Annotated in this window: 97 protein-coding genes (1 of these 97 only partly in view); 65 read left to right on the top strand and 32 right to left on the bottom strand. The window is 68.2% G+C overall.

Features of this window, described 5'->3' with window-relative positions:
- The first annotated feature begins 154 nt into the window (after positions 1-154).
- Positions 155-508 (top strand): hypothetical protein, encoded by a 354-nt coding sequence (locus tag IC535_RS08800; RefSeq protein ID WP_228885303.1) that lies wholly within the window; start codon positions 155-157, stop codon positions 506-508.
- A gap of 49 nt (positions 509-557) precedes the next feature.
- Here IC535_RS08800 and IC535_RS08805 read toward each other — a convergent pair whose 3' ends face one another.
- On the bottom strand, positions 558-941 hold the full coding sequence (locus IC535_RS08805; RefSeq protein WP_228885304.1) for a GtrA family protein: 384 nt from the start codon (positions 939-941) through the stop codon (positions 558-560).
- An 84-nt stretch (positions 942-1,025) separates the two neighbouring features.
- On the opposite strand from IC535_RS08805, the gene glmU reads away from it, so the two are divergent.
- Positions 1,026-2,390 carry a bifunctional UDP-N-acetylglucosamine diphosphorylase/glucosamine-1-phosphate N-acetyltransferase GlmU gene (gene glmU, locus IC535_RS08810; RefSeq protein WP_228885305.1) on the top strand — a complete coding sequence of 455 codons (1,365 nt, stop codon included), beginning with the start codon at positions 1,026-1,028 and terminating at the stop codon, positions 2,388-2,390.
- 64 nt (positions 2,391-2,454) lie between these two features.
- Here glmU and IC535_RS08815 read toward each other — a convergent pair whose 3' ends face one another.
- From IC535_RS08815 to IC535_RS08845, 7 genes are all read right to left on the bottom strand, one after another.
- Positions 2,455-3,819: a sensor histidine kinase gene (locus IC535_RS08815; protein WP_228885306.1), complete on the bottom strand. Its 1,365-nt coding sequence runs from the start codon at positions 3,817-3,819 to the stop codon at positions 2,455-2,457.
- On the bottom strand, positions 3,816-5,159 hold the full coding sequence (locus IC535_RS08820; protein ID WP_228885307.1) for a sigma-54-dependent transcriptional regulator: 1,344 nt from the start codon (positions 5,157-5,159) through the stop codon (positions 3,816-3,818). The genes IC535_RS08815 and IC535_RS08820 overlap by 4 nt, the downstream gene beginning before the upstream one ends.
- A 79-nt stretch (positions 5,160-5,238) precedes the next feature.
- Positions 5,239-5,652, bottom strand: a complete 414-nt coding sequence (locus tag IC535_RS08825; RefSeq protein WP_228885308.1) for a PDZ domain-containing protein — start codon at positions 5,650-5,652, stop codon at positions 5,239-5,241.
- 1 nt (position 5,653) lies between these two features.
- A complete protein-coding gene (locus IC535_RS08830; protein WP_228885309.1) occupies positions 5,654-6,874 on the bottom strand; it encodes an ABC transporter permease in 1,221 nt (406 codons plus the stop codon).
- A gap of 16 nt (positions 6,875-6,890) precedes the next feature.
- Positions 6,891-8,192, bottom strand: a complete 1,302-nt coding sequence (locus IC535_RS08835) for an ABC transporter permease (protein ID WP_228885310.1) — start codon at positions 8,190-8,192, stop codon at positions 6,891-6,893.
- Positions 8,193-8,199: 7 nt separating this feature from the next.
- Positions 8,200-8,931 (bottom strand): ABC transporter ATP-binding protein, encoded by a 732-nt coding sequence (locus tag IC535_RS08840; RefSeq protein ID WP_228885311.1) that lies wholly within the window; start codon positions 8,929-8,931, stop codon positions 8,200-8,202.
- Positions 8,932-8,959: 28 nt separating this feature from the next.
- On the bottom strand, positions 8,960-10,228 hold the full coding sequence (locus tag IC535_RS08845; RefSeq protein WP_228885312.1) for an efflux RND transporter periplasmic adaptor subunit: 1,269 nt from the start codon (positions 10,226-10,228) through the stop codon (positions 8,960-8,962).
- Between the two features lie 205 nt (positions 10,229-10,433).
- On the opposite strand from IC535_RS08845, the gene glmS reads away from it, so the two are divergent.
- Both glmS and IC535_RS08855 read left to right on the top strand, forming a co-directional pair.
- A complete protein-coding gene (gene glmS / locus IC535_RS08850) occupies positions 10,434-12,275 on the top strand; it encodes a glutamine--fructose-6-phosphate transaminase (isomerizing) (RefSeq protein WP_228885313.1) in 1,842 nt (613 codons plus the stop codon).
- Positions 12,276-13,490: 1,215 nt separating this feature from the next.
- Positions 13,491-13,922 (top strand): CBS domain-containing protein, encoded by a 432-nt coding sequence (locus tag IC535_RS08855; RefSeq protein ID WP_228885314.1) that lies wholly within the window; start codon positions 13,491-13,493, stop codon positions 13,920-13,922.
- A gap of 58 nt (positions 13,923-13,980) precedes the next feature.
- On the opposite strand, the gene IC535_RS08860 is transcribed toward IC535_RS08855, so the two are convergent.
- Both IC535_RS08860 and gloA read right to left on the bottom strand, forming a co-directional pair.
- Positions 13,981-14,409 (bottom strand): VOC family protein, encoded by a 429-nt coding sequence (locus tag IC535_RS08860; protein WP_228885315.1) that lies wholly within the window; start codon positions 14,407-14,409, stop codon positions 13,981-13,983.
- A 225-nt stretch (positions 14,410-14,634) separates the two neighbouring features.
- The gene (gene gloA, locus IC535_RS08865) at positions 14,635-15,162 is read right to left on the bottom strand and encodes a lactoylglutathione lyase (protein WP_228885316.1); all 528 of its coding nucleotides are present in this window, start codon (positions 15,160-15,162) and stop codon (positions 14,635-14,637) included.
- Between the two features lie 148 nt (positions 15,163-15,310).
- Here gloA and IC535_RS08870 point away from each other — a divergent pair, with 148 nt between their 5' ends.
- Positions 15,311-16,423 carry a PLP-dependent cysteine synthase family protein gene (locus tag IC535_RS08870; RefSeq protein ID WP_228885317.1) on the top strand — a complete coding sequence of 371 codons (1,113 nt, stop codon included), beginning with the start codon at positions 15,311-15,313 and terminating at the stop codon, positions 16,421-16,423.
- Between the two features lie 38 nt (positions 16,424-16,461).
- Here the strand turns inward: IC535_RS08870 and IC535_RS08875 are convergent, their stop codons facing one another.
- Entirely contained in the window at positions 16,462-16,857 is a 396-nt protein-coding gene (locus tag IC535_RS08875; protein ID WP_228885318.1) for a hypothetical protein, read from the bottom strand.
- A 147-nt stretch (positions 16,858-17,004) separates the two neighbouring features.
- Between IC535_RS08875 and IC535_RS08880 the strand changes: the two genes are divergently transcribed.
- A complete protein-coding gene (locus IC535_RS08880; protein ID WP_228885319.1) occupies positions 17,005-19,041 on the top strand; it encodes a M3 family metallopeptidase in 2,037 nt (678 codons plus the stop codon).
- 317 nt (positions 19,042-19,358) lie between these two features.
- Here IC535_RS08880 and IC535_RS08885 read toward each other — a convergent pair whose 3' ends face one another.
- From IC535_RS08885 to IC535_RS08895, 3 genes are all read right to left on the bottom strand, one after another.
- Positions 19,359-20,159, bottom strand: coding sequence for an SDR family oxidoreductase (locus IC535_RS08885; RefSeq protein ID WP_228885320.1), 801 nt, complete (start codon positions 20,157-20,159; stop codon positions 19,359-19,361).
- Positions 20,150-20,743, bottom strand: a complete 594-nt coding sequence (locus tag IC535_RS08890) for a DUF1415 domain-containing protein (protein ID WP_228885321.1) — start codon at positions 20,741-20,743, stop codon at positions 20,150-20,152. The genes IC535_RS08885 and IC535_RS08890 overlap by 10 nt, the downstream gene beginning before the upstream one ends.
- Before the next feature lie 146 nt (positions 20,744-20,889).
- On the bottom strand, positions 20,890-21,372 hold the full coding sequence (locus IC535_RS08895; protein WP_228885322.1) for a YajQ family cyclic di-GMP-binding protein: 483 nt from the start codon (positions 21,370-21,372) through the stop codon (positions 20,890-20,892).
- Positions 21,373-21,452: 80 nt separating this feature from the next.
- Between IC535_RS08895 and IC535_RS08900 the strand changes: the two genes are divergently transcribed.
- The 5 genes from IC535_RS08900 (at position 21,453) to IC535_RS08920 (ending at position 24,974) form a co-directional block, all read left to right on the top strand.
- The gene (locus IC535_RS08900; RefSeq protein ID WP_228885323.1) at positions 21,453-22,349 is read left to right on the top strand and encodes a DMT family transporter; all 897 of its coding nucleotides are present in this window, start codon (positions 21,453-21,455) and stop codon (positions 22,347-22,349) included.
- Positions 22,350-22,490: 141 nt separating this feature from the next.
- Positions 22,491-23,498 (top strand): methionine ABC transporter ATP-binding protein, encoded by a 1,008-nt coding sequence (locus tag IC535_RS08905; RefSeq protein ID WP_228885324.1) that lies wholly within the window; start codon positions 22,491-22,493, stop codon positions 23,496-23,498.
- Complete coding sequence (locus IC535_RS08910) at positions 23,495-24,184, top strand: methionine ABC transporter permease (protein ID WP_228885325.1); 690 nt, start codon at positions 23,495-23,497, stop codon at positions 24,182-24,184. The genes IC535_RS08905 and IC535_RS08910 overlap by 4 nt, the downstream gene beginning before the upstream one ends.
- Before the next feature lie 199 nt (positions 24,185-24,383).
- Positions 24,384-24,662, top strand: a complete 279-nt coding sequence (locus IC535_RS08915) for a type II toxin-antitoxin system RelE/ParE family toxin (protein WP_228885453.1) — start codon at positions 24,384-24,386, stop codon at positions 24,660-24,662.
- A 9-nt stretch (positions 24,663-24,671) separates the two neighbouring features.
- On the top strand, positions 24,672-24,974 hold the full coding sequence (locus IC535_RS08920; protein ID WP_228885326.1) for a HigA family addiction module antitoxin: 303 nt from the start codon (positions 24,672-24,674) through the stop codon (positions 24,972-24,974).
- A gap of 64 nt (positions 24,975-25,038) precedes the next feature.
- Here the strand turns inward: IC535_RS08920 and IC535_RS08925 are convergent, their stop codons facing one another.
- The gene (locus IC535_RS08925) at positions 25,039-25,644 is read right to left on the bottom strand and encodes a lipocalin family protein (protein WP_228885327.1); all 606 of its coding nucleotides are present in this window, start codon (positions 25,642-25,644) and stop codon (positions 25,039-25,041) included.
- 175 nt (positions 25,645-25,819) lie between these two features.
- On the opposite strand from IC535_RS08925, the gene IC535_RS08930 reads away from it, so the two are divergent.
- Positions 25,820-26,167, top strand: coding sequence for a hypothetical protein (locus IC535_RS08930; protein ID WP_228885328.1), 348 nt, complete (start codon positions 25,820-25,822; stop codon positions 26,165-26,167).
- A 34-nt stretch (positions 26,168-26,201) separates the two neighbouring features.
- Entirely contained in the window at positions 26,202-28,295 is a 2,094-nt protein-coding gene (locus tag IC535_RS08935) for a prolyl oligopeptidase family serine peptidase (RefSeq protein WP_228885329.1), read from the top strand.
- Positions 28,296-29,323: 1,028 nt separating this feature from the next.
- Here the strand turns inward: IC535_RS08935 and IC535_RS08940 are convergent.
- Positions 29,324-30,511, bottom strand: a complete 1,188-nt coding sequence (locus IC535_RS08940; RefSeq protein ID WP_228885330.1) for a pyridoxal phosphate-dependent aminotransferase — start codon at positions 30,509-30,511, stop codon at positions 29,324-29,326.
- A gap of 189 nt (positions 30,512-30,700) precedes the next feature.
- On the opposite strand from IC535_RS08940, the gene IC535_RS08945 reads away from it, so the two are divergent.
- The 8 genes from IC535_RS08945 (at position 30,701) to hslU (ending at position 38,259) form a co-directional block, all read left to right on the top strand.
- The gene (locus IC535_RS08945) at positions 30,701-32,821 is read left to right on the top strand and encodes a S9 family peptidase (RefSeq protein WP_228885331.1); all 2,121 of its coding nucleotides are present in this window, start codon (positions 30,701-30,703) and stop codon (positions 32,819-32,821) included.
- A 61-nt stretch (positions 32,822-32,882) separates the two neighbouring features.
- Positions 32,883-33,320, top strand: coding sequence for a YbaN family protein (locus tag IC535_RS08950; protein ID WP_228885332.1), 438 nt, complete (start codon positions 32,883-32,885; stop codon positions 33,318-33,320).
- A 66-nt stretch (positions 33,321-33,386) separates the two neighbouring features.
- Positions 33,387-33,608 carry an LPS translocon maturation chaperone LptM gene (lptM, locus tag IC535_RS08955; protein WP_228885333.1) on the top strand — a complete coding sequence of 74 codons (222 nt, stop codon included), beginning with the start codon at positions 33,387-33,389 and terminating at the stop codon, positions 33,606-33,608.
- Positions 33,601-34,452 (top strand): diaminopimelate epimerase, encoded by an 852-nt coding sequence (dapF, locus tag IC535_RS08960; protein ID WP_228885334.1) that lies wholly within the window; start codon positions 33,601-33,603, stop codon positions 34,450-34,452. Before lptM ends, dapF begins: the two co-directional genes overlap by 8 nt.
- Positions 34,449-35,126, top strand: coding sequence for a DUF484 family protein (locus IC535_RS08965; RefSeq protein WP_228885335.1), 678 nt, complete (start codon positions 34,449-34,451; stop codon positions 35,124-35,126). Before dapF ends, IC535_RS08965 begins: the two co-directional genes overlap by 4 nt.
- Positions 35,127-35,138: 12 nt before the next feature.
- Positions 35,139-36,029, top strand: coding sequence for a tyrosine recombinase XerC (xerC, locus tag IC535_RS08970; protein ID WP_228885336.1), 891 nt, complete (start codon positions 35,139-35,141; stop codon positions 36,027-36,029).
- Between the two features lie 91 nt (positions 36,030-36,120).
- Positions 36,121-36,672, top strand: a complete 552-nt coding sequence (gene hslV / locus IC535_RS08975; protein WP_228885337.1) for an ATP-dependent protease subunit HslV — start codon at positions 36,121-36,123, stop codon at positions 36,670-36,672.
- A 210-nt stretch (positions 36,673-36,882) separates the two neighbouring features.
- Positions 36,883-38,259 (top strand): ATP-dependent protease ATPase subunit HslU, encoded by a 1,377-nt coding sequence (gene hslU, locus IC535_RS08980; protein WP_228885338.1) that lies wholly within the window; start codon positions 36,883-36,885, stop codon positions 38,257-38,259.
- A 960-nt stretch (positions 38,260-39,219) separates the two neighbouring features.
- On the opposite strand, the gene IC535_RS08985 is transcribed toward hslU, so the two are convergent.
- Complete coding sequence (locus tag IC535_RS08985) at positions 39,220-39,888, bottom strand: TetR family transcriptional regulator (protein WP_228885339.1); 669 nt, start codon at positions 39,886-39,888, stop codon at positions 39,220-39,222.
- A 229-nt stretch (positions 39,889-40,117) separates the two neighbouring features.
- Here IC535_RS08985 and smeD point away from each other — a divergent pair, with 229 nt between their 5' ends.
- From smeD to IC535_RS09000, 3 genes are read left to right on the top strand one after another with little or no spacing between them, the layout of a single operon-like run.
- Positions 40,118-41,299: a multidrug efflux RND transporter periplasmic adaptor subunit SmeD gene (gene smeD, locus IC535_RS08990; protein WP_228885340.1), complete on the top strand. Its 1,182-nt coding sequence runs from the start codon at positions 40,118-40,120 to the stop codon at positions 41,297-41,299.
- Positions 41,300-41,311: 12 nt separating this feature from the next.
- Entirely contained in the window at positions 41,312-44,488 is a 3,177-nt protein-coding gene (smeE, locus tag IC535_RS08995) for a multidrug efflux RND transporter permease subunit SmeE (RefSeq protein ID WP_228885341.1), read from the top strand.
- Positions 44,481-45,875 (top strand): efflux transporter outer membrane subunit, encoded by a 1,395-nt coding sequence (locus tag IC535_RS09000; protein WP_228885342.1) that lies wholly within the window; start codon positions 44,481-44,483, stop codon positions 45,873-45,875. The genes smeE and IC535_RS09000 overlap by 8 nt, the downstream gene beginning before the upstream one ends.
- A gap of 18 nt (positions 45,876-45,893) precedes the next feature.
- Here the strand turns inward: IC535_RS09000 and IC535_RS09005 are convergent, their stop codons facing one another.
- The 4 genes from IC535_RS09005 to IC535_RS09020 all read right to left on the bottom strand — a co-directional run bounded on the left by IC535_RS09005 (position 45,894) and on the right by IC535_RS09020 (position 47,776).
- Entirely contained in the window at positions 45,894-46,313 is a 420-nt protein-coding gene (locus IC535_RS09005) for a low affinity iron permease family protein (protein ID WP_228885343.1), read from the bottom strand.
- Positions 46,314-46,382: 69 nt separating this feature from the next.
- A complete protein-coding gene (locus IC535_RS09010; protein ID WP_228885344.1) occupies positions 46,383-46,715 on the bottom strand; it encodes a hypothetical protein in 333 nt (110 codons plus the stop codon).
- Between the two features lie 62 nt (positions 46,716-46,777).
- Positions 46,778-47,068, bottom strand: a complete 291-nt coding sequence (locus IC535_RS09015) for a hypothetical protein (protein WP_228885345.1) — start codon at positions 47,066-47,068, stop codon at positions 46,778-46,780.
- 255 nt (positions 47,069-47,323) lie between these two features.
- Positions 47,324-47,776 carry a nucleoside deaminase gene (locus IC535_RS09020; RefSeq protein ID WP_228885346.1) on the bottom strand — a complete coding sequence of 151 codons (453 nt, stop codon included), beginning with the start codon at positions 47,774-47,776 and terminating at the stop codon, positions 47,324-47,326.
- Between the two features lie 123 nt (positions 47,777-47,899).
- On the opposite strand from IC535_RS09020, the gene ubiE reads away from it, so the two are divergent.
- The 6 genes from ubiE to IC535_RS09050 all read left to right on the top strand — a co-directional run bounded on the left by ubiE (position 47,900) and on the right by IC535_RS09050 (position 56,341).
- Entirely contained in the window at positions 47,900-48,661 is a 762-nt protein-coding gene (ubiE, locus tag IC535_RS09025; RefSeq protein WP_228885347.1) for a bifunctional demethylmenaquinone methyltransferase/2-methoxy-6-polyprenyl-1,4-benzoquinol methylase UbiE, read from the top strand.
- 69 nt (positions 48,662-48,730) lie between these two features.
- On the top strand, positions 48,731-49,597 hold the full coding sequence (locus tag IC535_RS09030) for a GGDEF domain-containing protein (RefSeq protein ID WP_228885348.1): 867 nt from the start codon (positions 48,731-48,733) through the stop codon (positions 49,595-49,597).
- Between the two features lie 100 nt (positions 49,598-49,697).
- Positions 49,698-51,623: a M1 family metallopeptidase gene (locus tag IC535_RS09035; RefSeq protein WP_228885454.1), complete on the top strand. Its 1,926-nt coding sequence runs from the start codon at positions 49,698-49,700 to the stop codon at positions 51,621-51,623.
- Between the two features lie 1,099 nt (positions 51,624-52,722).
- Entirely contained in the window at positions 52,723-53,454 is a 732-nt protein-coding gene (locus IC535_RS09040) for a hypothetical protein (RefSeq protein WP_228885349.1), read from the top strand.
- Between the two features lie 2 nt (positions 53,455-53,456).
- Entirely contained in the window at positions 53,457-54,074 is a 618-nt protein-coding gene (locus IC535_RS09045; protein ID WP_429000339.1) for an HAD family hydrolase, read from the top strand.
- Positions 54,075-54,370: 296 nt separating this feature from the next.
- A complete protein-coding gene (locus IC535_RS09050) occupies positions 54,371-56,341 on the top strand; it encodes an LTA synthase family protein (RefSeq protein WP_228885351.1) in 1,971 nt (656 codons plus the stop codon).
- Between the two features lie 284 nt (positions 56,342-56,625).
- On the opposite strand, the gene IC535_RS09055 is transcribed toward IC535_RS09050, so the two are convergent.
- The gene (locus IC535_RS09055) at positions 56,626-57,564 is read right to left on the bottom strand and encodes a carbohydrate kinase family protein (protein WP_228885352.1); all 939 of its coding nucleotides are present in this window, start codon (positions 57,562-57,564) and stop codon (positions 56,626-56,628) included.
- A 275-nt stretch (positions 57,565-57,839) separates the two neighbouring features.
- Here IC535_RS09055 and IC535_RS09060 point away from each other — a divergent pair, with 275 nt between their 5' ends.
- The 8 genes from IC535_RS09060 to IC535_RS09095 all read left to right on the top strand — a co-directional run bounded on the left by IC535_RS09060 (position 57,840) and on the right by IC535_RS09095 (position 68,191).
- Positions 57,840-58,886 carry a rod shape-determining protein gene (locus IC535_RS09060; RefSeq protein WP_019186044.1) on the top strand — a complete coding sequence of 349 codons (1,047 nt, stop codon included), beginning with the start codon at positions 57,840-57,842 and terminating at the stop codon, positions 58,884-58,886.
- Between the two features lie 156 nt (positions 58,887-59,042).
- Complete coding sequence (gene mreC / locus IC535_RS09065; protein ID WP_228885353.1) at positions 59,043-60,149, top strand: rod shape-determining protein MreC; 1,107 nt, start codon at positions 59,043-59,045, stop codon at positions 60,147-60,149.
- Positions 60,146-60,631 (top strand): rod shape-determining protein MreD, encoded by a 486-nt coding sequence (mreD, locus tag IC535_RS09070; RefSeq protein WP_228885354.1) that lies wholly within the window; start codon positions 60,146-60,148, stop codon positions 60,629-60,631. Before mreC ends, mreD begins: the two co-directional genes overlap by 4 nt.
- Before the next feature lies 1 nt (position 60,632).
- On the top strand, positions 60,633-62,696 hold the full coding sequence (gene mrdA, locus IC535_RS09075) for a penicillin-binding protein 2 (protein ID WP_228885355.1): 2,064 nt from the start codon (positions 60,633-60,635) through the stop codon (positions 62,694-62,696).
- Positions 62,693-63,805, top strand: a complete 1,113-nt coding sequence (rodA, locus tag IC535_RS09080; RefSeq protein ID WP_228885356.1) for a rod shape-determining protein RodA — start codon at positions 62,693-62,695, stop codon at positions 63,803-63,805. Before mrdA ends, rodA begins: the two co-directional genes overlap by 4 nt.
- Before the next feature lie 729 nt (positions 63,806-64,534).
- The gene (mltB, locus tag IC535_RS09085; RefSeq protein ID WP_228885357.1) at positions 64,535-65,680 is read left to right on the top strand and encodes a lytic murein transglycosylase B; all 1,146 of its coding nucleotides are present in this window, start codon (positions 64,535-64,537) and stop codon (positions 65,678-65,680) included.
- Positions 65,677-66,867 carry a septal ring lytic transglycosylase RlpA family protein gene (locus IC535_RS09090; protein ID WP_228885358.1) on the top strand — a complete coding sequence of 397 codons (1,191 nt, stop codon included), beginning with the start codon at positions 65,677-65,679 and terminating at the stop codon, positions 66,865-66,867. Before mltB ends, IC535_RS09090 begins: the two co-directional genes overlap by 4 nt.
- A gap of 109 nt (positions 66,868-66,976) precedes the next feature.
- Complete coding sequence (locus tag IC535_RS09095; protein ID WP_228885359.1) at positions 66,977-68,191, top strand: D-alanyl-D-alanine carboxypeptidase family protein; 1,215 nt, start codon at positions 66,977-66,979, stop codon at positions 68,189-68,191.
- Positions 68,192-68,438: 247 nt separating this feature from the next.
- On the opposite strand, the gene IC535_RS09100 is transcribed toward IC535_RS09095, so the two are convergent.
- Complete coding sequence (locus IC535_RS09100) at positions 68,439-69,503, bottom strand: lipid A deacylase LpxR family protein (protein ID WP_228885360.1); 1,065 nt, start codon at positions 69,501-69,503, stop codon at positions 68,439-68,441.
- 193 nt (positions 69,504-69,696) lie between these two features.
- On the opposite strand from IC535_RS09100, the gene IC535_RS09105 reads away from it, so the two are divergent.
- From IC535_RS09105 to gnd, 7 genes are all read left to right on the top strand, one after another.
- The gene (locus IC535_RS09105; RefSeq protein WP_228885361.1) at positions 69,697-69,975 is read left to right on the top strand and encodes a DUF493 family protein; all 279 of its coding nucleotides are present in this window, start codon (positions 69,697-69,699) and stop codon (positions 69,973-69,975) included.
- On the top strand, positions 69,963-70,667 hold the full coding sequence (lipB, locus tag IC535_RS09110) for a lipoyl(octanoyl) transferase LipB (protein WP_228885362.1): 705 nt from the start codon (positions 69,963-69,965) through the stop codon (positions 70,665-70,667). The genes IC535_RS09105 and lipB overlap by 13 nt, the downstream gene beginning before the upstream one ends.
- Before the next feature lie 17 nt (positions 70,668-70,684).
- Complete coding sequence (gene lipA, locus IC535_RS09115) at positions 70,685-71,695, top strand: lipoyl synthase (protein WP_228885363.1); 1,011 nt, start codon at positions 70,685-70,687, stop codon at positions 71,693-71,695.
- A 472-nt stretch (positions 71,696-72,167) separates the two neighbouring features.
- Positions 72,168-74,345: a carboxy terminal-processing peptidase gene (locus IC535_RS09120; RefSeq protein ID WP_228885364.1), complete on the top strand. Its 2,178-nt coding sequence runs from the start codon at positions 72,168-72,170 to the stop codon at positions 74,343-74,345.
- Between the two features lie 142 nt (positions 74,346-74,487).
- Positions 74,488-75,135 carry a DUF2242 domain-containing protein gene (locus tag IC535_RS09125; protein ID WP_228885365.1) on the top strand — a complete coding sequence of 216 codons (648 nt, stop codon included), beginning with the start codon at positions 74,488-74,490 and terminating at the stop codon, positions 75,133-75,135.
- Positions 75,136-75,148: 13 nt separating this feature from the next.
- Positions 75,149-76,450, top strand: a complete 1,302-nt coding sequence (locus tag IC535_RS09130) for a hypothetical protein (protein WP_429000334.1) — start codon at positions 75,149-75,151, stop codon at positions 76,448-76,450.
- 3 nt (positions 76,451-76,453) lie between these two features.
- Positions 76,454-77,359 carry a phosphogluconate dehydrogenase (NAD(+)-dependent, decarboxylating) gene (gnd, locus tag IC535_RS09135; protein WP_228885367.1) on the top strand — a complete coding sequence of 302 codons (906 nt, stop codon included), beginning with the start codon at positions 76,454-76,456 and terminating at the stop codon, positions 77,357-77,359.
- 224 nt (positions 77,360-77,583) lie between these two features.
- Here the strand turns inward: gnd and IC535_RS09140 are convergent, their stop codons facing one another.
- Complete coding sequence (locus IC535_RS09140) at positions 77,584-78,627, bottom strand: oxidoreductase (protein WP_228885368.1); 1,044 nt, start codon at positions 78,625-78,627, stop codon at positions 77,584-77,586.
- A gap of 166 nt (positions 78,628-78,793) precedes the next feature.
- Here IC535_RS09140 and IC535_RS09145 point away from each other — a divergent pair, with 166 nt between their 5' ends.
- From IC535_RS09145 to IC535_RS09160, 4 genes are all read left to right on the top strand, one after another.
- Positions 78,794-79,171, top strand: coding sequence for a BON domain-containing protein (locus IC535_RS09145; protein WP_228885369.1), 378 nt, complete (start codon positions 78,794-78,796; stop codon positions 79,169-79,171).
- Between the two features lie 413 nt (positions 79,172-79,584).
- Positions 79,585-81,405 (top strand): sensor histidine kinase, encoded by a 1,821-nt coding sequence (locus IC535_RS09150; RefSeq protein WP_228885370.1) that lies wholly within the window; start codon positions 79,585-79,587, stop codon positions 81,403-81,405.
- Positions 81,402-81,842: a response regulator gene (locus IC535_RS09155; protein WP_228885371.1), complete on the top strand. Its 441-nt coding sequence runs from the start codon at positions 81,402-81,404 to the stop codon at positions 81,840-81,842. The genes IC535_RS09150 and IC535_RS09155 overlap by 4 nt, the downstream gene beginning before the upstream one ends.
- Before the next feature lie 4 nt (positions 81,843-81,846).
- A complete protein-coding gene (locus tag IC535_RS09160) occupies positions 81,847-83,364 on the top strand; it encodes an ATP-binding response regulator (protein WP_228885372.1) in 1,518 nt (505 codons plus the stop codon).
- Between the two features lie 71 nt (positions 83,365-83,435).
- On the opposite strand, the gene IC535_RS09165 is transcribed toward IC535_RS09160, so the two are convergent.
- Positions 83,436-84,170, bottom strand: coding sequence for a 20S proteasome subunit A/B (locus tag IC535_RS09165; RefSeq protein ID WP_228885373.1), 735 nt, complete (start codon positions 84,168-84,170; stop codon positions 83,436-83,438).
- Between the two features lie 84 nt (positions 84,171-84,254).
- Between IC535_RS09165 and folK the strand changes: the two genes are divergently transcribed.
- On the top strand, positions 84,255-84,743 hold the full coding sequence (folK, locus tag IC535_RS09170) for a 2-amino-4-hydroxy-6-hydroxymethyldihydropteridine diphosphokinase (RefSeq protein WP_228885374.1): 489 nt from the start codon (positions 84,255-84,257) through the stop codon (positions 84,741-84,743).
- Between the two features lie 79 nt (positions 84,744-84,822).
- Here folK and IC535_RS09175 read toward each other — a convergent pair whose 3' ends face one another.
- Positions 84,823-85,560 carry a pteridine reductase gene (locus IC535_RS09175; protein WP_228885375.1) on the bottom strand — a complete coding sequence of 246 codons (738 nt, stop codon included), beginning with the start codon at positions 85,558-85,560 and terminating at the stop codon, positions 84,823-84,825.
- 56 nt (positions 85,561-85,616) lie between these two features.
- Here IC535_RS09175 and IC535_RS09180 point away from each other — a divergent pair, with 56 nt between their 5' ends.
- Together IC535_RS09180 and IC535_RS09185 are read left to right on the top strand one after the other, a co-directional pair.
- A complete protein-coding gene (locus tag IC535_RS09180; RefSeq protein WP_228885376.1) occupies positions 85,617-86,801 on the top strand; it encodes a class I SAM-dependent methyltransferase in 1,185 nt (394 codons plus the stop codon).
- Between the two features lie 16 nt (positions 86,802-86,817).
- The gene (locus IC535_RS09185; protein WP_228885377.1) at positions 86,818-87,192 is read left to right on the top strand and encodes a VanZ family protein; all 375 of its coding nucleotides are present in this window, start codon (positions 86,818-86,820) and stop codon (positions 87,190-87,192) included.
- Between the two features lie 259 nt (positions 87,193-87,451).
- On the opposite strand, the gene IC535_RS09190 is transcribed toward IC535_RS09185, so the two are convergent.
- From IC535_RS09190 to IC535_RS09200, 3 genes are all read right to left on the bottom strand, one after another.
- A complete protein-coding gene (locus tag IC535_RS09190; RefSeq protein WP_228885378.1) occupies positions 87,452-89,782 on the bottom strand; it encodes a family 20 glycosylhydrolase in 2,331 nt (776 codons plus the stop codon).
- A gap of 93 nt (positions 89,783-89,875) precedes the next feature.
- Positions 89,876-92,590 carry a TonB-dependent receptor gene (locus IC535_RS09195; RefSeq protein WP_228885379.1) on the bottom strand — a complete coding sequence of 905 codons (2,715 nt, stop codon included), beginning with the start codon at positions 92,588-92,590 and terminating at the stop codon, positions 89,876-89,878.
- A gap of 134 nt (positions 92,591-92,724) precedes the next feature.
- Positions 92,725-93,744, bottom strand: coding sequence for a glucokinase family protein (locus IC535_RS09200; protein ID WP_429000335.1), 1,020 nt, complete (start codon positions 93,742-93,744; stop codon positions 92,725-92,727).
- A 372-nt stretch (positions 93,745-94,116) separates the two neighbouring features.
- Between IC535_RS09200 and IC535_RS09205 the strand changes: the two genes are divergently transcribed.
- From IC535_RS09205 to IC535_RS09230, 6 genes are all read left to right on the top strand, one after another.
- A complete protein-coding gene (locus IC535_RS09205) occupies positions 94,117-95,409 on the top strand; it encodes a sugar MFS transporter (protein ID WP_228885380.1) in 1,293 nt (430 codons plus the stop codon).
- Positions 95,410-95,451: 42 nt separating this feature from the next.
- Complete coding sequence (locus IC535_RS09210) at positions 95,452-96,522, top strand: LacI family DNA-binding transcriptional regulator (RefSeq protein WP_228885381.1); 1,071 nt, start codon at positions 95,452-95,454, stop codon at positions 96,520-96,522.
- A 6-nt stretch (positions 96,523-96,528) separates the two neighbouring features.
- Positions 96,529-97,557, top strand: coding sequence for an SIS domain-containing protein (locus tag IC535_RS09215; protein ID WP_228885382.1), 1,029 nt, complete (start codon positions 96,529-96,531; stop codon positions 97,555-97,557).
- On the top strand, positions 97,557-98,705 hold the full coding sequence (gene nagA / locus IC535_RS09220) for an N-acetylglucosamine-6-phosphate deacetylase (RefSeq protein ID WP_228885383.1): 1,149 nt from the start codon (positions 97,557-97,559) through the stop codon (positions 98,703-98,705). The genes IC535_RS09215 and nagA overlap by 1 nt, the downstream gene beginning before the upstream one ends.
- A complete protein-coding gene (locus IC535_RS09225) occupies positions 98,702-99,769 on the top strand; it encodes an acyltransferase family protein (protein ID WP_228885384.1) in 1,068 nt (355 codons plus the stop codon). Before nagA ends, IC535_RS09225 begins: the two co-directional genes overlap by 4 nt.
- Positions 99,770-99,930: 161 nt before the next feature.
- Positions 99,931-102,906, top strand: coding sequence for an autotransporter domain-containing protein (locus IC535_RS09230; RefSeq protein ID WP_228885385.1), 2,976 nt, complete (start codon positions 99,931-99,933; stop codon positions 102,904-102,906).
- A gap of 104 nt (positions 102,907-103,010) precedes the next feature.
- Here the strand turns inward: IC535_RS09230 and IC535_RS09235 are convergent, their stop codons facing one another.
- Together IC535_RS09235 and IC535_RS09240 are read right to left on the bottom strand one after the other, a co-directional pair.
- On the bottom strand, positions 103,011-104,231 hold the full coding sequence (locus IC535_RS09235) for a multifunctional CCA addition/repair protein (protein ID WP_228885386.1): 1,221 nt from the start codon (positions 104,229-104,231) through the stop codon (positions 103,011-103,013).
- Positions 104,232-104,571: 340 nt separating this feature from the next.
- Positions 104,572-106,551: a transglycosylase SLT domain-containing protein gene (locus IC535_RS09240; RefSeq protein WP_228885387.1), complete on the bottom strand. Its 1,980-nt coding sequence runs from the start codon at positions 106,549-106,551 to the stop codon at positions 104,572-104,574.
- Between the two features lie 143 nt (positions 106,552-106,694).
- Here IC535_RS09240 and IC535_RS09245 point away from each other — a divergent pair, with 143 nt between their 5' ends.
- From IC535_RS09245 to IC535_RS09260, 4 genes are all read left to right on the top strand, one after another.
- On the top strand, positions 106,695-107,102 hold the full coding sequence (locus tag IC535_RS09245) for an ExbD/TolR family protein (protein ID WP_228885388.1): 408 nt from the start codon (positions 106,695-106,697) through the stop codon (positions 107,100-107,102).
- Between the two features lie 215 nt (positions 107,103-107,317).
- The gene (locus IC535_RS09250) at positions 107,318-110,191 is read left to right on the top strand and encodes a TonB-dependent receptor (protein ID WP_228885389.1); all 2,874 of its coding nucleotides are present in this window, start codon (positions 107,318-107,320) and stop codon (positions 110,189-110,191) included.
- Positions 110,192-110,379: 188 nt separating this feature from the next.
- Entirely contained in the window at positions 110,380-111,006 is a 627-nt protein-coding gene (locus tag IC535_RS09255) for a LysE family translocator (protein WP_228885390.1), read from the top strand.
- Positions 111,007-111,093: 87 nt separating this feature from the next.
- On the top strand, positions 111,094-111,573 hold the full coding sequence (locus tag IC535_RS09260; protein WP_228885391.1) for a VOC family protein: 480 nt from the start codon (positions 111,094-111,096) through the stop codon (positions 111,571-111,573).
- 64 nt (positions 111,574-111,637) lie between these two features.
- Here the strand turns inward: IC535_RS09260 and IC535_RS09265 are convergent, their stop codons facing one another.
- Complete coding sequence (locus IC535_RS09265; protein ID WP_228885392.1) at positions 111,638-112,267, bottom strand: M23 family metallopeptidase; 630 nt, start codon at positions 112,265-112,267, stop codon at positions 111,638-111,640.
- A 147-nt stretch (positions 112,268-112,414) separates the two neighbouring features.
- Here IC535_RS09265 and IC535_RS09270 point away from each other — a divergent pair, with 147 nt between their 5' ends.
- The 3 genes from IC535_RS09270 to IC535_RS09280 form a co-directional block, all read left to right on the top strand.
- Positions 112,415-113,257 (top strand): AraC family transcriptional regulator, encoded by an 843-nt coding sequence (locus tag IC535_RS09270; protein ID WP_228885393.1) that lies wholly within the window; start codon positions 112,415-112,417, stop codon positions 113,255-113,257.
- A complete protein-coding gene (locus tag IC535_RS09275) occupies positions 113,254-114,351 on the top strand; it encodes an alpha/beta hydrolase family protein (protein WP_228885394.1) in 1,098 nt (365 codons plus the stop codon). Before IC535_RS09270 ends, IC535_RS09275 begins: the two co-directional genes overlap by 4 nt.
- A 105-nt stretch (positions 114,352-114,456) precedes the next feature.
- A protein-coding gene (locus IC535_RS09280; protein WP_228885395.1) for an EamA family transporter crosses the window boundary here: on the top strand, positions 114,457-114,747 show its beginning. 582 nt of this gene lie beyond the right edge of the window; the window shows 291 of its 873 coding nt (coding positions 1-291); it begins with the start codon at positions 114,457-114,459; its stop codon lies off the right edge, out of view.

The raw sequence follows: 114,747 nt of genomic DNA on the forward strand, positions 1-114,747 counted from the left end.
GGCCGGCGCCGCCCGGCCGGCCATTCGCCGTTGGGGATGACGGTGCCGATCTTTGATGCTAGAAGTGCACTGCCCACCATGCACCCGGACGTGCGCGGCCGGAACTGTCCATGCAGGCATCCCGCATCATCCACCGTTCAACAAAGGACTATCCATGTACAACAAGGCGTTGATTCTCGCAGTGGTTCTCACCGGCCTGGCCGGTTGTGGCAAGAAGGAAGAAGCGGCGGCCCCGGCAGCGGCGGCAACCCCGGCAGCCAGCGCGCCGGCAGCGGTAGCCGACGCCCCGGCGACCGCGGGCCTGCCGCAGGTCTGCGAGGCCTATCTGGCGCGCGCGAAGGCCTGCTTCGACAAGTCCAACCCGCAGGTTGCCGCGGCCTTCCAGCAGGGCGTGGACCAGGCCAAGGCCCAGTGGGCCGCCATGGACGACAAGGCGGCACTGGAAGCCGGTTGTACCTCGGCCAATACCCAGTTCGCCCAGGTGGTCGCCTCGCTCAAGTGCGAGTAAGTTGATGGCGTCCGGGCGCCTTCAGGCGCCCGGACGGTCAAGCGCAGGCTCAGCGGTAGACGAACCGGCGCATCAGCAGGAACGATACGGCCGCCAGGCTGCCCTCGACCAGCGGCTTGGCCAGCCACGCATAGCGCAGGCCGAGCTGGTGGGCGGCGGCGTCCAGCGCCAGCGTACTGACCAGCGTCAGTACCGCCCACAGCCCCAGGAACCGCGCAAAGCGCTTCCAGCCCAGCCGCCGTTGACCGGCCTGGGCGAAGGTATGCCGGCCATTGAGCCAGAACCCGAGCAGCATCCCGCAGACGCGGCCGAGCAGGTTGGCCGGGGCCACCGGCATGCCCAGCGCGCTGGCAGCGACGAACACGGCCCAGTCCACGCCGAGCTGGACCAGGCCGATGACGAGATAGCTGCTGCCCTGGCGGATCAGGCTCATGGGTACTGTCGCTGCGGTGAAGCGCACATGTTAACGGGGACCGCACTAGAATTCCCCCAACGCTCTCCAGGAATGCGATTGCCCATGCCCCAGCCACTGCACGTCATCATCCTCGCCGCCGGCGCCGGCAAACGCATGAAATCGATGCTGCCCAAGGTCCTGCAGCCCATTGCCGGGCGGCCGATGCTGGCGCACGTGATCGACGCGGCGCGCGCATTGCAGCCCGCTGCCATCCACGTGGTCTACGGCCATGGCGGCGAAGCGGTGCAGCAGGCCTTCGCCGACCAGCCCGACCTGCGCTGGGCGCAGCAGCGCGAGCAGCTGGGCACCGGCCATGCGGTGCTGCAGGCCATGCCCGAGGTCCCCGATGCGGCCACGGTGCTGGTGCTGTACGGCGATGTACCGCTGATCCGGGTCGATACCCTGCGCCACCTGCTGTCCCAGCCCGGCCGCCTGGCGGTGCTGGTGGCCGAAGTCGCCGATGCCACCGGCTACGGCCGGATCGTGCGCAATGCCGAGGGCCGGGTGGCGGCGATCGTCGAGCAGAAGGATGCCAACGACGAACAGCGCGGCATCCGTACCATCAACACCGGCATCATCACCGCCGAATCGACCGCGCTGCGCACCTGGTTGTCGCAGCTGTCCAACCACAACGCGCAGGGCGAGTATTACCTCACCGACATATTCGCCGCCGCCGCCCACGATTACACCCCGGCCGACATGGCCTTCGTGCAGGACCCGCAGGAAGCCGAGGGCGCCAACGATCCCTGGCAGCTGGCCCAGCTTGAGCGCGCCTGGCAGCTGCGCCAGGTGCGTGCGCTGTGCACCCAGGGTGCGCGCGTGCTGGATCCGGCCCGGCTGGACATCCGCGGCACGGTGACCGTGGGTCGTGACGTGCAGATCGACGTCAACGTGATCCTGGAAGGCCGGGTGGAACTTGGCGACGGGGTCAGCATCGGGGCGTTCACCCGGCTCAAGGACGTCACCCTGGCCGCCGGGACCGTGGTCAAATCGCATTGCGACCTGGACGGCGTGGTCAGCGAAGGCGCGGCCGAGATCGGCCCGTTCGCGCGGCTGCGCCCGGGCACGGTGCTGGCCGCCGGCGCGCACGTGGGCAACTTCGTGGAGACCAAGAAGGTCACGCTGGGCCCGGGCAGCAAGGCCAACCACCTGACCTACCTGGGCGATGCGGTGATCGGCAGCAAGGTCAACATCGGCGCCGGTACCATCACCTGCAACTACGACGGGGTGAACAAGTCGCAGACCACGATCGGCGACAACGCCTTCATCGGCTCCAACAGTTCGCTGGTGGCGCCGGTGGTGATCGGCGAGGGCGCCACCATCGCGGCCGGCTCGGTGATCACCCGCGGCGCGCCGGAGGGCCAGCTGACCGTGGCGCGTGCCCGCCAGCAGACCATCGAGGGCTGGAAACGCCCAAGCAAAAGGTAGTGCCGGCCGCTGGCCGGCAACCAGGCGATCTTGGAATCATGACGTTGCCGGCCAGCGGCCGGCACTACCGGGCGTCGGTGGGCAGGAAAATCGCCACGCACAGACCGCCTTCGCGGCGGTTCTGCAGCGAGACACGCCCGCCATGGGCCTCGACGATCTCGCGGGTCAGCGCCAGCCCCAACCCGGTGCCATTGCGCTTGGTCGAATAGAACGGCATCAGCGCGTTCTGCAGCACCGCTTCGTTCATGCCCTTGCCACGGTCGAGCACTTCCAGCCGCAGCCATTGCGGCAGCCGGGTCAGGCGCAGCTCGACATCGTCGTTGGCCGGCTCGGCCTCGGCGCAGGCTTCGTGGGCGTTCTTGAGCAGGTTGAGCAGGGCCTGCCCGAGCTGGGCGATATCCACCCGGCTGTACAGGTCCTCGGCGATGCCCTGCATGCGGAACGGAATCTGGTGCTGCAGGCCGGTCAGGAACTGCAGCCACTGCACGTTCTGCAACTGCGGCTGCGGCAACTTGGCAAAGCGCGCATAGCCGCGGATGAAGCCCTCCAGGTGGCGCGCGCGCTCTTCGATGGTGCCGAACACTTCTTCCAGCCGCTCGGTCCGGCCGCGCCGCACCAGCTCGCCGCCGGAATGGGCCAGCGAGGCGATCGGCGCCAGCGAGTTGTTGAGCTCGTGGCTGATCACCCGGATCACCTTCTTCCAGGTCTGCACTTCCTGCCGGCGCAGTTCGGCGGTCAACAGGCGGATCAGCAGCAGGTCGTGCGGGCGTCCGTTGAGATGGAAGTTGCGCCGCGACAGGTGGTAGATCTGTTCGTCATCCTCATCATCGTCGGGGCTGTCATCGCCGCTGCCGCGTACCGCGAACAGGCTGTCGCCGCCGCGCGCGATCGCATCGCGCAGTTCCGGCGGCAGCGTTTCCAGCACGTCCTGCATGCGCTGGCCTTCCAGCTTCCAGCCGTGGTGCAGCAGCTTGCGCGCGGCCAGGTTGGAAAACACCACGCGCTGGATGCCGTCGCCGCCATTGGCCAGCAGCAGCATCGCCACCGGGGTGTTCTGCACCATGGTGTCCAGCAGCAGTTCGCGCTGCACCAGGCCCTGGCGTTGTTCGCGCAGCACGTCGCCCAGCTCGCGGTGCGCCTGCACCAGGTCGCCCAGCTCGTCGTTGCCGGGCCAGTACACGCTGAAGTTGTACTCGCCATCGCGGTAGCTGCTGGTGGTGCCGGACAGGGCGCGCAGCAGCGAACGCACCGGCGCGGTGGCCCGGCGCAGGCTCCACCACATCAGGGCGAGCAGTATGCCGGCGGAAACCAGCGCCACCGCCCAGCCATGGTCCATCCAGAACGCCAGCGCCCACGGCAGGGCGGCGGCCAGCGCCAGCACCGGCAGCAGGCGCAGGAACAAGCGGAAGGTGAACGAGCCGCGCTTCATTCGCGCGGGATGCCGTAGCGGTCCATGCGCCGGTACAGCGCCTGGCGGCTGAGCCCGAGTTCGGCGGCGGTCTGGGCGATGATGCCGTGGTTGCGGGCCAGCGCCGATTCGATCAGGCCGCGGTCCGGATCGACCACCGGGCCGGCCGCACGCGCAGCGCTGGCCGCGCGCGGCAGGTTGAGGTCGGCCACCTCGATGCGCGCACCCTGGGCCAGCAGCGCGGCGCGCTGGATCACGTTGCGCAGTTCGCGCACGTTGCCCGGCCAGCCGTGCCGCTGCAGGGCGCTGGCGGCGGCGCTGGACAGCGGCTTGCCGTCGCCGAGGAAACGCTCGGCCAGCGGCAGGATGTCGCCGGGTCGTTCGGCCAGCGGCGGCAAGGCCAGTTCGATGGTGTTGAGGCGGTAGTACAGATCCTCGCGGAACTGGCCGTCGCGGATCATCGCCGGCAGGTCGGCGTTGGTGGCGCTGATCACCCGCACCTTGACCTGGCGTTCGCGGTTGGAGCCCAGCCGTTCGAAACGGCCGGTTTCCAGCACGCGCAGCAGTTTCATCTGCCCGCCCAGCGACAGGTTGCCTATTTCATCCAGGAACAGGGTGCCGCCATCGGCGGCCTCGAACTTGCCTTCGCGTGCCTTGTTGGCGCCGGTGTAGGCGCCGGCCTCGCTGCCGAACAGTTCGGCCTCGATCAGTTCGGCGGGAATGGCGCCGCAGTTCAGCGCCACGAACGCACCCTTGGCCACCAGCGAATTGGCCTGGATGATCTCGGCGATCTTCTCCTTGCCCGCCCCGTTGGGGCCGGTGATCAGCACCGGCAGTTCCGAACGTGCGACCTGGCAGGCCAGGCTGACCACGCGTTCGCTGGCCGGGTCGGCGACCACCGCGCCGCGCAGGTCGTAGCGCGCTTCCAGCGCAGTACGGTTGCGCTGTTCGCGGTCGCGGCGACGGTCCAGTTCGCGCCGGGTTTCGGACAGCTCCAGCAGGTTGTTGACCGTGGTCAGCAGCTTGCGGTCGTCCCAGGGCTTGGCCAGGTAATCGGCGGCGCCGGCCTTGACCAGGTCCACCGCGCTGCTCAACTGCGTCCAGGCGGTGAGCAGGATTACCGGCAGGTCCGGGTGGTGCGCGCGGATCTGCTGGAACAGGGCTTCGCCTTCCTCGCCGGAGGTGGTGTCCTCGGTGAAGTTCATGTCCTGGATCACCAGGTCCACCGGCTGCTGGGCCAGCAGCGCCAGCCCGGCCTCGGGCGAGGATGCATGCAGGGCATCGATGTCGTGCAGCGAGAACAGCACTTCCAGCGCGGTGCCGACGCTGGCGTTGTCGTCAATGATCAGGATCGAAGGCATGCGGCAACGAAGGGCGGAAGGATGGGGGCAAGAGTACCGGAGCGCCGGGCCGGCGGGCAGTGCTGCCCGCCGCCGGTAATCATCGCTGCGGCGCCGGCCGGGCGGGCGCCGCCGGCGGGGCCGGGGGCAGTACGCCGTGCCAGGCCGCGGTGGCCACCGGCACGCTCAGCCGGCGGCCATCGCGCAGCACCGTGACCGCCACGCTGGGGCGGCCGCTGCGCGCCAGCGCCGTGGTCAGGTCATCGATGCGGCGTACCGGCTGGGTACCCACCTGCAGCACGCGGTCGCCGACGCGCAGGCCGAAGTGGCCGGCCGGCTCGGCGTGGCGCACGAATACCACGCCCTGGCTGGCCTCGATGGCCAGGTGCAGGCCCTGCTCGCGCCAGTCCAGGCGCGAGGTTTCGGTACGCGTGGTGGTAGTAGTGGTGCCGGCGCTGGCAGCGCTGGCCAGCAGCAGTGACACCAACACGGCCGATGCGCTGCGCAGGCCCATGTCATGCGCTCCGGGTGGCCACGGCCGGGGGCACCGCCGCAGCGCGATGGGCCGGGCCGAACACCGCGATCTGCCCGAGCAGCCACAACAGCAGCGCACCGATGGGCAGGTAGCTGATCGGCATGCGTGGCAGCTCGTAGGCATTCATCAGCCACAGGTTGATGGAGTAGGCCATCAGCATGCCCAGCACGATCCCGACCGTGGCCAGCAGGAAGTTCTCGGTCTGGAAGTAGCGCAGGATCTGCCCGCGGGTGGCGCCCAGCGCACGGCGGATGCCGATCTGCTTGGTGCGCTGCTGCACCCAGAAGCTGGCCAGGCCGATGATGCCCAGCGCGGTCACCACCAGCAGCGCCACGCACACGGTGACCAGCAGGCCGACCATCGCGCGGTCGTTGGCGAAGTACTTGTTGCGCTGCTCTTCATAGCTGCGCTTGGCGCGCACCAGCCGGCTCGGATCGACCTTCTCCAGTGCCGCCACGGCGGCCTTGAGCACCTCGTCGCGACGGGCCGGGTCGGTGACCCGGATCAGGTAGAAGCCTTCCACGTAGGTGACCCGCAGCGGCAGGATCATCGAGTAGCGGGTGTCGTTGTCCATCTTCGACGGGCGCGCCAGCTCCTTGACCACGCCGACCACCCGCAGCGGCTGGCGGCCGCTGTAGATGGTCTTGCCCAGCGCGCTGCCATCGGGGAACAGTTTGAGCGCGGCGGCCTGGCTGAGGATGGCCGAGGTGCCGGTGGATTCCAGCGAGTTGTCGGCGATCACCGATTCCAGGTTCTGGTACTCGTCGGGCTGGAAGTCGCGGCCGCCGATCAGCTCCAGCCCCATGGTGTCCAGGGTGCCTTCGCTGGCGAAGTACTGCGAGGCGCTCAGCGTCTGCCGTTCCTGGTCCGGGACCAGCGACAGGCCGGTGTTCCAGGAGTTGCGCCGGAACGGCAACTGGTTGATCGGCACCACGCTCTTGACCCCGGGCACGCTGCGCAGCGCGGCCAGGTCTTCACGGGTGCGGGCTTCGGCATTGACCTGCTTGCCGATGCCGCCCAGGCGCACTTCCAGCAGTTCCTTTTCAGCGATGCCGCTGGGCTGGCTGATCGTTTCGATCCGCTGGCCGATCAGGAACAACGCGTTGCAGACGATGGCGCAGGTCAGCGCGATCTCCAGCACGATCAGGGCGGCGGCGGTCTTGTGCCGGCGCAGCGTGGACAGGATGGGACGGATATCCATGGTGTGCTCCGGATCCTTACTGCGATTTGAGTTGGATGGCAGGGGTGACCTGCATGGCGCGCAGGGCCGGCAGGAAGCCGGCCAGCAGGCTGGCGGCCAGGGTCAGGCCGAAGGCGAGCAGCAGCATCGGCCCGTCCAGGGTGGCCAGCTTGGCGTAGTCCACCGGTTGCTGGCGCACCGCGTACAGGCCCAGCATCGCCAGCCCCAAGCCGAGCACGCCACCGGCCAGGCCGACCGTGCCGGCTTCCACCAGCGACTGCAGGAAGATCTGCCCGCGGCTGGCGCCCAGCGCACGGCGCACGCCGATCTCGCCGCTGCGGCGCAGGAACTTGGCCAGCAGCAGGCCGACCGTGTTGATCAGGCAGACCAGCAGGAAGCCCAGCGCCAGCCACAGCTGCAGGCGCACGTCGCCGGGCACCACCTGCTTGTAGTCCAGCCACGCCATCACGTTGCGCAGGCGCACATTCGGCGCGCGCTGGAAACGGCCGGCGGCCTTCTGCTGGGTGGAATAGTTCTCCAGGTAGGCACGGTAATCGGCGGCACCGCTGGCCGAGTCCAGTTCGACCCAGTACTGCAACCAGGTGCAGGGTGCGTTGACCGCGGTTTCCTCGCCGTTGGTGTTGCCCCAGCAGTTCATGTTGCCGTTGCGGCCCAGCTTGAGCTCCATCGCCGTGGCGAACGGCAGGAAGACGTCCTCGGCGCTGCCGTACTTGCCGGTTTCCAGGTCGTAGAAGTGCGGGTTCGGGTTCCATTCGTCCAGCACGCCGACCACGGTGAAGGTATGCCCGTCCATGCGTATCGGTTTGCCGACGCTGTCGGTGCCATCGAACAACTTCTGGTTCAGTTCGCGCGAAATCACCGCCACGCGGGCGCGGCCATCATCGTCGGTGGCCGGCCAGGCGCGGCCGTACAGGAAGGGCGTATCGAACATCGGGAAGAAGTCGGTGGAGGTGTAGCGCACATCGGTGTCGAACGGGCGCAGCGCGGCCTTGTCCGGCTCCACCGTGATGCCGCCGCCGGTCATCACCGCCTGGCGGCTGGCGCGCTTCTCGCGCAGCAGCGACTCGGCGTCGAAACGGGTCATCTGGTCTTCCGGTTCCTCACCGGGCTGGTAGCCCAGCATCGGGCGCGGGTCGACCTGCACGGCGAAGATGCGGTCGCTCTTCTGCGGGATCGGGTCGCCGGACAGCACGTGGAACACGGTCAGGGTGGTCATCGATGCGCCGATGCCCAGCGCGATGGCGATCACCATCAGCGCGGTCAGCACCTTGTTGCGCCGGAAACTGCGCAGGGCCAGGCGGAAGTAGTAGGCGAGCATGGCGGCCTCAGTCGTTGGCGGTGGCAGTGGCGGTGGCCAGGGCCACGCGCGGGGTGCCCAGCACCGGTTCGCGCACCAGGTCGGTGGCCTGGCCATCGACGATGTGCACGTTGCGCTGGGCGCGCGCGGCCAGCTCCGGGTCATGGGTGACCATCACGATGGTGGTGCCGGCGGCGTTGATCTCTTCCAGCAGTTCCATCACCCCGCGCGCCATCTGGCTGTCCAGGTTGCCGGTCGGTTCGTCGGCCAGCAGCAGGCGCGGGCTGCCGGCCAGCGCACGCGCGATCGCGGCGCGCTGCTGTTGGCCGCCGGACAGTTCGGCGGGATAGTGCTTCATCCGCGAGCCCAGCCCGACCTGGCCCAGCGCATGCTCGATGCGCTGCCGGCGTTCGGCCGCCGGCATGCCGCGGTAGCGCAGCGGCACATCGACGTTGTCGAACAGGTTCAGGTCCGAGATCAGGTTGAAGCCCTGGAAGATGAAGCCGATCTTCTGGTTGCGCAGCCGGCTGCGGGCGTCATCGCCGAGCTTGCTGACGTCCTGGCCATCGAGCAGGTAGGTGCCGCTGGTGAAGGTTTCCAGCAGGCCGGCGATGTTGAGGAAGGTGGTCTTGCCCGAACCGGACGGACCGGTCACGGCGACGAACTCCCCCTCGCGCACGTGCAGGTCAAGCGAGCGCAGGGCGTGGGTTTCCACCTGTTCGGTGCGGAACACTTTGGCGACAGAACGCATTTCCAGCATGACGGTTTCCTTTTGAAGTCGAGAAGGTTCAGTTGACGGACACGCGCTCGGCATCGCCGAACAGATCGCTGCCGGAGACCACGACGCGGTCGCCGGGCTGCAGGCCAGAGAGGATTTCCACTTCGCCCAGGCTGCTCACCCCGAGCTTGACCGGGCGGCGCACGGCGGTGCTGCCGTCCATCACGTAGACCTGGCCGTTGCCCTGTTCGACGAACGGGCCGCGCTCGACCTTGATCACGTTGCGGCGGGTATCGAGCACCACCCGTGCCTGCATGCGCTGGCTCTGGCGCAGGCCCTGCGGCTGCTTGTCGGTGAAGCGGATGCGGGCGTTGACCTCGCCGGCCACCACTTCCGGGGAGACGGCGGAGATCTCGCCGGGGAAGGGCTGGCCGTTGCCGCTGGTCAGCTGCGCCGGGATGCCCAGCGACAGTTCGCGGGCGAAGCTCTCGGGCACCTTGATTTCGATTTCAAAGCGCGACAGGTCGACCACGCCCAGGATCGGCGCATTGATGGCGACATTGGTGTGCTGGGTGGCCTGGACCTGGCCGACCTGGCCATCGAACGGCGCGCGCAGGGTCAGTGCATCGACCTGGCGTTCGACCTCGGCCACCACCGCGCGCTGGCGGTCGGCCAGCAGGCGCTTGTTGCGCGCATCCAGGTCGGCGCCCTGGGCCTTCAGGGTGGCGTCCTTGCGCGCATGCTGCAGCTGGATCTCGGACTTCTTGACGGTGTCCTCGGCCTTGGCCACGTCCACCTGCGGCACCGCGCCGCCGTCGAAGCCGCGCTGGTAGCGCTCCAGGTCGCGGCTGGCGGCCTGGCGGTCGATGGTGGCCTGGTCGGTTTCCTTCTGTGCGGTGGCGCGGGCCAGGGTGGCGTCCAGCCCGGCCCGCCCGGCCTCGGCCTCCAGCCCGGCCAGGGTGGCCTGTTCCTGGGCCAGCTTGCTGCGCAGTTCCGGGCTGTCGATCACGGCCAGTTCCTGGCCCTGCTTGACCACGTCGCCGGCGACCACCTTGAGGGTCACCGTGCCGGCCGAGATCGCATACAGCACCGGGTTGTTGGCGGCGATCACCCGGCCATCGGCGGCGATGTCGCGGACCATGTCGCCGCGCTTGACCTCGGCGATGCGCACCCGCGCACTGTCGAAGGACTGGCTGGCGCCCAGCCAGGCGCGGATGGCAAAGCCGATCGCCAGCAGCACCACCAGGGCGGCCAGCGCCGGCCACAGCCAGCGCTTCCAGGGGGCGGCGGTGCCGGCAGTGGAGAGGGACTGGTCCTGGGCGGAAGTGTCGCGGATCATCGGGCTCGTTCGCGGTTGGGTTGCCCGGATAGTTAGCAGGCAGCGTGCCAAGTATTGGTCCTTTGGAAACAAGCACTTGCAGAAGGCGCCCGGATGTCCGCGTGTCCGCGGACAGTGGTGCGGACACTTTTGTTAAGCCGCCGGCGCCCTGGCGCGCACGGGGGCCACGCTAGAATGCGGGACTCAACGGCAGGGATCAGAATCTATGTGCGGCATTGTGGGAGCGATCGCCCATCGCAACGTGGTACCGGTACTCATCGAGGGCCTGAAGCGGCTGGAATACCGCGGCTACGATTCCTCGGGCATCGCCGTGCTCGACCAGCGCCCGGCCCAGCCGGACCTGCGCCGGGTGCGCCGCACCGGGCGCGTGGCGGAAATGGAAAAGGCCGCCGCCGCCGAAGGCTTCGATTCGGTGCTCGGCATCGGCCACACGCGCTGGGCCACCCACGGCGGCGTCACCGAGGCCAACGCGCACCCGCACATCAGCCACGGCGTGGCGCTGGTGCACAACGGCATCATCGAGAACCATGAAGAACAGCGCGAAAAGCTGCGCGCGCTGGGCTATGTGTTCGAGTCGCAGACCGACACCGAAGTGATCGCGCACCTGATGCACCACCACCTCAAGAGCAGCGACAGCCTGTTGTCGGCGCTGCAGCGCACGGTCAAGGAACTCACCGGCGCCTATGCGCTGGCGGTGATGAGCCGGGCCGAGCCGCACCATTTCGTCTGCGCGCGGATGGGCTGCCCGTTGCTGGTCGGCCTGGGCGAGGGCGAGAACTTCGTGGCCTCCGATGTGTCGGCGATCCTGTCGGCCACCCGCCGGGTGATCTTCCTGGAAGAGGGCGACACCGCCGAAATCGCCCTGGATGGCGTGCAGGTGTACGACCAGGACGACCAGCCGGTGGTGCGCGATGTGCACCTGTCGGACGTGTCGCTGGCCTCGCTGGAGCTGGGGCCGTACCGCCACTTCATGCAGAAGGAAATCCACGAGCAGCCGCGCGCGCTGGCCGACACCATCGAAGCGGCGATCGACGCCGGCGGCTTCCCGGCCGAACTGTTCGGCAAGAACGCCGAAGCGGTGCTGTCGGGCATCGAGGGCGTGCAGATCCTGGCCTGCGGCACCAGCTACTACTCGGGGCTGACCGCGCGCTACTGGATCGAAGCGATCGCCGGCCTGCCGTGCAGCGTGGAAATCGCCAGCGAATACCGCTACCGCGCCGCCTACGCCAACCCCAAGCACCTGATCGTGACCATCTCCCAGTCCGGCGAAACCCTGGACACGATGGAGGCGCTGAAATACGCCAAGGCGCTGGGCCACCAGCACACGCTGTCGATCTGCAACGTGCCCGAAAGCGCGATCCCGCGCGCCAGCGAACTGGTCTGCTATACCCGTGCCGGCGCCGAGATCGGCGTGGCCTCGACCAAGGCGTTCACCACCCAGCTGGCCGCGTTGTTCCAGCTGACCATGGTGCTGGGCAAGCTGCACGGCCGCATCGACGCCGCGCAGGAAGCGGACTACCTGGAGCAGCTGCGCTTCCTGCCGGGCAGCGTGCAGCATGCGTTGAACATGGAGCCGCAGATCGCGATCTGGGCCGAGCGTTTCGCGCGCAAGAGCAGCGCGCTGTTCCTGGGCCGCGGCCTGCATTACCCGATCGCGCTGGAAGGCGCGCTCAAGCTGAAGGAAATCACCTACATCCACGCCGAGGCCTACCCGGCCGGCGAGCTCAAGCACGGCCCGCTGGCGCTGGTGGACGAGGACATGCCGGTGGTGGTGATCGCGCCCAACGACAGCCTGCTGGAAAAGGTCAAATCCAACATGCAGGAAGTACGCGCACGTGGCGGCGAGCTGTTCGTGTTCGCCGACCAGGACAGCAACTTCGTGGAGTCCGACGGCGTGCATGTAATCCGCACCCCGCGCCATGCCGGCGTGCTCAGCCCGGTGGTGCACACCATCCCGGTGCAGCTGCTGGCCTACCACACCGCCCTGGCACGCGGCACCGACGTGGACAAGCCGCGCAACCTGGCCAAGAGCGTGACGGTGGAGTGACGCGTCGGCCGCTGCGGCCGCGCTGATGCGCACAAAGGGTGGCCCCTGCAGGGCCGCCCTTTTTTTTGGTTCTTCGCCTATGTGCGGGGCTACAGCCGGCCATTGCCGGGATGCATTGGCGTTGCTGTTTCCGCTTCGCGGACAAACTCAAAAGCGTTTCGTGCCCCTGCGGGGCGCGAGCAAGAGCAGCCGACTAACAGTCGGCCCTACCCTCGTGCACCTGCGCCGCAGGAGCGGCGCGGAACAGCGCAGCTGGCCCGTAGGGTGGCGCACACGGATGTGCGCCATCAGAAAGTAACCAAAGAACACGCCCCCATCCGCTCGCCGTCGGGCTACGCCCGCCGGTGCCCTGCGCTTCTCGCGTCGGCAAGGGACGGTGCGGAACTCGCTGCGCTCGCGCCCCCAGACCAGCGGGCGCCGATTGGTCCAGCGCGTCGCCACGCGCCCATGTGCTGCCGCACAGCCCTCAGCACGTTTCACGCTTGGCCCGCACCTCTTCGCCCTTGCCGCCGCTGCGATGCTCGGCTCGCTCCAAGGGGGAGGTAGATCAAGATCGCGGGCAACAGCAACAGCAACAGCAACAGCAACAGCGGCCGAACCATCGCAGGTAGTTCCGACCCGCGGTCGGACAGCATTCTTTGGACAGCCGGGCTGTTTGACCGTAGCTCGGATCTGCCGTTTTTCTGTGAGTGCCAGCAATGTATGAAGGGTTGGCGCGGGTGGGTTGGCGGGACTGTCGAAAACATGGATGTTTTCGCCAAGCCCCCAGGGAGGGGTTCACGGCGTGTCCCGCCAACCCACCCGCGCCAGCCCAATCAGCGCATGCGTCGGTCACTGCCTTTGATCTGACGCTGCCGTTCGCAGCTGACTCCCCATAAATCGGCGAAGAACCTTTTTTGTACGTTCACCCGCTAGAGCCACCCCATGGGCGGCTCCCCGGCCTGTCCAAAGACGCGCATCCGCCCCATGGCGGTGGCTACCGGCAGCCGACGACGGATCTTTAGCCTGGCCCAGCAGCGGCATTCAGCGACGGTTCTACGCGCGGTGCCATTCTCGGAGTCGTCAAGCAGTTCCCACGACGATGCGTCCCAGAATTGCAAACTCAGGGGCACCGGTGCAGTCGTAGAATCGAGTTGACCGGGGGCATGCTGCTGCTGCCCTCGAACGTAACCAGGCGCACTTTTCGACTTCAGTAACCTGTAACAGGAAACAAGAATGAACGTCCGCGAACTCCTGCAATCCAAGAAAGATGCAATCGTCACCATCGATGTCGAGGACACCATCGGTGCCGCCGCGCACAAGATGAGCGCGCACAAGATCGCTGCCCTGGTGGTGATGAAAGACGACGCCCCGGTGCGGATCATTTCCGAGAAGGACATCGTGCGCAGCCTGGCCGACGATGGTCCGCAGGCCGGCCGTCGGGTGATCTCCAGCCTGCCGTCGGCGGGCCTGGAAGGCATCGCTCCGGATGCCACGCTGAAGCAGGCGATGGCGCTGATGACCTACTCGCGCCACCGCCATCTGATGGTGACCGAAGGCGCCAGGCTGGTCGGGATCCTGAGCCTGGGCGATATCGTCAAGAACCTGCTCAGCGAACTGGAACTGGAAAAGGCGGTGCTGCAGGACATCTACCTGGCCGCGCACTGAGCCGGCGCACGGCCGGTACCGTGGCAACGCGCCGGCCATGCCATTGGCCGGGCGTTGCCTAGAAGCTGACCTTCACCGAATCGGCGCTGTAGGTCGCCGGGCCGTGGTAGACCACTTCGATGTTGTTGCCATCCGGGTCGATCGCGAACGCGGCGTAATAGCCCGGGTGGTAGGCGCGCTCGCCGGGTGCGCCGTTGTCCTTGCCACCGTTGGCCAGCGCGGCCTGGTGGAACGCGTCCACGGTGGCGCGGTCGCGGGCCTGGAAGGCCAGGTGGTGGCGGCCGGTGAGCTGGCCCAGCGCCGCTTCGCTGTCGGCGGTGGAAACGAACAGTTCATCGGCCCAGAAATAGTCGTCGCCCTCGCCGGCGATCGGGATGCCGATGGTGTCGAACACCGCCTGGTAGAACCGGCGGCTGGCGGGCAGGTCGCGCACCACCAGTTGCAGGTGGTCGATCAGGCGGCCGCGATGCAGTTCCATGGTTTCCATACGTACTCCACAGGTTGGGCAGGTGCGCAGATATACCACCGGAACGAGGCGGCGGCATTGGCGTGGTGTGCACGTTGCTGACCGGGTCCTGGCGTGCCGGCCAACGGTCTTCAGGCGTACCGACCAACGGTCTTCAGGCGTACCGACCAACGGTCTTCAGGCGTACCGACCAACGGTCGGTACCTACCGGTGCCCGCCCAATGGGCAGGCGGGCACGCGGTGGGATCAGGCGATCGGGGTGTTGGAGATGATTTCCACCCAGTAGCCGTCCGGGTCCTTGATGAAGGCCAGGTGCTTCATGCGGCCCTCTTCCAGGCGCTTCTGGTAGGGCACCTGCAGGGCGTCGAAACGGGCGCAGGCGGCCTGGATGTCCGGCACCGACACGCAGATATGGCCGAAGCCGCGCGGGTCGCTGTTGCCATCGTGGTACACCGCCCCGTCCCGGGTTTCGGTGCCGTGGTTGTGGGTCAGTTCCAGCACGCCGGGGATGCCGGCCATCCACACCCGGCGGGCGTCGTCGCCCTGCGGAATCTGCGTGTTGGCCGGCAACAGGGCCAGGAAGTACAGGCTGAATTGGGCATCGGCGAAATCGCGCTGGTCGATCAGGCGGAAGCCGAGCACGCGGGTGTAGAAATCCAGCGAGGCCGCGGCATCCTTCACGCGCAGCATGGTGTGGTTGAACACGAAACCGGCGGTTTCCGCTGGCGGCTGGGCGGCAACGCCCGGCTGGGACTGCAGGGTGGCAAGGGACATGGGGGATCCTGTGGGGCCGTACGCGCACGGCGGATGCACCATCTTATGCCCGGGCCCGCCTGCCGGACACCCGTGGACCGGTCAGGCACGGGCTGTTTACGTGCCGAATGCGACGTAGAATGATGCATTCAACAGAAATCTCTTCGCCATGTCGCAGCGTGACTGGGTGGCCGCCGCCATCCGCAAGATCGAAGCCGATTTCAACCGCTCGGCCGACACCCATCTGATCCCGATGGACCTGCCCGGGCACGCCGGCATCGACCTGTACTTCAAGGACGAATCCAGCCACCCCACCGGCAGCCTCAAGCACCGGTTGGCGCGCTCGCTGTTCCTGTACGCGCTGGCCAATGGCTGGCTGCGCGAGGGGCGCCCGGTGATCGAGGCTTCCAGCGGCTCCACGGCGGTGTCCGAGGCCTACTTCGCGCGCCTGCTCGGGCTGCCGTTCATCGCGGTGATGCCGGCCACCACCTCGCCGGAAAAGATCGCCGCGATCGAGTTCCACGGCGGGCGCTGCCATCTGGTCGAGCGCGCCTGCGACCTGAACTGCGACTCGGAGAAGCTGGCCCGGGAAACCGGCGGCCACTTCATGGACCAGTTCACCTACGCCGAGCGGGCCACCGACTGGCGCGCCAACAACAACATCGCCGAGTCGATCTTCAAACAGATGGCCGAAGAGCCGCACCCGGTGCCGGAGTGGATCGTGTGCAGCCCGGGCACCGGCGGCACCGCCGCCACCCTGGGCCGCTATGTGAGCTACCGCCGCCACGACACCCGCATCCTGTGCGCGGACCCGGAAGTGTCGGTGTTCTACGATGGTTACTGCGCGGCATTGGCCGGGCAGCCATGGCGCGAGCTGACCTGCAGCGGTGGTTCGCGGGTGGAAGGCATCGGCCGGCCGCGGGTGGAATCCAGTTTCATCCCGACCAGTGTCGATGCGATGGTCAAGGTGCCCGATGCGCTCAGCCTGGCGGCGATGCGCCACGTCAGCCGCCAGCTCGGGCGCCGGGTCGGCGGTTCAACCGGCACCAACTTCATCGGCGTGCTGCAGGCGGCCGAACGCATGCGCCAGGCCGGCCGCAGCGGCTCGATCGTGACCATCCTGTGCGACAGCGGCGAGCGCTATGCGCACAGCTACTACAACCCGGACTGGTACCGGCAGCAGGGCATCGACACCGAACAGGCCGACGCGCTGATCGCCGCCGCGGTGGCCGGGCAGGGGCTGCCGGCGCTGCCATGCGTGTCGCTCGAAGCGATGTATTGAGCGGGCAGGCCGGGAGGTGATCCGGCCATGAGGCGGCGTTACGCAGCGATCGCCTCGTAGGCATCCAGGACGGTGTCGCGCAGTACCGGCGGCAGCGCCTCGTAGGCGGCGGCGTGGTCGTCGAACTGCAGCGCCAGGTCGACGCCGACCCGGCGCCCGGCACTGACCGCCAGCACGGTCAGCAGCGTGCACAGCACGAACTCGCGCTCATGGCCGGGTTCGCAGCGCGCCGCGCCGCGTTCGATCACCTCGTAGGGGTACCAGAGCTGGTCCTCGTGCAGGCGCCCCTGCTGGGGACCGACCAGTTGCTGCAGGGCCGCGCGGTGGCGGGGCTGTTCCTCGGCCGGGCCCAATGCGGCGATCCAGTCCAGCTCGGCGCCGCTGGCGGTACCGATCAGCGCGAACGCGGGCAGGGCGTGGGTGAAACCATCCATGACTGCTCCGGGACAGCACCGTGGGGGCTCCAGCCTCGGCCGGCTGCCGTCAGCCGCGCGTGAACATCGCCGGCGCAGGCCTTGTGCCCGGCCCGCGGCAATGCCATATCGTGGGCAATGCCGCGGCCGCGGCCCTGTTGTCTGGAGATGCCTGTGACCCCCACCAACCCCCTGCTGGATTTTTCCGGCCTGCCCCGTTTCGATGCGATCCGGCCCGAGCACATCGGTCCGGCGATCGACGCCCTGCTGGCCCAGGCCGAGGCGGCCGTGCGCGCCGTCGAGACGGTCAGCCCGGTCACCTGGGCCAGCTTCGTCGAACCGCTGGATGACGCCACCGAACGGCTGTGGCGCGCCTGGGGCCAGGTGGGCCACCTGCAGGCCGTGGTCAATACCCCGGCGCTGCGCGAGGCCTACAACGCCAACCTGCCCAAGGTGACCCGCTTCGGCAGCGCGCTGGGCCAGAACCTGGCACTGTTCCAGCAGTACCGCGCGCTGGCCGCCGCGCCCGAAGCGGCCCGCTACGACGCGCCCCGGCGCAAGGTGCTGGACAACGCCCTGCGCGATTTCCGCCTGGGCGGGGCCGAACTGGACGCGGCCGGCAAGGCCCGCTTCGGCGCGATCAAGGAAGAGCTGTCAGCGCTGTCGGCACGGTTTTCGCAGAACGTGCTCGATGCCACCGACGCCTGGTCGCTGCAGGTCGACGATGCGGCCGAACTGGCCGGGCTGCCCGATGATGTGATCGCCGCCGCACGCGCCGCCGCGGAAAAGGACGGCCTGCCGGGCTGGAAGCTGACCCTGCAGATGCCGTGCTACCTGCCGGTGCAGACCTACGCCGCGCACCGCCCGCTGCGCGAGGCGCTGTACCGCGCCAACGCGCTGCGCGCCTCGGAGTTCGGCGATGCCGCGCTGGACAACAGCGCCAACATCGACCGCGTGCTGGCGCTGCGCGCCGAGCTGGCCGCGCTGCTGGGTTTTGCCGACTACGCCGCCTATTCGATCGCCACCAAGATGGCCGAAGACGCCGCCCAGGTGCAGGGCTTCCTGCGCGACCTGGCCGCCCGCGCCAAGCCCTACGCGCAGCGCGACCGTGCCGAACTGGAGGCGTTCGCGCGTGACCAGCTGGGCCTGGACACGCTGGAAGCCTGGGACCTGGCCTATGCCAGCGAGCAGCTCAAGCAGGCGCGCTACAGCTACTCCGAGCAGGAGGTGAAGCAGTACTTCACCGAGCCGAAGGTGCTGGAAGGTTTGTTCGGCGTGATCGACGCGCTGTACGGGCTGCAGGTGCAGCCGGACGATGCGCCGGTCTGGCATCCGGACGTGCGCTTCTTCCGCCTGGTCGATGCGCAGGGCGCGCTGGTCGGCCAGTTCTACCTGGACCTGTACGCACGCGAAGGCAAGCGTGGCGGGGCGTGGATGGACGATTGCCGCAACCGCCGCGATACCGCCGCCGGCGTGCAGACGCCGCTGGTGTACCTGGTCTGCAACTTCGGCCGGGGCGCCGGCGGCAAGCCGGCCACCTTCAGCCACGATGAGGTCACCACGCTGTTCCATGAAATGGGCCACGGCCTGCACCAGCTGTTGACCGGCATCGGCGAACTGGGCGTGGCCGGCATCAACGGGGTGGAGTGGGATGCGGTGGAGCTGCCGAGCCAGTTCATGGAGAACTTCTGCTGGGAATGGGAGCGTGTGCAGGCGATGACCGCGCACGTGGACAGCGGTGCGCCGCTGCCGCGCGCGTTGTTCGAGCGCATGCTGGCCGCGCGCAATTTCCAGAGCGGCATGTTCACCGTGCGCCAGCTGGAGTTCGCGTTGTTCGACATGCAGCTGCACAGCGGGTTCGACCCGCAGCAGGACAACGTGCTGGCCCTGCTCGAGCGCGTCCGCGACGAAGTGGCGGTCAATCGGCCGCCGGCCTGGAACCGGTTCCCGCACCAGTTCAGCCATATCTTCGCCGGCGGTTACGCGGCCGGCTACTACAGCTACAAGTGGGCCGAAGTGCTCAGCGCCGATGCTTATGCCGCCTTCGAGGAAGCACCGGAACAGGTGGCGCAGACCGGCCGGCGGTTCCGCGAGGAAGTGCTGTCGCGTGGTGGCAGCCGCAGTGCCGCGGAGAACTTCGCCGCCTTCCGTGGGCGCGCACCGAAGGTGGATGCGCTGCTGCGCCATAACGGCATGGCGGGGTAAAACGCGCAATGGCGCGTTCCACCCCACGGTCTGCTGCGCACACCGTGGGCCCCGCCTCACCATGTCTCCAGATCCCCGCGCCTATCGGCGCGCCCCCTTGACTCAAGGGGGCCATGCCTCCGGATACGGATCGACGCAAGGCAGTCCAGTGCCGATCGATCGGCCTGGAGACAACGGGGACGCCAATAGCGGGGACGGGTAGTGCCGGCCGCTGGCCGGCTCCCCGGGGCATGTGATGCCACGCGCCTACGAGCATCATGCAGAGCCGGCCAGCGGCCGGCACTACCCTGCATCGTCATCGTGCGGCGGCACGTTGATCAATCGGCGTAGATCATCTTCCGGGTCATGCCGCCATCGGCGATGTGGTCCTGGCCGGTGATGAAGCCGGACAGCTCCGACAGCAGGAATACCGCCAGCGCGCCGATGTCTTCCGGTTGCCCGACCCGGCCGGCCGGATGCTGCGCGTGGTCGCGGCGCGAGAGTTTGGGTGTGCGTCGCCGCGCCGGCGCCTGCCAGGCATCGGTGGCGATCCAGCCCGGGCTGATGCTGTTGACCCGCACCTGCGGCCCTTCGCTGAGCGCCAGGGCATGGGTGAAGGCCACCAGGCCGCCCTTGGCAGCGGCATAGGCCTCGCTGTCGGGCTCGGACTGCCAGGCGCGGGTGGAGGCGATGTTGACGATCGCACCGGCTTGCTTACGCAGTGCCGGCAGCGCGTGCTTGCTGCACAGGAAGGCGCCGTGCAGGCTGGACAGCCGGCGCTGCCATTCGGCCAGCGTCATCTGCGCCAACGGGGTGCCGTGGGCGCTGGCGAGGCCTGCGTTGTTGACCAGCCCGTGGAGGTGGCCGAAGCGTTTCAGCGTGGCCTTGAGCAAGGCCTGCACGCTGCGCTCGCTGGCCACGTCCGTGCGCTGGAACGCAGCGCGGTCGGGCAACGCCCATTCCTGCAGGCAGGCCTTGCCGGCCGCGGCGTCCAGGTCGGCGATCATCACGCTGCCGCCGGCGCCCAGCACCGCCTGGGCGATGCCGCGGCCCACGCCCTGCGCGCCACCGGTGACGATCACCACCCGGTCACGCAGCGGCTGGCCGGCCCACTCGGCGATGGCCGGGGTCAGTGGCACCGCGGGGTGTCCTTGCGCCCCAGCAGCCGCGTCCAGCCTTCCACGCCCAGCTTGTCCAGGGTTTCGATGTTGCGCTCGACGATCACGTCCGGGTCCGGGAAGGCGGCCACCGCGCGTTCCACGCTGTCTTCGCGCAGCAGGTGCAGGGTCGGGTAGGGCGCGCGGTTGGTGTAGTTGCTGACATCGTCCGGCGCGGTCCCTTCGAACTGGTACTGCGGGTGGAAGCTGGCCACCTGCAGGATGCCCTGCAGGTCCAGTGCCTCGATCGCCGCATCGGCGTTGTCGAGGAAATCGTTGTAATCCAGGAAATCGGTCAGCACCTGCGGATGCACGATCAAGGTGGTGTCGATCTGCTCGGCCGGGGTATCGCGCAGCAGCACCAGCTCCTCGGCCAGTTCTTCGACCAGGGCCTCGGCGGTGGTGGCATCGCTGAGCACGAAACGCACCTGGTCCTTGACGTAGACCGCCTTGGCGAACGGGCACAGGTTCAGCCCGATCACGATCTGCTCCAGCCACTTGCGGGTTTCGGCGATCGGGTCGCTGCCGTCCAGGGCGGCGTCATTGGGCAGGGAGGCATCATTCATGGCGGGCGGTATCGCGGGCTGGGCAGGCGATTGTACGGCCCGCGCCCGTTACAGCGCGTGGCGGCCGTGGGCCGAAGGCCCGGGGCCGGCCAGGGCGGCGCGCAGTGCCGGGCACTGGCCGGCGCTGCCCAGGCCGCCCGTGCCGGTCAATCGCGGAAATTGTCGAACTGCAGCGGAACCTCGAACGTCTCCTTCCTCAGCAGGGCCATCGCATCCTGCAGGTCATCGCGCTTCTTGCCGGTCACGCGCAGCTTGTCGCCGTTGATCTGGCTGTCGACCTTGAGCTTGGCTTCCTTGATCTTCGCGGCGATCTTCTTGGCGACCTTCTGTTCGATGCCCTGCTTGACGGTGATCTTCTGCCGGGCGCCGGCCAGGTTGGTTTCGATGTCGCCAAATTCCAGGCACGCCGCGTCGATCTTCCGCGCGGTCAGGCGCTGGCGCAGGATGTCGGTCATCTGCTGCAACTGGAAGTCGCTGGGAGCGGACTGGCTGATCACGCTGTCTTCCAGCACGAACTTGGCGTCCACGCCCTTGAAGTCGAAGCGGGTGGACAGCTCGCGGTTGGCCTGGTCGACCGCGTTGGTCAGTTCGTGGATATCGACTTCGGAGACGACGTCAAAAGAGGGCATGGGCGGAACTCCAACGGGTGAATGCCGACATTCTAACCAACCCTGCATGGACGGCCGGGTCAGGACGGCGATAATGGGGCATGAATCTGCAACGCTCCCCCTCCCGTGCCGTGGCCTGGATGCTGATGGCCGTGGCCTGTTTCTCGCTGATGGACGCGGGCATGAAGCAGCTCTCGGCCAGCTATCCCACCCTGCAGGTGACCTTCCTGCGCGGCGCGGCCTCGCTGCCGTTCGTGCTGGTCTGGGTGCTGGCCACCGCCGGGCCGCGCTCGCTGGTGCCCAAGCGCTGGGGCCTGCACCTGCTGCGCGGCGTGCTTGGCATGGCGATGATCGGCTGCTTCGTGTACGCGCTGCGCAGTCTGCCGCTGTCCACCGCCTACACCATCTACTTCGTGGCCCCGCTGCTGATCGCGGCGCTGTCGGTGCCGTTGCTGGGCGAGCATGTCGGCCCGCGCCGCTGGATCGCCATCGGCATCGGCCTGGTCGGGGTGATGGTGGTGCTGCGCCCGGGCGTGGGCGGCTTCATCTCGGTGCCGGGGCTGATGGTGCTGCTGGCGGCCACCGCCTACGCGGTGGCCGCGATCACGGTCAGCATGCTGACCCGCACCGACACCCCGCAGTCGATGGTGGTCTGGTTCCTGGTGATCATGGCGGTCGGCGCCGGCCTGTTGGCCATTCCCGACTGGCAGCCGCTGCAGCCGGGCCACGCGGTGTTGATCGCCGGCATGGGCCTGGCCGGGGCCGGCGGGCAGGTGGCCCTGACCCGCGCCTTCCAGCTCGGCGAGGCCTCGCTGATCGCACCGCTGGAATACACCGGGCTGGTCTGGGTGATCGGCTGGGACCTGTTGTTCTGGGGCGTGCTGCCCGACCAGGTGACCTGGCTGGGGGCGGCGATCATCGTCGCTTCCGGTCTGTACCTGCTGCACCGCGAGCGGGTCCGCCAAGTCCAGCCGCCGGCGCCGCTGGACCATCCCTGAGCCCGGGCGGGCTGCCGGCCGGCCGGGATCACATGGTCTTAGAACCAAACGGAATATGATTCCACGCAGCCGCACGGGCCAGGGCCGTCCCGCGCTGGTAGGCTGCACGCCCCCTCCCGTCGATGCCCGGTTGACCGCGAAGTGATCGAGTTCCAGCGCCTGCACAAATCCTATGCCGTCGGCGGCCGCGCGATCGCCGCGCTGCAGCCGCTGGACCTGACCATCGAGGCCGGCGAGGTATTCGGCATCATCGGCCATTCCGGCGCCGGCAAATCGACCCTGATCCGCCTGATCAACCGGCTCGAGGAACCCACCGGCGGGCGCCTGCTGATCAACGGCGAGGACGTCACCGCGCTGGATGCGGCCGGCCTGCGGGTGCTGCGCCGGAAGATCGGCATGATCTTCCAGCACTTCAACCTGCTGTCCTCGCGCACGGTGGCGGCCAATGTCGCCTTCCCGCTGGAACTGGCCGGTACGCCGCGCGCGCAGGTCGATGCGCGGGTGGACGAACTGCTGCATATGGTCGGGCTTGAGGCGCATGCGTCCAAGTACCCGGCGCAGCTGTCCGGTGGCCAGAAGCAGCGCGTCGGCATCGCCCGCGCCCTGGCCACTCGCCCGCAGATCCTGCTGTGCGATGAAGCCACCAGCGCGCTGGACCCGCAGACCACCGCCTCGGTGCTCAAGCTGCTGGGCAAGATCAACCGCGAGCTGGGCCTGACGGTGGTGCTGATCACCCACGAAATGGATGTGATCCGCCGGGTCTGCGACCGCGTGGCGGTGCTCGATGCCGGCCATCTGGTCGAGACCGGCCCGGTCACCGAGGTGTTCCTGCATCCGCGGCACCCGACCACGCGGCGCTTTGTCAGCGAGTCCGAACAGGTCGACGAGGGCGAGCTGCACAAGGATTTCGACGCGGTGGCCGGGCGCATCGTGCGCCTGACCTTCCTCGGCGCCGATACCTACGAACCGCTGCTGGGGCGCATCGCGCGCGATACCGGGGTGGACTACAACATCCTGTCCGGCCGCATCGACCGGATCAAGGACACCCCCTATGGCCAGCTGACCGTGTCGCTGGTCGGTGGCGACGTGCAGGCCGCGCAGGCCGGGTTCGTCGCCGCCGGCGTCCACCTTGAGGAGCTGCGCCGATGATGCTGGCCACCGCAGGCGGCTTCTTCCGCCATCTGGACGCAGGCAAATGGGCCGATATCGGCCAGGCCACCGTCGACACCCTGCTGATGCTCGGCGGTTCGCTGCCGTTGACCCTGGCCATCGGCCTGCCGCTGGGCGTGCTGCTGTTCCTGACCGGTTCGCCGCAGCTGCACCGCAAGCCGGTGCTGTATGGCGTGCTGGCACTGCTGGTCAACCTGTTGCGCTCGGTGCCCTTCATCATCCTGATGATCGTGCTGATTCCGCTCACGCTGTGGATGATGGGCACTTCGCTGGGCGTGCGCGGGGCGATCGTGCCGCTGGTGATCGGCGCCGCACCGTTCTACGCCCGGCTGGTGGAAACCGCGTTGCGCGAAGTGGACCGCGGCGTGATCGAGGCGACCCAGGCGATGGGCGCCACCACCTGGCAACTGGTCACCGGCGTGCTGTTGCCCGAGGCGCGCCCGGGCCTGATCGCCGGTGCCACGGTCACCGTGATCGCCTTGATCGGCTTCACCGCCATGGGCGGTGCGATCGGCTCGGGCGGGCTGGGCGACCTGGCCTTCCGCGACGGCTACCAGCGTTCGCATACCGACGTGGCCCTGGTCACCGTGGTGCTGCTGCTGGTGCTGGTGCAGCTGCTGCAGATGCTGGGCGACCGGCTGGTGGCGCACTACAGCCGCCGGTAGGTGCCGACCGTTGGTCGGTACTGCCCCTCTGGTCGGTACGGCGGCACGGCGATCGGAGGTGAAACACGGCGGCCTTGGTCGGCCAACTCCGGTCGGTTCTATCGTGCGCGACGAATCGATTGAGCGGCCTGTCGGGCCGCGCTGCATTGCGTGACCGGCGTTCGTGCTATATTCCGTTTAACGTAATACGTTGCGCGGAATTATCCAGTCCTTCCGCTGCCGCCATACGTCCGCCGTGTTCGCCGGCCGCTGCCCCAGGCAGTTCCGTGGGATCCAGCGGTTGGCGGAGCGGAAGCTGCAGCTGCTGGATGCCGCGCAGACCCTGGCATTCCTGCGCAGTCCGCCGGGCAATCGCCTTGAGGCACTGAGCGGTGACCGGCGAGGGCAGTACAGCATCCGCATCAACGCCCAATGGCGGCTGTGTTTTGTCTGGACCGATGCAGGCCCGCGTGACGTTGAGATCGTCGATTACCACTGAGGCATTCCCATGAGCCGCCCCACCAACAAACTCAGGGCCATTCATCCTGGCGAGATCCTGCGCGAGGAATTCCTGCTGCCGTTGGCGCTGAGCATCAACGCGCTGGCGCGGGCACTGGACGTGCCGGCCACCCGGTTGCACGCGATCGTGCATGAAACCCGCGGCATTACCGCCGACACCGCCGCGCGCCTGGCACGCCATTTTGGCGGCGACCCGGCATCGTGGCTGGCGCTGCAGGCGCAGTACGACCTCAAGACGCTGCCGACCCGGCAGGAAATAGAAAGCAACGTGCGCCCGCGTCAGGCCGCCTGATCGCTGCGTGCCCGCCAGCGGCGGGCGAGCCGACGCCCGAGGCCGGCACTGCCCCCCGCCCGGATCAACGGACGTTCGGAACCTCGTAGCCCAGCCGGTCGACCTGCTCGGGGTGCTGCGGCACGCGTTTGAGCTTGTCGGTATTGACCCCGTAGTCATCGCGCAGGCGGGTGGCCAGTTGCTTGTACAGGTCCTTGTCCATGTCCGGCTTGCGCGCGAAGATCCAGGCCATTTCGCGGCCCGGGTAGCCCAGCATCGCCCAGGAATAGTCCGGCGCCACTTCCAGCACGCGGGTGTGGGTCGGCACGATCTTGTAGAACCAGGTGCGCCAGTTGTGGTTGCCGCTGTCGGCGTCGACCGAGGCGCGCACGGTGAGCTGCTGCAGCGGTTCGGAGAACCCGTTGCGGTAGCGGTAGTTGATGGACACCTTCTGGTCGCCGCGCAGGCTGAACTCATTGACGCTGGCGACATGGCCGCGTTCGATCGGGTTGGGAACCCGGCCGATCACATACCAGGTGCCCATGAAGCGTTGCAGGTCGATCGGCGCGCCGCCCACCTGCGTGGCCACCGGTGCCGGTGTCGGCTTGGCCTCGTGGCGGAACGCACAGGCGGACAGCAGCGACAAGGTCGACAGCAGCAGGACAGCGCGAAGCGGGCGGTTCACAGACATGCGGCGGAAGGCTCCAGTGGCTTGCAGGGGCATGGTGGGTGGGACGGCGGAGAACGTCAATGGCGGCGTGCAGATCGGTCGCCATGCGGGGTCCGGGGTGGTGGCCCGGACAGGTCGCAGCCTGTGAGATGCCGGGGCGGCAAGGTGGCCCATCACTTTCGTACGGAGTCGTGTCATGCCCTTGTCGTCTTCGCGTCATTCCCGGTCTTCACAACGCGCCGTCATCGGCCCGGACCCGCGGGTGCTGCGCGCGGTCCGCCAGCTTGCCCTGGCCGGGCTGGCGCTGGTACTGGTGTGGCCGGCCGCACGTGGCAGCAGCCAGTGGCTGGGGTGGGGGCCGTTGTGGCTGGTCGGCATGCCGTGGCTGGCGTGGTGGAGCCTGTATCGCTTCCGCCTGCCGCCGGGGTTGCTGCAGCGCGCGGCGCGATCGCGGCGTGGCCCGCAGGCACGGCGCCGCCGCCGCGCCCAGCCGCGTGCGCTGCGCCCTGACCTTCGACACGGGAGCGCCGGGCAGCCTGTGTGATAGCGTCCGGGGCTTATGATCGCCTGGAGCTGCAATGTCCTCTCTTGCTTCGGCCTGCCTGGTGGCAGGCCTGATTACCGCCTCGGCAGCGGGTACCGCCATGGCCGCTGAAACGCCTGCCGATCCGTATGCCTGGCTGGAAGACGTCACCGGCGAGAAATCGCTGGACTGGGTGAAGCAGCAGAATGCGAAGTCCGAAGGACGCCTGGCGCAGAGCCCGGCGTTCCAGAAACTGGAAGCCAGCCTGCGCGAAGTGCTCGATTCGGACGCCAAGATTCCCGGCGTGCAGAAGATCGGCGACTACTACTACAACTTCTGGAAGGACAAGCAGCACGAGCGCGGCCTGTGGCGGCGCACCACGCTGGCCGAGTACCGCAAGGCGTCGCCGACCTGGGAAACCGTGCTGGACCTGGATGCCTTGAACAAGGCCGAGGGCGAGAACTGGGTATGGCATGGCGCCGACTGCCTGCGCCCGGACTATTCGCGCTGCCTGGTGGCGTTGTCGCGCGGCGGTGCCGATGCCGACGTCACCCGCGAATTCGACCTGGCCAGCAAGACCTGGATCAAGGACGGCTTCTTCCGCCCCGAGTCCAAGGGCGGGCTGAACTGGATCGATCGCGACACGGTGTTCGTCTACACCGATTTCGGCAACGGTTCGATGACCACCTCCGGCTACCCGCGGGTGGCCAAACTGTGGCGGCGCGGCACGCCGATGGCCTCGGCCAGCGTGGTCTACGAAGGCAAGCCCGATGACATGTACATCGCGGCGATGCACGACGACACCCCCGGCTACGAGCGCAACCTGGTCAGCCGCACCCTGGCGTTCTACAACAACGAACTGTACCTGCGCGGCGACGACGGCAGCCTGACCCGGATCGATGCGCCGAACTCGGCCGAGAAGGGCCTGCACAAGCAGTGGCTGACCCTGGAGCTGCGCGATGCGTGGACCGTGGGCGGCAAGACCTACGCGGCCGGTTCGCTGCTGGTGACCACGCTGGACGATTACCTGGCCGGCAAGCGCGACTTCCAGGTGCTGTTCGCGCCGACCGCGACCACCTCGCTGGCCGGCAGCACCTGGACCAAGAACCACCTGGTGCTCAACGTGCTCGATGACGTCAAGAGCCGGTTGAGCGTGCTGACCCCGGGCGACGGCGGCTGGAAGAAAAGCGACTTCACCGGGGCGCCGTCGTTCGGCACCGTGGCGGTGGGCGCGGTCGATGCCGATGACAGCGATGCGCTGTGGATGACCGTCACCGACTACTTGACCCCGACCACGCTGGCTATCGCCGAGATCGGCAAGCAGCCCGAAGTGCTCAAGACCATGCCGGCGTTCTTCGATGCCAGCGGCAAGGTGATCGAGCAGCACTTCGCCACCAGCAAGGACGGTACCCGCGTGCCGTACTTCGTGGTGCGCGCCAAGGAGGTGAAGCTGGATGGCTCCAACCCGACCCTGCTGTACGGCTACGGTGGCTTCGAGATCTCGCTGACTCCGTCGTATTCGGGCGGCATGGGCCGTGCGTGGCTGGAACAGGGCGGTGTGTATGTGGTGGCCAACATCCGCGGCGGCGGCGAATATGGCCCGCGCTGGCACCAGGCCGCGCTGAAGCAGAACCGGCACAAGGCGTATGAGGACATGGCCGCGGTCGCCCGCGACCTGGTCAGCCGCAAGATCACTTCGGCCAGGCATCTGGGCGTGCAGGGCGGCAGCAACGGCGGCCTGCTCACCGGCAACATGCTCACCCAATACCCGGAGCTGTTCGGGGCGGTGGTGGTGCAGGTGCCGCTGCTGGACATGAAGCGGTACAGCCATCTGCTGGCTGGTGCGTCGTGGATGGCCGAATACGGCAACCCCGACACGGCCGATTGGGACTTCATCAAGACCTTCTCGCCGTACCACCTGTTTGATCCGGCCAAGACCTATCCGCCGGTGCTGTTCACCACGTCCACCCGCGACGACCGCGTGCATCCGGGCCACGCCCGCAAGATGGCGGCCAAGATGATCGCGGCCGGCAAGGACGTGACCTACTACGAAAACATTGAAGGCGGTCACGGTGGCGCGGCCAACAACGCGCAGGCCGCCCACATGCAGGCGCTGGCTTACAGCTTCCTGTGGGAGCAGTTGCGGTAAAGTCGGGCGGTGCCCGGCTGTGGGAACGGCCTGTCGGCCCGGTAGCAGCAGGAAACCCCGAAGCCCGCTTCGGGTCCGCCTCCGGGTGGTGGGGCATCTGGTTGGCCGCACCCCAGTTTGAACGCCGCGCAGCGATGCGCGGCGTTTTTTTTGTTCTTCGCCGATGTGCGGGGCTACAGCCGGTCAAATGCCGTGGCATTGCGGGCATTTCACCGGTAGTGCCGGCCGCTGGCCGGCTGCTTTTGCTTTTCCGCTTCGCAGAGAAGCTAAACGTCCAAGGCGTTTCGTGTCCCTTCGGGACGCGAGTCACCTTTCTTTGCTCGTGCAAAGAAACGTAACCCAAAGAAAGCACGCCCCATCCGCGATCCGTCAGGCTGCGCCTGCCGGTTCCCTGCGCTTCTCGCGTCGGCAAGGGACGGTGCGGAACTCGCTACGCTCAGACACCCGCACCTCTTCGCCCTTGCCGCCGCTGCGATGCTCGGCTCGCTCCAAGGGGGAGGTAGATCAAGATCAAAATCAAGGGCAACAGCAATAGCAACAGCGTCCGACCTCTGGTCGGACACGTTTGGCCTCGGCCTCACGCTGTCCGAGCGTGGCTCGGACCTACGCTTTTACATGCGTGCCAGCCATGTGTGGAGGGTTGGCGTGGGTGGGTTGGCGGGACTGTCGAAAACATGGGTCCGGCGTATACGCCGGACGGGCTGGGCAGGACGCCCAACCCCGGCCTTGCCGCATGCGCAGGAAAGCGCATGCGAGCAAGTTTTCGCCAAGCCCCCATGGGTGAAGGCGCATTGCTTGCGAGGCACTGCCTCGCATGCGACTGAACGCACAGCCGCCGGCGGCTGGGCCGGGCCGCGGAGCGGGGTTCACGGCGTGTCCCGCCGACCCACCCGCGCCAGCCCAATCAGCACATACGTGGGTCACTGCCTTTGATATGAGGCTGCAGTTCGCAGCTGGCTTCCTGTAAATCGGCGAAGAAAGTCTTTTCCCGCCCCCAAGCAAGTCCGACCAATGGCCGGACGGCGCTGTCAGCGCACCCACGTCTCCAACCCGCGCCGGATCCGCGCCACGGCTTCCTCCAGCCGCGGCACTTCCTGGGTATAGGCCAGCCGTACATGCGCGTTCGCGCGGTGGTGCCCGAAGTCCAGGCCCGGGGTGAAGGCCACGTGCTGGGTTTCCAGGAAATGCGCGCAGAACGCCTGCGCGTCATCGGTGAACGCGCTGACATCGCAGTACAGGTAGAACGCGCCCTCCGGTTCCACCTCGATGCGGAAACCCAGCGCGCGCAGCGCCGGCAGCAGGTAGTCGCGGCGCTGCCGGAAGGCCGCGCGGCGCTGCTCGAAAATGGCGATCGTGTCCGGCTCGAAACAGGCCAGGGCGGCGTGCTGGGCGATGCTCGACGCGCTGATGTACAGGTTCTGCGCCAGCTTCTCCAGGTCCGCTACCGCCTGCTTCGGCGCCACCAGCCAGCCCAGCCGCCAACCGGTCATGCCGTAGTACTTGGAGAAGCTGTTCAGCACGAACGCTTCGTCGTCCACCTGCAGCACGCTGGCCGCGTCCATGCCGTAAGTCAGGCCGTGGTAGATCTCATCGACCACCAGGTGGCCGCCGCGCGCCTTCAGCGCCTGCGACAGCGCCGCCAGCTGCGCGGCCGACAGCACCGTGCCGGTGGGATTGGCCGGCGAGGCCACCAGCGCGCCGACGCTGGCTGCGTTCCAATGCTGCCCGACCAGCTCGGGGGTGAGCTGGTAGGCGGTCTGCGGGCCCACCGGCACCAGCTGCGCGGCGCCCTCGACCAGGCGCAGGAAGTGCCGGTTGCAGGGGTAGCCCGGGTCGGCCAGCAGCCAGTGCTTGTCCGGGTCGACCAGCAGGCTGCTGGCCAGCAGCAGCGCGCCCGAGCCGCCGGGGGTGACCAGGATGCGCTCGGGGTCGACCTGTACCTGGTAGCGGTCCTGGTAGAACCCGGCGATCGCCTGGCGCAGCGCGGGCAGGCCGCGCGCGGCCGTGTAGCGGGTATGGCCGGCGGCCAGCGCGGCCTGGCCGGCCTGCACGATCGGCGCGGCGGTGGTGAAGTCCGGCTCGCCGATCTCCAGATGGATCACGTCGTGGCCGGCCTGCTCCAGCGCCTGCGCGCGGGCCAGCAGGGCCATCACGTGGAAGGGTTCGATGTCCTGGCTGCGGCGGCTGTAGCCGGCCGTGGGGGTAGGGATGCTCATGCCGGTGATTCTAGGCGGCATCGGCAAGGAGGACGCTTTTCATCGGTTGTTCGCGCTCCGGGCGCGTGGCGAGGCGTTCATCATTGTTATCGTAGCGGCACGGTGCGGCGCCGCTTGCCGCGTCCTCGGCCCGTCCAGACCGGGCCGGATCCGCGCGCCATTGCATTCCTCCGCCGAGAGCCCTATTTCATGAAACCCGCCCTTTGCCTACTGGTTGCCAGCCTGATGACCTCCACCGCGCATGCCGCCCCCGTGCCGACCCCGCCCGACGCCGAGAAGCATCCGCACACGGTCAAGGCTCCGTTCGGGGCGACCCGCAACGATGATTACTACTGGATGCGCGATGACAAGCGCGAAGACAGCCGGGTGCTGGCCTACCTGAATGCGGAAAATGCCTATACCGACCAGTTGCTGGCCTCGCTCAAGCCGCTGGAAGACACCCTGTACAAGGAGATCGTCGCGCGGATCAAGCAGGACGATGCCAGCGTGCCGGCCCGCGATCGCGGCTACTGGTACTACACCCGCTTCGAGACCGGCAAGGACTACCCCATCCAGGCGCGCCGCAAGGGCAGCATGGAGGCGCCCGAAGAAATCCTGCTGGACGTCAACGCGATGGCCCAGGGCAAGAGCTACTTCGATGTCGGCGATGCCGATGTCAGCCAGGACAACCACCTGCTGGCCTGGGCCGAGGACGATGTCGGCCGCCGCCAGTACGTGATCCGCTTCAAGGACCTGCGCACCGGACAGGTGCTGGAGGACCGCATCGAGAACGTCGCGGCCAACGTGGTCTGGGCCGATGACAACCGCACCCTGTTCTACGTCGAGAACGATCCGGAGACCCTGCTCACCGTGCGGGTCAAGAAGCATGTGCTGGGCACCCCGGCCAGCAGCGATGTGCTGGTCTACGAAGAGAAGGACGACAGCTTCTACATGGGCGTGGGCCGTACCCGCGACGATCGGTTCCTCACCATCGAACTGCACAGCACGGTCAGCTCGGAAACCCGCTACGCACCGGCCGCCGACCCGCAGGCGTTCACCGTGCTGGCCCCGCGCGCGCGCGATGTCGAGTACGACGCCGACCACTTCGGCGGCCGCTGGGTGATCCGCACCAACGATGCCGGTGCGAAGAACTTCAAGATCGTCACCGCGCCCACCGACGCCACCTCGCGCAAGCAGTGGACCGACTGGGTGGCGCACGACGAGGCGGTGCTGGTCGAAGGCTTCGAGCTGTTCGACGGTTTCACCGCCATCGCCGAACGCTCCAACGGCCTGGAGCGGATCCGCCTGCTGTACCCGGACGGCCGCCAGGACTACGTCAAGGCCGATGAGCCGGCCTATTCGATGGGCCTGGCCGCCAACCCCGAGCCGGACAGCCCGTGGCTGCGCTACGCCTACAACTCGATGACCACCCCGACCACCACCTACGAACTGAACACCGTCACCGGCGAGCGCCGCCAGCTCAAGCAGCAGCCGGTGCTGGGCTACGACCGCTCGCAGTACACCACCGAGCGGGTCTGGGTGACCGCGCGCGACGGCGCCAAGGTGCCGGTCTCGCTGGTCTACCGCAACGGCTTCAAGAAGGACGGCAGCGCCGCGCTGTACCAGTACGCCTACGGCAGCTACGGCATGTCGATGGACCCCGGCTTCAACCAGACCGTGGTCAGCCTGCTCGACCGCGGCGTGGTCTACGCCATCGCGCATATCCGCGGCGGCGAGGAAATGGGCCGCGCCTGGTACGAGGACGGCAAGCTGCTGAACAAGCAGAACACCTTCAACGACTTCGTCGATGTCACCCGCGAACTGGTGCGCCTGGGCTATGCGTCCAAGGACCGCGTGGCCGCCTCGGGGGGCAGCGCCGGCGGCCTGCTGATGGGCGCGGTGGCCAACCAGGCCCCGCAGGATTACCGGGTGATGGTGGCGCAGGTGCCGTTCGTCGACGTGGTCACCACCATGCTCGATGCCAGCATCCCGCTGACCACCAACGAGTACGATGAGTGGGGCAACCCCGAACAGCGCCAGTACTACGACTACATGCTCAAGTATTCGCCATACGACAACGTGCGCCGGCAGGCCTACCCGGCGCTGTTCGTCGGCACCGGCCTGTGGGATTCGCAGGTGCAGTACTGGGAGCCGGCCAAGTGGGTGGCCAGGCTGCGCGACGACAACACCGGCACCCATCCGATCGTGTTCCGCACCAACATGGAAGCCGGCCACGGCGGCAAGTCCGGGCGCTTCCAGCGGTATCACGAGCTGGCCGAGGCCTATGCCTTCGTGCTCGACCAGCTCGGCGTGACGCCGGCGGCGCGCTGACCGTGCCTGCGCCGGGCACGGGGCCATCGCGGTCTCTGCCCGGCCTCGCTATGCTGCCTGCATGACCGTGCCCGAGCGCCCCGCCCCCGCCGACCCCGCCGCGCCACGGCCGGCGGTGCGGTTGCGCTGGGCGTGGTGGCTGCTGGCCTATGCCAGCCTGGGCACCGGCATCGTCGGTATCTTCGTGCCGGGCCTGCCCACCACCGTGTTCATCCTGATTTCGGCCTGGGCCGCCTCGCGCGGTTCGGAGCGGCTGCACAACCAGCTGCTGCAGCACCCGCGTTTCGGCCCGGCGATCCGCAACTGGCAGGCCCATGGCGCGGTCAGCCGGTACGCCAAGTGGATGGCCACCCTGACCATGGCCGTCTGTGCCGGCATCATGCTGTGGTGCGTGCCGATCGCCTGGGTCAAATGGCTGTCGATCGGCTGCATGGCCGCCGTGGCCCTCTGGCTGTGGAGCCGCCCGCTGCCGCCGACCGGGCCGACCAGCCGCGCATGAACCCACCTTCGTGGGGAGCCGGCCAGCGGCCGGCACTACCGGGGAGGGCACAGTTATACTCAGGGCATGAGCATCCTCCATCGCAACCGAATCCTGATTCCGTTGGCAGCGGCCTCGCTGCTTCTCCTTGCCGCCTGCGGCAACAAGGGCCCGCTGGTGCTGCCGCAGAAGCCGGTGCCGGTCGAAGAGGTGGCCGAGCCGGCCGCCGATGCCGACGCCACCGAGGCGCCGCCGGTGGTGCCCGATCCGGCCCAGGCACCGCTGAAGTCCGAAGATGGGAATGAATAAGGCCGCTTCCCCGGCGCTGCGCTTCAGCAAGATGCACGGCGCCGGCAACGACTTCGTGGTGCTGGACCTGCGTGACGGTACTGCCGAGCCCACCCCGGCCCTGGCCGCGCGCCTGGCCGACCGCCATACCGGGGTTGGCTGCGACCAGATCCTCACCATCGAGCCGCCGCGTGCCGACGGTTCGGTGGCGTCCTACCGGATCTGGAACGCCGATGGCTCCCAGTCCGAACAATGCGGCAACGGTGCGCGCTGCGTGGCGGCCTGGCTGGTCCGCGATGGTGCCACCAGCGGCGACCAGTTCAGCATCGACAGCCCGCTGGCCACCCATGCCATCGAACGCCTGGCCGACGACCAGTACGCGGTGGCGATGGGCGTGCCGCGCTTCGAGCCGCAGCATGTGCCGCTGCTCGGCTTTGCGCGGGCACGCGATGAATACCTGCTGCCGTTGCAGGGCGACACGGTGCGCTTTGGCGCGGTATCGATGGGCAACCCGCATGCGGTGATCGAAGTGGGCCTGATCGATGCCGCACCGGTAGAGCGCCTGGGTACCTTGTTGCAGCAGCACGCCACCTTCCCGCAGTCGGTCAATGTCGGCTTCGTGCAGGTGATCGACCCGCAGCGTGCGCGCCTGCGCGTGTTCGAACGCGGCGTCGGCGAAACCCTGGCCTGCGGCAGCGGTGCCTGCGCCGCGGCGGTGGTGATGATGCAACGCGGCCGCCTGCGGCGCGACGCCACGCTGTCGCTGCCGGGCGGCGAACTGCGCCTGCGCTGGCCGGCCGACGATGCCCAGGTGGTGATGTCCGGGCCGGTTGCCTTCGTCTTTGAAGGGGAGTGGAACGCATGAACGACACCGTCGAGAAAATCGGTGCGCATGAAGTCGCCGCTTGGCTGCGCCGGCACCCGGGGTTCCTCAAGCAGTTCCCGGACTTGGCGCTGACCCTGGTGGTACCGCGCGATGACGGCCCCACCGCGTCGCTGGCCAGCTACCAGCTGGAAGTGCTGCGCGACAAGAACCGCGAGCTGTCGCGGCGGCTGGCCGACCTGGCTGCCAATGCGCAGGTCAACGAACGCCTGGCGGTGCGCACCCACCAGCTGACCCTGGCGCTGATGAAGCAGGATTCGGCCGCCGACACCCTGCGGGCGATGGCCGCCTCGCTGGAAGAAGACTTCGCCGGCGACCTGGTGCGGCTGGTGGTGCTGCAGCCGGTGGCCGGGTTGGAGCAGGCGCCCTGGCTGCAGCAGATCGATGCCGGCAGCCCGTTGCTGGCGGCATTCCGCGACTGCCTGCAGGACGGCGAGCCGATCTGTGGCCGCCTGCAGCCGGAAAAGAACACGGTGCTGTACGGCGATCGCGTCGATGAGGTGCAGTCCAGCGCATTGCTGCCGTTGCCGGGCGTGGGCCTGATCGCGGTCGGCAGCCACGACGGCAACCGCTTCTACCCGGGCATGGGCACGCTGTTCCTGCGCATGATGGGCGAAGCCCTGGTCGTGGCGCTGAAGCGTTTCCCGCGGGCCTGAGCCGGCACGGCGATGAATACGGTCCAGCAGTTCCTGGCCTACCTGCAGGTGGAGCGGCGGATGTCGGTGCATACCCTGGATGCGTACCGGCGCGATCTGGATGCGCTGGACGCCTGGTCGCAGGGGCAGGGCGCGGACATCGCCGCGCTGGCCGGCGAGCAGCTGCGCCAGTTCATCGCCGCCGAGCACCGCCGCGGGCTGTCGCCCACGTCGCTGCAACGGCGCCTGTCGGCCTGCCGCAGTTTCTATGCGTGGCTGCTCAAGCACCACCGTATCGAGGCCAACCCGACGGCCGGGCTGAAGGCGCCCAAGGCGCCGCGCAAGCTGCCGCAGGTGCTCGACGCCGATGAGGCGGTGCGCCTGGTCGAACTGCCCACCGATGTGCCGCTGGGCCTGCGCGACCGCGCACTGCTGGAGCTGTTCTATTCCTCCGGGCTGCGCCTGAGCGAGCTGTGCGCGCTGATCTGGCGCGACCTGGATTTCGCCACCGGCCTGGTCAACGTACTGGGCAAGGGCAACCGCCAGCGCCGCGTGCCGTTCGGCTCGCACGCGCGCGCCGCGCTGCAGGGCTGGCGCAGCGAAAGCGGCGGCGGCGAGGCGCAGCCGGTGTTCCCCGGGCGCAAGGGCGGGCCGATCACCCAGCGCGCCATCCAGATCCGGATCCGCCAATTGGCCCAGCGCCAGGGCCTGTTCAAGCACGTGCACCCGCACATGCTGCGGCACAGCTTCGCCAGCCATATCCTGGAATCGTCCGGCGACCTGCGCGGCGTACAGGAACTGCTCGGCCATGCCGACATCGCCACCACCCAGATCTACACCCACCTGGATTTCCAGCACCTGGCCAAGGTCTACGACGCCGCGCACCCGCGTGCCAAGCGGCGTACCGGCGGCAACGAAAGCTGAATCGATCCGCTGCGGCCACCGGCCGCAGGGGCCGGTGGCTTGAAGCCCCGGGCAACGACCCCACGTAAGTCTCTGTCACCCCGGAGGCTCCATGGACCCCAGTCAGAACCCCAACGTATTTCACGCCACCACCATTATTTCGGTGCGCCGAAATGGTCATGTCGCCGTCGCCGGCGATGGCCAGGTCACGCTCGGCCACACGGTGATGAAGGGCAACGCCCGCAAGGTGCGCCGGCTGGGTCGCGAGGGCCAGGTGCTGGCCGGTTTCGCCGGCGCCGCCGCCGATGCCTTCACCCTGTTCGAGCTGTTCGAGGCCAAGCTGGAAAAGCACGGCCAGCTGCAGCGCGCGGCGGTGGAACTGGCCAAGGACTGGCGCACCGAGCGCCGCCTGGGCAAGCTCGAAGCGCTGCTTGCCGTGGCCGACAAGGACACCTCGCTGATCATCAGCGGCACCGGCGATGTGATCGAGCCCGAAGACGGCATCATCGCCATCGGTTCGGGCGGCTCCTATGCGCTGTCGGCCGCCCGCGCGCTGCTGGCGCACACCGAATTGGACGCGCGCAGCATCGCCACCGAATCGATCAACATCGCCGGCGACATCTGCATCTACACCAATCGCAACGTGGTGGTTGAGGAGCTTTGACGGGTACCGTCATCGCATTCGCGCTGCCGCCCCACGCTTCGCTGCGCAAACCGCGGGTCCCTTCTCACCAGCACCCACACCCCCGCCGCTTCGCGGCCGCCCCCTGACTCAGGGGGCTTTGCACCCGATATATTTTGCACCCGATATATGGCGTAGTGCCGGCCGCTGGCCGGCAACTGCAACAAACCAAATTCACTCGTGAGCACACCCATGCCGCACAAGATCGAAGTCTCTTCCGCCACCATGACCCCGCGCGAGATCGTGCAGGAACTGGACCGCCACATCGTCGGCCAGCACGATGCCAAGCGCGCGGTCGCCATCGCGCTGCGCAACCGCTGGCGGCGCATGCAGCTGCCGGTGGAACTGCGCAATGAAGTGATGCCCAAGAACATCCTGATGATCGGCCCGACCGGCGTGGGCAAGACCGAGATCGCGCGCCGCCTGGCGACGCTGGCCAATGCACCGTTCGTCAAGGTCGAAGCCACCCGTTTCACCGAGGTCGGCTATGTGGGCAAGGACGTGGAGCAGATCATCCGCGACCTGGCCGATACCGCGGTCAAGCTGTATCGCGAGCAGGCCAAGGTGCGCGTACGGACCCAGGCCGAAGAGCGCGCCGAAGACCGTATCCTGGATGCGCTGCTGCCGCGCCGCAGCGTGGGCATCGGTTTCGATGCCGAGGCGGCGCGCAATGAACCGTCCGCGCAGGACAACGAGACCCGCATCAAGTTCCGCCGCATGCTGCGCAACGGCGAGCTGGACGAGCGCGAGATCGAACTGGAAGTGTCGGCCAACGTCAGCATGGACATCATGACCCCGCCGGGCATGGAGGAAATGGGCCAGCAGCTGCGCCAGATGTTCTCCAGCATGGGCGGGGCCAAGGCGCAGAAGCGCACGCTGTCGATCAAGGCGGCGCGCCCGCTGCTGGTCGAGGAAGAGGCTGGCAAGCTGGTCAACGAGGACGATATCCGCAGCGCGGCGATCGAAGCCTGCGAGCAGCACGGCATCGTCTTCATCGATGAGATCGACAAGGTGGCCAAGCGCGGCGAAGCGGGTTCATCGGGTGGCGATGTGTCGCGCGAGGGCGTGCAGCGCGACCTGCTGCCGCTGGTGGAAGGCTCCAATGTGTCGACCAAGTACGGCACGATCAAGACCGACCATATCCTGTTCATCGCCTCCGGCGCGTTCCACCTGGCCAAGCCCAGCGACCTGATTCCCGAACTGCAGGGCCGTTTCCCGATCCGGGTGGAGCTGGGCGCGCTGAGCAAGCAGGATTTCGTGCGCATCCTGACCGAACCGAAGGCGGCGCTGACCAAGCAGTACGAAGCGTTGCTGCAGACCGAGGGCGTGTCAATGAAGTTCACCGACGATGCGGTGGATCGCCTCGCGGAGATCGCGTTCCAGGTCAACGAGCGCCAGGAAAACATCGGCGCGCGTCGCCTGCATACGGTGCTCGAGCGCCTGCTCGATACGCTCAGCTACGAAGCCCCGGACCGCGATGGCGAGACCATCAGCATCGACCAGGCGTACGTGGATGCGCACCTGGGCGAACTGGTGAAGGACCCGGACCTGAGCCGCTACATCCTGTAACGCATCACAACAGTCGGGTGGTAGGAAAGTGGCGGCGCGAAAGCGTCGCCGCTTTTTTTTGGTGCGTCGGACTTGGTGATGCAAAAGCGGTCGCTGCTCTGCCTTCGTTGAGTGGGCGGCCCCGCACCGCCCCACCAGGCTAGCAACAAGCCGAACTTGCCTTGGCCCTGGCTCTGGATTGCGCCTTGAGCTTTAAGCTACAAGATTAAGATTCTTCGCCTATTTCCGGGGCTACAGCCCGTCAAATGCTGTGGCATTGCGGGGGCATGCCACCGGGGTGGGGCCGGCCGTTGTCCGGTTGTTGCCGCTGCTGTTTCTGCTTCGCGGATAACTTCAAAAGCGTTTCGTGCCCCTGCGGAGCGCGAGCAACGGCAGCCGACTAACAGTCGGCTCTACCCTCGTGCACCTGCGCCGCAGGAGCGGCGCGGAACAGCGCAGCTGGCCCGAAGGGTGGCGCACAGGGATGTGCGCCATCAGAAAGTAACCAAAGAACACGCCCGCGCCTCCGTAACAACGAACTTCCGTAGTGAAGAACGCGTCGCAACGCGCCCGTTTCCGGACGTATGGGGTTGCGATGCTCGGCTCGCTCCAAGGGGAGGTAGATCAAGATCACGGGCAACAGCAATCCGACCACGGTCTGACGTTGCTCCAGGCCCTGGCAACCCCAGCACAGGTAGGTCCGACCCATGGTCGGACACGCATCGTCTCGGCGTCGCGCTGTCCGAGCGTGGCTCGGACCTACGCTTTTCCATGCGTACCAGCCATGTGTGGAGGGTTGGCGTGGGTGGGTTGGCGGGACTGTCGAAAACATGGATGTTCGCCAAGCCCCCAAGGAGGGGTTTACGGCGTGTCCCGCCAACCCAGCCGCGCCAACCCAATCAGCGCATATGTCGGTCATTGCCTTTGATCTGGGGCTTTAGCGCGTAACTTACTCCCCCGCAAATCGGCGAAGAACCCAAGTTAAGCCTCATCCTCGGTAGGCAACGCGGTCGGCGGTGCCCCCGGGGTGAACACGCCCGGCTTCACGAACGCGCTGAGGATCGCGTCCAGCGTCTGCGCGCCGTCGCGTTTGATCTCGAACAGCTCCGGCTCCAGCATCGCGCTGTACAGCACTCCGGTCAGGCTGGTGCTGACGATGCGCGCCACCGTGTCCACGTCCACCCCGTCGCGCAGCTGGCCCAGTTCGCGCGCGCGCTGGAAGGCAGCGGCGAAAATGCCCAGTTCCTCGCGCGAAGCCTCCAGCTGCAGTTCCTGCATCGCCTGGCTTTCCACCGACAGGTCGTTGCGCAGCATGATCTCCATCATGTTGCGCAGGCGCTCGTCGTCGGCCAGCTCCTGGAAGGACACCAGCAACGCCGAGCGCAGGTCCAGCACCGGGGTGGAGCGCTTGGACGAAGTGGTGCGCCGCAGCCGTTCGATGAACGGCACGCGCTCGCGGTCGATCATCGCCGTCAGCACTTCGGTCTTGTTCTTGAAGTGCCAGTACACCGCGCCACGGGTATAGCCGGCCCGGGCGCCGATCATCGCCAGGCTGGTGCCGGCCACCCCGAACTCATGGAAGCAGGCCTGGGCCGCGTCCAGGATGCCCGCACGGGTGGCCTGGGCTTCTTCTTTGGTCTTTCTGGCCATGCGCTGTGCAATTGCTGGATGAAACCGGCCTGAATTGTACCGCTTTACAAACAAACATGCATGTATGTATATTTCCGTCCCACTGATCCCCGGTGAGGGTGGCGCGTACCTGCGTTGCGCCCGGACCCCATGGATCCGCAGCCATTCAGCGACCTGTTGGCCGTCATCCCGCGATTCCAGCGGGGTTCCGGTGGCGGGCGACCCTTTTCGTTTCCTCTGAGCCCCCACCATGTCCAGAACCCCGTACCGTCTCCTCGCGCTGTCCCTGGCGATCGCCCTGACCGTATCCGCCTGTGGCGGTGCCGGCCAGGAAGGCCCGCAGGGCGGCCCCGGCCAGGTCACCGTGGCTACCCTGAAGGCCGAACAGGTCGGCCTGACCCGTGAACTGCCCGGCCGTACCAATGCCTTCCTGGTCGCCGAAGTACGCCCCCAGGTCAGCGGCATTGTCGCCAAGCGCCTGTTCACCGAAGGCGGCCTGGTCAATGCCGGCCAGCCGCTGTACCAGCTCGACGACGCCAGCTACCGCGCCCAGGCCAACAGCGCCCGCGCCCAGCTGGCCCGCGCCGAAGCCACCGCCAATGCCGCGCGCCTGAGCGCACGCCGCATCACCGAGCTGGCCAAGGTCGACGCGGTCAGCAAGCAGGACCTGGAAAACGCCGTGGCCGCGCAGAAGCAGGCCGACGCCGATGTCGGCGCGGCCAAGGCCGCGCTGGATGCGGCCAATGTCACCCTGGGCTATGCGCGCATCACCGCACCGATCAGCGGCCGCATCGGCAAGTCCTCGGTCACCCAGGGCGCGCTGGTCACCGCCGGCCAGGCCGACGCGCTGGCCACCGTGCAGCAGCTGGACCCGATCTACGTGGACCTGACCCAGTCGGCCAGCGAGCTGCTGCAGATGCGCCGCGAACTGGCCAGCGGCCGCCTGCAGGACAACCAGACCCTGCCGGTGACCATCCTGCTCGATGACGGCACCGCGTACAGCCACAAGGGCACCCTGGAGTTCTCCGAAGTCAGCGTGGACCCGGCCACCGGCAGCTATGCGCTGCGGGTCAAGGTCGACAACCCCGACCAGGTGCTGATGCCCGGCATGTACGTGCGCGCCCAGGTCGGCAGCGGCGTGCGCGAGAACGGCATCCTGGTGCCGATGCAGGGCATCGCGCGCGATCCCAAGGGCGACACCACCGCGATGGTGGTCGGCAAGGACGGCAAGGTCGAAGTACGGCCGGTCAAGGTCAGCCGCGCGGTCGGCAACAAGTGGCTGGTCGAGGACGGCCTGAAGGCCGGCGACAAGGTCATTGTCGAAGGGCTGCAGAAGATCCAGCCGGGCATGCCCGTGCAGGCCACCGAGATGGGGGCCGCCCCGGCCAAGCCGGCTGCGGCAGCGCCGGCGGCTGCGGCCGACAAGCAGTAAGCGGAGAATCCAATGGCTCGTTATTTTATTGATCGCCCGATCTTTGCATGGGTGATCGCGATCATCATCATGCTCGCCGGCGCGCTGGCGGTGGTGAAGCTGCCGGTCTCGATGTACCCCGAAGTGGCACCGCCGGCGGTGGAGATCAGCGCCTCCTACCCGGGGGCATCGGCCAAGGTGGTCGAAGACTCGGTGACCCAGATCATCGAGCAGAACATGAAGGGCATCGATGGCCTGATCTACTTCTCCTCCAACAGCTCGGCCAACGGCCAGGCCACCATCACCCTCACCTTCGAGAGCGGCACCAACCCGGACATCGCCCAGGTGCAGGTACAGAACAAGCTGCAGCTGGCCATGCCGCTGCTGCCGCAGGAAGTACAGCGGCAGGGCATCAACGTGGCCAAGTCCAGCAGCGGCTTCCTGCAGGTGATCGGCTTTGTGTCCAATGACGGCAGCATGGATGCCAACGACATCTCCGACTACGTCGGTTCCAATGTCGTCGATCCGCTCAGCCGCGTGCCGGGCGTGGGCAACATCCAGGTGTTCGGCGGCAAGTACGCCATGCGCATCTGGCTGGACCCCAACAAGCTGCACACCTACAAGCTGTCGGTGGCCGAAGTGACCGCGGCGATCACCGCGCAGAACGCGCAGGTCGCCATCGGCCAGCTCGGCGGCGCGCCATCGGTCAAGGGCCAGCAGCTCAACGCCACCATCAACGCGCAGGACCGCCTGCAGACCCCCGAGCAGTTCCGCAACATCCTGGTCCGCGGCGGCGCCGACGGCAGCGAGCTGCGCCTGCGCGACGTGGCCCGGGTCGAACTGGGCGCGGAAAGCTACGACTTCGTCACCCGCTACAACGGCAAGCCGTCCACCGGTATCGCCATCACCCTGGCCACCGGCGCCAACGCGCTGGACACCGCCAATGGCGTGCGCGCCGCGCTGGAGGACATGAAGGCCAATTTCCCGGCCGGGCTGGAATCGGTGGTGCCCTACGACACCACCCCGTTCGTGCAGGTCTCGATCAAGGGCGTGATCAAGACCCTGATCGAAGCGATCGTGCTGGTGTTCGTGGTGATGTACCTGTTCCTGCAGAACTTCCGCGCCACCCTGATTCCCACCATCGCGGTGCCGGTGGTGCTGCTGGGTACCTTCGGCATCCTGGCCGCGCTGGGTTTCTCGATCAACATGCTGACCATGTTCGCGATGGTGCTGGCGATCGGCCTGCTGGTCGATGACGCCATCGTGGTGGTGGAAAACGTCGAACGCATCATGTCCGAAGAGGGGCTGTCGCCGCTGGAGGCCACGCGCAAATCGATGGGCCAGATCACCGGCGCGCTGGTCGGCATCGGCCTGGTGCTGTCGGCGGTATTCGTGCCGATGGCGTTCATGAGCGGCTCCACCGGCGTCATCTACCGGCAGTTCTCGGCCACGATCGTGTCGGCGATGGCGCTGTCGGTGCTGGTGGCCATCGTGCTGACCCCGGCGCTGTGCGCGACCATGCTCAAGCCGCTGAAGAAGGGCGAGCACCATGTGGCGCACCGGGGCTGGTCGGGCCGTTTCTTCAACGGCTTCAACCGCGGTTTCGACCGTTCCAGCGAAACCTACCAGCGCGGCGTCAAGGGCATCCTGGCCCGGCCGTGGCGCTTCATGGGCGTGTTCGCCGCGCTGACGGTGGTGATGGGCCTGCTGTTCATGCGCCTGCCCAGTTCGTTCCTGCCCAATGAAGACCAGGGCATCCTGATGGCGCTGGTGCAGACCCCGGTCGGCGCCACCCAGGAGCGCACCCTGGAGGCGATGTACCAGCTGGAAGACCACTTCCTGAAAAACGAAGCCGATGCGGTCGAATCGGTGTTCTCGGTGCAGGGCTTCAGCTTCGCCGGCATGGGCCAGAACGCCGGCATGTCCTTCATCAAGCTCAAGGACTGGAAGGAGCGCAGCGCCGACCAGGGCGTGGGCCCGATCACCGGGCGTGCGATGGGCGCGCTGGGCCAGATCAAGGACGCCTTCATCTTCGCCTTCCCGCCGCCGGCAATGCCGGAGCTGGGTATCGGCTCGGGCTATACCTTCTTCCTGAAGGACAACAGCGGCCAGGGCCATGAAGCCCTGCTCAATGCACGCAACCAGCTGCTCGGCGGCGCCGGGCAGAGCAAGCTGCTGGCCAACGTGCGCCCCAATGGCCAGGAAGACACCCCGCAGCTGCGCATCGACGTGGACGTGGAGAAGGCCAACGCCCTGGGCCTGTCGGTGGGCTCGATCAACCAGACCCTGGCTGCGGCCTGGGGCAGCAGCTACATCGATGACTTCATCGACCGTGGCCGGGTCAAGCGCGTCTACGTGCAGTCCGATGCGCAGTTCCGCATGAACCCGGATGATTTCGACCTGTGGTCGGTCAAGAACGGGCAGGGCGAGATGGTGCCGTTCAGTGCCTTCGCCTCCAAGCGCTGGGACTACGGTTCGCCGCGGCTGGAACGCTACAACGGCGTGTCGGCGATGGAAATCCAGGGCGAACCGGCCCCGGGCGTGGCCTCCGGCGACGCCATGGCCGAGATCGAACGCATCGCCAAGGACCTGCCGCCGGGCTTCGAGATCGAATGGACCGCGCTGTCCTACCAGGAGCGCCAGGCCGGCTCGCAGACGCCGCTGCTGTATACGCTGTCGCTGCTGATCGTGTTCCTGTGCCTTGCGGCCCTGTATGAAAGCTGGAGCGTGCCGACCTCGGTGCTGCTGGTGGCGCCGCTGGGCATTCTCGGCGCGGTGCTGGCCAACAGCATGCGTGGCATGGAGCGCGACATCTATTTCCAGGTGGCGATGCTGACCACGGTGGGCCTGACCAGCAAGAACGCGATCCTGATCGTGGAGTTCGCCAAGGAAAACCTGGAGAAGGGCGTCGGCGTGATCGAGGCCACCATGCATGCCGTGCGCGACCGTCTGCGCCCGATCATCATGACCTCGCTGGCCTTCGGCCTGGGCGTGCTGCCGCTGGCGATCGCCTCCGGTGCCGGCTCCGGCGCGCAGCGTGCGATCGGCACCGGCGTGCTTGGCGGCATGGTGGTGGGTACCGTGCTGGGCCTGTTCTTCATCCCGTTGTTCTTCGTGGTGGTGCAGCGGGTGTTCAACCGCGGCAAGACCTACCCGGCGGCAAGCCGCGGGCAGCACGGCGATACGCCGGAAGGTGGTACCCATGAATAAGGTTTCTTCCCTGCTTGCCGTGGCCGTGGCGCTGGCCTTGTCCGGCTGCGCCACGCTGGTGCCGGCCAGCACCGAGGTCGCCCCGGCGATCCCGGCGCAGTGGCCGGCCACCGCCGCCACCGGCAACGCCGCCAGCGTCGAGGTGGATGCGATCGGCTGGCGCGAATTCTTCGCCGACCCGCGCCTGCAGGCGGTGATCGGCCAGTCGCTGGACAACAACCGCGACCTGCGCGTGGCCGTGCTCAACGTGGAGAAGGCGCGCGCGCAGTACCGCATCCAGCGCGCCGACCGCGTGCCGGCGCTGGGCGTGCAGGGGCAGATGACCCGCAGCGGCGGCGATGTAACGGTGAGCGAGCAGTTCAGCGCCAACCTGGGCGTGGTCGAGTTCGAGCTGGACCTGTTCGGGCGGGTGCGCAACCTCAGCCAGGCGGCGCTGCAGCAGTACTTCGCCCAGGCCGCCAACCGCCGCAGCGCACAGCTGTCGCTGGTGGCCGAGGTGGCCAACGCCTGGCTGACCCTCGGCGCGGACAGCGAGCAGCTGCGCATCGCCCAGGACACCCTGGCCAGCTACGAGGATTCATTTCGGCTGACCGAGGCCCGCCACCAACTGGGCGGGGCATCGTCGCTGGAACTGAGCCAGACCCGCACCCTGGTGGAAACCGCGCGTACCGACGTGGCGCGCTTTGCCGGGCAGGTCGCGCAGGACCGCAACGCGCTGGTGCTGCTGGCCGGCGGCCCGGTCGATGCGGCCTTGCTGCCACAGGCCGAGGTGACCGAGGTGGCCGCGCTGCGGCCGCTGCCGGCCGGCGTGCCCGGCGATGTGCTGCTGCGCCGCCCGGATGTGATGGCCGCCGAGCATGTGCTGTTGTCGGCCAATGCCAACATCGGCGCGGCGCGCGCGGCGTTCTTTCCCTCGATCAGCCTGACCGGCAGCATCGGTTCGGCGTCCTCGGAGCTGTCGGGTCTGTTCGACGGCGGCACCCGTGCATGGAGTTTCATCCCCAAGCTGAACCTGCCGATCTTCCAGGGCGGCAAGCTGCGCGCCAACCTCGGCGTGGCCACCGCCGACCGCGACATCGCGCTGGCGCAGTATGAGCGGGCGATCCAGTCCGGCTTCCGCGAAGCGGCCGACGCGCTGGCGCTCAACGACAGCCTGGATGCGCAGTTGTCCTCGCAGCAGGCCCTGGTGGCGGCGGCCGAGCAGGCCCGGCAGCTCTCCCAGGCACGCTACGACGCCGGGCTGGACAGCTTCCTGACCCTGCTTGATGCACGTCGTACCGCCTACACCGCGCGCAAATCGCTGGTCAGCACCCAGCTGGCGCAACAGTCCAACCAGGTGTCGCTGTACAAGGTGCTGGGCGGCGGCTGGCACGAACGGGGGTCGTAAGCCGGCCTCGGGCCGGGGCTAGCGGTCCTCGTCCCGCCCGTCGCCGTGGCAACGGCGTGCACGCTCGAGTGCATCGCCGGCCTCGCGGGCCATGCGCTCGTATTCCCGGCGGATTTCTTCCAGGCGCTGCTCGTCGAGCTCTTCCAGGTCCAGCAGTTCATTGTTGGCCTGGGCGGTGACCCGGATCAGCTCGTCGAGCTTGATCTGGATCGCGGCGGTATCGGCGTTCTGGCTGTGCTGGATCAGGAACACCATCAGGAAGGTGATGATGGTGGTGCCGGTGTTGATCACCAGCTGCCAGGTGTCGTTGAACTGGAAGATCGGGCCGCTCAGTGCCCAGGCCACCACGATGCCGACGGCGGCAAGGAAGGTCCATGGCGTCCCGGTGGCGTAGGACGCCTTCTTGGCGACCAGGTTGAATACACGGCGCAGATTCATCGGCGAGGCAGGGTAGCTACGGTGCCTCATCATTGGATGCGCGCCGTGCAGGCCGCGTGCAGCGCAAGGTCAGGCGCGCGCGCCCAACCGCGGATGCGTGGCCGGGTCCTGGTGGCCGGCGAGGTAGACGTGCTGCCAGCACTGCTCGACGAAGTGGCGGGCCTGCGCCTGGTTCAGGCGCGGCATGATCATCAGGGCGTAGTGGGTCTGGAACATTTCATCGCGCTGTTCGTCGCTGGCCCGCGGGTGGGTGATCAGGCAATCGCAGGCGAACTTGATCCAGGGCACGTAATGGTTGAACGCGCCGGGCCCGAGCAGGCCGTCGGCATGGCGTTGGCGCCAATAGCCGAGTTCGGCGTCGACATCGATCACGGCGGGAATGGAAGGCGTGGCGGAAGACATGGTTGCGTCGATGTGCGGGGAAGGAATAGTGAGAGAGTGCGTAAAACGCGGTGCAGGCGATGTCATGGCGATGTCGACTCAGTGTGGCCGGCGTCACGGAACGCTGCCGGCGGCGGCCTGCCGAGCAGCTGCGCGCGCGCTACCACGCCCAGGCGTTCGGCCAGGCCGGCCATCTGGTTGCAGATGTGCAGGCGGTGCTGCGGATAGGCGTCGGTCAGCCGGTCCTGGATCGCCTGGTAGGCGCTCCAGAACGGCGCGGTGTTGTGGTACCGGGCGTAATCCACCTGCAGTTGTTCCCGGGCCTGGATCAGGCCGGCATCGACAGCGGTGGTGCGGCGTATTCGGGCATGCATGGCGTCTCCTCGACGATGGTGCCCCCTGTGCCTTCACCATAGGCGGTCGCCGCCACCGGTTTGTTATCGCCGCGTGTTCGGTGCATGCGACCGATCCGCGCGGGGCGGCCGGTGATGCCGCGCAAACACTGCCGGCGCAGCGCGTTCACCGTTTCCGGCGCAACTGAAGCATTCAGAACGCCGCGCCCGGGCCATCGGCCCGGGCACGCGCATCGGCATGCCGGACGCGCATCGCGCGCCGCGCCCAGGCCCGGCTTACTCGCCGATGTCTTCGTTCCAGACCTCGGGATGGTCGGCGATGAAACCGCCGAGCAGGTCGATGCAGGCCTGGCTCTGCAGGTCGATCACCTTGACCCCGTGCTCGCGCAGCCAGTCGATGCCGCCCTGGAAGGTCACCGATTCGCCCACCACCACGGTGCCGATGTTGAACTGGCGCACCAGCCCGCTGCAGTACCAGCACGGGGCCAGGGTGGTGACCATGATGGTGTCCTGGTAGCGGCGCTGGCGGCCGGCCTTGCGGAAGGCGTCGGTCTCGCCGTGCACCGACGGGTCGCCTTCCTGCACGCGGCGGTTGTGGCCGCAGCCGAGCAGGCGACCGTCGTTGTGGTACAGCGCCGCGCCGATCGGGATGCCGCCCTCGGCCAGGCCCTGGCGGGCTTCGGCGATGGCGGTCTCAAGCAGGGCGGTGTAGTCGGGGGTGGTGATCATGGGCATTCCGGGCTGTCTGGACCGCCATGATAGTGGCCCCGGCAGGCCCCGGCCCGTCCCGCTGCGGGACCCCGTCGCAGCCCCGGCCTGCCGCAGCGGCGCCGATGCTGCGATAATCGGCCCATGAGCGAATCCCCCTACAAGAATGGCACCACCCATTTCGGCTTCCGCGATGTCGCTGCAAAGGACAAGCAGAAGCTGGTGGGCGAAGTGTTCACCTCGGTCGCGCGCAGCTACGACCTGATGAACGACCTGATGAGCCTGGGCATCCACCGGGCGTGGAAGCGCTACTACGTGGCCACCGCGCAGGTGAAGCCGGGCGACCGCGTGCTCGACCTGGCCGGCGGTACCGGCGATATCGCCGCGCTGATCAAGGAGCGGGTGGGCGAGGAAGGCGAGGTGGTGCTGGGCGACATCAACGCTGGCATGCTCTCGGTCGGCCGCGACCGGCTGACCAACCGCGGCCTGGTCTCGGGCCTGGAGTATGTGCAGTGCAATGCCGAGGCGCTGCCGTTCCCGGACGCCAGCTTCGACCTGGTCACCATTGCCTTCGGCCTGCGCAACGTCACCGACAAGGACGCCGGCCTGCGCGAGATGTACCGCGTGCTCAAGGTGGGCGGCCAGGCGCGGGTGCTGGAATTCTCCGAGGTCACCGCGGACTGGTTCAAGCCGATCTACGACTTCCACTCGTTCAAGATCCTGCCCAAGCTGGGCCAGCTGTTCGCGCGCGATGGCGACAGCTACCAGTACCTGGCCGAAAGCATCCGCAAGCATCCGCCGCAGGAACAGCTCAAGACCATGATGGGCGAAGCCGGGTTTGCACGCTGCCATTACAAAAATCTAACTGGCGGGATCGTATCGATTCACTCGGGCTATAAAGTTTGAGACCCAGTTCCGGTTCCCGCTGAGCGCGCTCGGCGACACTGGCAGGCAGGCTGTCAACGAGGGCCTGCCATGCATCTGTACCGCGGCCTGCGCCGCGTATTGCCCCGGTCGTTCAGCGCCCGGCTGATGGCGGTGGTGTTTGCCGGCGTGCACGTGCCGCTGCTGGTGCTGCTGCTGTGGATGGCCGGTGGCGGCCCGTCGCCCGATGGCGCGCGCTGGACGCTGGTGTGGGTGGTACTGGGCGCCACCGTGGTTGGCGCGGCCATCGTGATGGCCGCGCTGCACCGGTTGATGGCGCCGTTGCGCCAGGCCGCCGACGCGCTGGAGGCGTATTACGACGAACAGCGCCTGCCGCACCTGCCCGACCTGGGCCATGACCAGATCGGGCGGCTGCTGCACAGCATCAACCGCAGCCTGCACGGGGTCGATGCCGGCCTGCGCGACCTGCGCCGCAGCGTGCTGCTCGATCCGCTCACCCAGGCACTGAACCGGCGCGGCTGCGAACAGGCCCTGGCCGATTCGGCGCGCCAGGCGCAGGCGCAGCGGCAGCCGTTGAGCCTGTTCGTGGTCGACCTGGACAACCTCAAGCCGATCAACGACGCCCACGGCCACCTGGCCGGCGACCAGGTGCTGGTGCAGCTGGTGGAATCGGCGCGGCACTGGCTGCAACCGGGCGACTGGATCGGGCGCTGGGGCGGCGATGAATTCCTGCTGGTGGTCCAGGCCGGCCATGAGGTCGCCTGCGAACGGCTGCGGCGCTGGCTGGCCCGCCTGGACCAGGCCGGCGGCAATGGCGCCATGCCGCTCAAGGCCAGTGCCGGCGGCGCGGCCTACCGCCCCGGCGAAGACCTGCGCGGGCTGTACCAGCGCGCCGATGCGGCGATGTACCGGGCCAAGTATGCCGGGGGCGCGCGGCTGCTTTGCGAAGACGACTGAATGCGCAGACCGGGCGCACTGCGCTGCCGGGTGGCGCGGACAGGGGGTAAACTGGTGGTTTACCCCCTGATCGGTCCCGATATCCATGCGATCTTCGTTGCTGCGGTCTCCCCTGCTGATGCTCCCCCTGGCCGTTGCGCTCGCCGCCGGCTGCTCCAAAGAACCGGCGGCACCCACTGCCGCCCCCACCGCCACCGCGCCGGCGAGCACTGCCATGAAAGCCGACAACCGCAGCCATGACGAAAGCTCCTACGCCGAGCCGGACAAGGTGGTCATCAAGGACCTGGCGCTGGACCTGAAGCTGGACTTCGACGCCAGGCAGATCGGCGGCACCGCCACCTACACCCTGGAGTGGAAGGACAAGGCCGCCAAGCAGCTGGTGCTCGATACCCGCGAGCTGAGCGTGGAGAAGGTCGAGGCGATCGACGCCGACGGCAAGGCATCGCCGCTGCCGTTCGTGCTGGCACCGGTCGACAAGGTGTTCGGCAGCAAGCTGAGCATCGATGCGCCGTCGCAGCCGGCCAAGGTGCAGATCACCTACCACACCGCACCGACCGCCTCGGGCCTGCAGTGGCTGGAGCCGTCGATGACCGAAGGCAAGCAGCTGCCCTTCATGTTCAGCCAGTCCCAGGCCATCCACGCCCGTTCGTGGGTGCCGCTGCAGGACACCCCGAGCGTGCGCTTCACCTACAGCGCGCACGTGGTCTCGCGCCCGGACGTGATGGTGCTGATGAGCGCCGACAACGATCCCAAGGCCGCGCGTGATGGTGACTACACCTTCAAGATGCCGCAGCCGATCCCGTCCTACCTGCTGGCCATTGCCGCCGGCGACCTGGTGTTCGAGCCGATCTCCGGCCGCTCCGGTGTGTGGGCCGAACCGACCATGGTCGGCAAGGCCGCCAAGGAGTTCGAAGACACCGAAAAGATGATCGGTGCGGCCGAGAAGCTGTACGGCGAATACCGCTGGGGCCGCTACGACATGCTGGTGCTGCCGCCGTCGTTCCCGTTCGGCGGCATGGAAAACCCGCGCCTGACCTTCGCCACCCCGACCGTGATCGTCGGCGACAAGTCGCTGGTCTCGCTGGTGGCCCATGAGCTGGCGCACAGCTGGTCGGGCAACCTGGTGACCAATGCCAGCTGGAAGGACATCTGGCTCAACGAAGGCTTCACCACCTACGTGCAGGCCCGCATCACCGAGGCGCTGTATGGCCAGGAAATGGCCGAGATGGAGCGTGAGATCGACCAGAACGACCTGCTGGCCGAACTCAAGGACAAGAGCCCGGCCGACCAGGCGCTGGCCCTGCCGCCGCTGACCGAACGCGATCCGGACGACGCGCTGAGCCAGGTTGCCTACGTCAAGGGCGCTTGGTTCCTGCAGTTCCTGGAACAGCGTTTCGGCCGTGAGACCTTCGATCCGTTCCTGCGCGGCTGGTTCGACGACCATGCCTTCCAGAGCGCCAACACCGACCAGTTCGTGGCGTACCTGAAGAAGAACCTGCTGCCCAAGAAGCCCGGTGCGGTCACCGACGCCGAACTCAAGGCATGGCTGGACGAGCCGGGCATCCCGGCGTTTGCGACCAAGGCACGTTCGCGCAACTTCTCCATCGTCGATACCGCGCGCATCGCCTGGGATGGCAGCGGCACGCTGCCGACCCAGCAGATCACCGGCGAGTGGGGTACCCAGGAATGGGTGCACTTCATCGACGGCCTGGGCAAGACCCTGCCGGTGGCCAAGCTGGCCGCGCTGGACAAGGCCTACCACTTCACCGGCAGCGCCAATGGCGAGATCGCCATGCGCTGGTACCCGCTGGCGATCCGCAGTGGCTATGCCGAGGCCAATGCGCCTGCCGCGGCCTTCATCGAACGCGTCGGCCGCCGCAAGTTGATCCTGCCGATCTACGCCGAACTGGTGAAGACCCCCGAAGGGCTGGCCTTCGCCAAGGCCGCCTTCGAAAAGGCCAAGCCGGGCTACCACCCGATCACCACCGCCTCGGTGCAGGACATGCTGGACAAGGCAGGCAAGTAATGCCGGCCGCCGGCCGGCAACCCCGGCCGACCGGCACCGCGCGCTGTAGTGCCTGAAAAACGGCGGGGAAACCCGCCGTTTTTTTGTGCGCGTTGCGCAATACCCGTCCGCCGCAAGGCCCTGTGCGCCGCAGGCCCCGGTAGGGTCGCATCCCGATCGACTGCCGGTGGCCTGCGCAACGTTCGTTGATGGCATGACCGCGGAACGAAGGCGGCTCCGGCACAGGTCATGCGTTCGCCGCACCGATGCCCGTGATCGGCAGTCGTTTGGGAACCTACCCTACCGGCGGGATGCAACGCCGCAAGGCCCGGTAGGGTCGCATCCCGATCGACTGCCGGTGGCCTGTGCAACATTCATTGATGGCATGACCCCGGAACGAAGGCGGCTCCGGCACAGGTCATGCGTTCGCCGCACCGATCCACGTCATCGGCAGTCGTTTGGGAACCGACCCTACCAGCGGGTGCAACGCCGCGAGGCCCGGTAGGGTCGCATCCCGATCGACTGCCGGTGGCCTGCGCAACGTTCGTTGATGGCATGACCCCGAAACGAAGGCGGCTTCGGCACGTGTCATGCGTTCGCCGCGCCGATGTGCGTCATCGGCGGTCGTTTGGGAACCGACCCTACCAGCGGGGCGCAACGACGCAAGGCCCGGTAGGGTCGCATCCCGATCGACTGCCGATGACCTGCGCAGCGTTCGTTGATGGCGCGGCCCTGGAGCGAAGGCGGCTCCGGCACGGGTCATGCGTTCGCTGCACCGATTCACGTCATCGGCAGTCGTTTGGGAACCGACCCTACCAGCGGGATGCAACGCCGCGAGGTCCGGTAGGGTCGCATCCCGATCGACTGCCGATGGCCTGCGCACCGTTCGTTGATGGCATGACCCCGGAACGAAGGCGGCTTCGGCATGGGCCATGCGTTCGCCGTGCCGATGGGCGTCACCGGCAGTCGTTTGGGAACCGACCCTACCAAGGCGCAAGGTCCGTCCGCCGCAAGGCCTGGCTGTGCGCCACGCCCGTTCACGCTCATGCGTCCATCCACCACGGGTTGCTAAAGTACCCCGGTCACGCCGGCAGGCGTTTTCACCGATTGGGAGCACGCAATGAAACGACTGATCCTGGCCGCCGCCTGTGCCTTGGCGCTGGTGGCCTGCAGCAACCCCGAGGAAGAACGCCAGGCGCAGCAAGCCGCTGCCGCCGCCGCGAAGGCGCAGCTGGAGGCGAAGGCCGAAGGGGTGGCCAAGCAGTACGACATGGCCGTGGCCGCCCAGCAATGGGAGACCGCGCGCATCCATGGCGGCGCGCTGCTGGACCAGTACAAGGACACCGACGTGGCCGCGCGGATCGAACCGGGCTACGCCGAGGTCAAGGCCAAGGCCGATGCGGCCCGCGACCTGCGCCGCCTGCAGGGGCTGTGGCAGTACAACCAGGTTGCGGTAGGCGGCAAAGGCAGCCAGGTCTCGGCGCAGATCTACAGCAAGGAACGGGTGGACGTGGATGGCAGCGGCGCCAAGCCGGTGCAGCTGGTGTTCCGCGACCATCCCGAGTGGAAGCGGCATGCCTACCTGGTGCTTCAGGCCGGTGATTTCCGCTGCCCGCAGTGCAAGGTGCAGGTCAGCGTGGACGGCGGCAAGCCGATCGCCATGGCCGCCTGGCGGCCCGATACCGACGAGGCGATCGCCATGTTCATCACCGACCAGAAGGCGCTGTGGAAGCTGGCGCGCAAGGCCAAGGCGATCAGCATCGAGTTCCCGGTCAAGGCCGGCGGTACCCGCACGGCGGTGTTCGAGACCGGCGGGGTAGACAGCCAGCGCATGCCCACGTGGTGGCAATGACGATGGTCGGCGGCCCGCCGGCGGGCTTGCCGCTGTCGGCGATCCGCCACTGGGTGTTCGACATGGACGGCACCCTGACCGTGGCCATGCATGATTTCGCGCGGATCAAGCGCGAGCTGGCGATCCCGGAGCAGGAGGACATCCTCACCTACCTGGCCGGGTTGCCCGCCGCGCAGGCCGCCGCCAAGCACGCCTGGCTGCTGGCGCATGAGCGCGCGCTGGCCGCTGCCTCGCAGCCGGCGGCGGGCGCGGTGGCGCTGGTGCGCGCGCTGCAGGGCACCGGCTGCCGGCTGGGCATCCTGACCCGCAACGTGCGCAGCCTGGCCCAGGTCACCCTGCAGGCGATCGGGCTGGGTGGGGTGTTTGCCGAAGACGACATCATCGGCCGCGACGAAGCCGACCCGAAGCCATCACCGGCCGGGCTGCAGTACTTCGTGCAGCGCTGGCAGGTGGCGCCGGCGCAGATGGTGATGGTGGGCGACTACCGCTTCGACCTGGAGTGCGGGCGCGCCGCAGGCACCCGCACGCTGCTGGTCAACGCCCCGGACAACCCGTGGCCGGGCCTGGCCTGCTGGCACCTGGCCGATTGCGCGGCGGTGCTGGCGCACTGGCGACGCTAGCCGGGCAGGCACTACGGCCAGCGCTGGCACTACACCGCGCTGGAACCGGCGCGACGTGCCGGGAACCCAGGGACGCGTTGCCGGTCACCGCCGCGTAATCACTGTATTGTCCAGGACAGCGGTTTGATCGCGACCCGGGCGCCCGGCGGGAGTCGAGGCGGCGGAGGTATGCGTTGAAGGGTGTTTGGCGGACGGTCCGCTGCGCTGGCGGTTGTGTCGGGTAACACGTTGCTCGGTGTGGCCCGCTGCCAGGGATCGGTGGTGGATGTCCGTTGTTCCCTTTCTGGATCCCTTTCATGCTTCGAACTGTGTGGGTGTCGCTGCACCGGCGTCTGTGTCCGATTGCCGCCTTCTTCCTGTTTGGCCTGGTGGCCCTGTCCCTGTCGCGGTTGGGGCTGGCGCTGTGGCACGCCGGGCGGGTCACGGCGGCCGACGGCTGGGCCACGGTATTCGCGCAGGGGCTGCGGGTGGATGTGGCGACCCTGTGCCTGCTGTACGGCATCCCCGCGGTGCTGGCGCTGCTGCTGCCGGTGCAGGGGCGGGTGGGCCGGGCCTGGCGGCAGCTGCTGCGGTGGTGGCTGATCCTGGCCAGCGTGCTGCTGGTGTTCATGGAGTTGGCCACGCCCAGCTTCATGGCCGAGTACGGGCTGCGCCCCAATCGCCTGTTCCTGGAATACCTGATCTACCCCGAAGAAGTGGGGATGACGCTGCTGCGCGGCCACCTGCTGGCGGTGGTGATCGAAGTGAGCGCGGTGATCGTGTTGTTCTGGGCGCTGCGGCGCTGGTCGCGGCGCTGGGTGGACCACAGTGCCGCGCCCGGCGCGGTCGAGGCGGGCTGGCTGTGGCGGCTGCCGTTGGCGTTGGCGGTGCTGCTGCTGGCGGCCCTGGGCGTGCGTTCCAGCCTGGGCCATCGGCCCTTGAACCCGGCGCTGGTGGCGTTCTCGACCGACCCGACCATCAACGCGTTGCCGTTGAACTCGCTGTACACCGTCGGCTACGCCGCGCGGCAGCTGGCCACCCGCAGCGAAACCTCGCGCGTCTATGGCGACCTGCCGCTGGCCGAGGTGGTCGGCGAGCTGCGCGCCAGCAGCGGCCTGCCGGCATCGGCCTATGTGTCCGAGGACTTGCCGAGCCTGGCGCTGCGCCCGCCGTTGTACCGCGGCAAGCCGCGCAACCTGGTGATCGTGCTGGAGGAAAGCCTCGGCGCGCAGTTCATCGGCAGCCTCGGCGGACGGCCGCTGTCGCCCAACTACGACCGCCTGAGCAGGCAGGGCTGGGCGTTCGAGCGGCTGTATGCGACCGGCACGCGTTCGGTGCGCGGGATCGAGGCGGTGCTGACCGGGTTCCCGCCGACCCCGGCCGAATCGGTGGTCAAGTTGCCGGCCACCCGCCAGCGCTTCTTCACCCTGGCCGACCTGCTCGGCCGGCACGGCTACGACACCGGCTTCTACTACGGCGGCGAAAGCCACTTCGACAACATGCGCGAGTTCTTCCTCGCCAATGGCTTCACCCGCATCGTCGACCGCAAGGACTACCGGAAGCCGGCCTTCGTCGGTTCGTGGGGCGCCTCGGATGAGGATCTGTTCGGCCGCGCCGACCAGCAGTTCCGGCAGTTGAAGGCGCAGGGCAAGCCGTTCTTCGGCCTGGTCTTCACCTCCAGCAACCATGATCCATTCGAGTTCCCCGACGGCCGCATCGATCTGTACGAGCAGCCCAAACAGACCCGCGACAACGCCGCCAAATACGCCGATTACGCATTGGGCGAATTCTTCCGCAAGGCGATGGCTTCGCCGTACTGGGAGGACACCGTGTTCCTGGTGGTGGCCGACCACGATTCGCGGGTGTTCGGCAAGAACATGGTGCCCATCGGCAACTTCCATATCCCCGGCCTGATCCTTGGCGGCGGCATCCCGGTGCGCCGGGACGGCCGCATCGTCAGCCAGATCGACCTGCCACCGACGCTGTTGTCGCTGCTGGGCATCGCCGACCCCACGCCGATGCTCGGGCAGGACCTGACCGACCTGCGGCGGCTGCAGCCGGGGCGCGCGCTGATGCAGTACGACCGCAACCTGGCCTGGATGGAGGGCAACGACGTGGCCATCCTGCAGCCGGACAAGCCGGCCCGGGGCTACCGTTACGACCCGGCCACCGACCAGTTGCAGCCGCAGGCGCTGCGGCCGGAACTGGCGCGGCGGGCCCATGCCCACGCCATGTGGGGCACCTTGGCCTACGAGAAGGAGTTGTACCGATTACCTGCCAAGCCCTGAGCTGCGCGGGTAGCGCGGCGCCGGTGATGCCGGAGGGCGTTGAAGGACCCGGCAGCCGGGCCCGGTAGGGTCGGATCCCGATCGACTGCCGGTGGCGCCCATCGGCGCGACGAACGCCTGATCCCGGCCGCAGCCACGCGCAAGGTGCAACAGCCATCCCCGATCCGGGGTCATGCGTCCCAGGCCCGTCCCGCCGGGCCGGCAGTCGATCGGGATCCGACCCTACCGGCCAGGGGCGCGCGCCGACAGGCGCGGGATCGGGAGGAAGAACGCGGGCAGTCTGGTTACGCGGGAAGCGCGTAACCGAACTGCTGCTTGAACTGCTCGTTGAACTCGTCGAAGGTGAACCGCTGGTTCTGCGTGCCCGGGTGTTCCACCTTCAGCGCGCCCATCAGGTTGCCCATGCGGCCGATGGTCAGCCAGTCGTAGCCCTTCTCGATGCCGTAGATCAGGCCGGCGCGGAAGGCGTCGCCGCAGCCGGTCGGATCGACCACGCGGCGCTCGTGCGCCGGCGGGATGTCATAGGTCTTTTCCGGGGTGTGGATCACCGCGCCCTTGGGGCCGCGGGTGGTGATGTAGGCCTTGACCCGGCTCACGATCGCCTTTTCGTCCCAGCCGGTGCGCTCCTGCAGCAGGTTGGACTCGTAGTCGTTGACCACCACGTAGTCGGCCTGCTCGATGAAAGTGCGCAGTTCCGGACCGTTGAACAGCGGCATGGCCTGGCCCGGGTCGAAGATGAACGGCACGCTGGCCGCGGCGAACTCCTCGGCGTTCTGGATCATGCCCTCGCGTCCGTCCGGCCCGACCAGGCCCAGGGTCACGCCCGGCACGTCCCGCACGTGATTCTCGTAGGAGCGCATCATCGCCCCGGGGTGGAAGGCGGTGATCTGGTTGTTGTCGTGGTCGGTGGTGATGAACGCCTGCGGGGTGAACAGCTCGTCGATCACCTTGATCCGGCTCAGGTCGATGCCCAGGCCCTGGAAATACTCGCGGTAGGGGCCGAAGTCCGAGCCCACCGTGCCCATCGGGATCGGCTCGCCGCCCAGCAGGTGCAGGTTGTAGGCGATGTTGCCGGCGCAACCGCCGAACTCGCGGCGCATGCGCGGCACCAGGAACGACACATTCAGGATGTGCACCTTGTCCGGCAGGATGTGATTCTTGAACTGGTCCGGAAACACCATGATGGTGTCGAAGGCAAGAGAACCACAGATCAAAGCGGACATCGATTAAGGCCTATGCGGAAAGGAGTTTGAGGCCCGTCGGGCGGGCAACGAAACGGCGCCCTGGGACGCCCTGCGGCGCAAAGGTTAACGGGTGAGGCGGCTTTGGGCCAGAACCCGGGCGCCCCGGATTGACCTGAATGGCCGTGAAGGCTTGCTTTGCAGCAGATTTGTCCTTGCTCGCGCACAGGGGGATTGCTAGGCTTATCGCCCTCGAATTCTGCCCATTTTTTCGCCATCCCGCGTTGGGCGCGACACCCCTCAGGATCAACTCCCAGATGTTCAAGAAGCTGCGTGGCATGTTCTCCAATGACCTGTCCATCGACCTGGGCACGGCCAATACCCTCATCTATGTGCGCGGCCAGGGGATCGTACTCAACGAGCCGTCGGTCGTGGCCGTGCGCCAGGACCGTGCCATCGGCGGCACCCGTTCGGTGGCCGCGGTGGGCGCCGAGGCCAAGCAGATGCTGGGCCGGACCCCGGGCCACATCACCACCATCCGCCCGATGAAGGACGGGGTCATCGCCGACTTCACCTACACCGAGGCGATGCTCAAGCACTTCATCAAGAAGGTGCACAAGTCGCGCTTCCTGCGCCCGAGCCCGCGCGTGCTGGTCTGCGTGCCGGCCGGCTCGACCCAGGTCGAGCGCCGCGCCATCAAGGAATCGGCCGAGGAGGCCGGTGCGCGCGATGTGTTCCTGATCGAAGAACCGATGGCCGCGGCGATCGGCGCCGGCATGCCGGTGACCGAGGCGCGCGGTTCGATGGTCATCGATATCGGCGGCGGCACCACCGAAGTGGCGGTGATCTCGCTGAACGGCATCGTCTATTCGGCCTCGGTCCGGATCGGCGGCGACCGCTTCGACGAGTCGATCACCAACTACGTGCGCCGCAACCACGGCATGCTGATCGGTGAAGCCACCGCCGAGCGGATCAAGGTCGAGCTGGGCTGCGCCTACCCGCAGGCCGAAGTGATCGAAATGGAGATCTCCGGGCGCAACCTCGCCGAGGGCGTGCCGAAGATGATCAAGATCAACTCCAACGAGGTGCTTGAAGCCCTGCACGAGCCGCTGTCGGGCATCGTCAGCGCGGTCAAGCTGGCGCTGGAGCAGACCCCGCCGGAACTGTGTGCCGACGTCGCCGAGCGCGGCATCGTGCTCACCGGCGGCGGCGCGCTGCTGCGCGACATGGACCGCCTGATCTCCGAGGAAACCGGCCTGCACGTGCAGGTGGCCGATGACCCGCTGACCTGCGTGGCCCGCGGTGGCGGCCGTGCGCTGGAACTGGTGGACATGCACGGCAACGAGTTCTTTGCGCCGGAGTGAGCCGTACCGGCCGTGTATCGTAGACACGCCCCTACGGCGTGATGCCTCCGGTGAGTCCCGCTCACCGGGCGTCACCCCGCCGGGGCGTTGTCGCATGCTGTTCCCGCTGCGCTCTCGTTCCGCGCGCTTCATCCACACTTTTCCCAGTCGACGCCTGTGCCGCCTTATGCCGGTCCTCCCGTAGCCTCCCGCCAGGGCGATGCCGCCAGTCCGCTGCGCCTGCTCGCTTACCTGGCGTTGGCCATCACCCTGATCGTGCTCGATGACCAGGCCGGCTGGCTGTCGCGCCTGCGCGCGCAGGCCAACGTGCTGGTGCAGCCGGTGTGGGCGCTGGCCGGCCTGCCGGGTCGCCTGGGCACCCAGGTCAAGGACAACGCGGCCAGCCATGGCCAGCTCGTCACCGAGAACCGCGAACTGCGCAACCAGCTGCTGATCGCCAATGCGCGCCTGACCCGCCTGCAGACCGCCGCGCTGGACAATGCCCAGCTGCGCGAGCTGCTCAACGTGGCCGAGCGCAGCGGCCTGGACGTGCAGCTCGCCCCGATCCTGGATATCGACCTGGATCCCGTGCGGCAGCGCCTGGTGCTGGCCGCCGGCAGCCGCGACGGTGTGCACCTGGGCCAGGCGGTGATCGATGCCGGTGGCCTGATGGGCCAGGTGATCGCCACCACCGGCAGCAGTGCCACCGTGCTGCTGCTGACCGACCCCGACCACGCGGTGCCGGTCACCGTGGCCCGCAACGGCGTGCGCCTGATCGTCTACGGCCGCGGCGACACCCTGGAGCTGCGCGACATTCCGCTCAGCGCCGGGGTCGAAGTGGGCGATGAGATCGTCACCTCCGGTCTCGGCGGCCGCTTCCCGGCCGGCTTCCCGGTGGGCAGCATCACGGCGCTGCGCCCGGACGACACCCACGCCTTCCTGGTCGGCGAATTGAAGCCGGCCGCGCAACTGGACCGCGGCCGTGATGTGTTGCTGCTGCGCCCGGGCGCGGCGATCCGGATTCCGCCGAATCTGCGCCGTGACGCGGGCCAGGCCGGTGGCCCGGCTGCGTCGCCATTGCAGGACGGCAGTCCCGCAGGCGGTACTGCACCGGAGACGGCGTCCCCCACAGGTACGGCGCCGGCGACGTCACCCACCCAGGCCCCGCAGGCCAACCGGCCCGGCCCGGCCGCACCGGTGCCGGTGACCACGCCGCGTCGTGCCGAATCTACGGTAGCGCCGGGCCATGCCCGGCAGGCCGGATCCGGGGGGAACCCCCCATGAGCCGCCTGCGCGACAAACCCTGGGTGCTGCCGGTCAGCCTGGTGGTGGCGCTGCTGCTGGGCCTGCTGCCGTTGCCCGTGGTGCTGCAGCCGCTGCGCCCGTACTGGCTGGCGCTGGTGCTGGCCTACTGGGTCATCGAGGCGCCGGACCGGGTCGGGCTGGGCATTGCGTTTGCCAGCGGCGTAGTCGCCGACCTGCTGTATGGCGGGGTGCTGGGCGAGCAGGCGCTGCGGCTGGTGATGCTGACCTTCATCCTGCAACGCTTCCGCGCGCGGATCCGCTTCTTCCCCATGTCCCAGCAGATGCTGGCCATCGGCGGGTTGCTGTTCAACGACCGCATCGTCAGCGCCGTGGTGCACATCGTGGTCGGCGAACCGACCCTGCCGTGGACCTACTGGTGGGCGCCGCTGCTGGGCATGGGCCTGTGGCCGCTGCTGTTCATCCTGCTCGACGCGGTGCGCTTCGGGCGTCGCGGGCGCTGACATGTACGTGCGCCGCCAGGCCAAGAACCCGCATGCCGAAGCCGAGCAGTTCCGGCGTCGTGCCGCGTTGGGCTTTTTCGGCGTGCTGGTCTGCCTGATCGGGCTGGGCGGCTGGTACTTCAAGCTGCAGGTGCTGGACCACGACATCTACGCCACCCGCTCGGAGGCCAACCGGATCAAGCCACGCCCGGTGGTGCCCGGGCGCGGCATGATCTACGACCGCAACGGACGGCTGCTGGCCGAGAACGTGCCGGCGTTCCGGCTGGATGTCACCCCGGACAAGGTCAAGGACATGGACGCCACCCTGGCCGGGCTGGCCACGATCCTGGAGCTGTCCCCGGAAGACATCGAGGCCTTCAACAAGTCGCGCAAGGCGCGCCGCAACTTCCTGCCGGTGACCCTCAAGCTGCGCCTCAGCGACGAGGAAATGGCGCGCTTTGCGGTGGACCGCTGGCGTTACCCGGGGGTGGAGCTGGAGCCCTACCTGACCCGCCGCTACCCGTATGGCGAGCTGTTCGCGCACATCATCGGCTATGTCGGCCGGGTCGACGACAAGGACCTGGAAATGCTCGGCGAGGGCAACGCCGCGCTCACCCATATCGGCAAATCCGGGCTGGAGCGCTATTACGAGCAGGAGCTGCGCGGCAAGGTCGGCTACGAGCAGGTCGAGACCAACGTGCAGGGCCGGGCGATCCGCACCATCGGCCGGGTCGCCGCGCAGTCCGGCAGCGACCTGCGGCTGTCGATCGACGCCGACCTGCAGCGCGCCATGGTGGCCGCCTTCGGCGAGTTCGAAGGCGCCGCGGTGGCGATCGACCCGCGTACCGGTGAGGTGCTGGCGATGGTCAGCCTGCCATCCTACGACCCCAACCTGTTCGTCAACGGCATCTCCCACGCCGACTTCAAGGCGCTCAACGACAACCCCTCGCGGCCGCAGTTCAACCGGCTGGTGCTGGGCGGGGTGGCGCCGGGCTCGACGATCAAGCCGTTGATCGGCCTGGCCGGGCTGGACAGCGGGGTGCGCAAACCGGAGGACAAGGTACTGTCCACCGGCATGTTCTACCTGCCGGGAACCTCGCGCGGCTGGGGCGATGCCAACCGCGGCGGGCACGGCTGGACCGATCTGCGCAAGTCGATCACCCAGTCGGTGAACACCTACTACTACAAGCTGGCGCTGGACATGGGGATCGAGCGTTTCGACCACTACATGGGCTACTACGGCTTCGGCCAACCCACCGGCATCGACCTGACCGGCGAGATCGGCGGCATCCTGCCCTCGCCGCAGTACAAGTACAAGACCCGCAAGGAACGCTGGTACCCCGGCGACACGGTCAACGTCAGCATCGGCCAGGGCGACTGGAAGGTCACCCCGCTGCAGCTGGCGCACGGCGTGGCCGGGATCGGCAACGGCCAGCTGCGCACCCCGCACCTGGTGATGCAGCAGCGCGCCGGCTTCGATGCCGAGTGGACCGCCACGCCGGCCGGTACGAGCAAGCCGGTCAGCCCCAGCCCGGGTAACCTGCAGGCGGTGCGCGAAGGCATGATGGGCACCATGCGCCCCGGCGGCAGCGGTGCACGGGCCGCGGCCGGAGCGCCGTATACGATCGCCGGCAAGACCGGTACCGCGCAGGTGATCAGCCGCCGCGGTACCGCCGCGGTGAACCCCAAGAGCCTGCCGATGCACCTGCGCCACCGTTCGCTGTTTGTCGGCTTCGCGCCGGCCGAGAACCCGGTGATCGCGCTGGCGATCGCGGTCGAGGGCGGTGGCTATGGCGGCTCGGCGGCGGCGCCGATCGCGCGCAAGCTGTTCGATGCCTGGCTGCTGGGCAAGATGCCCGATGGCCTGGAGCCGCTGGACAGCGAGCGCGGCACCACCGCGATCGGGATCACCGGTTTCGACAGCGGCGACGGCAACGCGCGCGCCGCCGGCGATGCGGCCGCGGCCATGCTGGAGTCGCTGCCGGTGCAGGTCGGCCTGCCGGTCGCACCCGCACCCGCACCCGCACCGGACGCGCCGCTGCCGCCGGCCGCGGCCCCGCCCACCGCCCCGGAGCGCAGCCGATGAAGGTGTTCCTGCGCTGGGCGATGGACATGGTGGTGCGTTTCAGCAACAGCCTGGACTGGGTGCTGTGCGGGGCGCTGGGTACGCTGATGCTGATCGGCTTGGCCGTGCTCAAGAGCGCCGGCGGCGACGGGCTGGTGTACGCGCAGGGCGCGCGCTTGGTGGTCGGGCTGGCGGCGATGTGGGCCATTTCGCGGGTATCGATCCTGCGCATCCGCTCGGCCACGCCGCTGATCTACGCCATTTCGATGATTCCGTTGCTGGCGGTGTTCGTGCTGGGCACCGGCAAGTACGGGCGGCAATGGCTGGACCTGAAGCTGTTCTTCCTGCAGCCGGCCGAACTGCTCAAGGTCAGCCTGCCGATGATGGTGGCCTGGTACCTGCACAGGATGCCGTTGCCGCCGCGCTTTTCCACCGTGCTGGTCAGCGCGGTGATCATCGGGGTGCCGACCGGCCTGGTGATGCTGCAGCCGGACTTCGGTACCGGGGTGCTGATCGCCGCCAGCGGCGCGTTCGTGCTGTTGCTGGCGGGGCTGCCATGGTGGTGGGTCGGGGTGGCGGTCGGCGGCGTGGCGGCCGCGGCGCCGGTGGCCTGGTTCTGGTTGCTGCGCCCGTACCAGAAGGACCGGATCATGATGTTCATGGACCCGGAAAGCGATGCGCTGGGCGCGGGCTGGAACATCATCCAGTCCAAGATCGCGATCGGTTCGGGCGGTTTCGACGGCAAGGGCTGGGGGCAGGGCTCGCAGTCGCACCTGAACTTCATTCCCGAGCAGACCACCGATTTCGCGTTCTCGGTGCTCAGCGAGGAGTTCGGCTGGATCGGGGTGGCCATTGTGCTGGCCCTGTATCTGGTGGTGATCGGGCGCTGCCTGTGGATCGCCTCGCAGTCGCGCGATTCCTATTCGCGGCTGTTGGCCGGCGCCACCGGGCTGGCGTTCTTCGTCTACGTGCTGGTCAACGGCGGGATGATCTCCGGGCTGCTGCCGGTGGTGGGGGTGCCGATGCCGTTGATCAGCTATGGCGGCACCTCGGCGGTGTCGTTGCTGGCCGGGTTCGGCCTGGTGATGGCCGCGCGCAGGCACCAGCCCGTGCACGGCGGCTACGGCTGAGGCAGGACGCCCCGCCGCGTAGATCCACGCCATGCGTGGATGCACTTCGATCCGGTCACCGATTCCTGGCGGATGGGGTTGTTTGCGTCATCTCCTGTCGTGTTTGGTGCAGGCGTCGTCAACAAACTGACTGAAAAGTGAGAAGTAGCGCACAAATATGATGCGCACTGATCCGGATCAATGGACTTGTCGTAAACGGCCGGCACAATGGCGGCCCGCCAGCAGGTCCGTCGAGCCAAGCGATGGACAGGGGAGCATGGCGGGGAGTAGTTGACCTGACAGGTACCACATGGCGAGACGTGCGCTGGGGAGTTGCGCGTCGCGCCGGTACCGACCTGGTCGGTTTGGCCGGTTGCGTCCATGGGGATGGGGGCGCAACCGGCGGAACCTCTTGTGCCGGAGGCACGAGAGGTCAGGCATTCCACCTTACCCGCGCCTGTCGGCGCGCCCCTTCAACAAGAAGGGGCTCTCCACCAGAGGGGTTCATGGCACCTGGTCGTTGCCTCTGCGCAACTGTTTCCCGCCTAGGGCGCTGGTGGAGTACGCGGTGTGATCCCGTTTACAGACCGGGACGCTCAATAGACGCATTGATCAGCCTGTCGCTGAATGGGGAGTGTGATCGTGGTCTATCTAGACGCGGTCTTAACGATTGCCCAGAAGTCGCGGCAATTCGTTGTGATTCATGGTGTTAGGGGTTTTAATTCATCCATGACCTGCTAACCTGCCGCGATGATCCGACGCTCCCTGGCCTGCATGCTCACGCTCGGTTTGGTCGCTTGTGCGACCCAGCCGCCATCCCCGTCACCGACGCCGCAGGCCTCGGGTGCACCCAACAAACCGGTGCCGATCGCCAAGGGCCCGGCCGAAGCCGCGCCGGAAGCGGCCGCCGCCAGTGCCGCGCCGGTCGATCTGGCCCCGGTGCCGTTCGAGGTGGCGCGCGCCAACTTCGTGCGCGACACCGCGGCCCGCTACGGCATTCCCGCCGCGCAGATCCAGGCCACCCTGGACCAGGCGCAGATCCGCGACCCGATCATCGCCGCGATGTCGCGCCCGGCCGAGCGGGTCAAGCCGTGGAACGAGTACCGGCCGATGTTCATCAGCCAGGCGCGGATCGACGGCGGCAGGAAGTTCCTGGCCCAGCACCGCGATGAGCTGATGCGCGTGCAGTCCCGCACCGGGGTGCCGGCCGAAGTGATCGTGGCCATCATCGGGGTGGAAACCAGCTACGGCGGCAATACCGGCAGCTACCGTGTGCTCGATGCGTTGTACACGCTGGCCTTCAAGTACCCGCGCAGCGGCGACCCGGCCAAGCTCGAACGCGAAGTGCGCCGCGAGCTGTTCTTCCGCGATGAACTGGCGCGGCTGTTCGCGCTGACCCGCGACGAGAAGCTGGACATCACCAGCATCAAGGGCAGCTACGCCGGGGCGATGGGCATGGGTCAGTTCATGCCGTCCAGCTACCTGGATTACGCTGTGGACGGCAACGGCGATGGCCGCCGCGACCTGTTCAACAGCTATGACGATGTGTTCTCGTCGATCGCCAACTACTTCGTCAAGAAGGGTGGCTGGGTGCGCGGTGGCCCGGTTGCCGTGCCGGCCACGCTGGCCGCCGGCCACGAGGAGTTCAACCCGACCGAATGGGCGCCGACCTGGACCCTGTCCGACCTGGCCGCGCGCGGCTACCAGCCGCGCAGCCCGGTGCCGGCCGGCCTGACCGCCACCCCGATCACGCTGGAGGCCAGCACCGGCAAGCAGTACTGGCTGGGCTTCCAGAACTACTACGCGATCACCCGTTACAACCTCTCGAAAATGTATGCGATGGCCGTGTTCCAGTTGTCCCAGGCCATTGCCGGACAGGAGCTGCCACCGGCATGAACGCACCCGCACGCAGCAGATGGCTCATTCCCGGTTTGTTGATCCTGGCACTGGCAGCCTGCAGCAGTGCACCGAAAAAGCCCGGCCAGGCCGGCACCGGCACCGGCACCGGCAGCAAGCCGGGCGGCACCCTGGTGCAGAGCAAGGGCGGGCGGCCGCCGCATTGCCCGGACGGTTCGCCGTACAAGGCCGCCGCCGAAGACCCCAGCACCCGCGGCGACTACCGCGCCGGCGGGCTGTACAAGCCCGGCGTCAACGACAGCACGCCTACCTATGTTCCCAACGTGGACTGCATCCCCGAGCCGGACGTGGTCGACCTGCCGCGCTCGGCGGTCGGCAACAAGTCGCCGTACGTGGTGCTGGGCAAGCAGTACCAGGTGATGGACAAGACCGGCGGCTATGCCGAGAAGGGCAAAGCGTCCTACTACGGGGCCAAGTTCCATGGCCGGCTGACCTCCAACCGCGAGGTGTACGACATGTATGCCTTCACTGCCGCGCACAAGACCCTGCCGTTGCCGAGTTTTGCGCGGGTGACCAACCTGGACAACGGTGAATCGGTGATCGTGCGGGTCAACGACCGCGGCCCGTTCCACGATGGCCGGGTGATCGATCTGAGCTATGCGGCCGCAGTGCGCCTGGGCATCACCCAGCGCGGCACCGGCAACGTGGAAGTGCGCGCGCTGCTGCCGGGCGAAGACAAGCCGTCGCGGCGCGAACGCCGCGCCGCAGCCGTGGCCACCGCGGCGCGCCCGGCCAGCGACATGGACAAGCTGGTCGGCACCCTGCCGGCCACTCCGGCCGCCGGCCGGCCGGCGGCCACCCAGGCCGCACCGGTCGAGGAGGCCCCGGTTACCGTCAGCGCACTGCCGGCGGCCGCCCCGGCGGTGGCCAGCGTACCGGCCCGCCCGGCCGTGCGCCCGGCGCCGACGCCGGCCACCAGCCTGCCGCAGCAGGTCGGCAACGTGCTGCTGCAGGTGGCCAGCTTCGCCAGCCGCGACAACGCCGCCCGCGCGCTGGGCCAGCTGTCCTCGGCCGGCATCGTCGGGGCCAGCATCAGCGACATCGTCAGCGGCGGCCGTACCCTGTGGCGCCTGCGCGTGGCCGCCGCCGACCCTGCCAGCGCCTCGGAACTTGCCGGCCGCATTGCCGGTCTGGGCTTCGGGTCGCCGCAGATCGTCAGGGACTGAACGCCACCGGCCCATTGGCGGTGCGCCCGGCGTGCCGCCGTCGCATGGGCCTACAATGCCTCGTCCATCCTCTTTTCCCCTTGGCGCCCCTCCAGGAGCTTGCTGTCCGATGAAATTCCGCTTTGCCGCTGCTGCCATGGCCACGACCCTGTTCGTGGGCATGGTCTCCGCCCAGACCCCGCAACCGGCCCCGCAGCCGGTGCCTGCGCCTGCCGCCGCCCCGGCCACCGTGGCCACCCCGCCGGCACCGGCGCCCAGCGTTTCCAAGGCCTGGATCCTGATGGATTACGCCACCGGCCAGGTCCTGGCCGGCGAGAACGTGCACCAACAGCTGGCCCCGGCCAGCATCACCAAGGTGATGACCTCCTACGTGGTCGCCGCCGAGGTCAAGAACGGCAAGGTCCGTTCCGACGACCAGGTGATGATGAGCGAGCGCGCCTGGCGCGAAGGCGGCGCCGGTACCGACGGCAGCTACAGCGGCTTCCCGGTCAACCAGACCGCACGCCTGGAAGACATGGAAAAGGGCATGGCGGTCCAGTCCGGCAACGACGCGGCGATCGCGCTGGCCGAACACGTGGCCGGCAGCGAGGAAGCGTTTGCGTCGCTGATGAACAGCTACGCGGCCAAGATCGGCATGAAGGACTCGCATTTCGTCAATGCGCACGGCCTGAGCGCGCCGGGCCACCACACCACCGCCTACGACCTGGCGCTGCTGGGCCGGGCGATGGTGCGTGACTATCCGGAAACCTACGCCTACAACAAGATCAAGGAATTCACCGTAGGCAACATCAAGCAGCCCAACCGCAACCAGCTGCTGTGGCGCGACCAGAGCGTGGACGGGATCAAGACCGGCCACACCTCCGAGGCCGGCTACTGCCTGATGAGTTCGGCCCAGCGTGGCGACCAGCGCCTGGTTGCCGTGGTGCTGGGCGGCAGCTCGGAAAAGCAGCGCGCCGATGACAGCATGGCGCTGCTCAACTGGGGCTTCCGCTTCTTCGAAACCCACCGCATGTACGAGCCGGGCAAGGCCGTGGCCGAGCACAAGGTGTGGAAGGGCAAGGCGCCCACCGTGCAGCTGGGCGTGGCCCAGCCGCTGCTGGTGAGCGTGCCGCGCGGCCGCTACAACGACCTCAAGCCGAGCATCGATGTACCCAAGACCCTGGAGGCACCGTTCACCGCCGGCCAGCCGATCGGCACGCTGAAGGTGATGCTGGATGGCAAGGTGGTGGCCGAAGCCCCGCTGGTGGCCGTGGCCGCCGTTGAAGAAGCCGGTTTCTTCAAGCGCCTGTGGGACAGCTTCTGGATGTGGTGGGAATCGGAATAATCCCGGTTCGACCGCGATGAAGAAAGACCGGCGAAAGCCGGTCTTTTTTTGTGCGTGGACATGGCAATGATCGCGCTGGTACCCGCCCCTCGGGTCGGACCTACCGGTTGTTGGCGCGATTGCGGCAGGTCTGGTGCGTGTTGCAGCGACCCGGGCAAGGCAAAAAAAGACCGGCCTGCGCCGGTCTTTTTCTCTTTGGTGTACCGACCAACGGTCGGTAGCTACCGCTTCACCATCAGTCGGCCGCCTACAGCGACCGGCTGATGGTGAAGCTGCCGAACACCGGCGCTTCGCGCTGGCCGTCGAATTCGCGGGTGCTGTGGTAGCGGGCCATGGCGAATTTCCAGCGGCCGCGCATCACCGCCACGCCGTAGCCGGCCTGGCCCACCACGTGGCGCTTGTCCACGCTGTGGCTGTTGCGGAAGGTATTGCCGTCCAGGGTGATATCGCGGATCACCCAGGACGCGTCGGTGGTGGCGAACAGGTGCCAGGACCAGCCGGCCGGCTTGCCGCCGCGGGTCGGGGCGGTGTTCTCGCCGGCCGGGCGCAGCGGGGTGCTGCCGAAATCGTCGGGCAGCTTCCAGCCAAAGCGCAGCTCGCCGCCGGCGTTGGCGTGGGTGGCCAGGTTGCCGACCGCGCCGCCATAGTGGCTGATCGCATCCCAGCCCCAGCCACCGGCATTGACGCTGGCGTCGGCCGGCCAGCGGCGCATGCGCTCGTGGGTCAGCATGAACACCGGCTCGTTGTGCAGCTGGTTGTCCCAGCCCTGGAACTTCTCATCGCCCAGCACGCTGTGCACCGCGTTCTGCACCTGTTTGCCCTGCGCCCACGGCCCCACCACGCCCACCGCCAGCTGGGTGGTCTGCAGGCGGTCGCCGCGGCGCGCGTTGTAGCCGAAGCTGGCGATCAGCACGCCGGCATACGGGCGGTCGTCCTCGATCAGGTCCCGGCGGGTGAAGTCGCTGGGAGTGAAGATGCCCTGGGCCAGGCTGAAGATCATGTTCTGCTGCTCGAACTGCCCCGGGTGCAGCTTCTCCAGATGGCGGTTGACCCAGCGCGCCAGCCGCGGCAGGCAGGGGTCGTCGGTGTAGTCGACCAGGTTGGGCGAGACCAGGGTGATCTGGGCGCCGTTGGTATAGCCCTGGTCCTGGTCGGCGCCGCCGAACAGGTCGTTGTCCACCCGGAAGTTCACCTGCGGCGGGTGCTCGCGCATTGCATCGGGACCGCACTGGGAGGCGGCGTGTACGGCCGGGGCGGCCAGTGCCAGGACGCCGGCGAGGGCGGCCGGCAACGCGTAGGGCTTCAACTGCATGGGATTCCCGCTCAGGGTTTGTTCTGTTTTTATGCCAAAGCAGCGTAATCAGCGCGTGAGGCGGTGAACAGGCCCGCGCATGCATTGGAGCGTCTTGCTGGTGAAGCCGGCTTTTCACGTGGCGTTGGTGGCAGGTATGGGCACGATCACGCAAGGCTTGGGTTCGGCCGCAGGCGTCCCCATAATCGCGGTCATGGAAATCAAGTCTGACAACCCCGACCACGGCTTCCAGTTCCCCGGCCAGTTCGAACTCAGCGCCATGGGCGCGGCTGGCCAGGAGCTGGAACGCGAATTGCCGCGCCTGCTTGAGCTGGCCGGCCTGGAAGTGCTGACCGAGCGGATCAGCTGGAAACACTCGTCCAACGGCAAGTATGTGTCGGTGCGGCTGGTGTTCAAGGCCGACAACCGCGAGCAGTACGATGCGGCCCATGCCGTGCTGCGCGACCATCCGGAAGTGAAGTGGACGCTGTAGCGGACGGCACCGCGCCGGCGCCGGGCCAGCGGGCGGCGCAGCCGGCGATCGTGCGCGATCTCGGCCGCCAGGCCTATGCCCCGGTCTGGCACGCCATGCAGCGTTTCACCGATGCGCGCAGCGATGCCAGCGCCGACGAGTTGTGGGTGGTCGAGCACGATCCGGTGTTCACCCTGGGCCAGGCCGGCAAGGACGAGCACGTGCTGGCCCCGGGCGACATCCCGGTGCTGCACGTGGACCGGGGTGGCCAGGTGACCTACCACGGCCCCGGCCAGCTGGTGGTCTACCCGCTGCTGCAGCTGCGCCGGCTGGGAATCGGGGTGCGCGATTACGTGTGCCGGATCGAACAGGCGATCATCGACACCCTGGACGAATGGAATATCGGCGCTGAACGGCGCGACGGCGCGCCGGGGGTCTACGTGGGCGGCGCCAAGATCGCCGCGCTGGGCATCCGGGTGCGCCGCGGCTGCACCTTCCATGGCCTGGCCTTCAATGTGGCCATGGACCTGGAGCCGTTCGGCCGCATCAACCCCTGTGGCTATCAAGGGCTGCAGGTGACCTCGGTGCTAGACTTGGGGGGACCGTCCGGCATGGCGGCCGTCACGCCGGTACTGCTGGGCCATCTGGCCCGCCAGTTCGGCCTGGAGCTCCAGCCGCACCCTGATTTGCCCGATCTGACAGACGCGGCCTAGCGCCGCCGACCAAGGCCATGACTGAAACCACCGCTCGCATCATTCCCCTGCAGGTCGTGCAGGGTGACACGCCGTCCGCCGCGCCGTTGCAGACGGGGGTCAAACAGGTGGGCGGTGACAAGATCGGCCGCTCGCCGGTGCAGTTCGCCGACGTGCCGGTGCTGCGCAAGCCGTCCTGGATCCGGGTCCGGATCCCGTCGGGCAACGCCGTGCAGCTGCTCAAGGCCAAGCTGCGCGAGAACCGCCTGGTGACGGTCTGCGAAGAAGCCAGCTGCCCGAACATCCATGAGTGCTTCAGCCACGGCACCGCCACCTTCATGATCCTCGGCGAGGTCTGCACGCGCCGTTGTTCGTTCTGCGATGTCGCCCACGGCCGGCCCAAGCCGCCCGATGCCGGCGAGCCGGCCAGCTTGGCGCAGACGGTGGCCGACATGGGCCTGAAGTACGTGGTGGTGACCAGCGTGGACCGCGACGACCTGCGCGACGGCGGTGCTCAGCACTTCGCCGACTGCATCGGGGCGATCCGCGCCAAGTCGCCCAACACCCGCATCGAGGTGCTGACCCCGGACTTCCGCGGCAAGGGCCGCATGGAGCGGGCGCTGGACATCCTGGCGACCAACCCGCCGGACGTGTTCAACCACAACATCGAGACCGTGCCGGACCTGTACCGCAATGTGCGCCCGGGCGCGGACTACCAGTGGTCGCTGACCCTGCTGAAGAACTTCAAGGCCCAGCACCCGGGCATCGCCACCAAGTCCGGCATCATGCTGGGTCTGGGCGAGGACCTGGAGCAGGTGCAGGCGACCCTGCGCGACCTGCGCGCCCACGATGTGGACATGATCACCATCGGACAGTACCTGCAGCCCACCGCGCACCACCACCCGGTGCTGCGCTACTGGACGCCGGAGGAATACAAGGCGCTGGAAGTCTATGGCTACGCGCTGGGCTTCAGCCATGTCGCCTCGGGCCCGATGGTGCGCTCGTCGTACCACGCCGATGTGCAGGCCAAGGGGGCGGGGGTCGCCTGATTCCAGGTTTGCTGTGGAAAGCAGCGCCTCGGTCGCTCACGTGCCTGGAGGGGGCAGGTAGCCCTCTCCAGGACACGCCAAAGCCCATCCCTGGTGCTCGTCTGGCGCCATCCATGGCGCCAACGGTCCCGGAGAGGGCTACCTGCCCCCTCCGGGACAGTATCCGGCGCTGGCGGATGGTAAAGGCGCGCATTGCGGCGTTTCGTATTTTGTTCGAACACGTTTCTTCGGCATCGCGGTAGGTACCCACCGTTGGTGGGTACGCGCTGCTCCGTCGTGTTTCCCACCGACCAACGGTCGGTGGCTACCCCGCCGGTCGTGCCTGCGCCATTCACAATTTGCTACAGGCCCCGGTTTAGGCTGGAAATCCCTGTTGCGCGGGGATGGATGACAAACCCTGCAACTTTCGGCACTGTCGTGTGGTCTGATCCGCACGCAGTCTCCCCCCTGGCAAGGTGCCACGAGCAAGTCGATGAAATTCAAAGCCCCCGCATTCCTGATGGCCCTGGCCCTGACCGCGCCATTGGCCCTGGCCGCTTACGCCGATTCGCCGGCGCTGCCATCGGCGGCCACGGCCGACCAGGTGACCACCTCCAAGCTGGTCTACGGACTGCTCTCGGACAGCCGCTACGCCTACCGGCCGCGCGCGCTCGATGCGGCCACCTCCAAGGACGTGTTCAAGCGTTACCTGGAAACCCTGGACGGCAGCAAGCAGTTCTTCACCCAGGCTGACATCACCCGCTTTGCGCCGTTCGAGGCCAATATCGCCAACGCCATCCGCGGCGGTGAGCTGGAGCCGGCGTTCCAGGTGTTTGCGGTGTACAAGCAGCGGGTGGGCGAGCGCATCGGCTACGCGCGCAAACTGCTCAAGCAGGACTTCGATTTCAGCACCGACGACAGGTTCGAGTACGACCGCAAGGACGTGCCCTGGGCGGCCAGCAACGCCGAACTGGACGAACTGTGGCGCAAGTCGGTAAAGAACGACTGGCTGCGGCTGAAGCTGGCCGGCAAGCAGCCTGCCGAGATCCGCAAGACGCTGGACAAGCGTTATGCCACGCTGGAAAAGTCGGTCAACGAGTTGAAGGGCGAGGACGCGTTCCAGTTCTTCCTCAACGCCTACACCAGTGCGGTGGATCCGCACACCGACTACTTCACCCCGCGTACCGCCGAGAACTTCAACCAGGCCATGTCGCTGTCGCTGGAAGGCATCGGCGCGCAGCTTCAGCGCCAGGACGACATGGTGGTGATCCGCGAGGTCATCGCCGGCGGCCCGGCTGCGGTCAATGGCACGCTCAAGCCGGGCGACCGCATCGTCGGCGTCGGCCAGGGCAAGTCCGGCCCGATCGAAGATGTGATTGGCTGGCGCATCGACGATGTGGTGGCCAAGATCCGCGGCAAGAAGGACACCCAGGTGCGGCTGGAATTCATTCCGGCCGAGGAAGGCGTGGACGGCAAGCACCATGCGCTGGTGTTGACCCGGCAGAAGGTGCGGCTGGCCGAACAGGCGGCCAAGGGCGAGACCCTGACCATCCCGGCCAAGGACGGCGAGCCGGCGCGCAAGGTCGGCGTGATCAAGCTGCCGACCTTCTACCAGGACTTCGAAGGCCGCCGCCGCAACGCCACCGACTACGCCTCGGCGACCCGTGACGTGGCCAAGTTGCTGGCCGGTTTCAAGGCCGACAAGCTCGATGGCGTGGTGCTGGACCTGCGCAACAACGGCGGTGGTTCGCTGGACGAAGCGATCGAACTGACCGGCCTGTTCATCGAGCAGGGCCCGGTGGTGCAGGTGCGCGAATCCGGTGGCCGGGTCACCGTCAACAGCGACCGCAGCGAAGCGGTGGCCTGGGACGGCCCGCTGGCGGTGCTGATCAACCGTGGCTCGGCCTCGGCCTCGGAGATCTTCGCCGGCGCCATCCAGGACTACGGCCGTGGCCTGGTGATCGGTGAAACCACCTTCGGCAAGGGCACCGTGCAGAACATCGTCGACCTGGACCGCTGGCCGAGCGGGGAGGCCCAGCGTTTCGGCCAGGTCAAGCTGACCATCGCCCAGTTCTTCCGGGTCAGCGGCAGCAGCACCCAGCACAAGGGCGTGGTGCCCGACCTGGCCTTCCCGGCCAGCGTGGACGCCACCGAGTACGGCGAAAGCACCTACGACAACGCCTTGCCATGGACCCGCATCGCCGCCGTGCCGCATACCCAGTACGGCAACTTCGGCGCGCTGCTGCCCAAGCTGGAAGCCCGGCATGCCAGCCGCATCGCCACCGACAAGGAGTTCCAGTGGTGGAACGAGGACGTCGAGCAGTTCCGCGCCGAAAAGGCCAAGAAGTACATCTCGCTCAACGAGGCCGAGCGCCGCGCCGAGCGTGAGAAGCAGGACCGGCAGCGCACCGACCGCCAGGCGATCCGCAAGCAGCTGGGCCTGGACCTGGACCCGCTGGCCGATGACAGCAACGATGACGGCCTGACCGGCAACGAGCGCGACATCGTCAAGGATGCCGCACGCGAGAAGGCCGCCGAGAAGCGCCCCGATCCGCTGCTGCGCGAGTCGGCCTCGATCCTGGCCGATGCGGTCAACCTGCTGGAGAACGACCGCCCGCTGTCGGCGCAGGTGCTGCCGCAGTCCACCGCGGTGGGCCGCTGGGCCGATTGAGGCGCCGGGGCTGGCCACGGCGCGGCCCAGGTGAACCTACAACAACGAAGGGCCGGCCGGTGCGCCGGCCCTTCGCCGTTTAAACCTGGCGCATACGCGCCCAGGGCTATGCTGGGCCGAGTCTGTTCTCGCAGGAGCGCCCATGCGGCTGTCCCATGCAATTCCGGCGGGCCTGTTGGCCCTGTCGCTGACCGCCTGCGGCGGTCGTGCCGCCGACAGCACCCTGATCCGTGAATCGTTCGATTCCGGCGACACCTATTCGCGGGCCGTGCCCGGTGCGCCCGGCCTGGCCTGCGAGGCCGCCCGGCGCACCCTGCTCAGCCAGGGCTATGCGATCGCCCGCGCCGATGCCGAGGCGGTGGAAGGCAACAAGAACTTCCAGCCGCGCCAGGACGAGCACGAGCAGCTGGTGCTGCGAATTTCCTGCGCGGCGCGCGGCGAGCAGGCGCTGGTATTCGTCAGCGCCGTACAGGACCGCTACGCGCTGAAGAAGAGCCCGACCTCGGCCAGTGTCGGCGTTGGTGCGCTGGGCTCGGTGTCGCTGCCGTTCGGCAGCAACGACGATTCGCTGGTGAAGGTGGCCAGCAGCACGGTGCAGGACGCCGGTTTCTATCGCCGCTTCTTCGAGCGCCTGCAGCAGTACCTGCCGGCCGCGGCGGCAGCACCGGCGCCTGCGCCGGTCGAACCGGCCAAGCCCGCCGAGCCCGCCGAGCCCGCCGCAGTGCCGCCGCCGGCCGCCGCCGCACCGGTACCGGCCCCTGCGGTGGACACCCCCGCGCCGGCGTACTGAGCGGGCAGGCAGGGTGCAGCCAGCTGGCGACACACGACGGCGGCCTGCCTTGGCCGCGCTAGGCGCGTTGCTGTGCACCGCGCTGGCGGCCACGGTGTCCACGGCCGCCTCGGCGGCGCCGGCCTGTGGTACCCAGGCGCTGCTGGAAGAGCTCGGCTGGCGCATCGAGCCCACCATGCTGGCCACACCGGTGGTGCACGGTGGGCCGGTCTGCGAACGTGCCGACCTGGCCCAGGCGCAGTCCGCCGGCGACCTGCGCGTGCAGTTGCCACGGCACTGGGATGCCGCGCAGCGCGCCGCGTTCCTGCCACGGTTGTTCGACGACCCGGCCACGGTCTGCGCCTACGCCTTCAAACTCGGCCAGGCCACCCGCCGCGCCACCACCCGGCTGCAGGACAACCCGGGGTACCGTTTCTCGGCCGTGCAACTGGGCTGGATCGGCTTCGGCGTGCGCGGTGCGTCGGCGCAGGGCTGGCAGCGGTTCCGCAGCTTCGGTCGTGGCTACCAGCCGGCGGCCGGCAACAGCGACGCGCTGCAGAGTTTCTACAGCGGCAAGGTCCGCTCCGAATGCGGGGTGGGCCGGCAGGTGGCGCAGCTGACCACCCAGCGCGAGCTGTACGGCGATGCCGCCTTCGATGCGGCGTTCACCCCGGGCGAGTTGTCGATCGGCACCTTCCTCACGCTGCACCAGACCGACAGCATCCTGCTTGGCCGCCACGCCGGCACCTTCCTGGCCGATGGCAAGGCCAGGCAGACCGCGCAGCGCGGCCGCCAGGCCTTCGTCGGCGCACCGGGCTTCATCGAGCACGTGTTCGACCGCAGCTACCTGGACGACATCAACAACCAGGCCGAGAACTTCGTGGTGGTCGATGTCAGCGACGCGGCCGCCCGCGCGCTGCGCCAACACCAGGGCTTTGCCCATTACGATGCACGCAACCGGCGCATCTGGTCGCTGGCCCGGCGCATGCCCGGCCCCGGCCCGCGCCGCTTCGAGCGGCTGCTGGTCGAGCGCGACCGGGCCCTGCGCGCGCAGGTGCCGGCCCAACAGCAACCGCTGCTGAAGGAACTGGACCAGCTGCTGGACGATCCGTTCTACCAGGGCTTCCTCATTTACGTGCATCCTCACGGTATACGTCCGGTGGGCTATCACATCGCCCGCCTGCTCGACCGCAACCCGCGCACGCCGTATGCCTTCGAGCTGGGCCTGCACAACCTGCATACCACGCTGTACCGGCGCTGGATCGACACTCGCCTTGGCCAGTGCGACGCCCCACCGGCAGCGATTCGGCAACACAACCCGTACGTTGGAAGGTGAAAGATGGACATTGCAATGATTGGACTGGGGCGCATGGGCGCCAACATGGCCGAGCGCCTGCATCGCGGTGGGCACACCGTGATAGGCGTGGACCCGGGGCAGGCGGCGCGCGACAGCGCGGCCAAGCGGGGTTTCCAGGTCAGCGCCTCGGTCGCCGACGCATTGGCGACGCTGCCGGTGCCGCGCGTGGTGTGGCTGATGGTGCCGGCCGGCGAAGTGGTCGACCAGACCCTGGCCGCGCTGGCGCCGCATCTGTCCGCAGGCGATGTGGTGATCGATGGCGGCAATTCGTACTACAAGGATTCGATGCGGCGTGCCATCCAGCTGCAGGCCGATGAGGTGAGCTATGTCGACTGCGGCACCAGCGGTGGGGTGTGGGGCCTGCAGGAAGGCTACAGCCTGATGATCGGTGGCGATGCCGGCGCGGTCGAACGCGTGGAAGCGATCTTCCGCACCCTGGCGCCGGGCGAAGACCGCGGCTGGGCGCATGTCGGCCCGAGCGGTGCCGGCCACTTCTGCAAGATGGTCCACAACGGTATCGAGTACGGGATGATGCAGGCCTACGCCGAAGGCTTTGCGCTGATGCAGCACAAGACCGCGTTCAACCTGGACCTGGCACAGGTCGCCAAGGCCTGGCAGCACGGCAGCGTGGTGCGCTCGTGGCTGCTGGACCTGAGCGCCGATGCGCTGGGCCGCAACCCGCAGCTGGACGGCATCGCGCCCTACGTGGAGGACTCCGGCGAGGGGCGTTGGACCGTGGCCGAGGCGATCGACCTGGACGTGCCGGCGCCGGTGATCACCCTGTCGCTGCTGGAACGCCTGCGCTCGCGCGAAAAGAACTCCTTCAGCGACCGCCTGCTGGCGGCGATGCGCAACGAGTTCGGCGGGCACGCGATCAAGAGCAAATAAGGGGCAACAAACCTTCGCCCCGCTGCCCGGCAAAGACGCGCGGTAGACCCATGCCATGCGTGGGATGCCGCGCGCAGCGCGGCGCAAGCATCCGGCACCGCGCTGCTGCGATGCCGTGATCGCATTCGGCGCCGACACGCAACCGAAGCCCACCGTCAGGCGTGGCGTGTGGCGCGTGGCCGAGCCGAGCGCATCCACGCGTAGCGTGGATGTACGCGGGCGGCTCAGCGCAAATCGATGCGCATGCCGCGCTGTGCACTCTGCTGCCCGGCCTCGAGCAGGCGCATCAGCTGCACCGCCTGTTCGGCGCTGACCGTGGGCGGGCCCACCCCCAGCATCGCGTCGCGGAACTGCGCATACAGGCGCCGGTAGTCGCCGGGCACGTTGTCCACGCTGCTGCGCTGGGGGCGGCCGTCGGCGTCCAGGCAGACGTGCTGTCCGTGCAGCGGGTCCAGGCCCCAGCCCGGTGCGCCCGGGGCGACACCGTCGCGCAATTGTTCTTCCTGCACGTCGCGGCCTTCCTTGAGGTAGCTGCCGGCGCTGCCATGCACGGCGAAGCGCGGCGCCGAGGCGGCCACCAGCGAGCCGGCATGCACGATGGCGCGGTGCCGTGGGTAGTGCAGCACCGCATGGAAATAGTCATCGCTGTGCGCATCGTCGCGCTGCGCGGCCAGGTCGGCGCTGATCGCCTCGGGCCAGCCGAACAGTTGCAGCATCTGGTCCAGCAGGTGCGGGCCCAGGTCCATCCACAGCCCGGCGCCGGGCGCGGCGCTCTCGCGCCAGCGCGTGCGCACCTGCGGGCGGTAGCGGTCGAAGTGCGAATGGCATTCGGCGATCCGGCCCAGCCGGCCTTCGTCCAGCAGCTGGCGCAGGCTCAGGAAGTCCGCGTCGAAGCGCCGGTTCTGGAATACCGTGACGATCCGTTCGGCATCGCGCGCGGTCTGCACCACGGCTTCGGCCTGCGCCACATCCAGGGTGAACGGTTTGTCCACCAGCACATGCTTGCCGGCCTGCAGCGCGGCCAGCGCCAGCGGCGCATGTTCGGCGTTGGGGGTGGCGATCACCACCGCGTCGATTGCCGGGTCGTCCAGCAGCGGTTGTGGGTGCGGATGGATGTGCACGTCGGTGAAGCTGCGCAGCAGCCGGTCGCGCTGCGAGCTGACGATGCTGTGCAGGGCAAGCCCCGGTGTGTGCTGGATCAACGGCGCATGGAAGACGCTGCCGGCCAGCCCGTAGCCGATCAATCCCACCTGCAGTGCGGCGGCCATGGTGTGCTCCCGTGATGGCAGAGGTACAGGGTAGCGGCTGCGGCCGGGCGGCGGAACCTGAACGGTTGTGCATGAACCTGAGCGGTTCACGGCGGCGTTATGTCGCGCCGACGTGCCGCACACGGGGCGGCAGTGACACTGGCGGCACACCCAGGAGACACCGATCATGACCAACACGACCCGCAATCTGCTTGCTGCTTCGCTTGCTTTGGGCATGGTGCTTGGCACCGCTTCGGCCATGGCCAAGGATCCGCCCAAGACCACCGACCACGGTGCCATGACCCACGCCGATAAGCATGATTCGGCCGAACCGGTGACCGACAGCTGGATCACCACCAAGGTCAAGACCGATCTGCTGACCAGCAAGAATGTGCCCGGCACCGAGGTCAAGGTGGAGACCGTCAATGGCGTGGTTACCCTCAGCGGCACCGTGGCCAGCCAGGCCGAGCATGACAAGGCCGTCCGCGTGACCCAGCAGATCAAGGGCGTCAAGCGTGTCGACGCCAGTGCGCTGAAGGTCAGCGCCGCTGCTGCCACGCGCTGATCCGCACCATCGCCTGTCTGACACGAGGCGCGCCGCAAGGCGCGCCTTTTTGATGGCCATCTGCACGCGCGGGGTAGTGCCGGCCGCTGGCCGGCAACCTGCAGAAGATCAAGCTGCAGCGTCTTGATCTTCCGCCCTCCTCTGAACAAATCACGGTGTGCGGAACGAAAAGCGGCCGGCCACGGGTCGGGACTACCAAAGCAACAGCAACCGCAACCGCAGCCGGGTATTGCCCGGCCGTTCCAGGCGGCGCACGAAGCGTTTTCCTAAACCATTCAGATAATTCCACCCAGCCTATTCACAATGCGGTGGGGTATATTCACCGCTTCGCCCTCGCTGGGGTGCCGGGCTTGCCGGGCGGCCGCGGGTGGGCACCGCCGGCAACGGCACCGTGAGCTTGAACAAGAGGGACTATGGCGCTGGTTTTCAGTGATGAAATCTGGGACCGCTGGCGCTTGCCGGCATTGGCATTGGCGGCGGTGGCGATCATCGTGGTGCCGTGGCTGACCCTGCGCAAACTCTCCCAGGACAATGTCGAGGCGATGCGCTGGGTGACCCATACCCAGGATGTCGGCGTGGCGGTGTATCAGTTGCAGGCCGACGTGCGCGACGTCGAATCGGCGGCGCTGACCATGTCCAAGGGCATCGATGCGCCCGGCCTGCGCGAGCGCCTGGCCCAGGCCAACGACATTCCGCCGCGGCTGCAGCGCCTGGCCGAACTGACCCGCGACAATCCCGAGCAGCTGGTGCGCATCGGCCGCATCCAGTCGATGCTGGAACGGCGCATGGAGCTGGCCAGGCAGTTGGCCCGCGCCGCGCCCGACAGCGACCAGCGCCAACTGGTACAGGACCTGACCACCCGCTACCCGATCCGCAACCTGATCGAGGAACTGCAGGCCAGCGAACAGACGCTGCTGGAACAACGGACCCGCCAGTTCGACCAGCAGCGCAGCCAGGGCGAGCTGGTGTCGTGGACCGCGCTGCTGGTGCAGTTGGCCCTGCTGGGTCTGGTGCTGTGGCTGCTGCACCGCCAGATCGGCCACCGCGCCAGTGCCGAGCGCGCCTCGCAGCGGTCGGCCGCGCGTGCGGCCTCGGTGCTGCACACCGTGCGCGAACCGATCGTGCTGCTCGACCGCGATCTGCGCGTGCAGCTGCACAACCCGGCCTTCGCCGAGCTGTACGGGCTGGAGGAGCAGCAGAACAGCGACGGCCGCACCCTGGACAGCATCGGCGATGGCGCCTGGGACGATGCGGTGGTGCGCCAGCGCCTGATCGACGTGCTGCTGCGCGGCCGCGAACTGTGGGACTACGAACACGAACAACGCACCGCCGACGACCAGGTGCGCAGCATGCTGATCAACGCCCGACGCATGCCGCTGCCGGACCAGGACGATGAAGTAGTGCTGATGACCGTCAGCGATGTCACCGTGCAGCGGGCCGTGCAGCAGCGGGTGGAGGAGCTGAACCGGCAGTTGGAAGGCAAGGTCGAGCAGGTGTCCGAGGTCAACCGCGAGCTGGAGGCATTCAGCTATTCGGTGTCGCACGATCTGCGCGCGCCGCTGCGCCATGTCGCCGGCTTCTCCGACAAGCTCACCCGCCACCTGGGCGAGCAGGCCGACGAAAAGTCGCTGCACTACCTGGGCGTGATTTCCAACTCGGCGCGGCGCATGGCCGCGCTGATCGACGACCTGCTGGTGTACTCGCGGCTGGGCCGCGCGGCGATGCGCATGCAGGCGGTGGACATGCAGTCGCTGGTGGCCGATACCCGCTCGATGCTCGATGCCAACCTGCAGAGCGAGAGCGAGGAAACCGGCGTTCAGCGCCAGGTCGAGTGGAAGATCGCACCGTTGCCGATCCTGGTCTGCGATGAAAACATGATGCGGCAGGTATGGCTGAATCTGCTCGGCAACGCGATCAAGTATTCTTCCAACCGCGATCCGGCCAGGATCGAGGTCGATTACCAGCTGCAACCCGATGGCGGCCACCTGTTCACCGTCCGCGACAATGGCGCCGGCTTCGACATGGCCTACGCCGGCAAGCTGTTCGGGGTGTTCCAGAGGCTGCACAAGGCCAGCGACTACCCGGGCACCGGGATCGGCCTGGCCAGCGTGCGCCGCGTGTTGACCCGGCACGGCGGCCGCATCTGGGCCGAATCGGTGGTCGACCAGGGCGCCACCTTCCATTTCCTGCTTCCTCCCGCGCTCGACGCAATCAACAAGGGCTCCGCCGCATGACCGCACTCCGTACCATCCTCCTCGCCGAGGACAGCCCCGCCGATGCCGAGATGGCGATGGACGCGCTCAAGGAGGCGCGCCTGGCCAACCCCATCGTGCACGTCGAGGACGGCGTGGAAGCGATGGACTACCTGCTGCGCCGCGGCGCCTACGCCAACCGCGAGGAAGGCCTGCCGGCGGTGCTGCTGCTGGACATCAAGATGCCGCGCATGGACGGCCTGGAAGTACTCAAGGAAATCCGCAACACCGATGAGCTCAAGCGCCTGCCGGTGGTGATCCTGTCGTCTTCGCGCGAGGAAAGCGACCTGGCCCGCAGCTGGGACATGGGCGTGAATGCCTACGTGGTCAAGCCGGTGGACGTGGACCAGTTCTTCGGTGCGGTGCAGACCCTGGGCAAGTTCTGGGCGGTGATCAACCAGGCTCCGGAGCTCGAGTAAGCCCATGCCGCTGACCGGCCCTTCCCTGGGTATGCTGCGCGTCCTGCTGGTGGAAGATTCCCCCGAGGACGCCGAACTGATGTGCGAGCAGATGCTCGACTCGGGACTTGAAGCCTGCTTCGAGCGGGTGGAAAGTGCCGACGAGCTGCGCGATGCGCTGACGCGTTTTTCGCCGGATATCGTGCTCTCGGACCTGAGCATGCCGGGCTTTTCGGGTAACCAGGCGCTGGAGATCGTGCGCAGCTGGCACCCGGATGTGCCGTTCATCTTCGTCTCCGGCACCATGGGCGAGGAAAACGCGGTGGCCGCGCTGCACCAGGGCGCCAACGACTACATCATCAAGCACCAGCCGGCGCGCCTGCCCTCGGCGGTGGCCCGTGCGGTGCGTGAAGCGCGCAGTGCGATCGACCGCCAGCGCGTGGAAGCCGAATTGATGCGCGCCCAGCGGCTGGAAAGCCTGTCGCTGCTCGCCGCCGGCCTCAGCCACGACCTGCGCAACATCCTGCAGCCGCTGCTGATCATGCCGGACCTGCTCAAGGCCCGCACCGAAGACCCGCAGCTGCACCACCTGGCCGACGTGATCGCCGAGTGCGGCCGGCGTGGCCATGAAATGGCCGAATCGATGCTGTCGTTCGTGCGCGGTTCGCGCAAGCCCAGCGAACACATCTGCATCGCCCACCTGTTCGAGGCGGTGGAGTTGCTGTTGCGCAGCAACCTGCCCGACAAGGTCAGCCTGCACCTGGACGTGGCCGATGAAAGCCTGGGCGTGGACGCCAATTACACCGAGCTGCAGCAGGTGTTGCTGAACCTGTCGTTGAACGCGATCCAGGCGATGCCGGCCGGTGGCCGGCTGACCCTGCGCGCGGCGGCCGACGTGGACGGGCAGGGCGAGGACTGGCTGCGCATCTCGGTCAGCGATGAAGGCATCGGCATGGATGCCGAGACGCTCTCGCACCTGTTCAATCCGTTCTTCACCACCAAGGCCAATGGCACCGGCCTGGGCCTGATTTCGTGCAAACGCATCGTCGAAGGCGTGCATGGCAGCATCCACGTCGACAGCACGCCGGGCGTGGGCACCCGTTTCGACCTGCTGTTGCCGATGCGGGAAGTGGCCGCCGACAGCGAAGCGGTCGACCAGCCGATCGCTGCCGGTACCGGTCAGTCGATCCTGGTAGTCGACGGCGAAGCCACGCGCCTGTCGCTGCTGGGCAACGCGCTGTCCAGCCAGGGCTATCACCTGCAGCTGGCCTCCGATGGCGCCGCGGCGCTGCGCTGGATGCAGCAGGAAGCGATGCCGGCCCTGGTGATCGCCGATGCCGGCTCCAAGCTGCTGTCGGCCAGCCACCTGCTCGGCGAGATGGCCTCGCTGGGCTACCGCGGCCCGGCCCTGGTGCTGGAAGAGGCCGACGTCACCGTGCCGCTGGCAGTGTTCCCGCCGGTCATCAACGTGCACGTGCTGCGCAAGCCGCTGGAAATGCAGCAGGTGTTCCGCTCGGTGGCCGAGGCGCTGGAGACGGCCTGATCGTCGGGCGGGGGGCATCGCATGCGCGCTGCCTGCAATCGCCCGCATGCGTACCCACCAACGGTGGGTACCTACCTTTCCCAGGGGAATGCCGGCAGGCTGGCCACGGCCTGTTCCAGCTTGTGCGACCAGCTGCCGTGGATCTGCGCGTACAGCGGCGAATCCCCGGCCAGCCGCATGCGCTGGCTGATGCGCAGGTCGCCGGCGCGGATCAGCACCAGGTCCACCGGCAGGCCCACCGACAGGTTGGAGCGGATGGTCGAGTCCAGCGACACGATCGCGGTGCGCGCGGCATCTTCCAGCCGGGTCTGCGGGCGCAGGATGCGGTCCAGGATCGGCTTGCCGTACTTGGATTCGCCGATCTGCAGGAACGGGGTTTCCGGCGAGGCGGCGATGGCGTTACCGAGCGGGTAGATCATGTACAGCCCGGGATGCTCGCCGCCGATCTGCCCACCCAGGATCAGGGTGGCCTGGGTGTTGACGCCGTCGTGGCCATGCTCGGGATGGCTGCACTGGACCTGGCTGTCCACCAGCACCCGGCCGACGTACTCGGCCACCTCGAACAGGTGGCGGTAGGCGAGCAGGTTGTCCGGCCGCTGCTCGGCCACGTCGCGGTGCAGGCGCGAGATCAGCAGCTGGGTGGTGGCCAGGTTGCCGGCGGCCATGATCACCAGCGCTGCCCGGCCGGGGAAGTCGAACTCGTGCAGCTTGCGGTGCACGCGCACGTCGTCCAGCGAGGCGTTGGTCCGGGTATCGGCGGCGAAGACCAGGCCCTGGTCCACCTGGATGCCGACGCAATAGGTCATGGCGGTGTCCTATGATGTTCACCCCGATTCTAGGCGGTGGCCATGTTGGCCCCGTGTGGATTCGCCCCACGCACGCCAAATACCATGACCACTGTGCTCCTGAGCCTGGGCAGCAACCTGCAGCCGCAACAGCACCTCCACGCCGCCGTGGAGGCCCTGCGCGCGCGTTTCGGCCCGATCCGGGTGTCGCCGGCCTACCGTACCGCGGCGGTCGGCTTTGCCGGCCCGGATTTCCTCAACAATGCCGTGGCTATCGACACCGACCTGCCGCTGGACAGCCTGGATGCCTGGCTGCACGCGCTGGAAGACGCCCACGGCCGCGACCGCAGCGGCCCGCGCTTCAGCGACCGTACCCTGGACATCGACGTGGTGTTCTATGGCGACCTGATCGTGGAGGGCCCCGGCCACCTGCGCATCCCGCGCCCGGAACTCAAGCACGCCTTCGTGCTCAAGCCCCTGGCCGACATCGCCGGGGACTTCATCGACCCGGTCAGCGGGCTGGACCTGGCCACCCTGTGGCGCGCCCACCGCCAGCATGGCGAGGCGTTCGACACGATGGATTTGCCGGGGTAGGTACCGACCGTTGGTCGGTACGGGTTCCCGCGCGCGACCACCAACGGTGGCCGCCTACCAATCGGGGTCGGTACGCCGGTCAGGACAACGTGCGCCCGCCATCCACCCGCAGCGTATGCCCGGTGATGAACGGGGCGTCGGTGACCAGCCAGTACACCGCCTCGGCGATCTCCTCGACCGTACCGGTGCGCGCCAGCGGGGTGCGGGCCAGCACCGCCTGCCGGGCGAAGTCGTCCTTGCCCTGTTCCGGCCACAGGATCGCGCCGGGGGCGACCGCGTTGACCCGTACCTTGGGCGCCAGTTCCAGCGCCAGCGAGCGGGTCACCATTTCCAGCGCCGCCTTGGCCGCGCTGTAGACCGGGTGGTCGCGCATCGGCTGGCTGCCGTGCAGGTCGGTCAGGTTGACGATGCAGCCCTGGTGCCGGCGCAGCTGCGGCGCGGCGGCCTGGGCCAGCAGCAGCGGCGCGCGGGCGTTGACCGCGAACAGGTCGTCCCAGTGTTCGGCGCTGATCTGGCCAAGCAGGGTGGGGTAGAAATTGGACGCGTTGTTGACCAGCGCATCGAGCCGCCCGAACTGGGCCACGGTCTGCTCGACCAGGTCGGGCAGGGCCTGCGCGTCGCGCAGGTCGGCCTGCAGCGCCAGCACGCTGCCGGGGCGCAGCATGTCCAGGTCGAAGGCCATCTGCTGCAGCTCGGCGGTGGAGTTATGCGCGTGCAGCACCACCGACCAGCCACAGGCGTGGAACTGGCGGGCGATGGCCGCGCCGATCCGGCGGGCGCTGCCGGTGATCAGCACGACGGGGGTGACCTCGGTCATCGGGGGGTGCTCCGTGCTCGGCTATGCTGTGCATTGTCACCGCAATCGCCCGCCCCATGCATTCCCCATTGCCTACCCCCGATACCGACGCGCTGGCCCACAGCGACCAGCTGGCTGCGGCGCTGCGCGCTGAAATCCTTGCCAACGGCGGTGCCATGCCGTTTGCGCGGTTCATGGAACTGAGCCTGTATACGCCCGGCCTGGGCTATTACAGCGCCGGCGCCAGCAAGTTCGGTGCATCGGGCGATTTCACCACCGCGCCGGAACTGGGCCCGCTGTTCGCCGCCACGCTGGCCAATGCGATCGCCCCGGTGATGCAGCAGCTGGGCCCGCAGGCCCGTTTCATGGAGCTGGGCGGCGGCAGCGGCGCCTTCGCCGAGGTGCTGCTCAAGCGCATGCTGGAACTGGACGCGCTGCCGGACCGCTACGCGATCCTGGAGCCCAGCGCGGACCTGCGGCAACGTCAGCGCGAACGCCTGGAGCAGGCATTGATCCCGCCGCTGTTTGCGCTGGTGGAATGGCTGGACGGCCCGTTCGACGACGACTGGGACGGCATGGTGTTCGCCAACGAGGTGATCGACGCGCTGCCCACGCCGCGCTTCCTGGCCCGCGATGGCATGGTCTACGAGGAAACCGTGGAGCTGGATGCCGATGGCGCCTTCATGCGCGGCGCGCAGCCGGCCGACGCCATGCTCAGCGCCGCGGTGCGGCACCTGGAACACTACCGCGGCAAGCCCTTCGCCGACGGTTACCGCTCCGAGCTGCTGCCGCAGCTGCCGTACTGGATCCAGGCGGTAGCCGGCGGCCTGCAGCGCGGCGCGATGTTGTTCATCGACTACGGCTACCCGCGCAACGAGTTCTACCTGGACGAGCGCGACGACGGTACCGTGCGCGCGTTCTACCGCCACCAGGTCCACAACGACCTGTACCGCTGGCCCGGCCTGCAGGACCTGACCGCCTCGGTGGATTTCACCGCGCTGGCCGAGGCCGGCACCGGCGCCGGCTTCGAGCTCGCCGGCTACTGCACCCAGGCCAGTTTCCTGCTCGGCAACGGGCTGGACACGCTGCTGGAGCAGGCCGAGGCGCGCGTGGACGAGTTCGGCAAGGTGCGCCTGCGCGACCAGGTCAAGAAACTCACCCTGCCCACTGGCATGGGCGAACGCTTCCAGGTGATGGGTTTCCAGCGCGACGTGGACTTCGACGCGGCGTTCTTGCTCGGCGACCTGACCTGGAGGCTGTGAGGTGGCCGCGACGGGGATGTTGAAACCGTTGCGCTGGCCGCGGTTCTGGCTGGGCCTGTGGTGGGCCGGCATCGTGCTGGTCATCACCGTCTGCCTGATCCCGCCGCCGCCGCTGGACCTGCCGCCCAACAGCGACAAGATCGAGCATTTCCTCGCCTATTTCCTGTTGGCTGCCGCCGCGGTGCAGATCTACCGCAGCCGCGCGGCGCTGCTGTGGGCCGGCGTGGGCCTGGTCGGGCTGGGCGTGGGCATCGAGTTCGCGCAGGGCGCGCTGACCGCCCGCCGCATGGCCGACCCGGCCGATGCGCTGGCCAACAGCATCGGCGTGATCGCCGGCATGGCGGTGGTGTTCACCCCGTTGCGCGACCTGTTGCTGCGCCTGCGCGGGTGAAGCATTGCCGGCTGCTTTCCCCACCGGCTACCAGCCAAGCGTCAAAGGCCTGGCGTGGGTGGGTTGGCGGGACCGTTGGGCGCCATGGATGGCGTCCACGAGCCCCCAAGGATGGGTTCACGGCGTGTCCCGCCAACCCACCCGCGCCAGGCCAAACCATGGCGACAACGGGAACCCGCTTTGGGCTTTGGGTGTTGTCCGAGGAGCCGGCCAGCGGCCGGCACTACCAGATGCCCACCGACGGTGGGCACCCCTGTGATCAGCGCGGAACCAGCGTCAGCTCGTCCAGCACCCACATCGTCGGCCGGGTATCGCCGGTGAAGCGCACGCACAGGTCCTGGCTGCCCTTCAGCGAGCGCGGCAGCGCCGCTTCCAGGGTGATGAAGCCATCGGCACCGGGCTTGGCCGGCAGCTTCACCGTGGCCAGCGGCTTGCCGTCGCACTGCCCGTTGAGGATGTCCATCTCGCCATGCGCGCTGCGCGCCGGGGCGAAGACCCGCTTGGGTTCGTCGTGGGCCAGCTGGAAGTAGTACGGAATCTGCCCGGCGCGCACGCGCACCCTGGCGATGCCGTCCATGTCCGCGCCCTTCCACAACCAGCACGGGTTGAAGATGTTGACGTTGAAGATCGCCCGCGCGCCGTCGGCCGGGCCATCGTCTTCCAGCCGCAGCAGCAGCTGCCCTTCGCCCGGGCACAGGCCCAGTTGCTCGTCGCGGCGGCTGAGCAGCGCGGCGGCATCGAGATCGAAGCGGCTGGCCGCGGCGGCCAGTGGCTTGCCGTCGAAGAACGTGGCCGCCTGCAGCGCCACCGGCAGCGGCCGGGTCAGCGGCGCGATGTAGCGCGGCGACTGCGCGGTAACCGCACTGCCGTCCACGCTGTAGTGGATGTCGTAGCCCAGCGGGGTGCGCAACGCCAGCGTGGCGGTGCCGGCCTTGCGGTCGTCACTGCTGTCCAGTTCAACCTGGAACGGCGTCTGCGCGTAGGCGATGCCCATCGCCTGCCAGCGTTGCAGCTGGGTCGGCAGGCGCGCCAGGAAGTCGGCATAGTCGCGGCGTCCACGCGGCGACCAGCCGGTTTCGGCCACCGCGGCCAGGCGCGGGAACAGGTTGTGCTGCAGGCGCGCGTAGCTGCGCGTGTGCTCGGTGAACATGTTGGCCTGCAGGCCGAGGATGTGGTGCTGCTTGTCGGCGGCCAATGCGCCGGGTACCGGCTCGAAGCCGTATACGCGTTCCAGCGGGATGCTGGCCGGGCGGCCCGGCGGCTCGTTGCTGGAATTGGTCTGCAGGTAATCCATGTACATGTCGGTGACCGGCGACATCACCACGTCGTGGCCTTCGCTGGCCGCCTTCAGGCCGCCTTCGGTGCCGCGCCAGGACATCACCGTGGCTTCCGGCGGCAGGCCGCCTTCCAGGATCTCGTCCCAGCCGATCAGGCGCCGGTCGTGCTGCTCCAGGAATTTCTCCAGGCGCTTGATGATGTGGCTCTGCATTTCCATCTCATCGCCCGCACCGACCTGGCGCATGCGCGCCTGCACCCGCGCCGAGGCTTCCCACTGGTCCTTGACCGCCTCGTCGCCGCCGACGTGCACGTACTTGGCCGGGAACAGGGTGATCACTTCTTCCAGCACGTTTTCCAGGAAGGTGAGCGTGCTTTCCTCGGTGTTGAACAGGTTCGGGAACACGCCCCATTCGCTCAGCGGTTCGAGCGGGGTGTCCAGCGTGCCCAGTTCGGGATAGGCGGCGATCGCGGCGGTGGCATGGCCGGGCACGTCGATTTCCGGGATGACCTGGATATGGCGTGCAGCTGCATAGGCGATCACCTCGCGGATCTGGTCTTGGGTGTAGAAACCGCAGTACGGGCGTTCGGCGCCGGTGGCCGGGTCGCGGCCGCCATCGCCGGCCGGGATCCGGCAGCTGCCGACCGCGGTCAGCCGGGGATAGCGCTTGATTTCCATGCGCCAGCCCTGGTCATCGGTGAGATGCCAATGGAAGGTGTTGAGCTTCTGCTCGGCCATCGCATCGAGCACATGCTTGATTTCGTCCAGGCTCTGGAAGTGGCGGGCCGAATCGAGCATCAGTCCGCGCCAGCTGAAACGCGGCGCGTCCTCGATGCGCAGCGCCGGCAGGGTGCCGCCATTGCCGGCGGTGAGCAGCTGGGACACGGTGGCCGCGCCGTAGAACAGGCCGGCTTCGGTGGCGGCCTGTACGGTGACGCCGTCGCCGTTGGAATGCAGTTGGTAGCCCTCGGCGCCGGTCTTGAGCGCGCCGTCGAGGACGAAGTTGATGCCATTCTTGCCACGCCCGTCGCGCACCTGCAGGGTCGGGCCGCCGCTGGCGTGCAGCAGGGCGCCGAACTGGCCGGCCACGCGTCGCGCAGCCTCGCCCCGGGCCCACACCGGGGTGCTGGCGGCCAGGGTGAACGCAGCGCCGTCCAGGCGTTCGACCTTGGCCGGCAGCGGGATCAACGGCAGCGTGTCGGGCAGGGCGCGCGGGCCCTGCGGCGCCTGCGCACCGGTGGCGTGCGCGAGCGGGCACAGCGCCAGGGCCAAGGACAGCAGCGACAGCGAGGTACGACGGGTGCGGGTGTGCATCGGGTCATTCCTTTGTAGCGAATCGGGTTCCACCTGTGAAACGGGCCCGGAAATCCGGGCCCGTTTCAGGTGTGCAGCGTGTTACCGCGGCGATCAGTACTTGAAGCGGAAGTTCAGATAGTACTGGCGGCCGTTGGAGTAGAACGAGGTCGGGATCAACGCGCTCTGGTAGTACTTGTAGGTCGGGTTGTTGAGGTTCAGGCCATCCAGGCTAATGCTCAGCCAGTCGGTGGCCTTGTAGCTCAGCGACGCCGACAGCGTGCCGAAGTCGTCCTGGTAGTACGGGTTGGTACCGGACAGGCTGATCAGGAACGAGGAACGGCGGGTGTAGCTGACGCGGGCGCCGAAGCGTTCGTTCTCGAAGTAGGCACCCACGTTGTAGGTGTTCTTCGAGGTGCCCAGCAGGTTGTGGGTGCCATCGGCCCAGGTGTGGTTGGTCTTGCCATTGGCGTAGGTGTAGTTGGCGTTGACGCCGAAGTACTCGCCGATCGGCTGCTCGTAGGCCACTTCCACGCCGGTGACCTGCCCATCGGCATTGATCGGGGTGGAGATGTCGTAGGTTTCAAGCTGGTTGGTCAGTTCGCTGAAGAGCTGGCGCTGGACCACGTCGAAGGCGATGTAGTCCTTCAGGCGCATATGGTACGCGCCCAGCGACAACAGGCCGCGCGGCATGAAGTACCACTCCAGGTTGGCATCCAGGTTGCTGGACAGGGTCGGCTTCAGGTCGGGGTTGCCGCCACCGCCGGTCTTGTTCAGGTCCGAACCCCACGAGGACGCACCCAGTGCCGAGTAGTCCGGCAGGGTCTGGGTCTGCGACGCGGCCACACGCAGCACCAGGTCATCGTCCAGATCGAACTTGATGTTGGCGCTCGGCAGCACGCGGTCGTGCTTGTTCTCGAAGGCCTGGCGCTGCCACATGCCGAACAGGCTCCGTACGTCGGCGCGGGCCGGATCGCTGACGGCCAGGTAGGTGTCGATGTCCTGCTTGATGTTGACGTAGCGCAGGCCGATGTTGCCGCTCCACCAGTCACCGGCGAAGTTGGCCTGCACGTAACCGGCGAAGTTCTTTTCCTTCACCTTCCACTCTGCGCCGTAGTTGTGGCGGCCGTCGGGACCGTCGTTGCCGGCCAGCCAGGTCGAGTTGTTGACGATGGCGTTCTGCAGCGCATCGGGGGTGTAATACCAGATGTTGCGCGGGAAGCTGCCGCCCACGCTGCTGGCGAAGTTGCCCGGGTACTGCCCGGTGGCGCTGCCGCGCAGCGCGGACCAGATGTCGCCCGGGCTGGCGCCTTCCGGCGACAGGGCTTCACGTTCGTGGTCGGCGAAGCGCAGGCCGAAGTCGATCGAGCTCAGCGTGCCACCGTTGCTGAAGTACTGGTTGAAATCCAGCGACGCCCAGTCTTCCTTGTCCTCTGCCTTGACCAGCTGGTTGCCCCAGGTGCCGAAGCTGCTGACGCCGGCTTCGCTGAGGTCGCCACCGATGTTCCAGTCGACCGGGGAGCCGGCGCCGTGGCTGGCGTAAGACGCGCCGCCACCCTGGCCGACGGTGACTTCGGCGATGAACTGTCGCGGGGTTTCGCCGGTGCCCTTGGTGGTGCCGGCCTGGAACTTCGCGCTCAGGTTGTCGTTGATCTGCCAATCCGCATCGAAGGTGACGTAGCTGGTCTTGGCCTTGGCCTCGCGGTAGATCATGTCGTACACGCCGTAGTTCGTACCGGGGACGCCGGTGTACGTCGCGTTGGTGATCACGCCGTCGACCACGGTGTAACCCGGGTCCGGGGCCTGGGTCCGGCCGAAGCCGCTGCCGAACATCATGAAGTTGCGGTTGTAGTTGTTCGCTTCCAGTTCGGACGTGAAGCCACTCAGGCCCAGGGTCAGCGTGTCGATCGGCTTCCACTGCAGCGTGACCATGCCACCCTTGCGCTTGCGGGTCTGCTCGAACAGGGTCGAACCCAGCAGGCCGGGAATGGACAGGCCTTCCAGGTCCGGACGCGGCGCCTGCAGGAACTGGCCCGGATTGGCCGGATCGGGAATGCCGGCGACGACCGGATCGGTCGCCTTGAGCGCGAAGAAGCCGCCCGGGATTTCCTGCGCTTCACGGCGCAGTTCGCGCTCCTGGTAGAAGCCCTGCACCAGCACGCCGAAGGTGTTGGCGTCGTTCTTGTAGTTGAACAGGGCCGAGTACTGCGGATCGGTCGAGTCGGCCTGGTCCGAGCGCACGGCGCCGATCGATGCTTCGGCCGTGAACTGCTTGGCGAACTGCAGCGGAGTACGGGTGATGATGTTGACGGTACCGGTGGTGCCGCCGTCCTGCAGCTTGGCCTGCGAGGACTTGTTCACTTCCACCGAGCTGACCAGCTCGGACGGCAGCAGCGAATAGCTGACGCTGCGGCCCACGTTGTTGCCCTGGCTGAGCACGAACCAGTCGGCGGAGCCGACGCTGTGGCCGTTGATCAGGGTCTGGGTCAGGCTCGGGCTGGTGCCGCGCAGGCTGACGCGGTCGGCTTCATCGAAACCGCCTTCATCGGCGCTGGACGAACTGATGTTCACGCCGGGCACGCGCTGCAGCGTATCGGCCACGTTGTGCGCGGGCAGCTTGCCCACGTCCTCGGCGGTGACCACTTCCAGGCGCGCATTGGCTTCGCGCTTGGTATCGAGCGACTTCTCCATCGAACCGCGGATGCCGGTGACCTGGATGGTGTCCAGGTCGGTTGCGGCCGGCGTGGTGGCGGGGGCTTGCTGCGCGTTGGCGCTGAAGGCGAGGCAGCTGACGATCGCTGCGCAAAGCAGGGTCTTGCGGGTGTTCATGATGTCTCTCCTCATCACTCGATGGTCGCCGGCTGCGGCGTTCGTTTTTGCGGTTGCGTTGGCCTGCGCGGAGCACATCCCGCGCGGTGTGGTGCCAGGTGTTGCGTACTGCGTTTTCGGTGCGGCCCGATCGATCAGGCGTCCAGACGGCCCAGGTACCAGCTGGCAGCGCCGATCACGCCCAGCTGCCCGTGCTCGACCACTTTCACGGGAATGCGTTCCAGCGCCTCGCGCATCGGCCCCTTGTTGAGGAAGCGTTCGACGAAAGTGCTGTTCAACAGGAAGTCGCGGATCTGCGGCAGGATCCCGCCGGCCAGGTAGACCCCGCCGGTGCTGCCGTACTGCAGCGCCATGTCGCCGATCGCACCGCCGAGCAGCCCGCAGAACACTTCCAGGCTCTGCCGCGCCAGTGCATCCTGGTCGGCCATGGCCGCGGCGGTGATCGCATCGGGGGTGGACAAGCTGGGCGCCTGGCCGTGCAACGCGCACAGCGCGCGGTACAGGTTGATCAGGCCCGGGCCGGACAGCGCGTGCTCGACCGACACATGCGAGCGTTCGCCCAGCATCTGCCGCACGATCGCCATTTCCAGCTCGGTGGTGGTGGCCAGGGTCGGCTGGCCGGCCTCGGTGGCCAGTACCACCGCGCCGTGCGCGGTCGGAATCCATACCGCCGCGCCCAGCCCGGTGCCGGGGCCGACCACCAGGGTCGGGCCGCGCGGGGCGGTGGCCGGGCCGGTCAGCTGCAGCACGCCGCTGGCATCGACCTGGGCGGCGGCATAGGCCACCGCTTCGAAGTCGTTGACGATGTACACCTGGTCCAGGCCCAGGTCGCGTTCGATCTGCCGCGCCGACAGCGGCCACGGCAGGTTGGCGGTGATCACCGTACCGTCGGCGCGGGCGACCCCGGCGGTGGCCACCACGCAGTGCGCCGGGCGCGCGCCGCCGGCCAGGAACTCGGCCAGGATCGCGCTCAGGTGCGGGTAGTCGGCATTGCGGAACTTGCGGTACTCCAGCACCTGCACCGGATGGGACGGGTCCTGGCTGGCCTGGACCCGGGCCACCCGTACATGCGTGCCGCCCACGTCGGCGGCCAGGAACGGCGGCACCGCGGCGGGCAGGGCATGGGCCGGTACAGAGTGGGCAGCTGCGGTCACACGGACTCCCTTGGGGCGGTTGCGTGGCCAGGGGGGAACCCGGCGATTGAGGCGGAGTCTGTAATCGTTCTGACAACGATGTCAACGATAAACACAGACTTTCGATGTTGCGTCGCAGCGGGCCGCTGGCGGAGAAAACGTTTTCATCCCGTCCTCGGCATGTTTTCGCAAACCCTTTGATGGCAGGGGGTAAGCCAGGGCTCGCGCGGCAACCCGGTTGATTTTGCGCAGGTGCAGCACGCTGTCGAACCGATAGCCAACATCATCGAGTTGTTGACAAAGCCATGGGTGGCGAAGAATAAATGTGACAACGTTGTTCCCAGCCACTCTTTCGACGCCGCCGCAGGCGCCGTCGACGCAGGAGCCCACCTGATGTCTGCCGTGCCTGCTGTCTCCGCGCGTTCGAGCGTGCTCACCTCGATCCTGATCATCGGCGTGCTGTTCTTCCTGATCGGCTTCTTCACCTGGCTCAACGGCCCGTTGATCACCTTCGTCAAGCTCGCCTTCGAACTGGACGAGGTCGGCGCCTTCCTGGTGCTGATGGTGTTCTACCTGTCCTACTTCTTCCTGGCCCTGCCGGCCTCGTGGATCCTCAAGCGCACCGGCATGAAGAAGGGCCTGAGCCTGAGCCTGCTGGTGATGGCGGCCGGGGCGGTGGTGTTTGCGCACTTCGCCCAGCAACGCTGGTATCCCGGCGCCCTGAGCGGGCTGTTCGTGATCGGCAGCGGGCTGGCCCTGCTGCAGACCGCGGTGAACCCGTACATCAGCATCCTCGGCCCGATCGAAACGGCCGCGCGCCGCATCGCGGTGATGGGCATCTGCAACAAGATCGCCGGCATGCTCGCCCCGGTGCTGATCGGCACCCTGGTGCTGCACGGCATCGGCGACCTGACCGAGCAGGTCGCCGCGGCCGACCCGGTCACGCGCAATGTCCTGCTGGATACCTTCGCCAGCAAGATCCAGCTGCCCTACATGGTGATGGCCGGGGTGCTGGTGGTGCTGGCGGTGGGCGTGCTGTTCTCGCCGCTGCCCGAACTGAAGACCGCCGAAGCCAACGCTACCCCGGCCAGCGCGCCCGGCGTGGCCGAGCGCCACAGCATCTTCCAGTTCCCGCACCTGTGGCTGGGCGTGCTGTGCCTGTTCGTCTACGTCGGGGTGGAAGTGATGGCCGGCGATGCGATCGGCACCTACGGCCACAGCTTCAACCTGCCGCTGGACCAGACCAAGATGTTCACCTCGATCACCCTGGGCGGCATGCTGCTGGGCTACCTGGCCGGCCTGGCGATGATTCCGCACCTGGTCTCGCAGTCGCGCTACCTGAGCATCTCGGCGGTGCTGGGGGTGGTGTTCTGCACCGGCGCACTGCTCACCCACGGCTATGTCTCGGTGGGCTTCGTGGCCGCGCTGGGCTTTGCCAACGCAATGATGTGGCCGGCGATCTTCCCGCTGGCGATCCGCGGCCTGGGCCGGTTCACCGAAACCGGCTCGGCCCTGCTGGTGATGGCCATTGCCGGCGGGGCGATCATTCCGCAGCTGTTTGCCGTGCTCAAGCAGCACTTCGACTTCCAGTGGGTGTTCGCCGGGCTGATGATTCCCTGCTACCTGTACATCCTGTTCTACTCGGTGCGCGGTCACCGGGTCGGCCTGCCCCGCGACGGGCGGTGATCGGCGATCATGGACGCTCCACGGAACCTGCAGGACAAAGCCATGCGCAGAGCGACCATCAAGGATGTCGCCGAACGGGCCAAGGTGTCATTGAAGACCGTCTCGCGCGTCATCAACAATGAGCCCTCGGTGATGCAGGCCACCCGCGCCCGGGTCCTGCGCGCGATCGCCGAACTGGACTACGAGCCCGATCCGGCCGCGCGCAACCTGCGCACCGGCACCACCCTGGTGATCGGGCTGGTCTACGACAACCCCAACCCGTACCACATCATCGGCATGCAGAACGGCGTGCTCGCCGCGTGCCGGGAGACCGGGTTCGGGCTGCAGATCCATCCCTGCGATTCCAGTTCGCCGATGCTGGCCGAGGAACTGGCCGACTGGGTGCAGCGCTCGCGGCTGGCTGGGCTGGTGCTGACCGCGCCGATGTCCGAGCGCGGCGACCTGGTGGCGGCGCTGACCGCGCGCGGGATCAAGCTGGCGCGCATCGTGGCGGGCACCACCGATCCGGAGGACGGCGCCTGTGTATTCGTCGACGACCGCGAGGCCGCCTACGAAGTCACCGAACACCTGATCCAGCTCGGCCACCAGCGCATCGGCTTCCTGTGGGGCAGCAGTTCGCATGGCTCCAGCGTGGAGCGCCATGCCGGCTACGAGGCGGCGCTGCGCGACTACGGCATGAGCGTGGACAAGCACCTGGTGGTGCAGGGCGACTACACCTTCGACGATGGCTTCCGCGGTGCGCGCCGTTTGCTGGCGCTGCGCGAGCCGCCCACGGCGATCTTCGGTTCCAACGATGAAATCGCCGCCGGCGTGCTGGCCGCGGCCAAGTCGGCCGGCATGAACGTGCCCTACGATTTGTCCATTGCCGGGTTCGAGGACAGCCCGTTCTCGCGCCAGTCCTGGCCGCCGCTGACCACCGCCAAGCAGGCCACCGAGGACATCGCCCGGCATGCCGCGCGCCTGCTGATCGCCCAGCTGCGCAGCGATGCCTACGACGAAGCGCCGCTGCAGCTGCGCAACCAGGGCTTCGTGCCGCAACTGGTGGTGCGCGGCTCGACCGCCCCGATGCGCCCGCAGGGCACCCGCCCGCCCACTTCTTCTGAAACCACCTGAGCCGCCATGTCCCTGCCTGCCCCCCACGACACCCTGATGTTCCGCGAAGCCGCGCAGTCGGCCGATGTGATCGCCGCGCAGTTCGCCCGCAACCAGGCGGTGGTGGAGACGCTGGCGGCCAGCCTGCGCGCGGCGCCGCCGCCGTTCGTGGTGACCTGCGCACGGGGCAGTTCGGACCATGCGGCGACCTACGCCAAATACCTGCTGGAAACCCGGCTGGGCCTGGTCACCGCCTCGGCTTCGCCGTCGGTGGGCTCGGTCTACGCAGCGCCGTTGAAGCTGCGCGGGGCGCTGTACATCGTGATCTCGCAGTCGGGCAAGAGCCCGGACCTGCTGCGCAATGCCGAGGCCGCCCGTGCGGCCGGCGCGCGCGTGGTGGCGCTGGTCAATGTCGAGGATTCGCCGCTGGCGCAGCTGGCCGAAACGGTGATCCCGCTGGGCGCGGGCGCCGAGCGCAGCGTGGCGGCGACCAAAAGCTACCTGGCCTCGCTGGCGGCGATCCTGCAGCTGGTGGCGTACTGGAGCCAGGACGCGGGCCTGATCGCGGCATTGCGCGCGTTGCCCGACGCCCTGCGCCAGGCCTGGGACAGCGACTGGTCGGCGCTCACTGACGGTCTGATGCCGGCGCACAACCTGTTCGTGCTCGGCCGCGGCCTGGGCCTGGGCGCGGCGCAGGAAGCGGCACTGAAATTCAAGGAAACCTGCGGCCTGCATGCCGAGGCGTACAGCTCGGCCGAAGTGAAACACGGCCCGATGGCGCTGGTCGGCCCCGGCTTCCCGGTGCTGGGCTTTGCCCAGCCCGATGAAACCGGCGCCGGCACCCGCGCGGTGCTTGAAGAGTTCGCCGCGCGCAACGCGCAGGTATGGCTGGCCGCGGTGGATGGCGACCTGGCGCTGCCGCAGGCGCCGCACCCGGCCTGCGCGCCGTTGCTGGCGGTGCAGGCCTTCTACCGTGCGATCAATGCGCTGGCACTGCGTCGCGGGCACAACCCCGACCTGCCGCCGCATCTGAACAAGGTGACGGAAACCGTCTGATGAAAACCGTCCTGCGCAACGCCCGCATCCTGGCCGGCGACGAATTCCGCGACGACCTGGCGGTGGTGATCGAACACGGCCGGATCACCGCGCTGGTGTCCGATGCGGCCTCGCAGCTGGGCCAGGCCGACGAGCAGGTGGACCTGGGCGGGCTCTGGCTGCTGCCCGGTTTCATCGATGCCCAGGTCAACGGCGGCGGCGGGGTGCTGTTCAACAACAGCCCCGACGTGGACAGCCTGCGCCGGTTGGCCGCCGCGCATCGTCGCTTCGGTACCACCGGCCTGCTGCCGACCCTGATCAGCGACGATGTCGCGGTGATGCGCCGCGCGATCGCCGCCACCGCCGCGGCGATCGAGCAGGGCGTGCCGGGCGTGCTCGGCATCCACCTGGAAGGCCCGTACATCGCCCCGTCGCGCAAGGGCACCCACGACGCCAGCACCTTCCGCGTGCCCGATGCGGCGGAGATCGCATTGGCCGCTTCGCTGGACAATGGCGTAACCCTGCTCACCCTGGCCCCCGAGCGGGTGCCGCTGGACAGCATCCGCGCGCTGGTCGAGCGCGGGGTGATCGTCGCCGCCGGGCATACCGCGGCCAGCTACGAGGAAGCGCGCGCCGGGCTGGATGCCGGCATCCGCGGCTTCACCCACCTGTACAACGCGATGTCGCCGTTGACCGGGCGCGAGCCCGGTGCGGTCGGTGCGGCACTGGAAGACCGCGACAGCTGGGTGGGCATCATCGCCGACGGCGTGCACGTGCACCCGGCCAGCCTGCGCGTGGCGCTGGCGGCCAAGCCGCGCGGCAAGGTCATGCTGGTCACCGACGCGATGCCGCCGGTGGGGGCCGACAGCCCCAGCTATGAACTGTATGGCGAGGTGATCACCGCCGTGGACGGGGTGGTGCGCAATGCGGCCGGTTCGCTGGCCGGTTCGGCGCTGGACATGGCCACCGCGGTACGCAACAGCGTGCAGCTGCTCGGCCTGCCCTTGGCCGAGGCGGCGCGCATGGCCTCGCGCTACCCGGCGCAGTTCCTCAACCTGGACGACCGCCTGGGCGAGATCGCGGTGGGCTACCAGGCCGACCTGGTCCTGCTCGACGACGCGCTGCAGGTACGTGCGACCTGGATCGCCGGCCAGCGCGAGGACGCATGAGCGCGCCGGCCGCGGCGCGGATGGGCTCGATCGATGCCCTGCGCGGGTTGACCGTGGCGGCGATGCTGCTGGTCAACAATCCCGGCGACTGGGGCCATGTGTACGCGCCGCTGCTGCACGCGGACTGGCATGGCTTCACGCCCACCGATCTGATCTTCCCGCTGTTCCTGTTCATCGCCGGGGTCTCGATGGCCTTCAGCCTGGTTCCGCGCGCCAGCACGGCGACGGCGCGCCCGGCATTGCAGCGCGGCCTGCTGCAGCGCGCGCTGCGCATCCTGATGGCCGGCGCGCTGCTGCACCTGTTGGCCTGGTGGCTGCTGGAACTGCCGGCCTACCGGCTGTGGGGCGTGCTGCAGCGGATCGCGCTGTGCGTGGCGGTGGTTGGCCTGTTGGCCATCCATACCCGCGCGCGCGCGCAGTGGCTGGTGCTGGCCGCGCTTTTGTTCGGCTATGCCGGCGTGCTGCTGGGCGCGGCCTCGCTGGCGCCCTGGCAGAATCCGGCCAGCCGGCTGGACACCGCGCTGTTCGCGCCGCTGCTGTACCGGTACCAGCCGTTGACCGGGCTGGGCCATGATCCCGAAGGCCTGCTCAGCAGCGCCGGGGCGATCGCCTCCACGCTGCTGGGCCTGCTTGCCGGTGGCTGGCTGCGCGCGCGCCGGCTCGGCGCGCTGGCCGCGCTGGCGGTGGCTTGCCTGCTGGCCGCTGCACTGGCCGCAGCGTGGCTGCCGTTGAACAAACAGCTGTGGACGCCCAGCTTCGTGCTGTGGGCCGGTGGGCTGTCGGTGGCCGCGCTGCTGCTGGCGCATCTGCTGGTCGACCGCTGGGGCGCGCCTGCGCTCGGTCGCCGCTTCGGCGTCAACGCCATTGCCGCCTACTTGGGCTCGGCGGCGATGGCGCTGTTGCTGATCGCCAGTGGTGCCTGGGCGTGGCTGTTCCAGATGGCGTCGGCGTTGCTGCCGGCTGCGCCGAAGCTGGCCTCGCTGCTGTGCGCACTCGGATTTGTCGGTGTGTGGTGGTGCGTGGTGTGGGCGCTGGACCGACGTCACATTCATTTGAAGATCTGAGTCGGCCTGCCGTGTCGCACGCCGCAACACGCTCGGCGGACATCACACTTTTTGACCTGATCATCACCGCTGCCCGGCCAGAGTACGGCCCACGGTCTGCGTAGCCGTAGCGGACTTCTGCCGTACCCCCTTTTGTCGAACAGGACTGGCGTATGCGCTTCATGGACGTTTTCCCGGCACGCACGCAGCTGGCCGACCAGGTCTCGCGCTGGATCCGCCGCGGTTGCGGTGGCGCACTGGGCACGGTGCTGCTGGCCGGGGCCGCGCCGGCCTGGGCCGGCTGCGACAACCCGGCGCCCGCCCAGGGCCAGACGGTGACCTGCTCCAGCGCCGCGCCCAATCCGGACCCGGTGCCGGTCACCACCGCTGCCGGCGCTTCCAATACCACCGTCAACGTCCTGGCCGGCGCCCAGCTGGCCATCGCCAGCGGCAACGCGCTCACCGTCCAGGCCGGCAGCGGCCATGTGATCAACAACGACGGCAGCATCATCGCCAGCGCCGGCCGCGCGCTGCAGCTCACCGGCGCCACCAGCGTGGTCAATCGCGGCGTGATCAGCGGCAGCACCGGCGGCATCGTCTTCGGCGCCGGCAATGACCGCCTGGACATGCTCGGCGGCAGCATCGGCGGCGGTGTATTGCAGGGCGAGGGCAACGACACGCTGGTGATACGCGACGGGGTGATCGACAGCGTCGACCAGGGCGATGGCCAGGACAGCCTGGACATCAGCGGCGGCAGCGTCACCGGCACGGTGCAGCAAGGTTCGGAGATCGACACTTTCCTGATGACCGGCGGCACCATTGGCGCTTTGTTGCAGGGCGATGGGCTCGACCGCTTCCGGATGACGGCAGGCCAGATCGTCGGTGCGTTCGATGACGGCGACTACGCCGAGATGACCGGTGGCCGGATCGGCCGGGTCAACATGAAGCTGGACGACAATGTTTTTGACATGTCCGGCGGCACCATCGACGGCAACCTGGTGACCGGCTTCGGCAACGACACCATCGTGCTCTCCGACGGCTACATCGGCGGCAACATCAGCGTCAGCGGCGGCAACGACAGCGTCACCATCACCGGTGGTACCGTGCGCGGCGAGATCCGCCTGAGCTTCGACAACGACCGGCTGGACTGGAGCGGCGGTGGCGTCGTGCATGGCCTGGTCGACTTCGGCGAGGGCGATGACAGCGCCCGCCTGAGCAATCTCAATGTCGCCCACCTGGGCGCCTCGCCCGGCTTCGACGGCGGACTGGGTAACGACCGGCTGGATTTCAGCAACGTCAAGACCAATGGCGTGTCGCGGTTTTCCAGCTGGGAACAGGTCAACCTGGCCACCGATACCCAGCTCACCTTCGATGGCGGCCTGACCCTGGGCGACAGTGCCAGCGGCACCGGCGTGTTGAACATCGACGCCACCAGCGTGGTGTTCGGCGGCAACGCCAGCGGCCGCATCGCCCCGTTCGCGGCCGCGCAGCTGGCTACGGTCAACAACGCCGGCCGCATCGACCTGAGCAACGGCGGCAACGTGGGCGACAGCTTCACCATCGTTGGCAACTACGTCGGCAACAACGCCGCGGTGTACCTGCAGACCGTGCTGGGCGATGACAGCTCGCTGTCGGACAAGCTGGTGATCTCCAACGGCGTGGCCAGCGGCACCACCGGGGTGGGCATCCTCAATGTCGGTGGCGGCGGCGCGGCCACCGTGGCCGACGGCATCCTGGTGGTGCAGGCGATCAACGGCGCCAGCACCGCGCCGAATGCATTTGCGCTGTACAACCCGCTGGCCGCCGGCGCCTTCGAGTATTTCCTGTTCAAGGGCGGGGTCAGTGCCGGTACCGGCGAGAACTGGTATCTGCGTTCGACCCTGGTCGCCACCGCGACGCCGGCGCCGGCTACGCCGCCGGGTGGCGGCATCACCGCCACGCCACCACCGCCACCGGAGAGCATCGGTACCCCGCCACCGCCGTTGCCGCCGCCGCCGTCACCGGACGTGCCGGAAAACCCGGATCCGCTCGCGGCCGAGCCGCCGCCGCCACCGGAGCCGGCCGAACCTGCGCCGGTGGCACCGCCCACCAGCGACACACCGCCGCCGGTGCCGACCGCTGTGGCCGGTGTGCCCGGGCCGCTGGCCGTACCGCCCACGCCCGGCGCACGTGCCGCGCAAGGCGACATCATTCCGCTGTACCGGCTGGAAACCGGCCTGTATTCGGTGGTGCCGCCGCTGCTGCGCGAAGCCAGCCTGGCCAGCCTGGGGACGTTCCACGAACGCCAGGGCGAGCAGCGGCTGCTGGTCGGGCAGGGCGGCGCCCGCGCGGCCTGGGCGCGGCTGGTCGGGCAGAGCCATGAGCAGCACTGGGAAGGCGATGCGCAGCCCGGTTTCGACGGCGACGTGCAGGGCATCCAGGCCGGCCTGGACCTGTATGCCACGGCCGATGACAACCACCGCGACCAGTTCGGCGTGTTCCTGGGCCGCACCCGTGCGCAGGGCAATGTCAGCGGCTTTGCGATCGGCTGGGAAAACGTCGCGGTCGGGCGCACGCGCCTGGACGACAAGCACGTGGGCCTGTACTGGACCCGCGTGGGCAGCCGCGGTGGCTACCTCGATGTGGTGGTGATGCGCAGCCGCTACGACGGCGATGCCCAATCGGCGCGTGGCCTGGGCATCGATGTGCATGGCGATGGCACCACCGCCTCGCTGGAAGTGGGCAAGCCGCTGCTGCGCTTCGGCCAGTCGGCCTGGTGGCTGGAACCGCAGTTGCAGGTGATCTGGCAACGTACCGAGATCGACGACGGTGCCGACCGCGTCGGCCGGCTGCGTTTCGATGCAGACAGCGCCTGGACCGGCCGCGCCGGCCTGCGCCTGGCCGCCGACTACGACATCGCCGGCAATGGCTGGCAGCCGTATTTCAAGCTCAACTACTGGCAGACTTTGGACGGCGAGGACCGCATCGACTTCGACAGCAACCGCATCACCAACCAGCAGGGCGCGCGCGCGCTGGAAGTGGGCGTCGGCGTGGTGGCGCGGTTCAATCCCAACGTCAGTGCCTTTGCGGTGGCCGACTACACCCGTGACCTGGAAAGCAGCGCGCAGAAGGAGCGCCGGGTGGTCGAGGGCAATATCGGGCTGCGTCTGGACTGGTAGCGGGCCACGCCGGTAGTGCCGGCCGCTGGCCGGCATGATCCACGGCGGAGACAGCCCGCAAAGGCATCGCAATCAAGGCGCAGTCAGCGGACTGCGCGTCATCTTCAGCGCGCCGCGGCAATCGCCTGGGTGCGCGCCCGCGCCAGTGCCTGGCCTACCGCCGGGCCCTTCAGGTGGGCCAGGTCCAGGTCGCGTGCCTGCACGGCCAGGGCGGCCTGGTGCAGGCGGTTCAGGGTGGCGCCTTGCGGGTAGTCGCTGTCGGTGTGGCCGAGCCGGCCGCGCTTGTCGGCTTCGCAGCACAGCGCGATCCGGGCGATGCGCTCGGGGCGTCGGAAACCGTCGCAGCGGCCCAGCAGTTCCAGCACGGTGGCATCGCGCAGTTCGTCGATACGGTGCACGTTGAGATGGTCGCGACAGACCGCTTCGGCCAGCTGGCGGTGGTCCAGCGGCACTTTCAGGCGCTCGCACAGGGCGTGCAACGGTGCGATGCCGCGCTGCTCGTGCATGAGGTGGCGCGGCCATTCCGCCGGCGGGGTCAGGCCCTTGCCGAGGTCGTGGGTGAGCGCGGCAAAGCCGACCAGGTCATCGCCCGGCGCCAGCTGCGCGGCCATGTCGCTGACCATTTCCTGGTGCACGCCGGTATCCACTTCGGGGTGGAACTCGGCCCGTTGCGGTACGCCGTACAGCGCCTCCAGCTCGGGCAGCACCGCCGCGAGCGCGTGTGCCTCGTGCAGGGTGCGCAGGAAGGCCGACGGCTGCGCGCTGGCCAGCGCCCGGCGCAGTTCCTGCCAGACCCGTTCGGGCACCAGCGCATCCAGTTCGCCGCTGGCGGCGATCTGGCGCATCAGGTCCATCGTTTCCGGCGCCACGCTGAAGCCCAGTGGCGCCAGGCGCGCCATGAAGCGGGCCGCGCGCAGCACCCGCAACGGGTCCTCGACGAAGGCCGGGCCGACATGACGCAATACCCGCTGCCGGATATCGCGCACGCCGCCATACGGGTCCACCAGCGCTCCGCTGGCCTCATCGCAGGCGATCGCGTTGATGGTGAAGTCGCGGCGCTGCAGGTCTTCTTCCAGCGTCACCGACGGGTCGGCATCAACCACGAAGCCACGATAGCCGCGCCCGGACTTGCGCTCGGTGCGTGCCAGCGCATATTCCTCGCCGGTATCGGGGTGCAGGAACACCGGGAAATCGCGGCCCACCGCCTTGTAGCCCTGCGCTTCCATCTGCGCCTGGGTGGCACCCACCACCACCCAGTCGCGGTCACCGGGGGCTTGCTGCAGGAGGCGGTCGCGCACCGCGCCGCCAACGAGATAGATCTTCATGCCGGCATGATGCCGCAGACGGGCGGACGTGCCAAACGGACGCTCGACGGGGGCAGGGCGCCCGACCGTTGGTCGGCGCCGGTGCCGGGTCTCGGTCCCGTGTGCTGGTGCCGCCACCGCTGCGGTTACTGCTGCTGTTGCCGTCGCTGTCGCTATTGCTGTTGCTGTCGCTTTCGCTTTCGCCGTTGCTATTGCCGTTGCTCGTAGAGCCGGGCTCTGCCCGGCTGCGGTTGCTCTGGTAGTGCCGGCCGTTGGCCGGATGCCATTGCTTCTGCTAGGCAACGGCAGCCGGGCGGAGCCCGGCGCTACGAGCCACCGCCACCGCCACCGCAACCGGCTATCAATCGCCACCCTTGTCGGCATTGGCCGCGCAGCTGAAGCTCTTGCGCTTGGCCTGCAGGCGGCCATTCATGCGGTCGGTCACCGGCAGGGCGTTGCCGTTCAAGCGCCAGTCGTAGATCACGCTGAAGGCCAGGATGCGGGCGACGTACTCACGGGTTTCCTTGTAGCTGATGGTCTCGATCCAGATGTCCGGGTCGAAGCCGGGTCGCTGCGACTGCCAGCGCGCGGTCGGGGTCGGGCCGGCGTTGTAGGCGGCGATGGTCACATACGGCAGGCCGTCGTACTTGTTCATCAGCTGGCGCAGGTAGGCGGTGCCGATGGCGATGTTGGTATCGGGGTCGTACAGGCTGGCCGCGCCGCCGTAGTTGGTCAGACCGATCGACTTGGCCACGCTGGCGCCGGTGGCCGGCAGTACCTGCATCAGGCCCATGGCGTTGGCCGGCGAGCGCGCCTTCGGGTTGAAGATGCTCTCGGCGCGGATCTCGGCGGCCACCCAGGCCGGGTCGATCGCGTTGCGGGCCGATTCGCGGCGGATCGCATCGTCGTGGTGCAGCGGGAAGCGCAGCGAGTACAGGCGCTGCTCGTCCGGGGTCTTGCCCAGCGAGAACACCGCACGGTCGAACCAGCCGTTGTCGCGCGCCACTTCCACCGCGATGCGGCGCTGGGTGGTGTCGTAGCGGCTCAGGGCGTCATTCCACTCCGCCACGGCCCAGCCGGCGCGTTCGATCTTGAACAGCTCCATGGCCCGCACGATAGCCGGGTCGCGGGCGACCGCCGCATGCGCCTGCGCGCTGTCGTTGGGTTCCCACGGGCACAGCGTGTAGGTGGACTGGCCGAGCTGGTCGGCGGCGAGGAAGCCATGGAAAGTGGCCGCGCGAGCCGCCTCGCGGTACAGCGGCTGGGCTTCGTTGCGCTTGCCGGTTTTCTCCAGCATGCGGGCCTCGAAGTAGCGCCAGCGCGAGTCGCTGCGCTGGGTCGGGCCCATCTTGCGGATCGCGGCCAGCGCCTGCGGCCAGTCGCCGCGCGACATCGCTTCGCGCGCGCGCCATTCGTGCAGGCGCTCGTCGTAGGCCGAATCGGGCACCGCGTTGAGACGGCGCGCCGATTCGGGGCCGTACGAGGCCACCGTCCACAGCGCCACCTGGTACAGCACCTGCGCCTGCTGGGCGGCGCTCAGCTGCAGCGCGTTGGCGTACTGCGGCAGCTGCTGTTCGGTGGCGGCCGGGTCGGCCTTGGCCAGCTTGGCCAAGCCATCGGTGGCGATGCGCCGGCTGCGCTCATTGCGCGGCCAGTTCAAGGCGCTGGCATTGGGTTTGTCGACGAAGGCGGCGTAGGTGTTGGCCAGGGCCAGGTCGGCGGCGGGCAGGCCGCGCGCGGCGCTGCGCATCACCGCCGGCTGCTGTTCGTCGGCGGCCGCATCGATACGGGCCCAGCGCAGGTCGGCGCTCAGGCCGCCCTTGGCATCGAGCACGGCGAACACCGCATCGCACGCATCGGGCAGGGACTTGCCGGTGCTGCGCCAGATCGCCTGGGCCTCGCTGGTCCACTGTGCGTCGGCCTTGCCGGTGGCCTGGCGCGCATTGAGCTGGGCGCAGCGCAGGCCGACGTTGTCGGTGGGCGCCCAGTTGGCCAGCAGGGTCGGCCAATCCTGGCGACGGGCCAGCGCCGGCAGCCAGGCGCTGCGGAAACTGGCGGCCACCGCCTGGCCGTTGTAGCGCTTCAGGAACGCCTGGGCCTGCGCGGTACCGATGGTGTCGATGTTGCGGCGCAGGTTGGCGTACTCCAGCCAGCCATACAGCGGGTGCCTGGCCAGCGCGGCAGCCTGGGCCGGGTCGAACTGGCCGCGCTCGGCATTGTCGATGGCGGCCTTGAGCTGGCCGCGCTGCGCATCCAGGCTCTGCGCGCCGGCATCGGCACCGGCGCCGGTGCAGGCCAGCAGGACGGCGGAGCTGAGAAGAAGCAGGGGGAGTCGATTCATGGCGAAAGCATAACGGCGCGGCGTGAACGGCGGTGAGGGCAAGCCGACTCGATGATGAACGGATGCCGAGCGGGCGCCCGGCAGCGGCCGGCGCCGGCGTAGTCTCGGCCATGGGGCAACCGGCCCCAGGGAAGGAGCAGACCATGGCATTCAGTGCAGCAGGGAACTCTGGACCACTGGCGCAGATCAACGTCACCCCGTTGGTCGATGTGATGCTGGTGTTGTTGATCATCTTCATCGTGACCGCGCCGATGGTGTCCATGCCCATCCCGGTCAACCTGCCGCAACGGACCACCACCGTGGTGCCGCCCACCGACCCGCCGCCGCCGATCGAACTGCGCGTGGATGCGTCCAACCAGCTCAGCTGGAACGGCCAGGCGATGCCGGTCGCTGGGCTGCAGGCGCGCCTGCACGAACAGGCGCAGGCCCATGCCGGCAACCTGCCCGAGTTGCGCATCAACACCGACCCGGGCTCGGAGTACGAGGTGACAGCCAGGATCCTGGCAGCGGCTAGCAATGCGCATCTGGACCGCATCGCCTTCGTTCAATAGGCCGCTTCACCGACGACGGTGACGCAGAACGCCCCGGAGTGTCGGGGCGTTTTGCATTGCGGCGCCTGGCTTTTGCCTATTCGGACTTGTCGTAGTCAGGTGAAAGCGCGGCAGCGGTCACGTCTTCACTTTTACAGTTTGTTTACAAAGGAAACGCTGCCGCCGTGCAGGGGCTGCGGCAGCCCCAGCCCAACATTCCTTTGTGGAGAGAGCGAATGAACGACCTGCACCACCGCCCGCTGGCGGTTGCCGTATCGCTGTGCCTGTTGTTGGCTGTCCCGGCATTGGCCGGCGCCCAGGAAACACCCCGCACCACGACCGAGCTGGACCGGGTCGAGGTCACCGGTTCGCGGATCAAGCGGGCCGAGATGGAAGGCCAGGTGCCGATCCAGACCCTGAGCCGCACCGAGATCGAACGCACCGGGCTGAACTCGATCGGCGAGGTGCTGCAGCAGTTGACCGGTTCCGGTTCGGCGTTGAACGCCAAGTTCAATTCCTCGGGCAACTTCGGTTTTCCGCCCGACGGCAGCGGCGTCGGCGCCGGCTCGGCCCAGGTCGACCTGCGCCACCTCGGTGCCAAGCGCGTGCTGGTGCTGGTCGACGGCATCCGCTGGGTCAACGAATCCTCGGCCTCCGGGGTGGGCGCGGCCACCGATCTGAACACCATTCCGCTGGCGATCGTCGAGCGCATCGAAGTGCTGGAAGACGGTGCGTCCTCGCTGTACGGCTCCGACGCGATCGCCGGGGTGGTCAACATCATCACCCGGCGCCAGTTCGATGGCGCGCAGGTGACCATGAACTACGGCCAGTACGGCACCGGCGACGGCGCACAGAAGGGCGTGGACCTGGCCTGGGGCACCAGCGGCGACCGCTACAGCCTGTTCCTCGGCGGCAGCTGGGTGAAGCAGGACCCGGTGTATGCCAACACCCGCGAGCAGTCGCGCTTCCCGATCCCGGGCACCGGACTGGCGTTCGGCAGCGGCGGCATCCCGCAGGGCCGCTTCGCCTTCGTCGACCCCAACACCGGCGCCGAGCAGGACATCGTGCCCAACAGCGGAGTGAACAATCCGCGCTATGACGGCAGCGCCGGCTGCGATCGCAGCGATGACTACCACTGCTTCACCTCGGCCGACCGCTTCAACTTCGCCGAGTACAACCTGCTGCTCACTCCTTCCGAGCGCAAGGGCATCTTCGGCCAGTTCCGCTTCGACATCACCGACAACGTCCAGTGGTACATCAAGGCGCTGGGCAACCGCCGCGAATCCACCAACCAGGCCGGCCCCGAACCGCTGTTCTTCGGCCCCGACGGCGCCACCGGCAACCCGCTGGCCGACAACATCGTGGTGTCCGCGCTGAACCCGTACAACCCGTTCGGCTTCGACCTGGTGTCCTCGGGCAACATGAGCCTGATCGGCCGGCGCCCGGTGGAGGGCGGCCCGCGCGTGTTCAAGCAGGAGGTCAACACCCAGTATTTCGCCACCGGCCTGGTCGGCCAGTTCGAGGCCGGCAGCCGCAGCTGGTTCTGGGACGTCAACGGCATGTACAGCAAGAACAAGGCCGAGCAGACCAACCACGGCAGCTACGACATCTACAAGGTCAACATGGCGCTGGGCGACCCGGCCGTGTGCGCGGCCACGCCCGGCTGCGTGCCGCTCAACATCTTCGGCGGGGCCGGCTCGATCACCCCGGACATGCTGCGCTGGATCCAGCCGGTGGTGCGCGACCGCAGCCAGAACGAACTGAGCCTGTTCACCGCCAACCTGAGCAGCGAGCTGTTCACCCTGCCGGCCGGCCCGGTCGCCTTCGCCACTGGCGTCGAGCACCGCAAGTACGAAGGCCGCTACCAGCCCGATCCGCTCACCGTGATCGGCCACTACAACGGCGTGCCGTCGTTGCCCACCTCCGGTTCGTACGACGTCAACGAGGCCTACCTGGAGTTGAGCATCCCGATCTTCGCCAAGAGCGCGCTCGGCGAAAAGCTCGACCTGAGCCTGGCCGGGCGCTATTCGGACTACTCCACCTTCGGTGGCGAGTTCACCCCCAAGTACGGCCTGCGCTGGCAGGTGACCAACGACTTCGTGCTGCGCACCAGCTATGCCGAGGGCTTCCGTGCGCCGTCGATCGGCGAGCTGTACGGGTCGGCCGCGCGCGCGGACCTGCAGCTGTTCGATCCCTGCTCGGTCGGCCTGGGCGGCACGCCGCCGCGTGGCAACGTGGCCAACTGCGCGGCGTTGGGCGTGCCGGCCGGTTTCCAGCAGGCCAATTCGCAGATCTCGGTGACCACCGGCGGCAACAGCGAACTGGATCCGGAACGCTCGCGCAGCTTCAGCGCCGGCTTCGTCTGGAGCCCGTGGTTCGGCACCGATGCCAGCTGGTCCGACCGCTTCGATGTGGAAGTGACCTTCTACCGCCACGCCATTGACGGGGCGATCCAGGCGATCAACGCCCAGACCCAGCTCGACCTGTGCGTGGACACCCTGGACCCGCTGTACTGCGCCGGCATCACCCGCGCCTCCACCGGTGCGGTCAGCAGCTTCAACAACCGGCTGACCAACCTGGGCTCGATCAAGACCGATGGCTGGGACGTGGACCTGTTCTGGACGCTGCCGCAGACCCGGGCCGGCCAGTTCAAGCTGGGCTGGCAGAACACCTTCGTCGGCCGCTACGAGGCCGTCGGCGCGGCCGGGCAGCGGCAGCCGCAGGAGCCCGGCGTGGAAGTGGCCGACAGCTCGATCCCGGAATGGACCAGCAACGCCACCCTGAGCTGGACCCTGGCCAACTGGAACGCATCGTGGACGCTGCGCCACATCTCCGAGCTGACCGAGGACTGCGGCGATGCGGTGGCCTTCCCGGTCTGCAGCAACCAGGCCGAGGGCACCAACACGTTGGAGGCCACCACCTTCCACGACATGCAGGTGGGCTACAAGGTCGACTGGATGAAGGGCCTGCAGCTCAGCGCCGGCTTGAACAACGTGTTCGACAAGGATCCACCGATCTGCCTGTCGTGCTCGCTCAACGGCTATGACGCCTCTACCTACGACATCCCGCGCGGCCGCTACTGGTACCTGCGCGCGGACCTGCGGTTCTGATCGCGGGGTGATGCACAAGTGACACCGCCGGGGCGTTGCAGTGGCGCCCCGGTGCTGCCCGGCCGGACAATGGTGTTGCGCGTACCGGCCATATCGCACATCGGGGCTTCAGCGACGTGTGCCGTGAGGCATCATGGGGAGCCGGCCAGCGGCCGGCACTACCCCCCTTTTTTTTGAACAGCATTGCCATGAACCTGCATACCTGGTGGATCTTCGCCGTCACCGTGTTCATCCTGTGCGGCACCCCCGGCCCGAACATGCTGCATGTGATGACCCGCAGCGTACGCGTGGGCTTCCGCCGCAGCGTGGCGGCGATGGCCGGCTGCCTGACTGCGCTGGTGCTGGCCCTGGCGATCTCCGCCGCCGGCCTGGGCGCTGTGCTAAAGGCCTCGCCGCTGGTGTTCGATGTGCTGCGCTATGCCGGCGTGGCCTACCTGGTCTACCTGGGCATCAAGGCCTGGCGCGGCGGCGATGCGCCGCTGGACGTAGGCAGCAGCACGGCACTGGTGCCGAGCTCGCGCAGCGTGCTGTTCCGCGACGGCTTCATCATCGGCATCAGCAATCCCAAGCTGCTGCTGTTCGCCTCGGCGTTCCTGCCGCAGTTCGTCGACCTGGGCCAGCCGCAGCTGCCGCAGTTCGTGATCCTGGTGGGCACCTTCGCGGTGATGGAAATGTTCTGGTATGCGGTGTATGCGGCCGGCGGCCACAGCCTGGCCGGCTACCTGGCCCGCCCGGGCCTGCGCAAGGTGTTCGACCGGGTGGTCGGCACCATCTTCATCGGTTTCGGGCTGGCATTATTGCGCGCGCGGCCGTGAGCATCCGGCACCGGGCAGGCAGCACCGGCGCGTAACGCCGGCGGCGCTAGAATCGGGCGCTTCCCGCTGCGAACCCGGAGAATCGACATGCTCGCCAAGAACACCGTTTGCCTCTGGTACGACGGCACCGCGCTGGATGCGGCCACCTTCTACGCCGCCACCTTCCCCGACAGCGCGGTCACCGCCGTCCACCACGCCCCCGGCGATTTCCCCTCGGGCAAGCAGGGCGACGTGCTGACCGTGGACTTCACCGTGGCCGGCATCGCCTGCATCGGCCTCAATGGCGGCCCGGCCTTCAAGCACAGCGAAGCATTCTCGTTCCAGATCGCCACCGACGACCAGGCCGAGACCGACCGCCTGTGGAATGCCATCGTCGGCAATGGCGGCCAGGAAAGCGCCTGCGGCTGGTGCCGCGACAAGTGGGGCATTTCCTGGCAGATCACCCCGCGCATCCTCAGCCAGGCGGTGACCAGCAAGGACCCGGCACTGGCCAAGCGCGCGTTCGAGGCGATGATGACCATGCGCAAGATCGACGTGGCCGCCATCGAGGCGGCGATAAAGGGCTGATGCGGCTGCAGCGCCGCACTACCGACAGCGGCGACCGGCAACGGGCGCCGGCCCGACGCGCGCTTCAACGCGCCGCTGGCGTGGGCACGCGGCGCCACGCGCGCAGCAGCGGCAGCGGATCGCGCGCACCGTCGGCGCCGTAGATGCCCCAGTGCAGGTGGGGTGGGGTGCCTTTGGCGTTGCCGCTGTCGCCGACCTGGCCCAGCACGGTGCCGGCGGCGACCACCTCGCCGCGGGCCAGGCCCTCGCGCCACCCTTCCAGGTGCGCATAGTAATAACGCTCGCGGGCCGGCCCCAGCACCCATACCTGGCGCCCGCCCAGGCCACCGTCGCGGATATCCATCACGATCCCGGCGCTGGCGCTGCGCACCAGGGTGCCGCGTCTTGCGAAGATGTCCAGGCCGGCGTGGCGGCGGTCGCGCCCGCGCGGCGCGCCGAACGTGTCGGCAATGGCGCTGGCGCGCACGCCGTCCACCGGCACCGGCAACGCGCTGGCTGGCGGCATCTGCGACAGCGCCCACAGCGCACGCGGGGCCTGTGCCCAGCGGCTGTTCCACAGCGCTGCGGCAGCGACTATGGCCGCGCCCAGCAACAGCGCCCGCAGCAGCCAGCGGCGCACGCGCCGGGCCGGCGAACCGTCTGCCGGTGGCGGTGACGGCAGGGCAGCCGACGTGGACGAAGGCGGGTGGGGCATGGCACTCCAGCGGGACCGATGGCAGGCCGATCTTATGCCGCCGCAGCGGTGCGCACCAATGCCCGCCGCGCACAGCAAGAACGGCCAAATGCACCGGCGCGGCCTGCGCTACCCTGCGCAGCTGTCGACCCGAACCGATCCCATCGCATGAGCGCGGCACGCAGGGCCCTGTGGTACATCGAAAGCCACCATGCCGAAAACCTGACGCTGGCCGATATCGCGCGCGCCGTGCAGCTGTCGCCGTTCCACCTCTCGCGGCTGTTCCAGGCCGGTACCGGTACCTCGGTGGTGCGCTATCTGCGCGGGCGCCGGCTGAGCGAAGCGGCGCGCCGCCTGGCTGCCGGCGCCGGCGACATTCTCGAGGTGGCGCTGGGTGCCGGCTATGCCTCCCATGCCAGCTTCACCCGCGCCTTCGCCGACCAGTTCGGGCGCACACCGGAGCGGGTGCGCGAGCAGGGCCTGCACGGGCTGGCCCTGGTGGAACCGCTGCGGCTGCAGGACAGTGCCGCACCGTGCGCGGTGGAGGCGCGCCCACGGCCTGGCCGCGCGCTGCGCATCGCCGGTATCGGCGCGCGGCATACCCCGGCCACCGTTGCCGGCATTCCCGCGCAGTGGCAGCAGCTGGCGCTGGCCCGGCCCGCGTGCGGCGGCATCCGCTATGGGGTGTGCTGCCATGGCGATGACAGCGGCGGCTTCGACTACATCGCAGGCATCGAGGTAGGCGCGGCCGCGCCGCTGCCGGCCGGCTGGCAGGCCGTGGATATCCCCGCGCGGCCCTACCTGGTGGCCTGGCACGACGGCCACATCGCCGCGATCCGTTCCACCTGGTACTGGCTGTTGAACGTCTACCTGCCGGGCGCCGGACTGAGCCTGGCAGATGCTCCGGACATGGAGCGCTACGACGCCCGCTTTGACGATACGACCGGCCTGGGCGGCGTGGAAATCTGGCTGCCGCTGGCCGGGCCCTCCCCCTGCAAGGAAACCGCATGACCACTCCGATTGTTCGTTGCTGGGCCCTGGCCCTGTTGCTGTTGGCGGCCCCGGCGCTGGCCGCCCCACCGGTGCCGGTCGGCGAGCGCCACGGCAGCGCACGCCTGCCCAGTGCGGCGGTGCGCGATGCGCAGCAGCGCGACAGCGTGCGCTACACCGTCTGGTACCCGGCCCAGCCCGGCGCCGACGAGCAGCCGGTGGTGATCGGGCCGCCGCAGGCGCCGTTGTTCACCGTTGGCACGGCCGCGCCGCAGGCTGCCGTGGCCAGCGGCCGGCTGCCGGTGCTGCTGCTTTCGCATGGCAATGGCGGCAGCGCGCGGATGATGGGCTGGTTCGGCATCGGCATGGCCCGCGCCGGTTACCTGGTGATCGCGGTCGACCACCCCGGCAACAACGGCGTGGACCCGCCCACCACCGCCGGCAGCGTGCTGATGTGGGAGCGCGCCGGCGATCTGGCCGCCGCATGGACCGCGGTGCAGGCCGACCCGCAGCTGTCGGCCCACCTCGATACCCGCCGCGTGGGCATTGCCGGGTTCTCGGCCGGCGGCTTCACCGCGTTGCTGGCCGCCGGCGCGCGCGCGGACATGCCGCGGCTGCTGGCCTTCTGCACGGCCCATCCCGACGATGGCGTGTGCCAGCCGCAGGCCGAAACGCCCGCGCTGACCCTGGCGCAGCGGCAGGCGGCCGCCGGTACCCCGGCGCTGGCTCCGTTCGTCGCCCGGGCCGGCGGCGACCACGCCATCGCCGGGGTGCGCGCGGTGTTCGTGATGGCACCGGCGATGCTGCAGGCCTTCCCACCGGCCACGCTGCAGGCACTGCGGCAGCCGGTGTCGATCCTGGCCGGCGATGCCGACCGCGTGGCCCCGCAGGCCACCAACGCCACGCCGGCGGCAGCGTCGATCCCCAACGCGCAGCTGCGTATCCTGCCGGCGGTGGGCCACTACGATTTCCTGTCCGACTGCACCGCCGTGGGGCTGCAGCGCGTCGGCGCACTGTGCCAGGTAGCCACGCAGCGGGCGGCCACGCATCAGGCCGCGATCGCGCAGGCCACGCAGTTCTTCGCCGAGGCGATGCCGGTGCCGGGCAGCATGTAGGCGCGTCGTCGGGACGATCAAGACGATCCTGGATCGATGCGTCGGTCGGCGGAACTGCATGGCCACCCATGCAAACCCTGTTTCGGGACCGATTATGCTGTGCCGATGTCGACCCCGCGCCCCTCCCTGCTGTTTCCCGTCCTCGCCGTGCTCGGCTCGGTCACCGCCCTGTCGGTGGGCACCTCCTTTGCCAAGCAGCTGTTCCCGCTGATCGGCGCGCAGGGCACCAGTGCATTGCGCGTGGGCTTCTCGGCGCTGGTGCTGCTGATGGTGTTCCGGCCCTGGCGCTGGACCACCTCGCGCGCCGACGCCGGGGCGATCATCCGCTACGGGGCCACCTTGGGGCTGATGAACCTGCTGTTCTACATGGCGCTGCGCACGATTCCGTTCGGCATC

Source organism: Stenotrophomonas rhizophila (genome assembly GCF_020857975.1).
GTDB classification, from domain to species: domain Bacteria; phylum Pseudomonadota; class Gammaproteobacteria; order Xanthomonadales; family Xanthomonadaceae; genus Stenotrophomonas; species Stenotrophomonas rhizophila_C.

Excerpts from the sequence above, each read along its gene's own strand:
- IC535_RS08800 (WP_228885303.1), top strand. The coding sequence starts at position 155 with ATGTACAACAAGGCGTTGATTCTCGCAGTGGTTCTCACCGGCCTGGCC.
- IC535_RS08805 (WP_228885304.1), bottom strand. The coding sequence starts at position 941 with ATGAGCCTGATCCGCCAGGGCAGCAGCTATCTCGTCATCGGCCTGGTC.
- glmU (WP_228885305.1), top strand. The coding sequence starts at position 1,026 with ATGCCCCAGCCACTGCACGTCATCATCCTCGCCGCCGGCGCCGGCAAA.
- IC535_RS08815 (WP_228885306.1), bottom strand. The coding sequence starts at position 3,819 with ATGAAGCGCGGCTCGTTCACCTTCCGCTTGTTCCTGCGCCTGCTGCCG.
- IC535_RS08820 (WP_228885307.1), bottom strand. The coding sequence starts at position 5,159 with ATGCCTTCGATCCTGATCATTGACGACAACGCCAGCGTCGGCACCGCG.
- IC535_RS08825 (WP_228885308.1), bottom strand. The coding sequence starts at position 5,652 with ATGGGCCTGCGCAGCGCATCGGCCGTGTTGGTGTCACTGCTGCTGGCC.
- IC535_RS08830 (WP_228885309.1), bottom strand. The coding sequence starts at position 6,874 with ATGGATATCCGTCCCATCCTGTCCACGCTGCGCCGGCACAAGACCGCC.
- IC535_RS08835 (WP_228885310.1), bottom strand. The coding sequence starts at position 8,192 with ATGCTCGCCTACTACTTCCGCCTGGCCCTGCGCAGTTTCCGGCGCAAC.
- IC535_RS08840 (WP_228885311.1), bottom strand. The coding sequence starts at position 8,931 with ATGCTGGAAATGCGTTCTGTCGCCAAAGTGTTCCGCACCGAACAGGTG.
- IC535_RS08845 (WP_228885312.1), bottom strand. The coding sequence starts at position 10,228 with ATGATCCGCGACACTTCCGCCCAGGACCAGTCCCTCTCCACTGCCGGC.
- glmS (WP_228885313.1), top strand. The coding sequence starts at position 10,434 with ATGTGCGGCATTGTGGGAGCGATCGCCCATCGCAACGTGGTACCGGTA.
- IC535_RS08855 (WP_228885314.1), top strand. The coding sequence starts at position 13,491 with ATGAACGTCCGCGAACTCCTGCAATCCAAGAAAGATGCAATCGTCACC.
- IC535_RS08860 (WP_228885315.1), bottom strand. The coding sequence starts at position 14,409 with ATGGAAACCATGGAACTGCATCGCGGCCGCCTGATCGACCACCTGCAA.
- gloA (WP_228885316.1), bottom strand. The coding sequence starts at position 15,162 with ATGTCCCTTGCCACCCTGCAGTCCCAGCCGGGCGTTGCCGCCCAGCCG.
- IC535_RS08870 (WP_228885317.1), top strand. The coding sequence starts at position 15,311 with ATGTCGCAGCGTGACTGGGTGGCCGCCGCCATCCGCAAGATCGAAGCC.
- IC535_RS08875 (WP_228885318.1), bottom strand. The coding sequence starts at position 16,857 with ATGGATGGTTTCACCCACGCCCTGCCCGCGTTCGCGCTGATCGGTACC.
- IC535_RS08880 (WP_228885319.1), top strand. The coding sequence starts at position 17,005 with ATGCCTGTGACCCCCACCAACCCCCTGCTGGATTTTTCCGGCCTGCCC.
- IC535_RS08890 (WP_228885321.1), bottom strand. The coding sequence starts at position 20,743 with ATGAATGATGCCTCCCTGCCCAATGACGCCGCCCTGGACGGCAGCGAC.
- IC535_RS08895 (WP_228885322.1), bottom strand. The coding sequence starts at position 21,372 with ATGCCCTCTTTTGACGTCGTCTCCGAAGTCGATATCCACGAACTGACC.
- IC535_RS08900 (WP_228885323.1), top strand. The coding sequence starts at position 21,453 with ATGAATCTGCAACGCTCCCCCTCCCGTGCCGTGGCCTGGATGCTGATG.
- IC535_RS08910 (WP_228885325.1), top strand. The coding sequence starts at position 23,495 with ATGATGCTGGCCACCGCAGGCGGCTTCTTCCGCCATCTGGACGCAGGC.
- IC535_RS08920 (WP_228885326.1), top strand. The coding sequence starts at position 24,672 with ATGAGCCGCCCCACCAACAAACTCAGGGCCATTCATCCTGGCGAGATC.
- IC535_RS08925 (WP_228885327.1), bottom strand. The coding sequence starts at position 25,644 with ATGTCTGTGAACCGCCCGCTTCGCGCTGTCCTGCTGCTGTCGACCTTG.
- IC535_RS08930 (WP_228885328.1), top strand. The coding sequence starts at position 25,820 with ATGCCCTTGTCGTCTTCGCGTCATTCCCGGTCTTCACAACGCGCCGTC.
- IC535_RS08935 (WP_228885329.1), top strand. The coding sequence starts at position 26,202 with ATGTCCTCTCTTGCTTCGGCCTGCCTGGTGGCAGGCCTGATTACCGCC.
- IC535_RS08940 (WP_228885330.1), bottom strand. The coding sequence starts at position 30,511 with ATGAGCATCCCTACCCCCACGGCCGGCTACAGCCGCCGCAGCCAGGAC.
- IC535_RS08945 (WP_228885331.1), top strand. The coding sequence starts at position 30,701 with ATGAAACCCGCCCTTTGCCTACTGGTTGCCAGCCTGATGACCTCCACC.
- IC535_RS08950 (WP_228885332.1), top strand. The coding sequence starts at position 32,883 with ATGACCGTGCCCGAGCGCCCCGCCCCCGCCGACCCCGCCGCGCCACGG.
- lptM (WP_228885333.1), top strand. The coding sequence starts at position 33,387 with ATGAGCATCCTCCATCGCAACCGAATCCTGATTCCGTTGGCAGCGGCC.
- dapF (WP_228885334.1), top strand. The coding sequence starts at position 33,601 with ATGAATAAGGCCGCTTCCCCGGCGCTGCGCTTCAGCAAGATGCACGGC.
- IC535_RS08965 (WP_228885335.1), top strand. The coding sequence starts at position 34,449 with ATGAACGACACCGTCGAGAAAATCGGTGCGCATGAAGTCGCCGCTTGG.
- xerC (WP_228885336.1), top strand. The coding sequence starts at position 35,139 with ATGAATACGGTCCAGCAGTTCCTGGCCTACCTGCAGGTGGAGCGGCGG.
- hslV (WP_228885337.1), top strand. The coding sequence starts at position 36,121 with ATGGACCCCAGTCAGAACCCCAACGTATTTCACGCCACCACCATTATT.
- hslU (WP_228885338.1), top strand. The coding sequence starts at position 36,883 with ATGCCGCACAAGATCGAAGTCTCTTCCGCCACCATGACCCCGCGCGAG.
- IC535_RS08985 (WP_228885339.1), bottom strand. The coding sequence starts at position 39,888 with ATGGCCAGAAAGACCAAAGAAGAAGCCCAGGCCACCCGTGCGGGCATC.
- smeD (WP_228885340.1), top strand. The coding sequence starts at position 40,118 with ATGTCCAGAACCCCGTACCGTCTCCTCGCGCTGTCCCTGGCGATCGCC.
- smeE (WP_228885341.1), top strand. The coding sequence starts at position 41,312 with ATGGCTCGTTATTTTATTGATCGCCCGATCTTTGCATGGGTGATCGCG.
- IC535_RS09000 (WP_228885342.1), top strand. The coding sequence starts at position 44,481 with ATGAATAAGGTTTCTTCCCTGCTTGCCGTGGCCGTGGCGCTGGCCTTG.
- IC535_RS09005 (WP_228885343.1), bottom strand. The coding sequence starts at position 46,313 with ATGAATCTGCGCCGTGTATTCAACCTGGTCGCCAAGAAGGCGTCCTAC.
- IC535_RS09010 (WP_228885344.1), bottom strand. The coding sequence starts at position 46,715 with ATGTCTTCCGCCACGCCTTCCATTCCCGCCGTGATCGATGTCGACGCC.
- IC535_RS09015 (WP_228885345.1), bottom strand. The coding sequence starts at position 47,068 with ATGCATGCCCGAATACGCCGCACCACCGCTGTCGATGCCGGCCTGATC.
- IC535_RS09020 (WP_228885346.1), bottom strand. The coding sequence starts at position 47,776 with ATGATCACCACCCCCGACTACACCGCCCTGCTTGAGACCGCCATCGCC.
- ubiE (WP_228885347.1), top strand. The coding sequence starts at position 47,900 with ATGAGCGAATCCCCCTACAAGAATGGCACCACCCATTTCGGCTTCCGC.
- IC535_RS09030 (WP_228885348.1), top strand. The coding sequence starts at position 48,731 with ATGCATCTGTACCGCGGCCTGCGCCGCGTATTGCCCCGGTCGTTCAGC.
- IC535_RS09040 (WP_228885349.1), top strand. The coding sequence starts at position 52,723 with ATGAAACGACTGATCCTGGCCGCCGCCTGTGCCTTGGCGCTGGTGGCC.
- IC535_RS09045 (WP_429000339.1), top strand. The coding sequence starts at position 53,457 with ATGGTCGGCGGCCCGCCGGCGGGCTTGCCGCTGTCGGCGATCCGCCAC.
- IC535_RS09050 (WP_228885351.1), top strand. The coding sequence starts at position 54,371 with ATGCTTCGAACTGTGTGGGTGTCGCTGCACCGGCGTCTGTGTCCGATT.
- IC535_RS09055 (WP_228885352.1), bottom strand. The coding sequence starts at position 57,564 with ATGTCCGCTTTGATCTGTGGTTCTCTTGCCTTCGACACCATCATGGTG.
- IC535_RS09060 (WP_019186044.1), top strand. The coding sequence starts at position 57,840 with ATGTTCAAGAAGCTGCGTGGCATGTTCTCCAATGACCTGTCCATCGAC.
- mreD (WP_228885354.1), top strand. The coding sequence starts at position 60,146 with ATGAGCCGCCTGCGCGACAAACCCTGGGTGCTGCCGGTCAGCCTGGTG.
- mrdA (WP_228885355.1), top strand. The coding sequence starts at position 60,633 with ATGTACGTGCGCCGCCAGGCCAAGAACCCGCATGCCGAAGCCGAGCAG.
- rodA (WP_228885356.1), top strand. The coding sequence starts at position 62,693 with ATGAAGGTGTTCCTGCGCTGGGCGATGGACATGGTGGTGCGTTTCAGC.
- mltB (WP_228885357.1), top strand. The coding sequence starts at position 64,535 with ATGATCCGACGCTCCCTGGCCTGCATGCTCACGCTCGGTTTGGTCGCT.
- IC535_RS09090 (WP_228885358.1), top strand. The coding sequence starts at position 65,677 with ATGAACGCACCCGCACGCAGCAGATGGCTCATTCCCGGTTTGTTGATC.
- IC535_RS09095 (WP_228885359.1), top strand. The coding sequence starts at position 66,977 with ATGAAATTCCGCTTTGCCGCTGCTGCCATGGCCACGACCCTGTTCGTG.
- IC535_RS09100 (WP_228885360.1), bottom strand. The coding sequence starts at position 69,503 with ATGCAGTTGAAGCCCTACGCGTTGCCGGCCGCCCTCGCCGGCGTCCTG.
- IC535_RS09105 (WP_228885361.1), top strand. The coding sequence starts at position 69,697 with ATGGAAATCAAGTCTGACAACCCCGACCACGGCTTCCAGTTCCCCGGC.
- lipA (WP_228885363.1), top strand. The coding sequence starts at position 70,685 with ATGACTGAAACCACCGCTCGCATCATTCCCCTGCAGGTCGTGCAGGGT.
- IC535_RS09120 (WP_228885364.1), top strand. The coding sequence starts at position 72,168 with ATGAAATTCAAAGCCCCCGCATTCCTGATGGCCCTGGCCCTGACCGCG.
- IC535_RS09125 (WP_228885365.1), top strand. The coding sequence starts at position 74,488 with ATGCGGCTGTCCCATGCAATTCCGGCGGGCCTGTTGGCCCTGTCGCTG.
- gnd (WP_228885367.1), top strand. The coding sequence starts at position 76,454 with ATGGACATTGCAATGATTGGACTGGGGCGCATGGGCGCCAACATGGCC.
- IC535_RS09140 (WP_228885368.1), bottom strand. The coding sequence starts at position 78,627 with ATGGCCGCCGCACTGCAGGTGGGATTGATCGGCTACGGGCTGGCCGGC.
- IC535_RS09145 (WP_228885369.1), top strand. The coding sequence starts at position 78,794 with ATGACCAACACGACCCGCAATCTGCTTGCTGCTTCGCTTGCTTTGGGC.
- IC535_RS09150 (WP_228885370.1), top strand. The coding sequence starts at position 79,585 with ATGGCGCTGGTTTTCAGTGATGAAATCTGGGACCGCTGGCGCTTGCCG.
- IC535_RS09155 (WP_228885371.1), top strand. The coding sequence starts at position 81,402 with ATGACCGCACTCCGTACCATCCTCCTCGCCGAGGACAGCCCCGCCGAT.
- IC535_RS09160 (WP_228885372.1), top strand. The coding sequence starts at position 81,847 with ATGCCGCTGACCGGCCCTTCCCTGGGTATGCTGCGCGTCCTGCTGGTG.
- IC535_RS09165 (WP_228885373.1), bottom strand. The coding sequence starts at position 84,170 with ATGACCTATTGCGTCGGCATCCAGGTGGACCAGGGCCTGGTCTTCGCC.
- folK (WP_228885374.1), top strand. The coding sequence starts at position 84,255 with ATGACCACTGTGCTCCTGAGCCTGGGCAGCAACCTGCAGCCGCAACAG.
- IC535_RS09175 (WP_228885375.1), bottom strand. The coding sequence starts at position 85,560 with ATGACCGAGGTCACCCCCGTCGTGCTGATCACCGGCAGCGCCCGCCGG.
- IC535_RS09180 (WP_228885376.1), top strand. The coding sequence starts at position 85,617 with ATGCATTCCCCATTGCCTACCCCCGATACCGACGCGCTGGCCCACAGC.
- IC535_RS09185 (WP_228885377.1), top strand. The coding sequence starts at position 86,818 with ATGTTGAAACCGTTGCGCTGGCCGCGGTTCTGGCTGGGCCTGTGGTGG.
- IC535_RS09190 (WP_228885378.1), bottom strand. The coding sequence starts at position 89,782 with ATGCACACCCGCACCCGTCGTACCTCGCTGTCGCTGCTGTCCTTGGCC.
- IC535_RS09195 (WP_228885379.1), bottom strand. The coding sequence starts at position 92,590 with ATGAACACCCGCAAGACCCTGCTTTGCGCAGCGATCGTCAGCTGCCTC.
- IC535_RS09205 (WP_228885380.1), top strand. The coding sequence starts at position 94,117 with ATGTCTGCCGTGCCTGCTGTCTCCGCGCGTTCGAGCGTGCTCACCTCG.
- IC535_RS09210 (WP_228885381.1), top strand. The coding sequence starts at position 95,452 with ATGCGCAGAGCGACCATCAAGGATGTCGCCGAACGGGCCAAGGTGTCA.
- IC535_RS09215 (WP_228885382.1), top strand. The coding sequence starts at position 96,529 with ATGTCCCTGCCTGCCCCCCACGACACCCTGATGTTCCGCGAAGCCGCG.
- nagA (WP_228885383.1), top strand. The coding sequence starts at position 97,557 with ATGAAAACCGTCCTGCGCAACGCCCGCATCCTGGCCGGCGACGAATTC.
- IC535_RS09225 (WP_228885384.1), top strand. The coding sequence starts at position 98,702 with ATGAGCGCGCCGGCCGCGGCGCGGATGGGCTCGATCGATGCCCTGCGC.
- IC535_RS09230 (WP_228885385.1), top strand. The coding sequence starts at position 99,931 with ATGGACGTTTTCCCGGCACGCACGCAGCTGGCCGACCAGGTCTCGCGC.
- IC535_RS09235 (WP_228885386.1), bottom strand. The coding sequence starts at position 104,231 with ATGAAGATCTATCTCGTTGGCGGCGCGGTGCGCGACCGCCTCCTGCAG.
- IC535_RS09240 (WP_228885387.1), bottom strand. The coding sequence starts at position 106,551 with ATGAATCGACTCCCCCTGCTTCTTCTCAGCTCCGCCGTCCTGCTGGCC.
- IC535_RS09245 (WP_228885388.1), top strand. The coding sequence starts at position 106,695 with ATGGCATTCAGTGCAGCAGGGAACTCTGGACCACTGGCGCAGATCAAC.
- IC535_RS09250 (WP_228885389.1), top strand. The coding sequence starts at position 107,318 with ATGAACGACCTGCACCACCGCCCGCTGGCGGTTGCCGTATCGCTGTGC.
- IC535_RS09255 (WP_228885390.1), top strand. The coding sequence starts at position 110,380 with ATGAACCTGCATACCTGGTGGATCTTCGCCGTCACCGTGTTCATCCTG.
- IC535_RS09260 (WP_228885391.1), top strand. The coding sequence starts at position 111,094 with ATGCTCGCCAAGAACACCGTTTGCCTCTGGTACGACGGCACCGCGCTG.
- IC535_RS09265 (WP_228885392.1), bottom strand. The coding sequence starts at position 112,267 with ATGCCCCACCCGCCTTCGTCCACGTCGGCTGCCCTGCCGTCACCGCCA.
- IC535_RS09270 (WP_228885393.1), top strand. The coding sequence starts at position 112,415 with ATGAGCGCGGCACGCAGGGCCCTGTGGTACATCGAAAGCCACCATGCC.
- IC535_RS09275 (WP_228885394.1), top strand. The coding sequence starts at position 113,254 with ATGACCACTCCGATTGTTCGTTGCTGGGCCCTGGCCCTGTTGCTGTTG.